Source organism: Pseudomonas sp. ZT5P21 (genome assembly GCF_054897785.1).
The window spans coordinates 2,062,592-2,173,877 of sequence record NZ_CM142705.1; the positions used below are offsets into that span (position 1 = coordinate 2,062,592).

108 protein-coding genes, 4 tRNA genes and 2 pseudogenes (2 of these 114 cut by a window edge) are annotated in these 111,286 nt (G+C 58.9%); 64 read left to right on the top strand and 50 right to left on the bottom strand.

The features are described 5' to 3' along the window. Window positions 1–666, top strand: the final stretch of a protein-coding gene (locus ACYZT9_RS09430) for a transporter substrate-binding domain-containing protein (RefSeq protein ID WP_462009541.1). The gene continues 2,568 nt to the left of window position 1, outside the view; 666 of the gene's 3,234 nt are visible here — the last part of the coding sequence; its start codon lies off the left edge, out of view; it ends in the stop codon at window positions 664–666. A gap of 121 nt (window positions 667–787) precedes the next feature. On the opposite strand, the gene ACYZT9_RS09435 is transcribed toward ACYZT9_RS09430, so the two are convergent. Both ACYZT9_RS09435 and ACYZT9_RS09440 read right to left on the bottom strand, forming a co-directional pair. Further along, window positions 788–1,327, bottom strand: coding sequence for a PaaI family thioesterase (locus ACYZT9_RS09435; protein ID WP_462009542.1), 540 nt, complete (start codon window positions 1,325–1,327; stop codon window positions 788–790). A gap of 94 nt (window positions 1,328–1,421) precedes the next feature. After that, on the bottom strand, window positions 1,422–2,330 hold the full coding sequence (locus ACYZT9_RS09440; RefSeq protein WP_462009543.1) for a LysR substrate-binding domain-containing protein: 909 nt from the start codon (window positions 2,328–2,330) through the stop codon (window positions 1,422–1,424). Window positions 2,331–2,434: 104 nt separating this feature from the next. On the opposite strand from ACYZT9_RS09440, the gene ACYZT9_RS09445 reads away from it, so the two are divergent. From ACYZT9_RS09445 to ACYZT9_RS09460, 4 genes are all read left to right on the top strand, one after another. Beyond that, a complete protein-coding gene (locus tag ACYZT9_RS09445; protein WP_462009544.1) occupies window positions 2,435–3,301 on the top strand; it encodes a pirin family protein in 867 nt (288 codons plus the stop codon). A gap of 125 nt (window positions 3,302–3,426) precedes the next feature. Then, window positions 3,427–4,053, top strand: coding sequence for an isochorismate family cysteine hydrolase YcaC (gene ycaC, locus ACYZT9_RS09450; RefSeq protein WP_462009545.1), 627 nt, complete (start codon window positions 3,427–3,429; stop codon window positions 4,051–4,053). 184 nt (window positions 4,054–4,237) lie between these two features. Continuing rightward, entirely contained in the window at window positions 4,238–5,680 is a 1,443-nt protein-coding gene (locus ACYZT9_RS09455) for a mechanosensitive ion channel domain-containing protein (protein ID WP_462009546.1), read from the top strand. 212 nt (window positions 5,681–5,892) lie between these two features. Next, window positions 5,893–6,333 (top strand): carboxymuconolactone decarboxylase family protein, encoded by a 441-nt coding sequence (locus tag ACYZT9_RS09460; RefSeq protein WP_462009547.1) that lies wholly within the window; start codon window positions 5,893–5,895, stop codon window positions 6,331–6,333. An 8-nt stretch (window positions 6,334–6,341) separates the two neighbouring features. Here ACYZT9_RS09460 and ACYZT9_RS09465 read toward each other — a convergent pair whose 3' ends face one another. From ACYZT9_RS09465 to ACYZT9_RS09490, 6 genes are all read right to left on the bottom strand, one after another. Continuing rightward, window positions 6,342–7,934 carry a DHA2 family efflux MFS transporter permease subunit gene (locus ACYZT9_RS09465; RefSeq protein WP_462009548.1) on the bottom strand — a complete coding sequence of 531 codons (1,593 nt, stop codon included), beginning with the start codon at window positions 7,932–7,934 and terminating at the stop codon, window positions 6,342–6,344. Continuing rightward, on the bottom strand, window positions 7,931–9,052 hold the full coding sequence (locus tag ACYZT9_RS09470) for an HlyD family secretion protein (RefSeq protein ID WP_462009549.1): 1,122 nt from the start codon (window positions 9,050–9,052) through the stop codon (window positions 7,931–7,933). The genes ACYZT9_RS09465 and ACYZT9_RS09470 overlap by 4 nt, the downstream gene beginning before the upstream one ends. A gap of 458 nt (window positions 9,053–9,510) precedes the next feature. Next, entirely contained in the window at window positions 9,511–10,278 is a 768-nt protein-coding gene (locus ACYZT9_RS09475; RefSeq protein WP_462009550.1) for a sulfite exporter TauE/SafE family protein, read from the bottom strand. Window positions 10,279–10,512: 234 nt separating this feature from the next. Next, the gene (locus ACYZT9_RS09480; protein WP_462009551.1) at window positions 10,513–11,496 is read right to left on the bottom strand and encodes a hypothetical protein; all 984 of its coding nucleotides are present in this window, start codon (window positions 11,494–11,496) and stop codon (window positions 10,513–10,515) included. Between the two features lie 284 nt (window positions 11,497–11,780). Next, window positions 11,781–12,659: a queuosine precursor transporter gene (locus ACYZT9_RS09485; protein WP_462009552.1), complete on the bottom strand. Its 879-nt coding sequence runs from the start codon at window positions 12,657–12,659 to the stop codon at window positions 11,781–11,783. Beyond that, complete coding sequence (locus ACYZT9_RS09490; protein WP_462009553.1) at window positions 12,649–13,248, bottom strand: helix-turn-helix transcriptional regulator; 600 nt, start codon at window positions 13,246–13,248, stop codon at window positions 12,649–12,651. Before ACYZT9_RS09490 ends, ACYZT9_RS09485 begins: the two co-directional genes overlap by 11 nt. A 450-nt stretch (window positions 13,249–13,698) precedes the next feature. Here ACYZT9_RS09490 and ACYZT9_RS09495 point away from each other — a divergent pair, with 450 nt between their 5' ends. The 5 genes from ACYZT9_RS09495 to ACYZT9_RS09515 all read left to right on the top strand — a co-directional run bounded on the left by ACYZT9_RS09495 (window position 13,699) and on the right by ACYZT9_RS09515 (window position 18,677). Next, entirely contained in the window at window positions 13,699–14,058 is a 360-nt protein-coding gene (locus ACYZT9_RS09495; protein WP_462009554.1) for a DUF6124 family protein, read from the top strand. Window positions 14,059–14,118: 60 nt separating this feature from the next. Beyond that, a complete protein-coding gene (locus tag ACYZT9_RS09500; RefSeq protein WP_462009555.1) occupies window positions 14,119–14,373 on the top strand; it encodes a hypothetical protein in 255 nt (84 codons plus the stop codon). A gap of 261 nt (window positions 14,374–14,634) precedes the next feature. After that, complete coding sequence (locus ACYZT9_RS09505; RefSeq protein ID WP_462009556.1) at window positions 14,635–15,135, top strand: sigma-70 family RNA polymerase sigma factor; 501 nt, start codon at window positions 14,635–14,637, stop codon at window positions 15,133–15,135. 40 nt (window positions 15,136–15,175) lie between these two features. Continuing rightward, on the top strand, window positions 15,176–16,159 hold the full coding sequence (locus ACYZT9_RS09510; protein ID WP_462009557.1) for a FecR family protein: 984 nt from the start codon (window positions 15,176–15,178) through the stop codon (window positions 16,157–16,159). 97 nt (window positions 16,160–16,256) lie between these two features. Next, on the top strand, window positions 16,257–18,677 hold the full coding sequence (locus ACYZT9_RS09515) for a TonB-dependent siderophore receptor (protein WP_462009558.1): 2,421 nt from the start codon (window positions 16,257–16,259) through the stop codon (window positions 18,675–18,677). 111 nt (window positions 18,678–18,788) lie between these two features. On the opposite strand, the gene ACYZT9_RS09520 is transcribed toward ACYZT9_RS09515, so the two are convergent. Continuing rightward, complete coding sequence (locus ACYZT9_RS09520; RefSeq protein ID WP_462009559.1) at window positions 18,789–19,940, bottom strand: MFS transporter; 1,152 nt, start codon at window positions 19,938–19,940, stop codon at window positions 18,789–18,791. 164 nt (window positions 19,941–20,104) lie between these two features. On the opposite strand from ACYZT9_RS09520, the gene ACYZT9_RS09525 reads away from it, so the two are divergent. Further along, window positions 20,105–21,097 (top strand): diaminopimelate epimerase, encoded by a 993-nt coding sequence (locus tag ACYZT9_RS09525; RefSeq protein ID WP_462009560.1) that lies wholly within the window; start codon window positions 20,105–20,107, stop codon window positions 21,095–21,097. A gap of 112 nt (window positions 21,098–21,209) precedes the next feature. On the opposite strand, the gene codA is transcribed toward ACYZT9_RS09525, so the two are convergent. From codA to ACYZT9_RS09540, 3 genes are all read right to left on the bottom strand, one after another. Next, on the bottom strand, window positions 21,210–22,457 hold the full coding sequence (codA, locus tag ACYZT9_RS09530) for a cytosine deaminase (RefSeq protein ID WP_462009561.1): 1,248 nt from the start codon (window positions 22,455–22,457) through the stop codon (window positions 21,210–21,212). A gap of 275 nt (window positions 22,458–22,732) precedes the next feature. Further along, window positions 22,733–23,089, bottom strand: coding sequence for a 6-carboxytetrahydropterin synthase QueD (queD, locus tag ACYZT9_RS09535; RefSeq protein ID WP_008056290.1), 357 nt, complete (start codon window positions 23,087–23,089; stop codon window positions 22,733–22,735). 75 nt (window positions 23,090–23,164) lie between these two features. After that, a complete protein-coding gene (locus tag ACYZT9_RS09540) occupies window positions 23,165–24,244 on the bottom strand; it encodes a patatin-like phospholipase family protein (RefSeq protein WP_462009562.1) in 1,080 nt (359 codons plus the stop codon). Window positions 24,245–24,518: 274 nt separating this feature from the next. On the opposite strand from ACYZT9_RS09540, the gene ACYZT9_RS09545 reads away from it, so the two are divergent. Genes ACYZT9_RS09545 through ACYZT9_RS09560 form a run of 4 tightly spaced genes read left to right on the top strand, consistent with a single transcriptional unit; the run spans window position 24,519 to window position 27,114 of the window. Continuing rightward, window positions 24,519–24,827 carry a PepSY domain-containing protein gene (locus ACYZT9_RS09545; protein WP_462009563.1) on the top strand — a complete coding sequence of 103 codons (309 nt, stop codon included), beginning with the start codon at window positions 24,519–24,521 and terminating at the stop codon, window positions 24,825–24,827. Then, entirely contained in the window at window positions 24,827–25,132 is a 306-nt protein-coding gene (locus tag ACYZT9_RS09550; protein WP_462009564.1) for a PepSY domain-containing protein, read from the top strand. Before ACYZT9_RS09545 ends, ACYZT9_RS09550 begins: the two co-directional genes overlap by 1 nt. Before the next feature lie 3 nt (window positions 25,133–25,135). Then, entirely contained in the window at window positions 25,136–25,804 is a 669-nt protein-coding gene (locus tag ACYZT9_RS09555; RefSeq protein WP_462009565.1) for a response regulator transcription factor, read from the top strand. Then, window positions 25,801–27,114, top strand: a complete 1,314-nt coding sequence (locus ACYZT9_RS09560) for a sensor histidine kinase (RefSeq protein ID WP_462009566.1) — start codon at window positions 25,801–25,803, stop codon at window positions 27,112–27,114. Before ACYZT9_RS09555 ends, ACYZT9_RS09560 begins: the two co-directional genes overlap by 4 nt. A 131-nt stretch (window positions 27,115–27,245) precedes the next feature. On the opposite strand, the gene ACYZT9_RS09565 is transcribed toward ACYZT9_RS09560, so the two are convergent. Further along, window positions 27,246–28,001 (bottom strand): methyl-accepting chemotaxis protein, encoded by a 756-nt coding sequence (locus tag ACYZT9_RS09565; protein ID WP_462010188.1) that lies wholly within the window; start codon window positions 27,999–28,001, stop codon window positions 27,246–27,248. A gap of 102 nt (window positions 28,002–28,103) precedes the next feature. Continuing rightward, a pseudogene (locus tag ACYZT9_RS09570) lies at window positions 28,104–29,393 on the bottom strand (methyl-accepting chemotaxis protein); the annotation flags it as partial. 192 nt (window positions 29,394–29,585) lie between these two features. Between ACYZT9_RS09570 and ACYZT9_RS09575 the strand changes: the two are divergent. Next, entirely contained in the window at window positions 29,586–30,902 is a 1,317-nt protein-coding gene (locus ACYZT9_RS09575; protein ID WP_462010189.1) for a Na+/H+ antiporter family protein, read from the top strand. Between the two features lie 193 nt (window positions 30,903–31,095). Next, window positions 31,096–32,778, top strand: coding sequence for a methyl-accepting chemotaxis protein (locus tag ACYZT9_RS09580; RefSeq protein ID WP_462009567.1), 1,683 nt, complete (start codon window positions 31,096–31,098; stop codon window positions 32,776–32,778). Between the two features lie 62 nt (window positions 32,779–32,840). Here the strand turns inward: ACYZT9_RS09580 and ACYZT9_RS09585 are convergent, their stop codons facing one another. Beyond that, complete coding sequence (locus tag ACYZT9_RS09585) at window positions 32,841–33,776, bottom strand: LysR family transcriptional regulator (protein WP_462009568.1); 936 nt, start codon at window positions 33,774–33,776, stop codon at window positions 32,841–32,843. A gap of 164 nt (window positions 33,777–33,940) precedes the next feature. On the opposite strand from ACYZT9_RS09585, the gene ACYZT9_RS09590 reads away from it, so the two are divergent. From ACYZT9_RS09590 to ACYZT9_RS09600, 3 genes are all read left to right on the top strand, one after another. Further along, on the top strand, window positions 33,941–34,426 hold the full coding sequence (locus ACYZT9_RS09590; protein ID WP_462009569.1) for a DMT family transporter: 486 nt from the start codon (window positions 33,941–33,943) through the stop codon (window positions 34,424–34,426). Beyond that, on the top strand, window positions 34,426–34,881 hold the full coding sequence (locus tag ACYZT9_RS09595) for a DMT family transporter (RefSeq protein WP_462009570.1): 456 nt from the start codon (window positions 34,426–34,428) through the stop codon (window positions 34,879–34,881). Before ACYZT9_RS09590 ends, ACYZT9_RS09595 begins: the two co-directional genes overlap by 1 nt. A gap of 138 nt (window positions 34,882–35,019) precedes the next feature. After that, entirely contained in the window at window positions 35,020–35,184 is a 165-nt protein-coding gene (locus ACYZT9_RS09600) for a metallothionein (RefSeq protein ID WP_462009571.1), read from the top strand. 122 nt (window positions 35,185–35,306) lie between these two features. Here ACYZT9_RS09600 and ACYZT9_RS09605 read toward each other — a convergent pair whose 3' ends face one another. Continuing rightward, the gene (locus ACYZT9_RS09605) at window positions 35,307–35,534 is read right to left on the bottom strand and encodes a DUF6555 family protein (protein WP_008064402.1); all 228 of its coding nucleotides are present in this window, start codon (window positions 35,532–35,534) and stop codon (window positions 35,307–35,309) included. A 255-nt stretch (window positions 35,535–35,789) separates the two neighbouring features. Here ACYZT9_RS09605 and selD point away from each other — a divergent pair, with 255 nt between their 5' ends. Both selD and mnmH read left to right on the top strand, forming a co-directional pair. Next, window positions 35,790–36,824 carry a selenide, water dikinase SelD gene (gene selD / locus ACYZT9_RS09610; protein WP_462009572.1) on the top strand — a complete coding sequence of 345 codons (1,035 nt, stop codon included), beginning with the start codon at window positions 35,790–35,792 and terminating at the stop codon, window positions 36,822–36,824. After that, entirely contained in the window at window positions 36,824–37,927 is a 1,104-nt protein-coding gene (mnmH, locus tag ACYZT9_RS09615; protein WP_462009573.1) for a tRNA 2-selenouridine(34) synthase MnmH, read from the top strand. Before selD ends, mnmH begins: the two co-directional genes overlap by 1 nt. Window positions 37,928–38,060: 133 nt before the next feature. Here mnmH and ACYZT9_RS09620 read toward each other — a convergent pair whose 3' ends face one another. Beyond that, window positions 38,061–38,735: a histidine phosphatase family protein gene (locus tag ACYZT9_RS09620; RefSeq protein ID WP_462009574.1), complete on the bottom strand. Its 675-nt coding sequence runs from the start codon at window positions 38,733–38,735 to the stop codon at window positions 38,061–38,063. Window positions 38,736–39,087: 352 nt separating this feature from the next. Between ACYZT9_RS09620 and ACYZT9_RS09625 the strand changes: the two genes are divergently transcribed. After that, complete coding sequence (locus tag ACYZT9_RS09625; protein WP_462009575.1) at window positions 39,088–39,786, top strand: glutathione S-transferase family protein; 699 nt, start codon at window positions 39,088–39,090, stop codon at window positions 39,784–39,786. A gap of 108 nt (window positions 39,787–39,894) precedes the next feature. Here the strand turns inward: ACYZT9_RS09625 and ACYZT9_RS09630 are convergent, their stop codons facing one another. Continuing rightward, entirely contained in the window at window positions 39,895–41,433 is a 1,539-nt protein-coding gene (locus tag ACYZT9_RS09630) for an FAD-dependent monooxygenase (RefSeq protein WP_462009576.1), read from the bottom strand. Between the two features lie 210 nt (window positions 41,434–41,643). Here ACYZT9_RS09630 and ACYZT9_RS09635 point away from each other — a divergent pair, with 210 nt between their 5' ends. Then, window positions 41,644–42,738, top strand: a complete 1,095-nt coding sequence (locus tag ACYZT9_RS09635) for a DUF1615 domain-containing protein (protein ID WP_462009577.1) — start codon at window positions 41,644–41,646, stop codon at window positions 42,736–42,738. 15 nt (window positions 42,739–42,753) lie between these two features. Here the strand turns inward: ACYZT9_RS09635 and ACYZT9_RS09640 are convergent, their stop codons facing one another. The 3 genes from ACYZT9_RS09640 to ACYZT9_RS09650 all read right to left on the bottom strand — a co-directional run bounded on the left by ACYZT9_RS09640 (window position 42,754) and on the right by ACYZT9_RS09650 (window position 44,698). Further along, window positions 42,754–43,473: an anti-sigma factor gene (locus ACYZT9_RS09640; protein WP_462009578.1), complete on the bottom strand. Its 720-nt coding sequence runs from the start codon at window positions 43,471–43,473 to the stop codon at window positions 42,754–42,756. After that, the gene (locus ACYZT9_RS09645) at window positions 43,470–43,991 is read right to left on the bottom strand and encodes a sigma-70 family RNA polymerase sigma factor (protein WP_462009579.1); all 522 of its coding nucleotides are present in this window, start codon (window positions 43,989–43,991) and stop codon (window positions 43,470–43,472) included. Before ACYZT9_RS09645 ends, ACYZT9_RS09640 begins: the two co-directional genes overlap by 4 nt. A gap of 185 nt (window positions 43,992–44,176) precedes the next feature. Further along, a complete protein-coding gene (locus tag ACYZT9_RS09650; RefSeq protein ID WP_462009580.1) occupies window positions 44,177–44,698 on the bottom strand; it encodes a DUF3455 domain-containing protein in 522 nt (173 codons plus the stop codon). Window positions 44,699–44,855: 157 nt separating this feature from the next. Here ACYZT9_RS09650 and ACYZT9_RS09655 point away from each other — a divergent pair, with 157 nt between their 5' ends. After that, a complete protein-coding gene (locus tag ACYZT9_RS09655; protein WP_462009581.1) occupies window positions 44,856–45,479 on the top strand; it encodes a glutathione S-transferase family protein in 624 nt (207 codons plus the stop codon). A 37-nt stretch (window positions 45,480–45,516) separates the two neighbouring features. On the opposite strand, the gene ACYZT9_RS09660 is transcribed toward ACYZT9_RS09655, so the two are convergent. Next, window positions 45,517–45,957 (bottom strand): CBS domain-containing protein, encoded by a 441-nt coding sequence (locus ACYZT9_RS09660; RefSeq protein WP_462009582.1) that lies wholly within the window; start codon window positions 45,955–45,957, stop codon window positions 45,517–45,519. A 262-nt stretch (window positions 45,958–46,219) separates the two neighbouring features. On the opposite strand from ACYZT9_RS09660, the gene ACYZT9_RS09665 reads away from it, so the two are divergent. Continuing rightward, window positions 46,220–48,580 carry a DNA polymerase II gene (locus tag ACYZT9_RS09665; protein ID WP_462009583.1) on the top strand — a complete coding sequence of 787 codons (2,361 nt, stop codon included), beginning with the start codon at window positions 46,220–46,222 and terminating at the stop codon, window positions 48,578–48,580. Here ACYZT9_RS09665 and ACYZT9_RS09670 read toward each other — a convergent pair. The 3 genes from ACYZT9_RS09670 to ACYZT9_RS09680 form a co-directional block, all read right to left on the bottom strand. Then, window positions 48,545–49,015, bottom strand: a complete 471-nt coding sequence (locus ACYZT9_RS09670) for a DUF1810 domain-containing protein (RefSeq protein WP_462009584.1) — start codon at window positions 49,013–49,015, stop codon at window positions 48,545–48,547. The two genes, ACYZT9_RS09665 and ACYZT9_RS09670, sit on opposite strands and share 36 nt — an antisense overlap. A gap of 28 nt (window positions 49,016–49,043) precedes the next feature. After that, window positions 49,044–49,865, bottom strand: a complete 822-nt coding sequence (locus ACYZT9_RS09675; RefSeq protein WP_462009585.1) for an aldo/keto reductase — start codon at window positions 49,863–49,865, stop codon at window positions 49,044–49,046. Window positions 49,866–49,972: 107 nt separating this feature from the next. Continuing rightward, on the bottom strand, window positions 49,973–51,121 hold the full coding sequence (locus ACYZT9_RS09680; RefSeq protein ID WP_462009586.1) for an aldose epimerase family protein: 1,149 nt from the start codon (window positions 51,119–51,121) through the stop codon (window positions 49,973–49,975). Window positions 51,122–51,368: 247 nt separating this feature from the next. Here ACYZT9_RS09680 and ACYZT9_RS09685 point away from each other — a divergent pair, with 247 nt between their 5' ends. The 3 genes from ACYZT9_RS09685 to ACYZT9_RS09695 all read left to right on the top strand — a co-directional run bounded on the left by ACYZT9_RS09685 (window position 51,369) and on the right by ACYZT9_RS09695 (window position 53,839). Beyond that, the gene (locus ACYZT9_RS09685) at window positions 51,369–52,118 is read left to right on the top strand and encodes a hypothetical protein (RefSeq protein ID WP_462009587.1); all 750 of its coding nucleotides are present in this window, start codon (window positions 51,369–51,371) and stop codon (window positions 52,116–52,118) included. Between the two features lie 202 nt (window positions 52,119–52,320). Beyond that, window positions 52,321–53,106, top strand: coding sequence for a sulfite exporter TauE/SafE family protein (locus ACYZT9_RS09690; protein ID WP_462009588.1), 786 nt, complete (start codon window positions 52,321–52,323; stop codon window positions 53,104–53,106). 184 nt (window positions 53,107–53,290) lie between these two features. Next, window positions 53,291–53,839, top strand: coding sequence for a DUF4174 domain-containing protein (locus ACYZT9_RS09695; RefSeq protein WP_462009589.1), 549 nt, complete (start codon window positions 53,291–53,293; stop codon window positions 53,837–53,839). A gap of 77 nt (window positions 53,840–53,916) precedes the next feature. Here ACYZT9_RS09695 and ampC read toward each other — a convergent pair whose 3' ends face one another. Further along, window positions 53,917–55,083, bottom strand: coding sequence for a class C beta-lactamase (gene ampC, locus ACYZT9_RS09700; RefSeq protein WP_462009590.1), 1,167 nt, complete (start codon window positions 55,081–55,083; stop codon window positions 53,917–53,919). 161 nt (window positions 55,084–55,244) lie between these two features. Here ampC and ACYZT9_RS09705 point away from each other — a divergent pair, with 161 nt between their 5' ends. Continuing rightward, the gene (locus ACYZT9_RS09705) at window positions 55,245–56,129 is read left to right on the top strand and encodes a LysR family transcriptional regulator (protein ID WP_462009591.1); all 885 of its coding nucleotides are present in this window, start codon (window positions 55,245–55,247) and stop codon (window positions 56,127–56,129) included. Between the two features lie 34 nt (window positions 56,130–56,163). Here the strand turns inward: ACYZT9_RS09705 and gudD are convergent, their stop codons facing one another. Together gudD and ACYZT9_RS09715 are read right to left on the bottom strand one after the other, a co-directional pair. Then, the gene (gene gudD, locus ACYZT9_RS09710) at window positions 56,164–57,507 is read right to left on the bottom strand and encodes a glucarate dehydratase (protein WP_462009592.1); all 1,344 of its coding nucleotides are present in this window, start codon (window positions 57,505–57,507) and stop codon (window positions 56,164–56,166) included. Between the two features lie 37 nt (window positions 57,508–57,544). Then, window positions 57,545–58,498, bottom strand: a pseudogene (locus tag ACYZT9_RS09715) (MFS transporter); the annotation flags it as partial. A 73-nt stretch (window positions 58,499–58,571) separates the two neighbouring features. Between ACYZT9_RS09715 and ACYZT9_RS09720 the strand changes: the two are divergent. Continuing rightward, a complete protein-coding gene (locus tag ACYZT9_RS09720) occupies window positions 58,572–59,288 on the top strand; it encodes a FadR/GntR family transcriptional regulator (protein WP_462009593.1) in 717 nt (238 codons plus the stop codon). A gap of 89 nt (window positions 59,289–59,377) precedes the next feature. Then, complete coding sequence (locus tag ACYZT9_RS09725; protein ID WP_462010301.1) at window positions 59,378–59,539, top strand: hypothetical protein; 162 nt, start codon at window positions 59,378–59,380, stop codon at window positions 59,537–59,539. Between the two features lie 135 nt (window positions 59,540–59,674). On the opposite strand, the gene trhP is transcribed toward ACYZT9_RS09725, so the two are convergent. Further along, window positions 59,675–61,000, bottom strand: coding sequence for a prephenate-dependent tRNA uridine(34) hydroxylase TrhP (gene trhP, locus ACYZT9_RS09730; protein ID WP_462009594.1), 1,326 nt, complete (start codon window positions 60,998–61,000; stop codon window positions 59,675–59,677). Between the two features lie 163 nt (window positions 61,001–61,163). On the opposite strand from trhP, the gene ACYZT9_RS09735 reads away from it, so the two are divergent. Next, on the top strand, window positions 61,164–62,225 hold the full coding sequence (locus ACYZT9_RS09735; RefSeq protein WP_462009595.1) for an AI-2E family transporter: 1,062 nt from the start codon (window positions 61,164–61,166) through the stop codon (window positions 62,223–62,225). Here ACYZT9_RS09735 and ACYZT9_RS09740 read toward each other — a convergent pair. The 3 genes from ACYZT9_RS09740 to ACYZT9_RS09750 form a co-directional block, all read right to left on the bottom strand. Next, window positions 62,222–62,404 (bottom strand): hypothetical protein, encoded by a 183-nt coding sequence (locus ACYZT9_RS09740; protein ID WP_462009596.1) that lies wholly within the window; start codon window positions 62,402–62,404, stop codon window positions 62,222–62,224. The two genes, ACYZT9_RS09735 and ACYZT9_RS09740, sit on opposite strands and share 4 nt — an antisense overlap. Window positions 62,405–62,512: 108 nt before the next feature. Next, the gene (locus ACYZT9_RS09745) at window positions 62,513–62,707 is read right to left on the bottom strand and encodes a hypothetical protein (RefSeq protein ID WP_462009597.1); all 195 of its coding nucleotides are present in this window, start codon (window positions 62,705–62,707) and stop codon (window positions 62,513–62,515) included. A gap of 236 nt (window positions 62,708–62,943) precedes the next feature. Next, window positions 62,944–63,315, bottom strand: coding sequence for a hypothetical protein (locus ACYZT9_RS09750; protein WP_462009598.1), 372 nt, complete (start codon window positions 63,313–63,315; stop codon window positions 62,944–62,946). Between the two features lie 246 nt (window positions 63,316–63,561). Here ACYZT9_RS09750 and ACYZT9_RS09755 point away from each other — a divergent pair, with 246 nt between their 5' ends. After that, entirely contained in the window at window positions 63,562–64,380 is an 819-nt protein-coding gene (locus ACYZT9_RS09755) for a shikimate 5-dehydrogenase (protein WP_462009599.1), read from the top strand. Window positions 64,381–64,604: 224 nt separating this feature from the next. Next, window positions 64,605–65,123, top strand: coding sequence for a cupin domain-containing protein (locus ACYZT9_RS09760; protein WP_462009600.1), 519 nt, complete (start codon window positions 64,605–64,607; stop codon window positions 65,121–65,123). A gap of 44 nt (window positions 65,124–65,167) precedes the next feature. Here the strand turns inward: ACYZT9_RS09760 and ACYZT9_RS09765 are convergent, their stop codons facing one another. After that, on the bottom strand, window positions 65,168–65,815 hold the full coding sequence (locus tag ACYZT9_RS09765; RefSeq protein ID WP_462009601.1) for a YceH family protein: 648 nt from the start codon (window positions 65,813–65,815) through the stop codon (window positions 65,168–65,170). A gap of 308 nt (window positions 65,816–66,123) precedes the next feature. On the opposite strand from ACYZT9_RS09765, the gene ACYZT9_RS09770 reads away from it, so the two are divergent. From ACYZT9_RS09770 to ACYZT9_RS09795, 6 genes are all read left to right on the top strand, one after another. After that, window positions 66,124–67,101: an NAD-dependent epimerase gene (locus ACYZT9_RS09770; RefSeq protein WP_462009602.1), complete on the top strand. Its 978-nt coding sequence runs from the start codon at window positions 66,124–66,126 to the stop codon at window positions 67,099–67,101. A 44-nt stretch (window positions 67,102–67,145) separates the two neighbouring features. Beyond that, complete coding sequence (locus tag ACYZT9_RS09775) at window positions 67,146–67,886, top strand: glycosyltransferase family 2 protein (protein ID WP_462009603.1); 741 nt, start codon at window positions 67,146–67,148, stop codon at window positions 67,884–67,886. After that, window positions 67,883–68,161: a lipid-A-disaccharide synthase N-terminal domain-containing protein gene (locus ACYZT9_RS09780; protein WP_462009604.1), complete on the top strand. Its 279-nt coding sequence runs from the start codon at window positions 67,883–67,885 to the stop codon at window positions 68,159–68,161. The genes ACYZT9_RS09775 and ACYZT9_RS09780 overlap by 4 nt, the downstream gene beginning before the upstream one ends. Window positions 68,162–68,164: 3 nt before the next feature. Continuing rightward, window positions 68,165–69,685: an ArnT family glycosyltransferase gene (locus ACYZT9_RS09785; protein WP_462009605.1), complete on the top strand. Its 1,521-nt coding sequence runs from the start codon at window positions 68,165–68,167 to the stop codon at window positions 69,683–69,685. Window positions 69,686–69,725: 40 nt separating this feature from the next. Next, complete coding sequence (locus ACYZT9_RS09790) at window positions 69,726–70,235, top strand: DUF1993 domain-containing protein (protein ID WP_462009606.1); 510 nt, start codon at window positions 69,726–69,728, stop codon at window positions 70,233–70,235. Between the two features lie 743 nt (window positions 70,236–70,978). Next, window positions 70,979–72,133: an MFS transporter gene (locus ACYZT9_RS09795; protein WP_462009607.1), complete on the top strand. Its 1,155-nt coding sequence runs from the start codon at window positions 70,979–70,981 to the stop codon at window positions 72,131–72,133. A 4-nt stretch (window positions 72,134–72,137) separates the two neighbouring features. Here ACYZT9_RS09795 and nhaR read toward each other — a convergent pair whose 3' ends face one another. Continuing rightward, a complete protein-coding gene (gene nhaR, locus ACYZT9_RS09800; protein ID WP_462009608.1) occupies window positions 72,138–73,037 on the bottom strand; it encodes a transcriptional activator NhaR in 900 nt (299 codons plus the stop codon). A gap of 135 nt (window positions 73,038–73,172) precedes the next feature. On the opposite strand from nhaR, the gene ACYZT9_RS09805 reads away from it, so the two are divergent. Together ACYZT9_RS09805 and ACYZT9_RS09810 are read left to right on the top strand one after the other, a co-directional pair. After that, window positions 73,173–73,415: a hypothetical protein gene (locus ACYZT9_RS09805; protein WP_462009609.1), complete on the top strand. Its 243-nt coding sequence runs from the start codon at window positions 73,173–73,175 to the stop codon at window positions 73,413–73,415. 28 nt (window positions 73,416–73,443) lie between these two features. Beyond that, window positions 73,444–74,193, top strand: coding sequence for a TerC family protein (locus ACYZT9_RS09810; RefSeq protein WP_462009610.1), 750 nt, complete (start codon window positions 73,444–73,446; stop codon window positions 74,191–74,193). A gap of 74 nt (window positions 74,194–74,267) precedes the next feature. Here ACYZT9_RS09810 and ACYZT9_RS09815 read toward each other — a convergent pair whose 3' ends face one another. Further along, window positions 74,268–74,426, bottom strand: coding sequence for a hypothetical protein (locus tag ACYZT9_RS09815; RefSeq protein ID WP_462010302.1), 159 nt, complete (start codon window positions 74,424–74,426; stop codon window positions 74,268–74,270). Between the two features lie 247 nt (window positions 74,427–74,673). Between ACYZT9_RS09815 and ACYZT9_RS09820 the strand changes: the two genes are divergently transcribed. From ACYZT9_RS09820 to ACYZT9_RS09830, 3 genes are all read left to right on the top strand, one after another. Then, window positions 74,674–75,333, top strand: a complete 660-nt coding sequence (locus tag ACYZT9_RS09820) for a peptidase C39 family protein (RefSeq protein ID WP_462009611.1) — start codon at window positions 74,674–74,676, stop codon at window positions 75,331–75,333. A gap of 95 nt (window positions 75,334–75,428) precedes the next feature. Continuing rightward, a complete protein-coding gene (locus ACYZT9_RS09825; RefSeq protein WP_462009612.1) occupies window positions 75,429–75,635 on the top strand; it encodes a DUF6021 family protein in 207 nt (68 codons plus the stop codon). A 19-nt stretch (window positions 75,636–75,654) separates the two neighbouring features. Further along, window positions 75,655–75,870, top strand: a complete 216-nt coding sequence (locus ACYZT9_RS09830) for a hypothetical protein (protein WP_462009613.1) — start codon at window positions 75,655–75,657, stop codon at window positions 75,868–75,870. 49 nt (window positions 75,871–75,919) lie between these two features. On the opposite strand, the gene pbpG is transcribed toward ACYZT9_RS09830, so the two are convergent. Both pbpG and folD read right to left on the bottom strand, forming a co-directional pair. Continuing rightward, entirely contained in the window at window positions 75,920–76,858 is a 939-nt protein-coding gene (gene pbpG / locus ACYZT9_RS09835) for a D-alanyl-D-alanine endopeptidase (RefSeq protein WP_462009614.1), read from the bottom strand. 238 nt (window positions 76,859–77,096) lie between these two features. Further along, entirely contained in the window at window positions 77,097–77,951 is an 855-nt protein-coding gene (gene folD / locus ACYZT9_RS09840) for a bifunctional methylenetetrahydrofolate dehydrogenase/methenyltetrahydrofolate cyclohydrolase FolD (protein WP_462009615.1), read from the bottom strand. Window positions 77,952–78,226: 275 nt separating this feature from the next. Between folD and ACYZT9_RS09845 the strand changes: the two genes are divergently transcribed. The 11 genes from ACYZT9_RS09845 to ACYZT9_RS09895 all read left to right on the top strand — a co-directional run bounded on the left by ACYZT9_RS09845 (window position 78,227) and on the right by ACYZT9_RS09895 (window position 88,686). After that, window positions 78,227–78,303, top strand: a tRNA-Arg gene (locus ACYZT9_RS09845). A gap of 32 nt (window positions 78,304–78,335) precedes the next feature. Further along, window positions 78,336–78,411: transfer RNA gene (locus ACYZT9_RS09850), tRNA-His, on the top strand. Between the two features lie 54 nt (window positions 78,412–78,465). Beyond that, window positions 78,466–78,550: transfer RNA gene (locus ACYZT9_RS09855), tRNA-Leu, on the top strand. A gap of 77 nt (window positions 78,551–78,627) precedes the next feature. Then, window positions 78,628–78,703: transfer RNA gene (locus tag ACYZT9_RS09860), tRNA-His, on the top strand. Between the two features lie 400 nt (window positions 78,704–79,103). Beyond that, window positions 79,104–80,414: a trigger factor gene (gene tig, locus ACYZT9_RS09865; RefSeq protein ID WP_462009616.1), complete on the top strand. Its 1,311-nt coding sequence runs from the start codon at window positions 79,104–79,106 to the stop codon at window positions 80,412–80,414. 93 nt (window positions 80,415–80,507) lie between these two features. Further along, window positions 80,508–81,143: an ATP-dependent Clp endopeptidase proteolytic subunit ClpP gene (gene clpP / locus ACYZT9_RS09870; protein WP_214377368.1), complete on the top strand. Its 636-nt coding sequence runs from the start codon at window positions 80,508–80,510 to the stop codon at window positions 81,141–81,143. Window positions 81,144–81,255: 112 nt separating this feature from the next. After that, a complete protein-coding gene (gene clpX, locus ACYZT9_RS09875; RefSeq protein ID WP_054596541.1) occupies window positions 81,256–82,539 on the top strand; it encodes an ATP-dependent Clp protease ATP-binding subunit ClpX in 1,284 nt (427 codons plus the stop codon). 161 nt (window positions 82,540–82,700) lie between these two features. Continuing rightward, complete coding sequence (lon, locus tag ACYZT9_RS09880) at window positions 82,701–85,097, top strand: endopeptidase La (protein ID WP_052909694.1); 2,397 nt, start codon at window positions 82,701–82,703, stop codon at window positions 85,095–85,097. Between the two features lie 147 nt (window positions 85,098–85,244). Then, window positions 85,245–85,517, top strand: coding sequence for an HU family DNA-binding protein (locus ACYZT9_RS09885; RefSeq protein ID WP_002552737.1), 273 nt, complete (start codon window positions 85,245–85,247; stop codon window positions 85,515–85,517). A gap of 233 nt (window positions 85,518–85,750) precedes the next feature. Next, window positions 85,751–87,622, top strand: coding sequence for a SurA N-terminal domain-containing protein (locus ACYZT9_RS09890; RefSeq protein ID WP_462009617.1), 1,872 nt, complete (start codon window positions 85,751–85,753; stop codon window positions 87,620–87,622). 230 nt (window positions 87,623–87,852) lie between these two features. Continuing rightward, window positions 87,853–88,686: a DUF2242 domain-containing protein gene (locus ACYZT9_RS09895; RefSeq protein WP_462009618.1), complete on the top strand. Its 834-nt coding sequence runs from the start codon at window positions 87,853–87,855 to the stop codon at window positions 88,684–88,686. 352 nt (window positions 88,687–89,038) lie between these two features. On the opposite strand, the gene ACYZT9_RS09900 is transcribed toward ACYZT9_RS09895, so the two are convergent. Next, window positions 89,039–90,079, bottom strand: a complete 1,041-nt coding sequence (locus ACYZT9_RS09900) for an AraC family transcriptional regulator (protein ID WP_462009619.1) — start codon at window positions 90,077–90,079, stop codon at window positions 89,039–89,041. 3 nt (window positions 90,080–90,082) lie between these two features. Next, entirely contained in the window at window positions 90,083–91,213 is a 1,131-nt protein-coding gene (locus tag ACYZT9_RS09905) for a carbon-nitrogen hydrolase family protein (RefSeq protein ID WP_462009620.1), read from the bottom strand. Between the two features lie 208 nt (window positions 91,214–91,421). On the opposite strand from ACYZT9_RS09905, the gene ACYZT9_RS09910 reads away from it, so the two are divergent. After that, window positions 91,422–93,461, top strand: coding sequence for an oxidoreductase (locus ACYZT9_RS09910; protein ID WP_462009621.1), 2,040 nt, complete (start codon window positions 91,422–91,424; stop codon window positions 93,459–93,461). A gap of 169 nt (window positions 93,462–93,630) precedes the next feature. Beyond that, the gene (locus tag ACYZT9_RS09915) at window positions 93,631–94,560 is read left to right on the top strand and encodes a 1-aminocyclopropane-1-carboxylate deaminase/D-cysteine desulfhydrase (protein ID WP_462009622.1); all 930 of its coding nucleotides are present in this window, start codon (window positions 93,631–93,633) and stop codon (window positions 94,558–94,560) included. 74 nt (window positions 94,561–94,634) lie between these two features. Here the strand turns inward: ACYZT9_RS09915 and phnX are convergent, their stop codons facing one another. Both phnX and ACYZT9_RS09925 read right to left on the bottom strand, forming a co-directional pair. After that, the gene (gene phnX / locus ACYZT9_RS09920) at window positions 94,635–95,462 is read right to left on the bottom strand and encodes a phosphonoacetaldehyde hydrolase (RefSeq protein WP_462009623.1); all 828 of its coding nucleotides are present in this window, start codon (window positions 95,460–95,462) and stop codon (window positions 94,635–94,637) included. A gap of 155 nt (window positions 95,463–95,617) precedes the next feature. Continuing rightward, window positions 95,618–96,727, bottom strand: coding sequence for a 2-aminoethylphosphonate--pyruvate transaminase (locus ACYZT9_RS09925; protein ID WP_462009624.1), 1,110 nt, complete (start codon window positions 96,725–96,727; stop codon window positions 95,618–95,620). A gap of 109 nt (window positions 96,728–96,836) precedes the next feature. On the opposite strand from ACYZT9_RS09925, the gene ACYZT9_RS09930 reads away from it, so the two are divergent. Next, window positions 96,837–97,694 carry a LysR substrate-binding domain-containing protein gene (locus tag ACYZT9_RS09930; RefSeq protein ID WP_462009625.1) on the top strand — a complete coding sequence of 286 codons (858 nt, stop codon included), beginning with the start codon at window positions 96,837–96,839 and terminating at the stop codon, window positions 97,692–97,694. Between the two features lie 147 nt (window positions 97,695–97,841). Here ACYZT9_RS09930 and ACYZT9_RS09935 read toward each other — a convergent pair whose 3' ends face one another. Further along, window positions 97,842–99,170, bottom strand: coding sequence for a type VI secretion system Vgr family protein (locus ACYZT9_RS09935; RefSeq protein ID WP_462009626.1), 1,329 nt, complete (start codon window positions 99,168–99,170; stop codon window positions 97,842–97,844). 219 nt (window positions 99,171–99,389) lie between these two features. On the opposite strand from ACYZT9_RS09935, the gene ACYZT9_RS09940 reads away from it, so the two are divergent. Continuing rightward, the gene (locus ACYZT9_RS09940; RefSeq protein WP_462009627.1) at window positions 99,390–100,094 is read left to right on the top strand and encodes a YebC/PmpR family DNA-binding transcriptional regulator; all 705 of its coding nucleotides are present in this window, start codon (window positions 99,390–99,392) and stop codon (window positions 100,092–100,094) included. A gap of 125 nt (window positions 100,095–100,219) precedes the next feature. Here ACYZT9_RS09940 and ACYZT9_RS09945 read toward each other — a convergent pair whose 3' ends face one another. The 3 genes from ACYZT9_RS09945 to ACYZT9_RS09955 all read right to left on the bottom strand — a co-directional run bounded on the left by ACYZT9_RS09945 (window position 100,220) and on the right by ACYZT9_RS09955 (window position 102,907). After that, window positions 100,220–101,521, bottom strand: a complete 1,302-nt coding sequence (locus ACYZT9_RS09945) for a protein kinase (RefSeq protein ID WP_462009628.1) — start codon at window positions 101,519–101,521, stop codon at window positions 100,220–100,222. A 130-nt stretch (window positions 101,522–101,651) separates the two neighbouring features. Further along, complete coding sequence (locus tag ACYZT9_RS09950; protein ID WP_462009629.1) at window positions 101,652–102,404, bottom strand: anti-sigma factor family protein; 753 nt, start codon at window positions 102,402–102,404, stop codon at window positions 101,652–101,654. Beyond that, window positions 102,401–102,907, bottom strand: coding sequence for a sigma-70 family RNA polymerase sigma factor (locus tag ACYZT9_RS09955; protein WP_462009630.1), 507 nt, complete (start codon window positions 102,905–102,907; stop codon window positions 102,401–102,403). The genes ACYZT9_RS09950 and ACYZT9_RS09955 overlap by 4 nt, the downstream gene beginning before the upstream one ends. 163 nt (window positions 102,908–103,070) lie before the next feature. On the opposite strand from ACYZT9_RS09955, the gene ACYZT9_RS09960 reads away from it, so the two are divergent. Together ACYZT9_RS09960 and ACYZT9_RS09965 are read left to right on the top strand one after the other, a co-directional pair. Then, window positions 103,071–104,159, top strand: coding sequence for a catalase family peroxidase (locus tag ACYZT9_RS09960; protein ID WP_462009631.1), 1,089 nt, complete (start codon window positions 103,071–103,073; stop codon window positions 104,157–104,159). After that, window positions 104,156–104,701: a cytochrome b gene (locus ACYZT9_RS09965; protein ID WP_462009632.1), complete on the top strand. Its 546-nt coding sequence runs from the start codon at window positions 104,156–104,158 to the stop codon at window positions 104,699–104,701. The genes ACYZT9_RS09960 and ACYZT9_RS09965 overlap by 4 nt, the downstream gene beginning before the upstream one ends. Before the next feature lie 121 nt (window positions 104,702–104,822). Here ACYZT9_RS09965 and ACYZT9_RS09970 read toward each other — a convergent pair whose 3' ends face one another. Together ACYZT9_RS09970 and ACYZT9_RS09975 are read right to left on the bottom strand one after the other, a co-directional pair. Then, a complete protein-coding gene (locus ACYZT9_RS09970; protein ID WP_462009633.1) occupies window positions 104,823–105,974 on the bottom strand; it encodes a M14 family metallopeptidase in 1,152 nt (383 codons plus the stop codon). 486 nt (window positions 105,975–106,460) lie between these two features. Further along, complete coding sequence (locus ACYZT9_RS09975; protein ID WP_462009634.1) at window positions 106,461–106,802, bottom strand: DUF6124 family protein; 342 nt, start codon at window positions 106,800–106,802, stop codon at window positions 106,461–106,463. A 129-nt stretch (window positions 106,803–106,931) separates the two neighbouring features. Here ACYZT9_RS09975 and ACYZT9_RS09980 point away from each other — a divergent pair, with 129 nt between their 5' ends. Then, the gene (locus tag ACYZT9_RS09980; RefSeq protein WP_462009635.1) at window positions 106,932–107,579 is read left to right on the top strand and encodes a LexA family protein; all 648 of its coding nucleotides are present in this window, start codon (window positions 106,932–106,934) and stop codon (window positions 107,577–107,579) included. A 38-nt stretch (window positions 107,580–107,617) separates the two neighbouring features. Here ACYZT9_RS09980 and ACYZT9_RS09985 read toward each other — a convergent pair whose 3' ends face one another. From ACYZT9_RS09985 to ACYZT9_RS09995, 3 genes are all read right to left on the bottom strand, one after another. Next, the gene (locus ACYZT9_RS09985; protein ID WP_462009636.1) at window positions 107,618–109,567 is read right to left on the bottom strand and encodes an acetyl/propionyl/methylcrotonyl-CoA carboxylase subunit alpha; all 1,950 of its coding nucleotides are present in this window, start codon (window positions 109,565–109,567) and stop codon (window positions 107,618–107,620) included. Next, complete coding sequence (locus ACYZT9_RS09990; protein ID WP_462009637.1) at window positions 109,567–110,382, bottom strand: gamma-carboxygeranoyl-CoA hydratase; 816 nt, start codon at window positions 110,380–110,382, stop codon at window positions 109,567–109,569. The genes ACYZT9_RS09985 and ACYZT9_RS09990 overlap by 1 nt, the downstream gene beginning before the upstream one ends. 125 nt (window positions 110,383–110,507) lie before the next feature. Beyond that, window positions 110,508–111,286, bottom strand: partial view of a carboxyl transferase domain-containing protein gene (locus ACYZT9_RS09995; protein WP_462009638.1) — the 3' end only. 829 nt of this gene lie beyond the right edge of the window; the window shows 779 of its 1,608 coding nt (coding positions 830–1,608); its start codon lies off the right edge, out of view; the stop codon is at window positions 110,508–110,510.

Below are 111,286 nucleotides of genomic sequence, written 5' to 3' on the forward strand. Positions count from 1 at the left end.
TATCTGGGGCACAGTGTGATGGTCGCGGAGGATGGTCAGCAAGGTTTCGAAAAGTGGAGTGAATACGAATTCGATGTCCTCATTACCGATTGCAGCATGCCAGTGCTTGACGGTTATGAATTGGCCGGAGCAATACGCGATGAAGAGCGTGCGCAGGGATTGCCGGCTACGCTGATTCTGGGATTTACCGCCAATGCGCAACCCGAGGAGAAGGCCCGTTGCCTGGAGGCGGGCATGGACGACTGCCTGTTCAAACCAATCCGGCTGGCGGACTTGAGTGTCTGGCTGGCCTCGAGGTTTGCGGGGGAGCCGGTGCCCGTTATCGAAACCCTTGCAGTACCCGAAATCGACTTGAGCGGTCTGCAGCAATACGTCGGCGACGACCATGAATTGATCACGCAGTTGTTGCGCGACGTGGTCATGACCAATCGCACGGATCGCGATGAACTGCTCGAGGCGCATACGAACGGCGATCAGCAGGTGCTTCGCACGCTCGCGCACCGCATCAAGGGCGGGGCTTTGATGGTTCGGGCGGTCAGCCTGATCGAGTGTTGCGAGGCACTCGAGCGCGCCTGCAGTGAAGGCCATGCGGCGCAGATCGACGCCGCTGTCGATCAGCTGCAGCAGGCCATGACGCGGCTGGACCAACGCCTGGCGCAGGGTTGACGTTCAGTTCGGCGCGAAGCCTTTGGGACTGGTCAGGTGCAGGCCACATTGATTTTGTGTGCACTGAATATCCAATGTGGGAGCGGGCTTGCTCGCGAAGGCCGTGACTCGGTTTAACGCCTTACACCCGAGCCTCAAGTATCATGCAAGTCGTCGACCCCGTCGCATACAACCGCCCATCCACATCATAAATCCGCCCCTCGGCCAGCGCTGTCGAACGTCCCAGATGGACAATCTTGCCCTCGGCGCGCACCGGTCCACTGGCGCCGGTCAACGCCCGAACATAGCTGATGCGCAGATCCAGCGTCGTATACCCTTGGCCCTTTTTCAGCTGCGTGTGAATGGCGCAACCCATGCACGAATCCAGCAAGGTCGCCGCGTAGCCACCATGCACGCTGCCCAACGGGTTGTAATGCCGAGAATCCGGTGTGCCCTGAAAGATGAACAACCCGGCCGACCATTCGATGGGGATGAAATCCATCAGCGTGCCAATGGGCGGCGAGGGCAGTTCACCGTTGCCGATGCCGTCGAAGAATTCGGTGGGAGACAGCGCGCTGACCTCGGCCATCGACAGACTGCCGGGGCTGGCCAGACGTGTGCGCATGGCTTCTTCCTGTGCAATCCATCGGGCGAGGGTGGCTTCTCGGTTGGGGCTTTGCATGATCATGTCCTCGGACGGGCGAATATTATGGTTGTAATCTGCGCTTATATTATGCCCGAAATAAAAACTCCGCCAGCCCCGCGTGTCGAGTCCCTCACGCAATATCGCTGCGGCTGAACTCTTCCCCCAGAAAGTCGATCAACGCCCGCACCGACGGCAGCAGGCCACGGCGCGACGGGAAGATCGCGTGGACGATCCCGCACTTGGGCGCCCAGCCCGGCACCAGTTCCACCAGGCGTCCGGCGGCGGTGTCATCGCGCACCACCACGCTGGGTAGATGCGCGATGCCAATGCCCGCGAGCACCGCGTGACGCAAGGCCAGCAGGTCATCGGTGACCATGCGCGGCGCGTGCCGAATCAGCGCACTGGCGCCGTCCGTGCCGAACAATTCCCACTGATATTCACGTTGCGCCGCGCCCCAGTGCACGCTCGGCAAACCGCTGAGGTCGGCCGGGGTGGCGGGCGACGACAGCCGCTCAGCGAACGCCGGGCTGCCCACCAGGCATTGGGTGCTGTTGCCCAGCACCTTCATCACCATGTCGGTGTTTTCCAGCGGCGGAAAGCGTACGCGCAGGGCAATGTCGAAACCCTCGTGGATCAGGTCGACGCGGCGGTTGGTGCTCTCGATGAATAACTCCACCAATGGGTATTTGAGCATGTAGCGGGTCAGCATCGGCCCGACCCAGGAGTTGAGCAGTGCGGTCGGGCAACTGATGCGCACCAGTCCTTGAGGTTCGGAGCGGTTGCGTTCGATCAGTTCGGCGGCGCTTTCCGCTTCGACGCGCATGGCCAGGCAACGCTGGTAATAGGCCTGACCGATTTCGGTCAGCGAGCAATGCCGGCTGGTGCGGTGCAGTAAACGTACGCCGAGCCGTTCTTCGAGTTCGGCGATGCGCCGGCTGAGCTTCGATTTGGGCATGTCCAGCGCCCGCCCGGCCGGGGCGAAACCCTGATGTTCCACCACTTGGGTGAAGTAGTAGAGGGTGTTGAGGTCTTCCACCATCGTTCTCCATATAGAACGCTAAGGCTGATTTTTGCAGTCTAGCGCACCAAAGGGTTCGGTTTTAAGCTTTGTCCATCGCGTCAAATCACAGATTTGGAGGCAGCATGAAAAACATCATTGGCGTTTACACCAGCCCACGGACCCATTGGGTCGGCGACGGTTTTCCGGTGCGTACGCTGTTTTCCTATGACAACCTGGGCAAACACATCAGCCCGTTTTTGCTGCTGGATCACGCCGGTCCCGCTGAATTCACCCCGACCACCGAGCGTCGTGGTGTGGGTCAGCATCCGCACCGTGGTTTCGAAACCGTGACTATCGTTTATAAGGGCGAACTGGAGCACCGCGACTCCACCGGCAGCGGCGGCAAGATCGGCGCGGGCGATGTGCAATGGATGACCGCCGCCTCGGGAATTCTCCACGAAGAATTCCACTCCGAAGGTTTCGCCAAAACCGGCGGCACCCTCGAAATGGTCCAGCTGTGGGTCAACCTGCCGGCCAAAGACAAAATGGCCGACGCCGGTTACCAGACGATTCTCGACGGCGACATCCCGAGCATCCCGCTCAATGACAACGCCGGCAGCGTGCGCTTGATCGCTGGCGATTTCGACGGCCGCACCGGTCCTGCGCGGACATTCACCCCGATCGACGTCTGGGACCTGCGCCTAAACGGCGGCAAGTTACTGACCCTCGACCTTCATGAAGGCCGCAACACCGCGTTGGTCGTGCTGCGCGGTACGGTTCAGGTCAACGGCCTGGAGCTGGTGCGCGAAGGGCAGTTGGCGTTGTTCGAACGCAATGGCAACCAGATCAGTCTGGAAGCCAATAACGATGCCGTGGTGTTGCTGCTCAGCGGCGAGCCGATCGACGAACCCATCGTCGGCCACGGCCCGTTCGTGATGAACAGCGAGCAAGAGATTCACCAGGCCTTTGCTGACTTCCAGTCCGGCCGGTTTGGACGGATGAGCAGTTGAAACAAAGATATACGGTTGCACCGCGCCAGGCTTGACTGACTAGGCTTGCCTGGCTGCGTCTGAACATCAATCAAGACACCTGTTCGCCGAACTCTCGGCATCGATAACACGCGAGGACTACTGCAATGACTACTTCTTACAAACGTCTCGACAAAGATAACGCCGCCGTTCTGTTGGTCGATCATCAGGCGGGCCTGCTGTCTCTGGTGCGGGACATCGAACCGGACCGTTTCAAGAACAACGTGCTAGCACTGGCCGACCTGGCCAAGTACTTCAAATTGCCGACCATCCTCACTACCAGTTTCGAAACCGGCCCCAACGGTCCGCTGGTGCCCGAGCTCAAAGCGCTGTTCCCGGACGCGCCATACATTGCCCGTCCTGGCCAGATCAATGCCTGGGACAACGAAGACTTCGTCAAGGCGATCAAGGCCACCGGCAAGAAGCAACTGATCATCGCTGGTGTGGTGACTGAAGTGTGCGTGGCGTTCCCGGCGCTGTCGGCCCTGGCTGAAGGCTTCGATGTGTTTGTGGTGACCGACGCTTCCGGCACGTTCAACGAGCTGACCCGCCAATCGGCCTGGGACCGCATGTCGTCCTCCGGCGCGCAACTGATGACCTGGTTCGGCCTGGCGTGTGAACTGCACCGCGACTGGCGCAACGACGTGGAAGGCCTGGCGAGCCTGTTCTCCAACCACATCCCGGACTACCGCAATTTGATGACCAGCTACAACATCCTGACCAACAGCAAGTAATCACTGACACCACAAAACCTAATGTGGGAGCGGGCTTGCTCGCGAAGGCTGCTTAACATTCAACATCTACGTTGACTGTTACATCGCTTTCGCGAGCAAGCCCGCTCCCACAGTGTTTTGTATTGTTCTGAAGGCATCAATTGCTCCTACACTGTGCCCATTCGTACATGGCTGGAGTTGCTTGATGCTGTCGTTGCTCACCAATCACCCGTTGATCTTCGCGCTGGTCCTGATCCTGATCGACCTGGGATTGTGGCGGCTGATCAGTGCCAATGGCAGCAACTGGAAGTTGGTGGTGCGGTTGCTGATTTTCGCGCTATTCAGCATGCTGCTGTTTAACGAAGGCTTGAACCCGCTGGAGCCCGCGCCCTGGGCCGACAATGTGCCGTTGCACCTGGCGGCGACCGGTTTACAGATTGGTTGGTGGCTGTTCGGGGCACGAACGCTGACGGTGCTGATCGGCGCGGTGATGATGCAACGAGTCGGGCATACCGGGCGCTTGCTCCAGGATTTGCTCGGTGCGGTGATTTTCCTGATCGCGATCATCGCGGCGCTGGCCTACGTGCTCGACCTGCCGGTCAAAGGCGTGCTGGCCACCTCCGGTGCGTTGGCGATTATCGTCGGCCTGGCATTGCAAAGCACCCTCAGTGACGTGTTCTCCGGGATTGTCCTCAATACCACCAAACCCTATCAACTGGATGACTGGATCTCCATCGACGGCACCGAAGGACGGGTCATCGACATCGACTGGCGCGCCACGCGTCTGCAAACCGCCCAGGGCAGCATGGCGGTAATTCCCAACTCGCTGGCGGCGAAAGCCAAGATCATCAACTTCAGTCGTCCGAGCGACATTTTCGGCGTGTCGATCAGCCTGCAACTCAGTCCGCACGCGCGCCCGCAGACGGTGATCGACGCGCTGGAACGGGCAATGGAGGGTTGCCGTTATCTGCTGAACAAACCGGCGCCGTGCGTCGCACTGAAAGGTTCAACGGCCACCGGCGTGGAGTACGAAATCAGCGGCTTCGTGGTTTCGATGGATCAGAAACGCATGGTCCGCAATCTGCTGTTTGACCTGGCGTTCCGGCACTTACAGGCGTCGGGCGTGAGCCTGTTGTCCAGCGTCGAATCGAATGCGCCGGCCAGCCTTTCGCGGCCACGGGCGTTGCTCGAAAGCTCCGCCATCTTTTCCACCCTGCGCCAGGAAGAGAAAGAAACCTTCAGCCAGCACATGACCCTACAAACTTTCCGCCCCGGGGAAATCATCCTGCCGGCGGGAGAGGTCAGCGATCATTTGTTCATCATCGAATCCGGTGTGGTGTCGGTGGCGCTGAGCCGCGCCGGGGTCAAGTTCGAGTCCGGGCGCATGGGGCCGGGCGAGGTGATCGGCGAGGGTGGGATCCTGTCGGACACGGCGTTGCCAGCGGACTTCACCGCCAAGACGGCTTGCAGCCTGTACCGGATCGAAAAGGATTACCTCAAACCGTGCCTGGATGCGCGGCATGACATCGGCGAAGCGATGAAGGCGTTGCTGGATTTCCGTTTGCACAAGGCACAGACGTTGACTCAGGAAGCACCGAAGATGGTGGCGAAGAAGGGGTTTTTGCAGTGGTTGCGAAGTCGGGCTTAGGGATTTTTGGTGGATGGCCGCTGCGCGGTTCGTCGGAACGCCGGCCGGAGCAAGCCCGCTCCCACCGGCGATTTAATGTGGGTGCAACTGTCTTGATGCCGATTATTTTCCGGCGCGCCGCAATGGTCTCCTCGACTTCTGAAATATTGGCTATTTGAGCGTTGGGCGTGCGGGATTAATTTAGTGCCACCCCATTTGTTGCTGGACTCCCCTTGAAACCTCGTATCGATTTCTACACCGCGTCTCCTGATGCGCTCAAAGCCATGATCGCCCTGGAAACCGCTGTTTCGAAGCTGCCACTGGAAAAGACCCTGATTGAACTGGTCAAGCTGCGTGCCTCGCAAATCAACGGCTGCGCGTTCTGCATCGACATGCACACCGCCGATGCCGTCAAGGGCGGGGAAACACCGCGTCGCTTGTTCGCTGTGACGGCCTGGCGCGAAGCACCGTTCTTCACCGATCGCGAGCGTGCTGCGCTGCTCTGGACCGAATCCCTGACCCAGCTCAGCCTGACCCACGCACCAGACGAAGACTACGCAGCGGTCTCCGCGCAGTTCACCCCCAAGGAAATGGTCGACCTGACCGTGGCGATTTCCACCATCAATAGCTGGAATCGCCTGGCTGTCGGCTTTCGCAAAACCCCCCAGGCCTGACGGGTCGATCAGTGAGCATCCGCACTCGGCGCGGCCGGTGGCTGCACCTTGCGCATCAAAGGCACCATCGCCGTGGCGATGACGAAACAGACCCCGATCATCAGAAATGCATCGCCGTAGGTTTGTGTCTGCGCTTCGCGGTAGGTCAGCTGCCATAACTGATGCAGGCTGGCGGTGACGCCGGTGTCACCGCTTTGGCCGAGGGCGGCAAAATTGTTGCCGACTTGGAACAGCCACTGGTTCAGGGCTTCGTTGGTGCTGTTGAGGTTTTCCGCCAACCGGGTGAAGTGCAGGTTGGTCCGGTCATTGATGATTGTGGCGCACGCGGCGATGCCAATGGCGCCGCCGAGGTTTCGCATCAGATTGAACAACCCCGACGCGTGCTTGAGCCGGGCGGGCGCCAGTCCACCGAGGGTCAGGGTGACCGCGGGGGGCACCGCCAGTTGCTGGGCAATCCCGCGCAGGGCTTGCGGCAACATCAGTTCTTTGCCCCCCCAGTCATGGGTGATCGGGCTGAAATCCCACATCGATAACGCGAACAACCCAAGGCCGGTCATCATGATCCAGCGCAGATCAATGCGGTTGGCCAGAAAGGCGTACAGCGGAATCGCCAGAATCTGGAATACCCCGGTGGAGAAAACCGCCAGACCAATGTCCAGCGCCCCGTAACCACGCACTCGACCAAGAAACAGTGGCGTCAGGTAAATAGTAGCGAACAGGCCGATCCCGGTGACGAACGAGAAGAAACAGCCGAGGGCGAAGTTGCGGTCTTTCAGGGCGCGCAAGTCGACAATCGGATTGGCCACGTGCAAGGTTCGGCCGATGAATGCCAGGCCGGCCAGGCCGCTGATCCATGCGGTGGTCAGAATCGTGCGGTCGCTGAACCAGTTCCAGCGTGGGCCTTCCTCAAGTGTGTATTCCAGGCAGCCGAGAAACAGCGCCAGGAACAGCATGCTCAGGTAGTCGGCACCCTTGAGCAGCGACAATTCCGGTTGATCGATTTTCACCAGCATCGGCACCGCCACCGCGACGAAAATCCCCGGCACCAGGTTGATGTAGAACAGCCAGTGCCAGGAAGAAACATCGGTGATGAACCCACCGATGACCGGCCCCAACGTCGGCGCCAATGACGCTACCGCGCCGATGGTCGCGGCGGCGATCACCCGTTGTTTGCCGGTGAAGAAAAAGAACGCGGTGGTGAACACCAGCGGGATCATCGAGCCACCCAGAAAACCTTGCAGGGCCCGGAAGGCGATCATGCTCTGGATATTCCACGCCGCGCCGCAGAGCAGACTGGCCAGGGTGAAACCCACCGCGGAAGCGCAGAACAGCCAGCGTGTCGAGAACACGCGAGACAGCCAGCCGGACAGCGGAATCACGATGATTTCGGCGATCAGGTAACTGGTCTGCACCCACGCGGTTTCGTCAGTGCCCGCCGAGAGTCCGCCACCGATATCGCGCAATGAGGCGGAGACAATCTGGATGTCCAGCAGCGCAATGAACATGCCGATGCACATCGTGGCGAAGGCGAAGACCTTGGTCGCCGTCGCCATGTCTGCAGCGTTGAACGGTTGCGCGGGAACGGCGAGGGCGCGGCTCATGGTGCGCTGGCGACGGCTGGGGTTTCAGGCTCCTTGCGCGTATCCACTTCAGCAGTTACTGAAAGGCCCGGACGCAGATGACCGAGCACGCCATCGGCCGGATCGAGCAGGATGCGCACCGGCACCCGTTGGACGATCTTGGTGAAGTTGCCGGTGGCGTTTTCCGGTGGCAGCACACTGAATTGCGACCCGCTGGCTGGCGCCAGGCTGTCGAGGTGGCCGTGGAATGCCTGACCCGAGAGCACGTCGGCATGAATGACCACACGTTGGCCGGGTGTCATGTGCGCCAGTTGATCTTCCTTGAAGTTGGCATCGACCCACAGCCCACTCGCCGGCACCACCGACAACTGCTGCGAACCGGCCTGCGCATACGCACCGACCCGCGCCCGGCGATTGCCGATCACCCCATCCATCGGTGCGCGCAACTCGGTGTAGTCGACGTTCAGTTGCGCCAGATCACGCTCGGCGCGGGCCTGCATCAGCGCGGCACGAGCTTGCCGTTTCTGCGTGGCGATTACATTCAGTTGGCGTTGCGCCGCCAGCAGTTCAGCCTGGGCGCGAGCACTTTGTGCCTGGGCGGTCTTGAAGGTGGCGTCGACGCGCTGGGCACTTTCCACCGAAACAGCATGGGTGCTGACCAAGCGCTTGTAGCGGGCATTATCATCCCGCGAACGGGCGGTTTCGGCGCCAGCGGCATCGATCCCGGCACGGGCCTGACCGATCACCGCGTGTTGCAGTTGTTCGGTGGCGTCGAGGTTGGCGAGCAACGCTTCTTCTGCGGCGACTGCGCCCTCGGCCTTGACGAGATTGGCCCGGTAGTCGCGGGAATCGAGGCGGATCAGCACATCACCGGCCTTCACTTTCTGGTTGTCGGTGACCAGCACTTCTTCGATGTAACCGGCGACTTTCGGCCCAATCACCGTCACGTCGCCACCAATGTAGGCGTCGTCAGTTTCCTCGATGAAACGTCCGGCGGTCCACCAATGCGCGGCGTACACACCGGCCAGCGCCAGTGCAGCGATGCCCAGTGTCGACAGGAGCAGGCGCTTGAGCAGGGGAGGCTTTGGAGTGGTTACCGAGACAGCCAGGTCGGGCTCAACGGGGGACATGCTGGTCATGGAAGATTACCTGTAGGAAACGGCATTTAATTACGTACGTAATATGATGCATGTCATATTTGCTGGCAATTTATTTTTATTGCCGGTCGTCAGGTGGTTCGCTCGATGTGAATCAGGCAAAGATGGGGTGATTGAACTGGCGGTGTCGCGGGCAAGTCGCATCGCCGCACCGCCTCTCCCACATTGACTGCGTTCCTTCAGTAGGAGCGCGGTCAATGTGGGAGAGGCGGTGCGGCGATCCGACTTGCCCGCGAAGGCGGCCTCAGAGACGACAGAGATTTACCGGGTAATGATTACTACGCAACAACTGCGCACTGGCTACCTTCGCTCCATCCGGATACCAGGTAAAATATCCAAGCTTTGCGAAGGGGCGGAGACCAACCTTGGAATGTGTTGGCCTGTAGCTGTCCCATTGATGGAGGCGGGGAGGGACCGCTGCGTAATAAGATAAATGAAGGTTAAAGGAATATGGACACTCCCATCCTCCCGATGAGGAACAGAAGTAAAATCAGAAAAAATATTCGAATAAAACCGCTTCCATAACGCAGAGCTAGAAATACTCCAGTGAGAGAGCCTGCAATATTACATAGGCCAACGACTCCACCTACAGTCCATAAAATGTTGCCGGAAGGGATGAAAAACATCAGTGCGGCGCTAAATGTTCCAAAATTAACAAGTTTTGCTGAAGCTGAAGCATTCAGAAAATCGAATCCGAAGTATTTCACAAAAATAAAAAGAAGGAGGCTGCCGCTGCCCGGACCGAAGATTCCATCATAAAAGCCGATTAAACCTCCGAAAAAAATTCCAAGCAGGATTTCTTTCCTGCCGCATTGGATGTCAGAGCTGAATCGGCCTAAGTCTTTTTTGATAAAGGTATAAATCGCCATTGCAATCAAGATAATAAAAACAACATATTCCATAAATTTTTTTGGAATGAGAGAAACTGATAGAGCACCAAGGAATGCAAATATAAATGCTGAAATCATAGTTGGAAGCATAAGCTTCCATACAATTCTAATTCTTTTCAAATAAGTAGATATGGACGAGAGATTGCCCGCTAAAACAACTAGTTTATTAGTTCCAAGAACTGTAGCAAGACTATGACCGGGTAAACTGTGTATAAGTGCTGGTACCTGTACCAATCCACCTCCGCCAACTGCTGCGTCAATCAAGCCGCCGCAAAAAGCAAAAAAACCTAACGCGATTAATACGTGCTCAAAGTCCATTAAGTATCCAGTCGCAATTTTCGTTAATTAGTAAGAATTATTACATTTGATTTATAAGTATTATGCTGCTTAGGCGTTCCGATCAACCTACAGTGCAGTTCAAATAGATTGGTCGGAGTATCTCATGGTTTCCTACCTTAATTTGCCAGCTAGCACATAGCCTGATTGATGCCATATGATAAGGCATTGGTAGATTCGGGTATAAGAGGAGTCAAAGTGAGCGTCCGCGATGCATTAGCTTGTCGAGGTCAATGCCACATGCAAAGAGCTGAACGCCTTTCCGACACGCTTGTTGTAATCAAGCATTATTTCTTTGAGGCGATCAATATCAAATTTTAGGTCTACCGTTCGACCATAAGTTTGTGCTGCAGCTAAAGCGTGTAATCCATGCTTATTTTCCACCTCGCCAGCGTGGCCAAATATATAACCTTTTGCATTTCGCAGGTTTTGAACGTTGCTACTCAATAATGGATTGAAAGAAAGAAGCTTTTCTTCAATGTGTTGAGCGATGAAATTATATTCACGTCCGTTCCAAAGCTCTGAAGCGATGGAAACCATCATAGCATCCATGATGGATTGTTTATGCTCAATAGAGTCCATAGGTGACTTATGTTTCGCCACGCCAGTGTCGTACAGGAATGCCGAAAACTCTTCACACTCATAAACCTCATACTGACTATTCACCCAGCCTTGCGCGCCAAAGGCTGCCGTCATATAGCCGTACATGCCATCATGGCCTTTATGTCCGAGGCCAAAGTCGTCTTTCGCGACCTCATGCATATGTGCCATAACATTATTATAGCCGGCTCTGTTTTCGGCGGATATGGATAGAGCATCCGCTGATAAACGCATAATGATTTTGGCGGAGACCAAGCTAGTTGTTTTATGGGTTTCATTCCAACCATTGAAAAATTTCAAAACACCGGCATCGGTCTCATTTTTTCCTAGGAATGCGTTGAACGCATTTTCGGCGTGGGTTTGAGCCTCTTGAGTAATTGGGTGGACGAGCACCTCATGCATTGCGTTCTGAATTTCGGCTGTTTGCTCGACCTGCGCGAACAGAGGTTCTCTTCTGAGACTCTCGACTATAGTCCGGCCTGGTATCTTTAAATTTCCAAGATGTCTGGGTAATGCCTCAATGAACATTTTGCCAAACTCTTGCATAGATTTGTTTGTTGCAACTTTTTCGAAGCGGCTTTGCAGTGATGCTGATCTCATGATTTTGTCTTTATCCTTGTGGGCTTATCGGTCTGGAATTGAAACTTCATGCATGAAGCGGTGATCGTGGGGCGTGAGAAACCGGTCAAACGAGCGCACGACGGCCGTAGCGCTGGCTGATCGTGGCCGAGCGTACTCGGCGGCTCAGTTCGGCTTGTTCTTCTGGGCTGAGGACAATCTCTTGGGCGTTCACTTGCGTTCCCCCGAGCGCTGGATGACAGAGGAAGTGTAGCCAAGACCACAGAAAAGTTATTTAGAGAACATCACACTACCTCCTGCAGTCTTTATATAGGCTGGCCTCCAGTTATATATTTTTTAAATAGTGATCTTGCTCCGTAGGCAGGCAAAACGTTGAAAACTGCGAAGCACATTTTTATAGCTATTTGAACATAGACGATATGGAGTATGTCGCTATTTTGCATGGTTCCATAAAACGCAATAAAACAAAATAGAAAGCTATCTATTATCACTGCAAAAAAAGTACTGCAGAAAACTCGTAAAAATAGAAATCTGGAATTTGTTAGTTCTTTTATCCTGCACAAAAGATAAGAGTTGACGTATTCAGAGAAAAGGAAAGATATACAGGAGGCTATTAACACAGATGACACATGCGTAATCACCTCGCTGTAGGGTTCGTCGAGTTTCCAACCGGCTAAGCCGGGAAGATAGCTAGTTCCACTTAGTAAGATGATGATAAACGCATTGCTTGCGAAAGCGAACAGTATGGCTCGTCTTGCGAGTCTAAGGCCGTAAGATTCATTTAGTATGTCGACTACTAAAAACGTCAGTGGGTATAGAAAAACGCCAGGAGTCACAACTATGTCAAATAATTCTATGTATACAAGTTTCGTCGCGGCAACATTTGTGAAGATGTAAAGTGCGAAAAGCAGTAGGTTGAGGGCAACGTACGTCATCCACGACCTTTCGTGGCGATCATTCATTTCGTAGGTGGTTAATGCAGTACCACCAGAATAATATTTTCGATAAATGTCCTTGATTTCTACCTTGTTTAGGTTGTCTATTATTTCGCTTCTCAATATTTCGCCTAGCTTTACTTTTACGATTTTTCCTGTAGAGATAACCATGATGACGACAAGGTTTTTGCTTTTTTCAAATCCCAGTAATTTGTATTTGCTGTTTTCGAGTTCATTCCTATTTTCCATTAAACCTTTCCTCTAAAATATCTCCAATAATACAAGTGGTGTCCGAGTTAAAGTAATTGCCGCTGGCTATGGTTAGTCTATTCGTTACTTTGTCGTACCCTAACTTGTCTGCGCTGCCATTTGATAAGCCCCTTTTGACTATCAAAATATCCCCCGCCTCGTTCATTTCACTGATTTCATTCTCGAGAAGCACACCTATCAAATTACAGGCCGTGCCGAAGTAATAGGTCAGCGGATGCGTGATAGCCAACTCACCAATTCTTTTGTCCAGGCTCTGAAGCAGCATACTCTCTCTAATAATTGGCACCGCTGCCGGATTCATGTTTCCGAGTGGGGAGAAGCTACTCTCTATTGTTTCTTTTTCTTCAAAGTCTACCGTTTCTATCTCCTGATAAGACACGCCAAAAAAATCCGATATCTTTCGAATGGTTGATTGTTGTACATGGACAACCTTTCCTTCCAGGATGTTGTAGATGGTTGTTCGGGTCAAGCCGCTGGAGTTGCACAAGGAAAGCCGAGTCTCTCCCCGGCTTTTTATCAGGTACTTGATGTTGTTTTTTAATTTTTCTGTTCTGTCTTTCTTGTGCATTCAATATCTGCCATTTGCTTGTTGTTGCAATAGGTCATGCGTACGGGGATGACTCTCTTTGAGTGCAACATCCTACACACCTGTCACCCGAACAAAAAATGAATTTTTTCAAGCGAGTCGCGCAACGATGAAATGGTTTTTCATTGTGTAATTTGGCGCTGTCACTGTATGTAAGAAGCTACCTACCAAGTCTGACGAATTGTCTTACAGTAATTAGGAAGTGCCAGAAGTTTGTTGGGGTGATGGAGTATTGGCGATTAAGGTCTGGAACTGTTTGAATTTAAAAATGATCGGCCGGTTACGAATCATTTAATTACACAGATGTAAATTTGTTTGATTAATAAAATGGAATTTTCTGGTAATAAATCTACCGGTCCGCCATGTATAACCGTCAACCAATTTTGGTTGGCAAGAGATTGACGCTTTCTCAACCTTGAAAGGAGCTCCGACATGAAAAAAGCCACCCCAATTGCAACCGAACAGTCAGGCCTTCCGGCCCGCGACACCGTCCATTCACCCAAGCCCTCTAAAGTCTCCGAACAACTCGTCAGCGTGCCCCTGCGCAATCACAAACGTCCCGAATCAGCCAGCCATTTCTTCACCGTAGTACCGGATGCCGATACGGAAGCCATGCTCTGTCACGCCTCGGAAACGCTTGCTTCCCTGAGTGTGATGGCCACCGATCTCGCTCGGGAACTGGAGGGGCCGCGTCGCCAAATCATATTGACCATCCAGCAACTGTCCGCAATTGGCGAGCTGTTGGTCAATCGAGCGCTGGATAACCTGGAGCCGCCCCGGGGGGCGTCTTAAGTGCCGTCCAACGGCCAACGTTGAGTAGTTGTGTTCTTTTCCCAATGGAGGTTTTTCGTCATGGATCGATACATGCCTGTTACCGGCATCGACTGCAGCGTCCCGTCATTGCTGATCGACACTGAAGCGCCACTGGACGTGTTACATGAAACCGCGGCCTACCGCATTCGTACCGCAACGCAACTGCTGGAAAGTTTTGCGTGTGGCGAAGGTGTCCACAGTGAGCTGGCGAGAGTGTTGGTGACTTCACTGCGCGATGGCTGTGATTTGCTGGATGTTGTGGGGCGACGATTACAGGGGCAGGTTTCAGCGTAGAAAGACGGGCGCTCGCTCGATGTGAATCAGTCAAAGATGGGTGATTGATCTGGCGCCTTCGCGAGCAAGCCCGCTCCCACAGGGATCTTCAGTCAATGCAAGGTTTGTGATCGCTCGGGATCATGTGGGAGCGGGCTTGCTCGCGAAGTCGGCCTCAGAGACGACGGAGCATCGTAGAAAAACGGGCGCCTCTCAGCGCCCCATTGCTTCCGGTTAATAGGAAGCATTACTATTCACGCCCCGTCCTCACAGCACACCGCAATGACCCCCAAGCTGCCCCGCAGACACGGCTTTTTCGAGCATTACGAAGAGTTGGTAGGCACCTGGACCCGTCGCCTGAGAAATCGTCAGCAGGCCGAGGATCTGGCCCACGACACCTTCGTGCGGGTGCTTGAGTCCGATTCGGCGGCGGTGGAACAACCCCGGGCGTATTTGCACCAGACCGCGCGCAATATCGCGGTGGATGGCTATCGGCGTGAGGATCGGCGGGGCGCCATGGAGTCGGAGGCGATCGATGACAGTGTGTCGTCGTCCAACGACCCGGAGCATTTCATGCGGGCGATCCAGTTGGCTGATTCCATCGAACGGGCGCTCACCGAGCTGCCGGTCAATTGTCGCCAAGTGTTCGTCTGGCAGAAGATCGAGGGCCTGACCCAGGCGGAAATCGCCGAACGCCTAGGACTGTCCAAGAACACGGTGGAAAAGTATATGATCCGCACCCTGCGGCATCTGCGCGACCGCCTCGACGGATTGCAATCATGATCCGCCGCGCCTTCTCATCGCCAGCCAAACAGGAACTTCCATGATGGATACTCGTGATTGCGCGTGCGGGCAAACAGCGGTTCGCGATGAGGCGGCGCGGTGGTTTGTGCGTTTGCAGGAGCCGGCCGTCGACATTGAGGAGCATCGACGCTTCGAGCTGTGGCTGAACGAGCATCCTCAGCATCGCGACGAATTTCAATTGCTTCAGGGCTTGTGGACGGCGGCGGATCTTGTGCCCGCCGCGCGTCTGCAAGCTTTGTGTGAAACCCCGCCGACCCGCAGCAAACGTCGTCCGCTGATGCGTTATGCGGTGGCGGCCAGTGTATTGGCGGTGGCACTTGGCTTGGGTCTGTTCAGCGGTTTGAATCAACCAACGTCCTACAGCGCTGAATATTCGACAGCATTGGGCGAGCGGCGCCATGTGGCGTTGCCGGACGGTTCGGTGATCGACCTGAACAGCCGCAGCCTCCTTCAGGTGCGGTATGAAAAGGGCCAGCGAACCATCGAGCTGACGGAAGGCGAGGCGATGTTCAGCGTCGCGCATGACAGCGATCGGCCATTCGTGGTCCAGGCGGGCAGTGGCAAGGTCACGGTCACTGGCACCCGCTTCGATGTGCGTCGCGGCGTCAGCGAAACCCGAGTCGTGGTGGAGCAGGGCTCGGTCAAGGTTCAGGGGCGCGGTGCGCCCGACAACGAATTCATCAGTCTCACCGCCGGCCTCGGTGCGCGCATCAACGCCCAAGGCACTGTCGCGGCGGCGTATGCCGTTAACCCGGCGGAGCTGACCGCCTGGCGCAGTGGCAAACTGGTGTTCAACAATGCCAGCCTTGCCGAAGTGGCCGAGGAAGTGTCGCGCTATCGGGACAAACCTCTCACCGTCGGCAACGACAAAGTCGGCAGTATGCGCCTGACCAGCGTGTTCAAATCCGACAATACCGACGCGCTGCTTAAAGCCTTGCCGAACATCCTGCCAGTGGCCGTGCGCACCCTCGATGACGGCAGTCAGGAAATAATTTCAAAATAGATTCAGGTTTTTTTCGAGTTCATCGTCTTCTAGTCCAACTGCAACTGGTTTGCATTAACAGGCGCACACTCTTGCGATCCACGGGACTACGTTCGACGTGAAAAATACCACCGTTAAAAACAACCGCCCTTGGTTGCCGCTGGCCCTTGCGCTGGCGGTCAACGTTGCGCTGCCTCAGGCCTTTGCTGCCGATGCGATCCACATCCCGGCGCAACCCCTGGGCCAGGCTCTGAGTGAACTGGGCCAGCAAACTTCGCTGCAGGTGTTCTTCAGCCCTGAGCTGGTGGCCGGCAAACAAGCACCTGCGGTTGAGGGCAATCTCTCGCCGGAACAGGCCCTGCGTCAGTTGCTGCAAGGCAGCGGTCTTGAGTATCAGATCGATGAAGGTTCAGTGACCCTGACCCCCACGCCGTCTTCCGCTGCCAACGGCCCGCTGGAATTGGGCGTGACCGACATCAAAGTGGTCGGCGACTGGCTCGGTGACGCCGATGCCGCCGTGGTGCAAAACCACCCTGGCGCCCGGACGGTAATTCGCCGCGAAGTCATGGTCGAGCAGGGAGCGATGAACGTCGGTGACGTGTTAAAGCGCGTGCCCGGCGTGCAAGTGCAGGAAGCCAATGGCACCGGCGGTAGCGACATTTCCTTGAACGTTGGGGTGCGCGGCCTGACTTCGCGCCTGTCGCCACGCTCCACCGTGCTGATCGACGGCGTGCCGGCCGCGTTCGCCCCGTACGGCCAGCCGCAACTGTCCATGGCGCCGATTTCCTCGGGCAACCTCGACAGCATCGACGTGGTTCGCGGTGCCGGCTCCGTGCGCTACGGGCCGCAGAACGTCGGCGGTGTAATCAACTTCGTGACCCGCGCGATCCCGGAAAAAGCCTCCGCGGAAATCGGCACCACCCTGGAAACATCACAGCACGGCGGCTGGAAACACGTCGATACCGCGTTTGTCGGCGGCACGGCGGACAACGGCATCGGCGTGGCGCTGTTGTACTCGGGCGTGAACGGCAACGGTTACCGTGAACGCAACAACGGCAACGACATCGACGACGTGATTCTCAAGACCCATTGGGCTCCGACCGATGTCGACGATTTCAGCTTCAACCTGCATTACTACGACGCCAGCGCCGACATGCCGGGCGGCCTGACCCAGGCGCAATACGACGCCAATCCGTTCCAGTCCGATCGCAACAATGACAACTTCAGCGGCCGTCGCAAGGACGTGTCGTTCAAATGGATTCGGCAGATCGATGACCGCACCCAGGCCGAAGTGCTGACGTACTACTCCGACAGCTTCCGTGGCAGCAACATCGCCGCCCGCGACCAGAAGACGCTCGGCTCGTTCCCGCGCACTTATTACACCTTCGGCATCGAACCGCGCGTATCCCACGTGTTCGACGTCGGCCCGACCACCCAGGAAGTCAGCGTCGGTTATCGCTATCTCAAGGAAGGTATGCACGAAGAGGCCAGCCGTCTGGCGCTGGTCAACAACGAGCCGGTCGTGACCAAGACCTCGGATGGTCATGTGTATCAGGACCGCACCGGCGGCACTGAAGCCAACTCGGTGTACGTCGATAACAAAATCGACGTCGGCAACTGGACCATCACCCCCGGCATCCGTTTCGAACACATCAGTACCGACTGGCACGATCGCCCCGTGCTCGACACCGCTGGCAAGCGTGTGCCAGAGAAGAACCGCAGCATCGAAAGCAACGAGCCGCTGCCGGCCTTGAGCGTGATGTATCACATCTCCGATGCCTGGAAGCTGTTCGCCAACTACGAAACCTCGTTCGGCAGCCTGCAGTATTTCCAGCTCGGCCAGGGGGGGACGGGTGACAACACCGCCAATGGTCTTGAGCCGGAGAAGGCCAAGACCTATGAGGTCGGCACGCGCTACAACGATGATGTGTGGGGCGGCGAAGTGACGCTGTTCTACATCGACTTCGATAAAGAGTTGCAGTACATCAGCAACGACGCGGGCTGGACCAACCTCGGCGCGACCACGCACCGGGGCATCGAGGCTTCGGTTCACTACGACATGGCGGCATTGGATTCACGGCTAGACGGTCTCACCGCCAACGCCGGGATCACCTACACGCGTGCCGTTTATGAAGGCGAGATTCCCGGCTTCCAGGGCCGCGACCTGCCGTTCTACTCGCGTCAGGTAGCGACCGCCGGCCTGCGTTACGACATCGACCGCTGGACCTACAACCTCGATGCGTTTGCCCAGTCCAGACAGCGCTCACCGGGCGTTGCGGTCAATGCCGACGGCAGCTTCACCAACAACTACATCACCGAAGGCACCGCCGACGGCCAGTACGGCGACATTCCGGGTTACGTCACCTGGAACGTGCGGGGCGGTTATGACTTTGGCGCGCAATTGTCGAACCTGAAAGTCGGTGCCGGCGTGAAAAACATCTTCGACAAGCAGTACTTCACCCGCTCCAGCGACAACAACTCGGGCATGTACGTCGGTGCGCCACGTACGTTCTTCGTGCAGGCCAGTGTCGGGTTCTGATAGACCGCGTTGACTTCATCGCGAGCAAGCTCGCTCCCACAGGATCGCAGTCGTACACAAATTTTGTGTCCACTGAAGATCAATGTGGGAGCGAGCTTCCTCGCGATGCTTTTAGACTTTCAACACCTTCCCGCCGATAGCGACGGCCACCAGCAACACCGCCATCAACCCGAAGGCAAAACTCAAACTGCTGCCGTGGGCGATAAATCCGATCAGCGCGGGCCCTGCCAGAATCCCCGCATAACCCAGCGTTGTAATGGCTGGCACTGCAACGCTTTCCGGCATCACCGTTTGTTTGCCCACGGCGGTGTACAGCACTGGCACGATGTTCGAACAGCCAGCCCCCAGCAGCGCATAGCCCACCAGTGCCAGCTCCCAGCTCGGTGCGAATGTGGCCAGAAACAATCCGCCGGCGGCCGTCAGCCCACCGAACACGACCACCCGTGTCGCGCCGAGGCGGCGCACGATCGCGTCTCCGGTCAAGCGTCCAACGGTCATGGTCAGCGCAAACGCGGCATAACCCAGTCCCGCATACGCCGTGTCGATCCCGCGTTCCTGCGCCAGGAATACCGCACTCCAGTCGAGCGCCGCGCCTTCGGCAAGAAACACGATGAAGCACATCCCGCCGATGAACAGCACGATGCCGTGGGGAACGGCGAAAGCCGGCCCCGAACTTTCACTGCCATATGGCAACAAGTGCGGTGCGGCTTTGCACAGTGCGATCAGCAGCAGCACGACGACCACCAGCATTGCTCCCAGCGGTGAAACGCCGAAGCCGAGCAAGGCACTGACGCCCGCCGCGCCGACAATCCCGCCCAGGCTGAACAGCCCGTGGAATCCCGACATCATGGTCTTGCCGCTGGCCCGTTCGACAATCACCGCTTGCAGGTTCACCGTCGAATCCACCGTGCCCAGGCCCGCGCCGAACATGAACAATGCCGCGATCAGCGCGGGTATCGACGACACCGTCGCCAACAGCGGCAGGGCGAGGCAGATCAGCAACGTCCCGCCGCTCAGCACTCGCCGGCAGCCGAAACGCGCGGCCAAAATCCCGGCCATCGGCATCGCCAGAATCGAGCCCACCCCCAGACACAACAAGAGCAAACCGAGGGTCCCTTCATCCAGCCCGGCCCGCGCCTTGGCGTAAGGCACCAGCGGCGCCCACGCGGCAATGCCAAACCCGGCGATGAAAAAAGCCACGCGCGTGGACATCTGTTCCAGCCGTCCGGGCACGAAAGTGGTCTGGGTGTTGAGGTTGGTCATATCGATCCTTGGCAAAAAACGTTGCGTCCCCAAGGGACAGTGACTCACCCATGAGGTTCGATCAGCGTCCGCACGATTTCGCGTTCAGGCAGGGTGTCATCCTTGCACAGCCAGTCGCGGTTTCGCGATATGTTGTCGCCTTCGATGTTTGTACAGGAGGCGTCATGACGCCGTTCTACGATGCTCGAGGCAACCTCTACGCGGTGGTGGCGCCTGACGCGGTGCGTCGCGGAGGGATCGATTTACCTGAGCAGGCCAGTCTGGCGGCGCAAACCCGCTCGGCCTGGGCGTTGTCGGCCATCGAGGCATTCTGCGCCTGGGCGCCGGGCACGCAACCGCCCGGCAGCAAGGACCATCGCTGCGATGGTCTGCTGGTGGGGCCGTTTCAATCAGCGCCACCGTTCGATCTGTTGATCGTCAACACCGACGGCACGTTGGCTGAGCGCAGTGGCAACGGGCTGACGATTTTTTCCCGGGCGCTCAGTGACCAAGGGCTTTTTCCGGAAAACGAGGCGTGTGTGCTCAGGGTTCATCACGACAAGGACGATACACTTTCACCCGGTGAAACATCAGTGAGCAGCGCGCAAGTCGAAGGCGTGCAGGGCTTTTGGCTGGATCTGGGCAAACCGGTGTTCGGGCCGGAGGCGGTCAGTGCTCAAGGGGTGTCTGGGGTAGTATTCAAAGGTCGTGAGCTCAGCCACGTTCAACCGCTGTCGTCACTGGATCCGGCCTGGTTCCGCAGTCAGTTCGTGCGGGTCGGCAATCCGCACTGCGTAACCCTTGTCGACGATGCACAGGCATTGCCGACGAATGAGCAAATGCGCGAAGCGAGGTTGTCCGAAGGGCTGACGAAAATTGCCTACGCCATGCCGACCGGAGCAGGACGACCGTGTCCGGCGGGTATTAATTTGCAGTGGGCGATGCATGAGTCGCAAGGGCGAATTGTTGCGCGAGTGTTTGAGCGAGGGGAAGGGCCTACGGCGTCGTCCGGCACCAGTGCGAGCGCGGTGGCGTGCGCGGCGTGGCGGGCAGGTTGGGCGGCGGCGGGTGACGTGAGCGTGGTGATGCCGGGTGGTACGGCGCCGATTTTGTTGGAAGAAGAGCACGGCGAATTGAGTCGGGTCAGCCTGTTTGGTACGGCTCGGTTGATGCGGTGAATTCAACGACGCCATCGCGAGCAGGCTCGCTCCCACTTTGGATCTGTGTCGTCCACAAATTCCCTGTGGGAGCGAGCTTGCTCGCGATGAGGCCAGTCATGTGAAACAACATTCAGCCCTGATCGCCGAAAAACTCCACCACCGGCATCTGGCGCTTCATCAATACCTGGCCACCGCGCACCGAATACAGCGGCAACCCCTGACTGCGAATCACCTCGTAATCACTGTCCGCCGAAAGAATCAGCAAGTTCGCCGGCCGCCCGCGCTCAAGTCCATAACGGTCACCCAGCGCCATCGCCTTGGCGCTGTTGTCGGTCACTAGATCCAGCGCGCTTTGCAGGTTGCGATACCCGAGCATGTGACAGATGTGCAGGCCGGCTTCGAGCACCCGAAGGATGTTGCCGTTGCCCAGCGGATACCACGGGTCGACGATCGAATCCTGGCCGAAACACACGTTCATGCCGGCTTCGAGCAACTCATTTACCCGGGTCACGCCACGGCGTTTCGGGAAGTTGTCAAAGCGCCCTTGCAGGTGAATGCTTTCGGTCGGGCAGGAGACAAAACTGATCCCCGAATGCCCGAGCAGGCGAAACAGTTTGGCGCAGTAAGCGTTGTCGTAAGAACCCATGGCCGTGGTGTGGCTGGCCGTGACCCGCGAACCCATATCGCGGCTACGGGCTTCCTCTGCCAGCACTTCGAGGAAGCGCGAATGCGGGTCGTCGGTTTCATCGCAATGCACGTCCACCAGACAACCGGTGCGTTCGGCGAGGTCCATGAGGAACTTCACCGAACTCACGCCCTGATCGCGGGTGTATTCGAAATGCGGAATCCCGCCGACCACGTCCGCGCCCATGCGAATCGCTTCTTCCATCAACTCGCGACCGTTGCGATATGACTCGATGCCTTCCTGGGGAAATGCGACGATTTGCATGTCGATCAAGTGCCGGCTTTCCTCGCGCACTTCGAGCATCGCCTTCAGCGCGGTGAGCTGCGGGTCGGTCACGTCGACGTGGGTGCGCACGTGCTGGATGCCGTGGGCGGCGAGGGTCTGGATGGTCTTCTTCGCCCGGTTTTTGGTGTCTTCCTGGGTGATGGTCACCTTGCGCTCGCCCCAGCATTCGATGCCTTCAAACAGCGTGCCGCTCATGTTCCAGCGCGGCTCGCCGGCGGTCAGTGTCGCGTCGAGGTGGATGTGCGGCTCGACGAAGGGTGGCACCACCAGATTGCCTCCGGCGTCCAGATCATCAGGGCCCAGGGTAGGCGCTTCGGTCTGACGAGCGATGTTGCTGATCAGGCCGTTTTCCAGGTGCAACTCATGCAGGCCTTCTTGGTTGCGCAGGCGGGCGTTGATGATGTGCATCAGGCGAATCCTTTTAGAGATCTTGTCATGGTGCGTTGGCGCTTCGCGTCAGTACACCCTACGTTAGCGCAACAGTAGGTGCGAAAGCAGCCTGACTGACAGAACACCATGTTGGATTGGGTGAAAGTGCGAGCCCGGAATCGGCCATTCAGTAATGGTTGCGTCCTCCTGGCGGATGCAAGCCAAAAAGCATAGGCATAAAAAAACAGCCAATGAAGGCTGTTTAATTAATCAACTGACGAAACGCATACCCCTGTGAGAGCGGGGCTGTCTGGTTATTCGCCGCGATAGATGCAACCGCTGGTGCACGTCTCGTGGATGCGGATCGCGCTGAGCTCCGGCAACAACGGCTTAAGTTCAGCCCAGATAAACTTCGCCAACACTTCACTGGTCGGATTCTCCAACCCCGGAATGTCATTCAAGTAGTTGTGATCCAGCCGCTCATACAACGGCTTGAAGATCGCCTTGATCTCCGAGAAGTCACGAATCCAGCCGGTATGCGGATCCAGATCGCCACTCAGATGAATCGCCACTTTGAACGAGTGACCATGCAGGCGGCCACACTTGTGGCCGTCCGGGACGTGGGGCAGGCGGTGGGCGGATTCGAAGGTAAACTCTTTGAAAATTTCCACAGGTGTTTTCAGCTCTGTCAGGTGGCGATCGCCGCGGCGATGTGGGCAGGCGGCGAGTTTAACAGTTTGTCCTGACTAAAGGGTCAGCAAGCGTTCGCCAAGTCGACCGTTGGCGGCCAGCTCGAGAAATTCATCCCCGAGCCTGCGGCTTTCATCCATCGTCGTGCGCCAGTATTTCTGGCGGCTCGGCGCATCGCCCATGAACCGCTTGAAATCATTTCGGTCCGGCAGTTTGCCGTAGGGCAGGCGCGCCAGGTATTCCTTCGACGGTGCCAGCAACAGGACATCCTGCAAGCGGGCAGGGCAGGCGCGGCGCCACGGCAGGGTCTTGTCGAACCAGCCGGGAATGACCCGGTCGGTAAAGTGCGGATACAGCACGATGTCATCGCCGCTGTAGGGCAGGTCGAGGTGATAGTCCAGCAGACCGCCGTCGCGGAACGTTCCGGCGCCAGCGCCCGGCAGGTCGCGCACGCCTTCCATCACCATCGGAATCGAACCCGAGGCGAGCAAGGCCTGGCGCAGGTTGCCGGCATTCAGCGCGACGAAACGCGAGGGGAAATCGTTCAAGGCATTGAGCGGCGGCGCCAGGCGCGGGTCGTGGATGATCAGCCGCTCGAAATGCCGCGACAGCCGCGCGCGACCGCGCAGGTTGTCGGCGATGACCGACGACAGGCCCAACCCGAGACGGCCGCGATGGTCGTCCGCGAGCAGACCGTGGCTTTTGACCACCATGATGTTCAGTCGGTAATGGGCGTTTTCCAGAATCGAGGCGTCGCGGCCGTCGAGCAGGTCATTGAGCATGCGCCGGGAGCTTTGGCTGATCTGCGCCATGGTCACGCCCTTAGCGAAGTTCTGCTCGGTGTACAGGTGACCGAGGCGGCGCAGGCCTTCGGCTGCATCTGGCAGACAAGCACTGGCAAAGCGCCAGGAGCCGACCGATGCGCCGATCAGCGAACGTTCACGCGGCGCGGCGGGCAACCATTCGCCGAACAGCGCGAGGTCCAGACCTTGAATTCCCAACGCCTTGGGCCCGCCAGCGGCGCCCGGTAGCGTGCCGACATCAGCGGCGTTCAAACCGTTTTCACGGATCCGCGCCAAAGCACGAGGGCCGGCCTTGAGGGTCAGGGAAGGGAATTTGATGTGGATAGCGGTCATACCGGTCTCGATGTCTGGCAAGCGGGGGATTATAGACAGGTCAGGCAACGCCACAAATCCACGGTGGGAGCGAGCTTGCTCGCGATGGCGGACTGACATTCAGCATTGATGTCGACTGACACGAAGCCATCGCGAGCAAGCTCGCTCCCACAGGTTTTGTGCAAGTCTGCGATGTCGAGGTGCCACTCCTGATGATGGCAATTCAGTTTCAATTAAGTTCGAATCGCTAAGGTGGCCCCCGCACGCAACACCTGAAAAAATACGGAGACACCCCATGACAACCCTGCCTGCCTTGGTTACCGCGTCGATCATCGCCATGACCGCCAGCATCGCCCATGCCCGCGACCTGGGCCCCGACGAAGCCCTGCGCCTGCGCGAGGCTGGTACCATTGTGTCTTTCGAGAAGCTCAACGCCACGGCATTGGCCAAACACCCAGGCTCGACGGTCACCGAAACCGAGCTCGAGGAGGAGTACGGCAAGTACATCTATCAGGTGGAGCTGCGCGACCCACAAGGCATTGAGTGGGACCTGGAATTGGACGCTGTCAGCGGGCAGGTTCTCAAGGATCATCAGGATACGTAATGAAGGTGTTTTCGTTTTCACGCACGGCGCTGGTGCTTCTGGCGTTTTGCTCGGTGGTCATGGCGCGCGACCTGGATCAGGACGAAGCCCTACGCCTGCGCCAGCAAGGTGTGACGCTGCCGCTCGAGCAACTGTTGAAGCAGGCAATGGATCGCTATCCCGGGTCGAAGCTTCTGGAAGCAGAGCTCGAAGAGAAACACGACGCCTACATTTATGAAGTCGAGTTGCTGACCGCCGATGGCGTGGTCCGTGAGCTGGACGTCGATGCCACCACTGGCCAGTTACTGAAAGACAAGGAAGATTGACCCATGCGTTTGCTCCTGGTGGAAGATCACGTGCCCCTGGCCGACGAACTGATGGCCGGCCTCACCCGCCAGGGCTACGCCGTGGACTGGCTGGCCGACGGCCGTGACGCGGTCTATCAGGGCAGCAGCGAACCCTATGACCTGATCATCCTCGATCTGGGTTTGCCAGGTTTGCCGGGGCTCGACGTGCTGGCGCAGTGGCGCGCAGGCGGGCTGGCCACGCCGGTGCTGATCCTGACGGCACGCGGCTCCTGGGCCGAACGGATCGAAGGCCTCAAGGCCGGCGCCGATGATTACCTGAGTAAACCTTTCCATCCTGAAGAACTGCACTTGCGCATCCAGGCGCTGTTGCGACGCTCCCATGGCCAGGTCAATCAACCGACGCTTCAGTCGGCGGGATTGCATTTGGACGAGGGCCGCCAGTGCGTCACCCGCGATGGCGCCGACATTCAGCTCACCGCCGCAGAATTCCGCCTGCTGCGTTATTTCATGTTGCACCCCGAGCAGATTCTCTCCAAAAGCCACCTCGCCGAACACCTCTACGATGGCGAAACCGAACGTGATTCCAACGTGCTGGAAGTTCACGTCAATCACCTGCGACGCAAACTCGGGCGCAGCGTGATCGAAACCCGTCGCGGCCAGGGTTATCTGTTTGGCGGTCAAGCGCAGTGAGGTCGATCCAGCGCCGTTTGAGCCTGGGGCTGATCAGCGTGATGGTGGTCGTCGGTCTGGTGCTGGCGCAAACCAGCCTGTGGCTGTTCGAAGTGGGTTTGCAGCGCTACCTCGAAGCGGGGTTGCGCAACGACAGCGAAGACCTGCTGGTGGCGCTGGTGCGCGGGCCGCAGGGTTTGCAGCTGGATGAGCGACACCTGTCGCCGGCCTACCAACGACCGTTTTCCGGACATTACTTCCGCATCGATTTTGCCGACAGTCATTGGCGCTCGCGTTCGTTGTGGGATCAGGAATTGCCGCGCCTCGAACATCCCGGCCTGCACAGCAACCTGCAACTGGGGCCGGAAGGCCAGCAATTGCTGGTCTTGCGTTCGGACTATCGCCGACTCGGCCAATCGATTTCCATCAGCGTCGCCCAGGACTACACCCCGGTGCGCGACAGTTTCAAGCGCATGCAGCAAGTGGGTCTGGGGTTGGGGTTGGCGGGGCTGTTGCTGATTCTGCTGTTGCAGCGGATCACCGTGCGCCGCGCCTTGCGCCCACTGGAAAGGGCTCGCGAGCAGATCGCCCAGTTGCAGCAGGGCCAACGTTCGCAACTGGATGATCAGGTGCCGCTGGAGCTTGAACCGCTAGTGGCTCAGATCAACCATTTGCTGGCGCACACTGAAGACAGCCTCAAGCGTTCGCGCAATGCGTTGGGCAACCTCGGGCATGCCTTGAAAACTCCACTGGCCGTTTTGTTGAGCGTGGCGTCCAGTGAAAAACTCGAAGCCCATCCCGAGTTGCGCAAGCTCCTCAAGGCGCAACTGGAACAGGTTCAGCAGCGACTCAACCGCGAGCTCAATCGCGCCCGGCTGTCCGGCGATGCGCTGCCGGGGGCGCTGTTTGATTGCGATGCGCAACTGCCGGGATTGCTCGCCACGTTGAACATGATTCACGGTGAACATCTGGCGCTCAACTATCGCGCGCCGGCCGGGTTGCAGTTGCCTTGGGATCGTGAAGATTTGCTGGAGCTGCTGGGCAATCTGCTGGACAACGCCTGTAAGTGGGCGGATGCCGAGGTGCGGTTGAGCGTGGTCGAGACAGCTGAAGGATTTCAGCTAAGCGTGGAAGATGATGGGCCGGGGATTCCCGAGGATCAGCGTGATCAGGTGATCAACCGAGGCACGCGGCTGGATGAGCAGACGGATGGGCATGGGTTGGGGCTGGGGATTGTGCGCGACATCGTCGACACGTGGGGCGGGGAATTGCGGCTGGAAGAGAGCGAGTGGGGCGGGTTGAAGGTGCTTATCGAACTCCCCAAACGCTAACACCGATCTGAGGCACGCTGATTACCTTGTGGGAGCGAGCTTGCTCGCGATAGCGACAGAACATTCACCATCTAATGTCGACTGTCAGGCCGCTATCGCGAGCAAGCTCGCTCCCACATTGGTCCGCGTAATCAGACGCGGAATTGATCCATCAACCCCTGCTGCTGATTCGCCAGACTATTGAGCGACTGGCTCACCCGCGCCGACTCATTGGCCTGCCCGGACAGCGACTCGGTCACGTCCCTAATGGTCGCCACGTTATTATTGATTTCTTCCGCTACCGCACTTTGTTCTTCCGCCGCGCTGGCAATCTGCAGGTTCATGTCGCTGATCACCGTCACCGCGTCGCCAATCTGGCGCAATGCGGTGACGGCCTGGCTGACCTGCTCGACGCTACCCTGGGCCTGACGATGGCTGTTGTTCATCGAACCCACCACATCCTGGGTGCCGCTCTGCAACTGCTCGATCACCAGGCGGGTTTCTTCGACAGACTCCTGCGTACGCCGCGCGAGGTTGCGCACTTCGTCGGCCACCACGGCGAAACCACGGCCGGCTTCACCGGCACGGGCCGCTTCGATGGCGGCATTGAGGGCCAGCAGGTTGGTTTGCTCGGCGATGGCGCGAATCACTTCCAGCACCGAACCGATTTTCTCGCTGTTCGCCGCCAGGCCCTCGACCTGCACCATGGCCGCACTCATGTCGGCGGCGAGGTTGTCGATGCTGGCGGTGGTCTGGTCGATCACCGTCAATCCGCGGCGAGTCGCCTGATCCGCATCCTTTGCAGCCTGTGCCGCTTGCGCGGCGCTGCGGGCAACGTCCTGGGCAGTGGCGCTCATTTCGTGGGAGGCGGTGGCCACCTGATCGACCTGGCGGTATTGCTGCTCCATGCCCGCGCTGGTCTGCGTGGCGATGGCGGAGGACTGATCCGCCGTGCTGCGGGCGTCCTGCACCGAGCGTTTCACTTCGGCGATGATCGGTTGCAGCTTGTCGAGGAAACGGTTGAACCAGCCAGCCAACTGGCCCAATTCATCCTTTTTGTCGTAAGCCAGACGCCGGGTCAGGTCGCCTTCACCGCTGGCGATGTCTTCGAGCATCTGCGCCACGCCGAGGATCGGTCTGGTCACGCTGCGTGCCATCAGCCACACCAGCAACAGGCCGATCAACGCCGCCAGCACACCGAGGCCGAGTTCAACCAACGTGCCGGCGGTGTTGCTGTCATCTAGTTGTTTCTTCAGCGCTTCAGCCGGGCCGATCAGGACTTTTTCCGGTACGTCGAGCAGCACGCCCCACGGCTTTCCATCTGGAATCGGCTGGAACGGCGACAACACTTTCAACTGCTGATGGCTGTGCAGGCTGGCGGTTTTGCTGCTGGCGGCGAGCATGCGGATCAGCTCCGCGCCGCTGGTGTTGTCGACGGCGTCCAGGCGCTGACTGAGTTTGCTGGCGTCCGGGCTGTGGCCGGCAAGCAAACCGGCCGGGCTGATGATGCTGACGCTGGTCTGGCCGTCATAGAGCTTTTTGCTCGCGCCCTGACTGATTGCTTGCAGGCTGTTCAGGTTGATGTCCACCGATAGCGAAGCGATGACTTTGCCGTTGACCATCAGCGGGAACACGATGCTGGTCATCAGCACGTTTTGGCCGTCGATCACATAGAAGTAGGGTTCGATCACGCAGGGCTTGAGCGAAGTGCGCGGGCAGGTGAACCAGGCATTGGCAGGTTCGCCACTGGGGCCGGCGCGGGTGTCGGCCAAGTCAGTTTCGGGCAGCGCCATGGACGTCAACTCGCCCGGCGTCGCCTGCGACCAGTAGAGCGCGAAACGGCCCTTATCGTTACTGCCCAGCTCCGCCTGGCCGGCGAACAGGTCGTCCTTGCCGTCCAGCGCATTGGGTTCGAACACCAGGGACAGGCCGAGCAACTCCGGGTTGGCTTGCAGCGCGGATTTGACCTGACGGGTCAGGTCTTCGCGCAGGTCGAAGGCATCGAGAAAGCGCTTTTCGGCCTGGTCACGCAGGAATAAGACCTGACGCGAAAAGCCGTGGCCATATTGATAGGCGTCCATGAACTGCTGGCGAATGTTCAGAGCCTGATTTTCGCCTTGAGATTCGATCCGGGCCTGAGCGGCTTCCGTGAGCATCTCCATGCTCGACGCTTTCACCAGCTCGGAGCTGTGCTCCATGCGGTACAGCGAAAGACCTACCAGCAAGGTCACGATACCCGCCAGGCACAGCCCGGCCAGCAGGGTGATTTTCCATTGAATGGAAAGTTGTCTGAGCGACATGGAGACGTCCTTATTCGATAAATATCTTAGACTTTGCACTATAACGGCGCACGAACGACTTTCTTGAGGCTTGCAGCCTGCGCGCGCTTGCTTCAAAGTGCGCGCCCTCTAATAAAACCCATTCCTTGATCCGCTGGCGGCTCTTCGCAGACTGCCGGCCGGGCTCATTTCGCTTGCCTTGAGGTAACGATGATTAATGCTGTAATTGCCGCGGTCGGCGTCATGCTGGTGCTCAGCCTGTCCCGCGTGCACGTTGTGATCGCGCTGATTATCGGCGCGCTGGTGGGTGGCCTGACCGGTGGTCTGGGCATCGACGCCACCCTGAAAGCGTTCAACAGCGGCCTCGGCGACGGGGCGACGGTGGCGTTGTCTTATGCTTTGCTCGGCGCCTTCGCGGTGGCGATTGCCAAGTCCGGACTGGCCCATGCGCTGGCGGACAAGGCCCTGGCCATGGTCGATCGCCAGCACGCCAGCGGTGGTGGCTCGGTCAAGTGGCTGTTAATCGGTTTGCTGGGAGGAGTGGCCATCGCTTCCCAGAATATTCTACCGATACATATCGCGTTTATTCCGCTGCTGGTGCCGCCATTGTTGTATGTGCTGACCAAGCTGCAACTGGACCGGCGCCTGATTGCCTGCGTCATGACCTTCGGTCTGATCACGCCGTACATGTTCCTGCCGGTGGGTTTTGGCAATATCTTCCTGAATGAAATTCTGCTGGCCAACGTGGCCCGCAGCGGCGTTGATATCAGCGGTATCAACGTCACCCATGCCATGGGCATTCCGGCGTTGGGCATGGTGGTGGGTCTGGCGGCAGCCTTTGTCAGTTACCGCAAGAAGCGCGTCTATGACCTGGCAAAGATCGAGCAGGTCGAGCAGGTCGCGGTGCAGTACAACCCGCTGAGCCTGATGGTCGCGGGTGTGGCCATCGCGGCGGCGTTCATTATCCAGCTGCTGCTGGACTCGATGATCATCGGCGCACTGGTGGGGTTTCTGATCTTCTCGGTGTCGGGCATCGTGAAGTGGCGCGACACCGACGATCTGTTCACCGAAGGCATGAAGATGATGGCGATGATCGGCTTCATCATGATCGCTGCCTCGGGGTTTGCCGAGGTGATAAAAGCCACCGGCCAGGTGCAAACCCTGGTTGAAGCGTCGGCGTCGTGGATCGGTCACAGCAAAGCCATCGGCGCGTTGTTGATGTTGCTGGTCGGTCTGCTGGTGACCATGGGCATCGGCTCGTCGTTTTCCACCGTTCCGATTCTGGCAGCGATTTTCGTACCGTTGTGTGTGCAGCTGGGTTTCAGCCCGATCGCCATCGTGTGCATCGTCGGCACTGCCGGTGCGTTGGGCGACGCCGGTTCGCCGGCCTCGGACTCGACGCTGGGCCCGACCTCCGGCCTGAACATCGACGGCCAGCATCACCATATCTGGGACACCGTGGTTCCGACATTCCTGCATTACAACCTGCCGTTGCTGGCGTTCGGCTGGGTGGCCGCGATGGTGCTCTAAACACGGCCCCCCTGTGGGAGCGAGCTTGCTCGCGATAGCGGTCTGTCAGTCACATCAATTCTGAATTTACCGCCGTCATCGCGAGCAAGCTCGCTCCCACAGGGTCTCAGTGTGAAGCTGGCTCAACTTTTGGTTTCGCGTGCCGTTAAAACCTTTAACCACGCCAATAAAATAAAAAAAGAGTGAACCTGTCATGCGCATGAGCCTGAAGGCTAAAGTCCTGTCCCTTGCCGTCCTCCCGGTGCTGCTCTTTGCGCTGGTCATAAGCCTGACCACGGTGTTCGTACTGCAGGAACAAGCCCGCAAGGAAGTCGAGGACACCCGTCAGCGCCTGCTCAGCGATGCCAAGGCCACCCTGCAAAGTTATGTGGCCGTGGCCATGACGGCGATCAAACCGCTCTACGATGCAGCTGCCCCGGGTGATAACGCAGCGCGAGCGCAGGCGATCAAATTGCTGTCGAGCATCAGCTACGGCAAGGATGGCTACTTCTTCGGCTACGACTCCAACACCGTGCGCCTGTTCAAGGCCAGCAGCCCCGAAGGCGTGGGCCAGAGTTTTAAGGACAACCGTGATCCGAACGGCGTCTACGTCAACCGAGATTTGGTGAAAGTCGCCAAGGACGGCACTCATTACCTGCACTACAGCTCGACATTGCCCGGCAACACTCAGGTGCTGGTGCCGAAACTCGGCTACACCGAATACCTGCCGAAGTGGGACATGGCCGTCGGCACCTCGGTCAACCTCGACGGTATCGAGGCGCAAGTGGCGGTGGTCGAGGCCAAGGTTCAGGAGCGCATGGAAGGCGTGTTGCTGAGCATCATCGGCATCGCCGTGGTGGTGCTGTTGCTGATCGCCGTCGCCGGCATGCTGCTGGCCAACACCATCCTGCGTCCGCTGAACCTGATGAAAGCCAACCTCGATGACATCGCGGCGGGCGAGGGCGACCTGACGCGGCGCCTGACCATCACCAGCCAGGACGAGCTCGGCCAGCTCGCGGGTTCGTTCAACCGTTTTGTCGACAAGATCCACGGTCTGGTGCGTCAGATCACTGAAATGACGTCGCAGCTGACCGGGCTGGTGAATCAGGTGTCCGATCAGGCCCAGCGCTCTGATCAAGCAATGGAGCGTCAGCGTCACGAGACCGATCAGGTCGCCACGGCGATCAACCAGATGTCGGCTGCCGCGCAAGAAGTGGCCAAAAGTGCGCAAAACGCCGCCGTCGCCGCTCAGCAAACTGACGAAGAAGGCCAGGCCGCCAAGCGTGTGGTGGCGGGCAGCATCGTGAAGATTCATGCGTTGGTGGACGATATTCGCAGCAGCGGCGTGTCCCTCGACAGCCTGCAAAAGGACGTGTCATCGATTGTCAGCGTGCTCGGGGTGATTCGTTCGATTGCCGAGCAGACCAACCTGTTGGCGCTCAACGCTGCGATCGAAGCGGCCCGTGCCGGGGAGGCCGGTCGCGGTTTTGCGGTGGTGGCCGACGAGGTGCGGGCGCTGGCGAGTCGCACGCAAATCAGCACCCAGGAAATTCAGGGCATGATCGATCGCTTGCAGGCCGGCACTCAATCAGCGGTGGAAGCGATGCGCCGTTCCAGCGAGGCCGGCGACGGCACCTCGGCCCAAGCCAATGAAGCGGGTGCCTCGCTCGACACCATGGCCCAGCTGATCGGCACCATCAATTCGATGAACGCGCAGATCGCCAGTGCCGCCGAAGAGCAGACCGCCGTGGCCGAAGAAATCAACCGCAGCGTGCACCAGATCGCGGTGGCCGTGGACAACGTGGCCGACGAAACCCAACTCGGCGCCCAGACGTCCCGCAGCCTGGCGGATCTTGGTCGGCGTTTGGGCAGTTTGGTCGGACAGTTCAGGATCTAGCTAGCGCCATCTAACCTGTGGGAGCGGGCAAGCCCGCTCCCACAGGGTTTGTGGCGCTCGATCTATGGTCTGTCCCAATACGGCACTGGCCCAAAACATTCGACAAAAAAATCAATCACCGTCCGCACTTTCACCGACAACCGTCGACTCCCGGGCCAGAGCACGGCGATTTGTTGCGGCTCAAGGCTGTTGGACACTTGATAGTCCCCCAGCACCGGCACCAGCTTGCCGTTGCGCACCGCTTCGCCAATCAGCCATGACGGAAACATCACCAGCCCCAGGCCTTGTTCGGCGGCTTGGGTGAGCGTGTCGGCGTGGTTACCGGTGATCGGTCCTTTCACCGGGTAGGGCGTCCAGTCCTGCTGATCCTTTCGAAAAAACCAGCGCTGCTGGCCGGTCACGCCTTTGTACGCCAGGCATTGATGCGCCGCCAGGTCTGCCGGATTTTGCGGGGTGCCATGACGTGCGAGGTAGGCGGGGCTCGCCGCGACCTGGAAGCGATGGGGCGCCAGAATCCGCGCCTGCATGCTCGAGTCGTGCAGCGGGCCGATGCGAAACAGCAGGTCGGCGCCTTCCTGCAGCGGATCGATGTAGCTGTCGGTCTGTTGGATGTCCAGTTGCAGTTTCGGATAACGCTCGCACAACCGCCCGAGCCATGGCGTCAGGTGCCGTTGCCCAAACACCACCGGGGCGTTGATCCGCACCAGCCCGCTGGGTTCGCTTCGCTGTTCCTGCAACGCTTGCTCGGCTTCTTCCAGTTGCACCAGCACCAATCGCGCATGGTGGCCGAGCATTCGCCCGGCCTCGGTTGGCGTGACGGCGCGGGTGTGGCGGTAAAGCAGTTGCTGGCTCAGGGCCTGTTCCATCAACTGGATCTGCCGGGAAATCGAGGAGGGCGCCAGGCCCTCGCGGCGGGCGACTTCGGAAAAGCTGCCATGATCGAGTACCGCGACAAACAGCCGAAGCGCCTTGAATCCCAATTCGTTGAGGCCGTGCATGTCGAATCCTGCTGTGCGAGTTGCGCAAAAGTGTTGTCAGGATGCTCCCATTTATCGCAAAGGATCGCCAGCCAATAATGCTCGCCACCACCATCCCCTGTAGGAGCAATCTCGTGCTCCTACAGGGGGCGTGTTTTTCATTTGATAACGGGTAGGTTTTCCTTATGCAATCTTCTTCAATCGACGTCGCTGCAACGCCGGCGGTCCACCCGGGGTTTCGGCTGCTGCTCTTGCCACTGGTCATCCTCGCCGGCATGGGGCTTTCCGTGGAGGCCGGCCTGCTAGGCCCGCTCGGCGTCCAGGTCGGGCACCTGTGGGCGACTTTGAGCATCTTCGGCGTTGGCTCGGCGATTCTGTTCCTGCTGCTGTTGTTCAGCGGCCCGCAACAGGGCCCGGCCTTGAATACGCTGCCGCGCTGGCAGTTGATCGGCGGTTTTCTCGGGCCGATGTACGTGGTGGTGCTGACCCTGGCCACGCCGCACATCGGCATTGCGATGACGATGATCGCGATCCTGTCCGGGCAAGTTGGTAAAAGCGTGTTGATCGACCACTTCGGCTGGTTCGGCGCCACGCGCAAAAAGGTCAACGGTGAACGTTGGCTGGCCTTGCTGCTGATTGTCGCGGCACTTGTTCTGATCGCCCGGGGTTGATGATGAATCTGATTATTTTATTGGCAGTGGTCGTGGCCGCCGGTGCGGTGTTGAGTGTCCAGGCGGCGATCAACGGACGTCTGGGCGAAACGGTCGGTGTGCTGCGCAGCAGTTTGCTGACGTTCGTGGTGGGCGCGGTGAGCACCGGGTTGTTGATCCTGTTTTTCGAACCGGCCCATGCCGTGAGTCTTCTGGATGTGCCGAAATGGCAGCTCAGCGGCGCGTTGTTCGGCGTGGTGTACATGATGGTCATGGTAGGGGCGGTGCCGCGCGTCGGCACGGCGGTCGCGACGGTCGCGGTGATCGTCGGGCAACTGGGCATGGGGATGCTGATCGATAACTTCGGCTGGCTGGGCAACCCGGCGATCGAGTTGTCGGGCAGTCGGGTACTGGCGATGGTGTTGCTCGGGTTGGCGCTGGTGTTCATGTATCGCAGCAATACGCGGCAGACCTGACCGCCGTTGATTTCCTGTAGGAGCAAAGCTTGCTCGCGAAGAACGCGAACTTCTGATTCGCGAGCAAGCTTTGCTCCTACACTGGTGAGACGGGTCCGGCAACGGACCCCGACAACCACCACCCATGGAGTCAGACTCATGATCGACAGTGAAAGTACCTGCGACTGCCCGAAATGCTCGTGCAAACTGGGCCAGCATCCTATCGCACGCCACGGCAAGCACTACTGCTGCGAAGCCTGCGCCAAACACCATGAACACGGTGAGGAATGCGCGAGCAAAAGTTGCAAGTGCGCCCAACGCTGACTGTGATGACTGTAGGAGCGAGCTTGCTCGCGATGGACTCACAAGCGACGCGTTTATTCAGCAAACACGCGCCATCGTTAACGTCCATCGCGAGCAAGCTCGCTCCTACAGAATAATCGTCGTTAGCCCGCTGGCCGCCACTTGACGTTTTCCACACCGAATTTCTCCGCCATCGGTTTGCTGGTTTTTTGCACTTTTTCCCGGCCAAAGCGCGGGATTCGACCCACTCCGGCGTCACAGCTCGCCCAATGCCAGGCCTCCGCATTATCCATCTTGTCCAGGCGAATAATGAAAGACTTGGGGGCGCCATGAAGGGTGTATTCAATGACGAAAAGTTTTGCGTTGTTCATAAAGCCCGTATTCCTCCCTGTGGTAATAGAAGGATCGTCGGGGCTGCGGAAAATTCAGTCGGATTGTCAGACGGCGGTCGCCAGTGGCGGCATGACTTGCGGCTGGTTACCCTGCATTTTCTGAAAAACCCACTGATTACTGCCTATAACCCTTGTCGCGCCCCTCAACCTGAGTGGCACTGGCCAAAGTGCTTGGCGCTCGGGTCGAGGCTGCTCTGCTAGAATCGGCGGCATTGACTTCACAAGGTGCACCGCATGAAGGAGCCGATCCGTCTGACCCAGTACAGCCACGGCGCAGGCTGTGGCTGTAAGATTTCCCCTCAGGTGCTCGAAGTGATTCTGGCCGGCAGCGGGGCGCAGAACCTTGACCCCAGGCTCTGGGTCGGCAATGCCTCGCGCGACGATGCGGCGGTGTATGCGATCGATGAAGAGCGCGGTGTGGTCTCGACCACAGACTTCTTTATGCCGATCGTCGATGACCCCTTCGATTTCGGCCGCATCGCCGCGACCAATGCCATCAGCGACATCTACGCCATGGGCGGCGATCCGTTGATGGCGATCGCGATTCTCGGCTGGCCGGTGAATGTGCTGGCGCCGGAGATTGCCCGGGAGGTGATTCGCGGCGGACGCGCAGTGTGCGATGACGCGGGAATTCCATTAGCCGGCGGACACTCCATCGACGCGCCGGAGCCGATCTTTGGCCTCGCGGTCACCGGGCTGGTGCAAAAACGCCACATGAAGCGCAATGACACCGCCATCGCCGGTTGCCTGCTCTACCTCACCAAACCCCTTGGCATCGGCATCCTCACCACTGCCGAGAAAAAGGGCAAGTTGCGCCATGCCGACATCGGCCTGGCCCGCGACTGGATGTGCACCCTGAACAAACCCGGCAGCCGCTTCGGCAAGCTCGACGGCGTGACCGCGATGACCGATGTCACCGGTTTTGGCCTACTCGGGCATCTGGTAGAAATGGCCGACGGCAGCCATGTCACCGCTCGCATCGAATACGACCGTGTGCCGCGTCTTGCGGGTGTCGAGTACTACCTCGACCAAGGCTGCGTACCGGGCGGTACGCTGCGTAATTACGAGAGTTACGCCAGCAAACTGGGGCGTCTTCAGGAGCTGCACAAACGCGTGCTGTGCGATCCGCAGACCAGCGGTGGCCTGCTGGTGGCGGTTACTCCCGAGGGCAACGAGCAATTTCTCGGGGTCGCCGCCGAACTGGGCCTGAGCCTTGAGCCCATCGGTGAACTGGTCGAGCGACAGACCAACGCGGTCGAGGTGTTCTGATGTCCCTCCAGTTCACCGATTACCGCGACCTCTTCCTCAGTGACCGACCGATGATGGATGCTCGCGCGCCCGTCGAATTCATTAAGGGTTCCTTCCCCGGTGTGGTCAACCTTCCGCTGATGAACGACAGCGAGCGACAGCGGGTTGGCACCTGCTACAAACATCACGGTCAGCAAGCGGCGATTGTAATGGGCCATCAACTGGTGTCCGGCGACATCAAGTCCTGGCGTATCCAGGCCTGGGCCGATTTTGCCCGGGCGCACCCTGAGGGGTATGTGTATTGTTTTCGTGGCGGCTTGCGTTCGCAGATCGTCCAGCAGTGGCTCAAGGACGAGGCGGGTATCGATTATCCGCGGGTCGGTGGCGGCTACAAGGCCATGCGTACCTTTCTGCTGGAGACGATCGATCAGGCCGTGGCGCAATGTGATTTCGTCCTGCTGGGCGGCTTGACCGGCACCGGCAAGACCGAGGTGCTCACGCATTTGCGCAACGGCCTCGACCTTGAAGGTCACGCCAACCACCGTGGCTCCAGTTTCGGCAAGCGCGCCACGGGGCAACCGTCCAACATTGATTTTGAGAACGCTCTGGCCGTGGATGTGCTGAAAAAGCGCAGCCACGGTATCGAACAATTTGTGCTGGAAGACGAAAACCGCATGATCGGTAGCTGCGCCTTGCCGTTGCCGCTGTTCCAGGGCATGCAGCAATTTCCGATGGTCTGGCTGGAAGACACGCTCGAAGGCCGGGTTGACCGGATCCTGCGCGATTACGTGGTGGACTTGTGTGCCGAGTTCATCGGCGTGCAGGGCGATGAAGGCTTCGGACTGTTTTCCGAGCGTTTGCTGGCGAGCCTGAACAACGTGCAGAAACGCTTGGGCGGCGAACGCCATCGACGGATGTCGATTCTGATGGAAGAGGCATTGGCGGAGCAGGCGCGCAGCGGCGCGGTGGATTTGCACCGAGGCTGGATCGAGGGATTGCTGCGTGAGTATTACGACCCGATGTATGCGTTCCAGCGGGAGAAGAAAGGGGCGCGAATCGAATTTGCCGGGGATCGGGGGGCGGTTATCGAGTACCTCCGGGAGCGGGGCAGTCTGCGCGGGTGATGGGGTGTTCGCCGGCCCCTTCGCGGGCAAGCCCACTGCCACAATGCGGTGTAAATACCACAGATCTAATGTGGGAGCGGGCTTGCCCGCGAAGGGGCCATGACAGGCGCTACAAAACTCAAACCATCACCCCTTAAGTCGGACAGGTCTGCGGGCCGTTATCCAGGCCCTGCTTGTAACTTTGGCTCTGCAGGCTGGCCTTGCCGTTATGCCAGGTGAGCGTGAGTACGTACAGCGAGTCGTAGTCGCCGGACTCCCAGTCATCGGTGATGTTCTGTTTTTTGCCGACGGCTTCGCCGGCGACCTTGTTGATCAACTCGGGCAGGTAGCCATGGGACCAGGCGGTGTAGATCACCGAGTTGTGATACTTGTCGTGGAGCAGCTCATCGGCCAGGTCGCTGGTGTCGTTGGCCGAGAAGTTGATGTTCACCGGCAAACCGAGCTTGATTGCGCTGGGGCTGATGGTCATTAGGGGACGAATGTAACTGTAGGAATTGTCCAGTTCGCCTTCCTCGACATTGCGCGTCGGGTTGGCCGCAAACACGTAATTAGCCTTGCCGAATTTTTCCGGGAGCAAGGTCGCCAGATCGATGGCGCGGTTCAGGCCCTGGCAATTGAGCTGGCCGAGGCCGCCAGCAGGTTTTTCCGCATGACGCAGGAATACCAGCGTCTGGGTGCCGTCAGCCGGTTGGGCGCGGCTTTCCCGGACCTCCAGCGACAGGACGATCGCACTGACTGCCAACAGGGCGGGTAGCAAGACGTACGCACGATGCTTGAAGCGTTTGGCGAATTTCAACAAGTTCGTCATTTGAGTAAAAGTCTTCAGCGCGTTCGGTTAAGGCTGACAAACCTTTCACCCCGCGCTTGCGCCGCCTGGCTCCCAGCGTCGGGTGTTTTCCATGTCGTTGAACCGGTCCGTTTCCGAAAGGGCAACACTCAGAGTCCACTGAACCCCGTTTGGTTCGACCGGCAACCTTGAACGGGTTAGTGCAGAGGTTATCAACAGGATGTTGCGGAATTATGGACACGGTACACGGGGTGGCCCCGGAGAGGGCTGCAATCCATTGATCTTGCTAATCATCACTATCGATACGCCAGACATCGCACCCTTCAGTCGCTCACACTATGATCGTCTCTCTCAATTTCTTCGGATCCTTGTGATGACCGATCTGTCTGCTTTCCCCATCACCCAGAAATGGTCAGCGCAAAACCCCGAGTGGATTCAGCTCTACTCCTTGCCGACCCCCAACGGCGTCAAGGTGTCGATCATGCTCGAAGAGATCGGGCTGCCCTATGAACCGCATCGTGTGGGCTTCGATACCAACGACCAGTTGTCCCCCGAGTTTCTTTCGCTGAACCCCAACAACAAGATCCCGGCGATCCTCGACCCCCACGGTCCGGGCGACAAGCCGCTGCCGTTGTTTGAATCCGGCGCAATTCTGATCTATCTCGCGGACAAGAGCGGGCAGTTGCTGGCCCAGGAATCGGCGGCCCGTTACGAGACGATCCAATGGCTGATGTTTCAGATGGGCGGTATCGGGCCCATGTTTGGCCAGCTCGGATTCTTCAACAAATTCGTCGGCAAGGATTACGAAGACAAACGGCCTCGGGATCGCTACGTCGAGGAGAGTAAACGCTTGTTGAGCGTGCTCGATGGACGCCTGAAAGGGCGCGACTGGATCATGGGCGATCGCTACACCATCGCCGACATCGCGACGTTCCCGTGGGTGCGCAACCTGATCGGCTTCTATGAGGCAGGCGATCTGGTGGGCATCACGAATTTCCCTAACGTGACACGGGTGCTGGAGCGCTTCCTCGCCCGGCCAGCGGTGGTGCGCGGGCTGGAAATTCCGAAGTAATGCGTTGTATCCCTGTAGGAGCGAGCTTGCTCGCGATGGAGTGTCAGCCGCCACTATGCAAACTGACACACCATCGCGAGTAAGCTCGCTCCTACAGTGGATTTTTGTTCAGCAGGGGACACCAAAAAACGGCCGTATCCCGTGATCCCGGAAATACCGCTCGATCACTTTCGGATCGGAGTTCGTCTCGGCAATCGCCACATAGGTATCCGGCCGTAGCAGGTAAAATCCGTTACGCCCCATGCCTGCCGTTTCAAACGCCGGCCGCCAGTAAAACACATGCAACGGCAGGTGATGTTCGTTGCACCAGGCGATCATTTCGTCGCTGGTGTCACCGTACACATGCACCTGCCAGGTCGGGCACTTCAGCGGCCCGAAATTATCCCCTTCACCGTCGTGCGCCCAGGGCAGCCGGTCGCCGCCATGCACGTGACCGGCGACGCCGGCGCTCAACGGCATCCCGCGATAGTTGAGCGTGATCTGCGACACCGTGCGGAACAGGAACTCGCGGGAGGTCTCGAAGGAAGCCATTTTTGGCAGCAGGAACGGCGCCAGGCGCGTGCGCAGCAAATCGGCCACGCGTCCTTCGGCGGTGACGAAGCTGAACACCCGGTCTGTGGTGGCGACCAGTTTGCGGGCAAACGCGATGCGCTCGGTTTCATAAGTGTCGAGCAGTTTTGGCGTCGCGCCACCGCTCAATACGGCCGCGAGTTTCCACGCGAGGTTGATGGCATCGCCAATCCCGGTGTTCATGCCTTGGCCGCCCGCGGGGCTGTGGACGTGTGCGGCATCGCCCAACAGGAAAGCGCGGCCGCTGCGAAAGTGATCAGCCACCCGATGATGCACGCGGTAGGTCGAGAACCAGTTCACCTGTTCGATTCTCACCTTTAGATGTTCGATGGCCCGACTGCTGACGTCTTCAAACTGCAGGGTTTCGGCCTGTTCGGCGCGTTCGTCGCGGACCGTTCCGATCAGCCGCGCGCGACCTTCACCGGCCAATGGAAACACCGCGAGAAAATCCGCCTCATCGAGATCCACGTGCAGTTCGCCATTAAACGTCGGCCCGCTGGCCTGCACATCCGCCACGTAGAAAATCTGCTGGTAGGTGCCGCCGGGAAATCCGGTGTCGAGGGTTTTGCGCACCCTCGAGCTCGCGCCGTCGCATCCGGCGAGGTAACAGGCCTGACAGGTTTCCTGTTGACCATCTGGCAAGCGCAGACGTGCGGTGATGCCGTCGCCGGTTTCCTCGAAACTCTCCAGCTCGGTGTTGCGCTCGACCCGGGTGCCAAAGGCTTCCAGGCGTTCGATCAGCAACCGCTCGTGCTCGTCCTGAGGAAATATTTCGAGGAACGCATAAGGCGTCAAGCCTTCGCCAACCCGGCTCAACGGCAAGCGCGCCACCGGTTCGCCCCTGACCCAGAAATTGGCCGCCGCCACGCGATGACCGCCCTGTATCACGGCGTCGCTGAGGTCGAGCTGGCAATACAGCTCCAGCGTCCGCGCCTGCACCGCCAATGCCCGTGAAGTGGTACCGGGTGCCGAGGTCTTGTCGAGAATCCGCACGTGGATCCCCAGTTTTCTCAGCCACAGCGCGAGGACCAACCCGGTGGGGCCGGCGCCGATGATCAGTACGTCGCTACGGTTCATGCGCCTGTCCTTAACGATGCGTCGACCCAGTATGGTCCAGGCAAAGAGGGATGGCAGTCGGACTGCCCGACGGAAAAAGGCCCCGCAGCCTCGCAAGCCCGGCAGCCGCTACAACGATGTCGGGAACAGGGGCAGTGCCGTTAGAGTCATAGCCTGCGCCATGCCATTGATCGTATGGTTAACCCGGTTCAGCGGTTTTGATGGAGCACCATGCAAACCAATCGATTGATCATGAGTGTTGCTGCGCTGTTGGTGCTGGCCGGTTGCGGAACTCAGCGCACGCAGGAAGCTCCGGCTCGCCCACCCGCGGAGGTGAAGGCCGAGATTGTGCGCCTCCTGCCGGCCAAAACCGTGGACCGCCAAGGCTGGGCCACGGACATCTACGCCGCGTTTGCTGCGCAGGAGATATATCCGTCCACACAAAACGTGTGTTCCGTACTGGCGGTCACCGAGCAGGAGTCAACGTTTCAGGTTGACCCGTCGGTGCCGGGTCTGGGCAAGATCGCCCGGGATGAGATCGACCGGCGTGCCGCGAAGGTCCACATCCCCGGCCTGCTAGTGAGCGGGGCGTTGCAAGTGAGTTCGGGCAACGGCAAGAGCTATAGCGACCGGCTGAAGGCGGCGCGTAGCGAAAAGGAACTCAGCGCGATCTTCGATGACTTCATCGGCATGGTGCCCATGGGACGGACGCTGTTCGGCGGTTTCAACCCGGTGCACACCGGTGGCCCGATGCAGGTCAGCATCGACTTCGCCGAGCAACAGGCGCGCAATTATCCGTACCCGGTGGACGGCACGATTCGGCGAGAAGTGTTCAGTCGTCGCGGCGGCATGTATTTCGGTATTGCCCATTTGCTGGGATATCCAGTGAGCTACAAACAGCCGCTGTACCGCTTCGCCGATTTCAACGCCGGGTGGTACGCGAGCCGCAATGCTGCGTTTCAGAACGCTGTGAGCCGTGCTTCGGGTATTGCGCTGGCGCTGGATGGCGATCTGGTGCGCTACGACTCGATCATGCCCGGCGCCACGGAGCTTGCCGCGCGTACCCTCGGCAAGCGCTTGGGCATGCGCAATCCGGCCATCAGGGATCAGCTGGAGAAGGGCAAAAGCCTCGAGTTCGAGGACACCCGATTGTATCAGCGCGTCTTCGAGCTGGCCGAAGAGGCTGAAGGCCGCTCGTTGCCGCGTGCGGTACTACCGGGCATCGTGCTGCAGAGCCCGAAAATTACCCGAAAACTCACGACGGCGTGGTTTGCCAAGCGGGTTGATGAACGTTATCAGCGCTGCATGGCGCGGGCGGGGAAGTGACCGGTCGTTTCGCTATCAGATCACTTTCACCGCACGTCCTATGAATTGAATCGGCCCGGTGGGCTTGCCGATCGGCGAGCCCTCGGGATTCTCCAGCGTCAGCTCGAACAGCTGGTCAGGCTCCAGTGGCGGCAGTTTGTCCAGCGCAATCGACAGCGTCTGCCCCGGTTTCACCAACCCCAGAGACACTGGCCCCTGCCAGCCTTCGGCCTTGGTCCAGAACTCCAGTGCCTTGTCCTCCGGCACCTGCGCGACGCCCAGCGGGATCAGCTGGATTTCTCTGGGATTGCTGGCCTGAATCACCCAGCCCGGAGCCTTGTCTTGAGGCGCGACCAGCACCACCAGATAGGTCGGTTTGCCCGTTGTCTGCGTCAGCATCAGCGCACCGAGCAGTAACGTGGCCGCCAGCCCTGCACCGGCGAGCCCGCGCCACAGGGGGAGCAAGTTCCACCAGGATGGCTGCTCGACCACTGGTTTCGCCGGTTGTTGGCTCAACGCGTTGACACTGCGTTCGATGCGATGCCACAGATGGGACGATGGCGTTCGGGGCTCGGCGAGCTCAGTCAGGCCCAGCAAGCGACGCTCCCAGGCGTCAACCGCTGTGCGCATCTCGGCATCGTTGTGCAGGCGTTGTTGAACTTCCATGCGCTGCTCCGACGACAGTGTGCCGAGCACATATTCGCTGGCCAGCTCGTCGCGTTGATCCGGGGTTTCATCCGCAGGTCGGTTGTTCATCCCATGCACTCCCGTAATGCCGTCAGGCTCCTTTTGATCCAGGCTTTGACGGTGCCCAGCGGGGTGCCGAGTTTGTGTGAGATTTCAGCGTGGGAATAACCGTCGACGTAGGCGTGCAGGATGCACGTGCGCCGCGCCGGTTCCAGTTGCTCAAGGCACAAATGGATACGGGAGGAGTGGGCCTCGGCATCGAAGGTTTCAGCGTTATTGTGCACGTCGATATCGCCCTGAATCTCGCGGCGGTTGTCGCGGATGAAGTTGAGCGCCAGATGTCGGGTCACGCTGAACATCCAGCCCCGGGCGGAACCCCGCGCCGGATCGAAACGAGCGGCGCCGGCCCAGATATTGAGGAACGCGTCGTGGACGATGTCTTCGGCCAGCGCGGTGTCCCGCACCAGACGTTTGGCGACCCCGAGCAACCGCGGACTCTCCTGCACGTATAAATCCCGCAACGCCTGACGCTCACCGCGCGCGCAGGCGGCCAAACGGGCTTCGTAGTCAAAAATGGGTTCGGGCAAGGACACAGATCTCAGCCATCAATAAAGGGGCGGGTGTATACCCATGCAATCTAGCAAACAATCCAACATCCTGTAGGAACGAGGCTTGCCCGCGAAGACGTTGGGTCAGCCAACATCCATGTTGAATGTTCAGACGACTTCGCGGGCAAGCCTCGCTCCTACAGGGAATTGCGTCAGCCTGGTGATTAACTGGCCGCCCAGAAAATGTAGTCCGCCTGATACTTCACCACTTCCTGCTTGCCCTTGTTGGCCGCCGTGCACTCGGCGCTGGGGGCGACCCCACCCTTGAGCGCCACGCGCTGGATGTAACTCACGCCGCTCATCGCGCCTTTACCCTCGGCCGGGTTGGCCTTGACCAGTTGGTAGGGCAGGTTACCCGGGCTCGACGGGGCGACGGCCAGTTGGGTGCCGGTGACTTTCGAGCCGTCCTTCGCTTGCCAGGTCGCTGGCGGACCAAAGTAGGTGCCGACCTGTTTGCCGCTGCGATCATTGAGCACCGCTTTGGGCCCGACGAAAAACCACTCGGTCTGGCCGGCCGCGTTGACCTTGTCGCGGCATTCATAGGTAATTTCGCCGACCCCGGTAGTTTCCATAGTGACCTTGTGCCCGTCCGGAACTTTGATGCTGTCCGGCAGACTGGTCTGAGCAAAGGCTGCCGGGATGGCGACAAACACACCGGCAAGGCAAATCAGCTGTCTGGCGTTCATGAATATCTCTCCGAAAATGATGGGTTCGCTGCGCAGCAACGGTGCTGCTACAGGTACTACCCGTCGGAAAGCGCTTTGGATGCAGCGGTAAAAAAAGAAATTTTCCAGCATCGTCAGCGTCAGCTGCTACAAAGAAAGCACCGCAATGGAGGTGTTTATGTACCAGCTCTACGGACACAAGAACTCCGGCGCAGCCACAATAGAAGCCGCGCTCGAACTGTGCGAAATTGCGTACCGTTTCATCGACGTCGAGACGACGCCGGAGGCCGCCCACGCCTTGGAGAAACTCAACCCGCTTAAGCAGATTCCGACCTTGCAACTGCCCGACGGCAGCATTCTCACCGAAAGTGCGGCGATTCTGATCCATCTCGGGCTCACGTTTCCCAAGTCCAAACTGTTGCCGAAAAACCCCGCCGAGCGCGATCAGGCCATCCGTGGCATAGCGTTTATCGTCAGCAATTGTTATGCGGCGATTGGCATCATCGACTATCCCGAGCGCTGGCTGGTCGTGGCGGACAAGCCCTCCAGAGACAACCTTATGGCTGGCGCTCGCGAGCGTTTGCACTGGAGTTGGGAAGTGTTTGCTGATCAGTTCTCGGGCGAGTTGTACCTGGGGGACGAGTCGCCTGGGGCGCTGGATGTGCTGGCGGCGGTGATCACGCGTTGGGCGGGCAGTCGGGAGCATTTGCGCAGCGCCCGCCCCGGTTTTTTCGCCTGGCTTGAGCGAATTGACCGGCACCCCACTCTGGCACCGGTCTTTGCCCGGCATTGGCCGGTCTGAACACCGCCTCCCACAAGGGGAATGACGGTGCCTGACGTTATTCGCCGCGGATGTACTGCTCCAACTGACGAATCAGCTCTGCCTGTTCGGCGATGGCTTCCTTGACCAGGTCGCCGATCGACAGCAGGCCGATCAACTGGCCGTTCTCCACTACCGGCAGGTGACGCAGGCGTTTGTCGGACATGATGCCCAGGCAGGTGTCGACGGTTTGGTGGGTGTCCACGGTGATCACCGGTGAGACCATGATTTCGCTGACCGGAGTACCCACGGACGAACGGCCCTTTAGCACCAGTTTGCGCGCGTAGTCACGCTCGCTGATGATGCCGACGACTTCACCGTTCTTCACGACCGGCAAGGCGCCGATGTTTTTCGCGGCCAGGACCATCAGCGCTTGCAGCACCATATCGTTGGGCGAAATGGTGTGAACTTCCTGATTTTCGCTGGCCTTTAATTTGAGCAGTTGGGCGACGGTTTTCATGATGGCTTCTCGGGTGTTGTCGTTGTTCCTGAAGAATCGTAGAGACAAGCGCCGAGGGCAAGGGAGAAAGCGGCAGATAACGCGCAAAAAACGTCATTCAGCGGTTTTTCTGCGAAAATCTGACCTGACAGCTAAGAACACGCATAACCCTGTGGGAGCGGCGGTGCTCGCTCCCACAGGGACTGCAGCCACATTACAGAGAACACTATCCCCCGCGATGACGCGTAGAATCACCACCTGAATCGGATTCGAGGTTGCAGTGGTGGATTTACAGCGGGGCTTCGTCCTGACCCGGCATTGGCGCGATACCCCGACCGGTACGGAAGTCGAGTTCTGGCTGGCGACCGACACCGGTCCCCGGCGCATCCGTTTGCCGCATCAACCGTCGGTGGCGTTTATCCCGGCCGAGCAGCGCGCGCAGGCCGAAGCGGTGTTGCACGGCGAAAAAAACGTCGAGCTTAAACCCTTGACGCTGCAGGATTTCGAACATCGCCCGGTGCTCGGCCTGTATTGCCGGCAGCACGGTCAATTGATGCGTCTGGAAACAGCGCTGCGCAAGGCCGGCGTCGAGATGTTCGAAGCTGATGTGCGGCCACCGGAACGCTACATGATGGAGCGTTTCATCACGGCGCCGGTCCTTTTCGCAGGCACGCTCAACGCCGAAGGCCTGCTGCTCGACGCGCAGATGAAGCCCGATCCCGACTATCGGCCAACGCTCAGACTGGTGTCACTGGACATCGAAACCACCGCTCAAGGCGACCTGTATTCGATTGCCCTGGAAGGCTGCGGCGAGCGCCAGGTCTATATGCTCGGCCCACCGAATGGCGACGACAGCGAGGTGGATTTCCAGCTCGAGTACTGCGACTCCCGAACCCTGCTGCTGAAAAAACTCAACGAATGGTTCGCCCGGCATGACCCCGACGCGATCATCGGCTGGAACGTCGTGCAGTTCGATTTACGCGTGCTTCACGAACACGCACGACGGCTGGCGGTGCCGCTGAAACTGGGGCGGGGCGGTGAAGAAATGCAGTGGCGTGAACACGGCAGTCGCAACCATTACTTCGCCTCGGCCGCCGGGCGATTGATCATCGACGGCATCGAATCCCTGCGCTCGGCGACCTGGAGTTTTCCCTCGTTCAGCCTGGAAAACGTCGCGCAAACCCTGCTCGGCGAAGGCAAGGCGATCAGCACGCCGTACCAGCGCATGGACGAAATCAACCGCATGTTCGCCGAGGACAAACCGGCCCTGGCCACCTACAACCTCAAAGACTGCGAGCTGGTCACGCGGATTTTCGCCAAGACCGAACTGCTGACGTTTTTGCTGGAACGGGCCAGCGTCACCGGGTTGCCGGCGGATCGCAGCGGCGGTTCGGTAGCGGCGTTCACGCACCTGTACATGCCGTTGATGCACCGTCAGGGCTTCGTCGCGCCGAACCTCGGCACCAAGCCGGCGCAGGCCAGCCCCGGCGGATTTGTGATGGACTCGCAGCCGGGTCTGTACGAATCGGTGCTGGTGCTCGACTACAAAAGCCTCTATCCGTCGATCATTCGCACCTTCCTCATCGACCCGGTCGGGTTGATCGAAGGCTTGCGGCATCCCGACGACAGCGAGTCCGTGCCGGGCTTTCGCGGTGCACGTTTTTCGAGAACCCGGCATTGCTTGCCGGCCATTGTCGCCCGGGTCGCCGAGGGTCGTGAAACCGCCAAGCGCGAATGCAATGCGCCGCTGTCCCAGGCGTTGAAGATCATCATGAACGCCTTCTACGGCGTGCTCGGCTCCAGCGGTTGCCGCTTCTTCGATACGCGTCTGGCCTCGTCGATCACGTTGCGCGGCCACGAAATCATGCTGCGCACACGGCAACTGATCGAAGCTCAGGGACACACGGTTATCTACGGCGACACCGACTCGACGTTCGTCTGGCTGCGCCGCGCCCACGGTCAGCAGGAAGCGGCGCAGATCGGCCGCGCGCTGGTGGACCACGTCAACCAGTGGTGGCGCGAGCACGTGGCGCGGGAGTACGGGCTCGAAAGCGCGCTGGAGTTGCAGTTCGAAACCCACTACAAACGCTTTCTGATGCCGACCATTCGTGGCGCCGAAGAGGGCAGCAAGAAACGTTATGCCGGACTGGTCACACGCGACGACGGCACTGACGAGATGGTCTACAAGGGTCTGGAAACCGTGCGCACCGACTGGTCGCTGCTGGCCCGGCAATTCCAGCAAGAACTGTACACGCGTATTTTTCATCGCCAGCCATATCAGGATTATGTGCGCGAATACGTGCGCAAAACCCTGGCGGGCGAGTTCGACGATCGCCTGATCTACCGCAAGCGCCTGCGCCGTACTCTTGACGACTATGAGCGCAACGTGCCGCCGCATGTTCGCGCGGCGCGGATCGCCGACGACTACAACGATCAGCAGGGTCGTCCACGGCAATACCAGAACGGCGGCTGGATCAGCTATGTCATCACCGTCGCCGGGCCCGAGCCTCTGGAAATCCGCAACGCGGCCATCGATTACGACCACTACGTCACCCGCCAGCTCCAACCGGTGGCCGATGCGATTCTGCCGTTCGTCGACGACGATTTCTCAACCCTGATTGGGGGGCAGTTGGGCCTGTTTTGAGTCCAGCAGCGATAACGTCCAGCCATCCGGAATACCGTGGAAGTAACGCGATAACGCTTGGTGGAACAGGCTGTCATCCGCATCGAACTGCGCGAACAGGGTCATCGACGAATGAAATTTAAGATCGTCCGGATGGCCGAAAATCTCTGCAATGGAGCTTTGCTGGATATCCAGCACCAATTGCGTGCAAGTGCGCAGCCGGGTGCCCAGCACCGGGTGGTTCAGGTAGGCCAGTGTTTCTTCGCTCGAGCGGATCGCGAAATGCTGCGACATTTCGCTGCCGCCCAGCCCGGCGAATTGCGGAAAGATGAACCACATCCAGTGACTGCGCTTGCTGCCCGCGCCGAGTTCGTTTTTCACTCGCTCAAACACCGGGTCTTGCGCCTGTAAAAAGCGTTGCAGCTTAAAGGCGTCGGGCTGATCGGTGCTTCTCATGAGAAGCCCTCTACAGAACCGCGATGGCTCAGACCATAGCCAGTCGCTGTTTGCGTTGTGGCGCGCGAAACACTTGGTCCAGCGCCTCCAGATCCTCGACCCCAAGTCGTAATTGCGCGGCTTGCGCGTTCAGATGCACGTGTTCAGGCCGAACCGCTTTGGGAATGGCGATCACGCCATCCTGTCGCAGAATCCATGCCAGCGCCACCTGCGCCGGGGTCGTCGCGTGGCGTGCGGCCATCTGGTTGAGTGTCCGATGAGCTAGCAATTTTCCGCCTTGGCCGATGGGGCAGTACGCCATCAACGGCTGCCGATGCTGTTGGCTCCACGGCAACAAATCAAATTCTATGCCGCGTTCTTCCAGGTTGTAGAGCACCTGATTGGTGGCGCATGCCGGGGAGGCCAGTTCCTGCAGGTCATCGACATCGAAATTGGACACGCCCCAGCGGCCGATCTTGCCGTCTTGGCGCAGGCGTTCGAAGGCGTCGACGGTTTCTTCAAGCGGATACTGGCCGCGCCAATGCAACAGGTACAAGTCGATGTAGTCGGTGTTTAAACGACGCAGGCTGCGCTCGCAGGCCTGGGGTACGCCATTACGGCCGGCGTTGTGCGGATAGACCTTGCTGACGAGAAACACCTTGTCGCGCAAGCCGGAAATCGCTTCACCCACGACTTCCTCGGCGCCACCTTCGGCATACATTTCAGCGGTGTCGATCAGGGTCATGCCCAGTTCGATGCCCAAGCGCAGCGCGGTGACTTCTTCAGCGTATCGAGCTTGATCTTCACCCATGCGCCAAGTGCCCTGGCCAATGACGGGTACGTTGACGCCGGCCAGCTCGAGGGTCCGCATGAAAACCTCCTTTGTGTATTCGATAGTTACTCCGGTTGGCACCAGAATAGCCCGCGGGTTCCATCGAGTTCCACAAGGGAGGTCAAGGCAAAGTCAGCCTCGCAGTGCTATTTGGCGGAGAATCTCAGCACGGTGGTCTGGGTATAGGTTTTGCCCGGATCCAGTCGGGTGGACGGAAAGTCCGGCTGATTAGGCGCGTCCGGGTAATGCTGGGTTTCCAGAGTGAACGCACTCCAATGTGCATAAGTTTTGCCGGCCTTGCCCTTGACCGAACCGTCAAGGAAGTTGCTGGTATAGAACTGCACACCCGGTTCGGTGGTGTAGAGCTGCAAGCGGCGTCCGGACTGCGGGTCGCTGACATCGGCGGCGAGTTTACCCAGGTCGCCCTTGGCGTCCAGCACCCAGTTGAAATCGAAGCCGCCCTGTTTCGGTTCGGCAAATTTCAGCTGCGGGTGATCGGCCTTGATGTGTTTGCCAATGGCGGTGGGTTGGGTGAAGTCCATAGTCGTACCGGCCACCGGAGCCAGTTTGCCGGTCGGAATCAACTTGCCGTCGACCGGCGTGTAATAGCTGGCGTGCAAGGTCGCGAGCTGTTGCAACACGTCGCCGTTACCCGCGCCAGCCAGGTTGAAGTAACTGTGATTGGTCAGGTTCAGCACCGTGGGTTTGTCGGTGGAGGCCTTGTACTCAATGCGCAGCTCGTTGTTCTCGTTGAGGCTGTAGGTGACCTCGGTTTTCAGGTTGCCAGGAAAACCCATTTCGCCCTCCGCCGACAGGTAGGTCAGCGTCACGCCCACTGAGTCCTTGCCCTTTGCGGGTTCGGCTTTCCACACCTGTTTGTCAAAACCCTGCGGCCCACCGTGCAGCGAATTCGATCCGTCATTTTGCGGCACCTGAAAGCGCTTGCCATCAATGTCGAACGCACCGTTGGCCAGACGATTGCCGAAGCGCCCGATGGTCGCGCCAAAGTAGGCCTTGCCGCTCTGATAGCCCTGTACGTCGTCGAAGCCAAGCACCACGTCCTCGATTTTTCCGTTTTTGTCCGGCACGGAAAGTGACTGCAGCGTGGCTCCGTAGGTGATTACGGTGGCCTGCATGCCGTGGCTATTACGCAAAACATATTGTTCGACGGCTGTGCCGTCCTTGGTTTTACCGAAGTCTTTATGTTCGCTGGACAGGCCATTAGCCTGGGCGGTGAGTGTGGCGATCATCAGGGACAGTCCAAGGGCGCAGAGCGGGTGTCTGGATTGAAGCATGGGTTACCTTCCTTCTTATTGTTATTGCAAAGTAGTCATACTAAATATCGAGCTTTTATTCGATAAGGAAGGATTTATAGCTTAGGTACGCGTCTATGCGATAAAAAGCATGACTAATTTGTGAGAGCAATAGCGTTGGTGGCAGAGGGCGGACTGCAGTTTCTGCACTTTTTCGCATTTCACGGCTCTATCCTTGGCCAGCCCGCGGTGATTCCCACCGCCGGCCCATGCCCAAGTCCCGGAATCCATGGCCCTTGTTTTACCCCTCATCGCTGTGCGCATCCGCCGCCATGGCCTCCTGCTCGCCATCCTGTCGATGCTGTTCACGACCGGCTGCAGCCAGAAGCAAGGCCGGGACATCGTCAGCCAGTTTCGCGAAGGTCGGCCCCAGGAATTTCTCCAGACCAGCGTCGACCGCATGGCCACCCTGGCGATGCGCGACAACCTCGACAGCCTCTACGCCCTCATGAGCAAGCTCTACCTGCGCAACCCGCAGGAGCTGAAAAAGTCCGGTTTCCTCGATGCTCGCACCGCAGGCAAACAGGTGCGCATGGCCATCGAGCAGCAACAGCCGCTGCCGACGCTGGGGGGCAAGAAAGATCTGGCGGCGCTGAGTTACGCCATGAGTCCGGAGTTTCTCGGTGACCGGGTCGGTGCCTTCATCTATGCCATCGGCAGTATGCTCGTCACCGCGCACGGCAACCGGTTGGAGTTCTACATGACCGATGCGATCAACCCGACCTTCGTCAACAACGCCGCGCGCAACATCGAGAAAGCCACCTGGATCCTCAGCCAGCGGCAGAACAAAAACGGCGAACCCTTGTTGTTTTCCAACGAAATCTCGGAGGAGGGCAGCAACCTGAGTTTCGCCGTGGAATTCGGCAAGATCGTCGCGCGCCTGGACCTGCTGACCCAGATGCTGGACGAGCGCTATCGCCGGATCGGCCTGAATTACGCACAGAGTCTGCTGTTTCTCAATTTCCTGCCGGTACAGTGATCTCCTTTTGGGAGCGGGCTTGCTCGCGAAGACGGACTTACAACCGACATCATCGCTGAATGTTAAACCGCTTTCGCGAGCAAGCCGGCTCCCACAGGGCATGTGGCGCGGGCATAACGATAGACCTTATCGATATAAGTAGTTATAAGAAAAATCGCTATGCTGCGGGCCAGATTTTTCATGCGTTTCTGTGGGCGTGTTAATGGATTTCGTTAACTTCGGTTTGGTTGTTGCGGGTTTGGTGGTGGGTTTCATTGTTGGCATGACCGGTGTGGGCGGTGGCTCGCTGATGACGCCGATCCTGCTTTGGTTTGGCATCAATCCGGCCACGGCGGTGGGCACGGATCTTTTGTACGCCGCCATCACCAAGTCCAGTGGTGTGCTGGTGCATCGCAAGAACAAGAACATCGACTGGGCAATCACGGGTTGGCTGACCCTCGGCAGTGTGCCGGCGGTGGCGCTGACGCTGTGGTTCCTCAGCAGTTTGCAAACCTCCCCGGACGCGATGAACGCCATCATCAAACAGGCGCTGGGCTTTGTGCTGTTTGCCACGGCGCTGGCGATTTTCTTCAAGAAACGCTTGCTCGATTTCGCCCACAAAAGAGCCGGCGGCCAGTACAACCCGAGCGGCCAGCGATTGAATGTGCTGACCGTGATCACCGGCCTGATCCTCGGCACCATGGTCGCCCTGACCTCCATCGGCGCAGGTGCCTTGGGTACCGTGGCATTGTTCATTCTGTATCCGTTGCTGCCGACCCGCCGTCTGGTCGGTACGGAAATCGCCCACGCCGTGCCACTGACCCTCGTCGCCGGTCTTGGCCATGCCAGCATGGGCAACATGGATTGGCACGTGCTGGGTTTTCTGCTGGTCGGTTCGCTGCCAGGGATTTACCTGGGCAGTCACCTGACGGGCCGCATCTCCGATGAAGTGTTGCGTCCGTGCCTGGCCACGATGCTGGTGCTGATCGGCTACAAACTGGCGTTCTGATTTTGCCTCAGGCCTCAGTCATTCACAGCGGTTTTCAAATGAGCGATGAGATTAGTCCAGCCTGTTGCGCAATGACCGCCCTGACCTAAGCTTGGGTCAGGGCGATACACAATTGCGGTGCGTGACCCGGAACGATCGCCGCGATGCGCAATCATTAGAGCGTGGATATCAAAAGGAGATGCGCATGCTCATCAGGTCATTGACCCTGACAACCCTGCTGGCGATCGCCGGTCCCTTGCTCGCCGCCGATGGCGACTCACCGCTGGACATGGACAAGGGCAGGTCCCGGCCGTTGATTATCATCGCGCCGAGCACGGTCGATCCTGCCTGGGTCAGCCTGAAAAAGTCACTGGATGAGCCCGCCAATCGCAAAGGATTCACAGACCGGAATATGGTCCTGTACACCGTGCTCAACCTGATGGGCCAGCGCGAAGGCAAAGACCTGGGGCCACAAGACACGGCGGCACTGATCCGCTCACTGAAGCTGGGGGCCGGCGCGAAGACCAAGGTGATTCTGGTCGGCAAGGACGGCGAAAAAAAAATCGAGCAATCAGATGCGGTTGATCTGAAGACGATTTTCAAAACCGTCGACGAATTGCCGTCGACCGAGAAAGAAGCCACGGTACCCACACCGCCACCGGTGACCGAAGCTGCGCCGGCTCCAGGCGCCAAAGGTTCGAAACCGGGCAAACCGGCGAAGCCTGCAAAGCCGCCAGAAATGCCTGATGATTGAATATGAGCAGAGTTACGAAAATGGGCGACCACAACAGGTCGCCCATTTTTTTTACCGCCGAATCCTATGACAGAAGCTTACTCAGTCAATGCACTCAACACCGCATGAGCAATTTTAATCCGCTCCGGATTGGGATAGTTTTTATTGGCCAGGATCACGATGCCAATGTCTTTCGACGGCACATACGCGACGTAAGCACCGAAGCCGCCCGTTGAGCCGGTTTTGTTGAACAGCATGCTTGCCGGTTGAGCTTGCGGTGGGTTCAGCCACTGGACTTCATGGGGTTCATAGGCCATCTGCGATGAATTGCCGGCAAGCAATGTGTCGAGGCTGGCCGGATAGTTGTAGAACTCCCAGCCCAGGCCTTGGGTCATGTCGCCCACTTTGTAGTAACCGGTATGCGTCGTGGCAATTGCCTGCTGCATCGGCGCTTCAAGGCCTGGCGGCTTGATGTTTGCTTCGATGAAACGAAGCAGATCCGAAGCGCTGGTTTTTACGCCATACGCCTCCGAATCCAGTGCGCCCGGCCCAACTCTCACAGGCTTGTCATCCTTGTCGTAACCCTGAGCGTACAGCGCCATCTGCGCTTGCGGCACCTTAAGGAAGGTGTGCTGCAACCCGAGCTTGGGGAGCAAGGTCTTTTCCATCGCCTCATCAAACGGCTGGCCCATGCCTTGGGCTGCGAGATAACCGAACAGCCCCAGACTCGGGTTCGAATACTGTCGATGGCTGCCGGCGGCGTAGGCCGGTTTCCACTGTTTGAAATAGCCGAGCATCTTGTCCGCTGCATCGGCATCGCTCGGGAATTGCAGCGGCAGGCCTCCGGCGGTGTAGGTGCCCAAATGCAGCACGCTGACGTGATCGAACGCACTGCCGCGTAAGGCCGGCAAGATGTTACTGGCCGTGTCGGACAGGGACAGTTTGCCGCTGGCCTGTGCGTAGGCGGCGAGGGTGGCGGTGAAGGTTTTGCTCACCGAACCGATCTCGAACAGCGTGTCTTCGGTAACAGCCGTGCCGTTTTCCTTCGAGGCCACGCCGTAGTTAAAGTAATGCGGCTTGCCGTTTACGGTCAGCGCGACGGCCATGCCGGCAATGTTCTGTTGTTGCATGACCGGAACGACGGCATCTTTCACCGCTGCTTCGATCTGCTGGTCCGTGGAGTTCCCGGCCACGCAGTAATCTGTGCCAAGGAGCAACGCGAAAGTGCTGCAGGACAAGATCTTGCCGAGTCTGAAGTTGTGCATGATTGAGCTGCTGTCCATGAGGTTTTTGATGGGTGTACCCGCTACACTCCGAGCGGTTTGCGCATCGGTCCGCCGATGACCGTGCCAAATCTAGTCACTTTGCCTGCCATCGACAAACGACGTTATTTCGGATGAGCCATTAGAAAAATTGGGGAGAGGGAATGATCCGGCCGCCATTACCACTCAATGCACTGCGCGCCTTCGAGGCTTCTGCACGCCACCTGAGTTTCACACGGGCGGCGGTGGAGTTGTGCGTCACGCAGGCTGCGGTGAGTCATCAGGTCAAAAGCCTGGAAGCCCAGCTTAACGTCACGCTGTTCAAACGCTTGCCCCGCGGTTTGATGCTGACCAGTGAAGGGGAAACCTTGTTACCCGTGTTGCGCGAGTCCTTCGACCGCATCGCCGAAACCCTCGAGCGTTTCGAGGGCGGGCATTTTCGCGAAGTGCTGACGGTGGGCGCGGTGGGAACGTTTGCGGTGGGCTGGTTGTTGCCGCGACTGACTGACTTCCAGACGAAACATCCGTTCATAGATTTTCGCCTGTCGACCAACAACAATCGGGTGGACGTGGCGGCGGAAGGGCTGGATTACGCGATTCGGTTTGGTGCCGGGGCGTGGCACGGAACTGAAGCGGAGCGCTTGATCGAGGCGCCATTGTCGGTGTTGTGCGTACCGGAGATTGCCCGGCAATTGCGCACGCCGGACGATCTTTTGCAGCAAACGCTGCTGCGCTCCTATCGCACGGATGAGTGGCCCGAATGGTTTCAGGCCACTGGCCTTCCCGCCCATGCGGCACCGCCCCGCAGTATCGTCTTCGATTCCTCGCTGGCGATGATGGAGGCGGCGCTGCAAGGAACGGGCGTGGCATTGGCACCGCCGCTGATGTTCGCCCGGCAATTGGCGGCGGGTGCCATCGAGCAACCGTTCGCCATCGGTATCACCACCGGCAGCTACTGGCTGACCCGCTTGCAATCGCGTCCCGAAACGTTGGCGATGGCAGCGTTCAAGGGCTGGCTGCTGCAAGCGGCACAGATGAACACCACTTAACCTGTGGGAGCGGGCTTGCGGTGTTTCCAGATCGTCAGCGCACCAGACACGGCCGCTTGTTCTCGAATTTCCAGCCCGGAATCAGAAACTGCATCGCCACACTGTCGTCCCGCGCACCCAGGCCCATGCCTTTGTACAGCTCATGAGCCTTGGCCAACTGATCCATGTCCAGCTCGACGCCCAGCCCCGGTTTCTTCGGTACCTGCACGCACCCACCGACGATTTGCAGCGGGGCTTTGGTCAAACGTTGGCCGTCCTGCCAGATCCAGTGGGTGTCGATGGCAGTGATTTCTCCCGGTGCGGCGGCTGCGACGTGGGTGAACATCGCCAAGGAAATATCGAAGTGGTTGTTGGAATGTGAGCCCCAGGTCAGGCCCCATTCGTGGCACATCTGCGCGACGCGAACCGAGCCCTGCATGGTCCAGAAGTGCGGATCGGCCAACGGGATGTCGACTGAGTGCAGGTGGATCGCGTGACCCAATTCCCGCCAGTCGGTAGCGATCATGTTGGTCGCGGTTTTCAGGCCCGTGGCGCGGCGGAATTCAGCCATGACTTCCCGGCCCGAGTAACCGTTTTCCGCACCGCACGGGTCTTCGGTGTAAGCCAGAACATGATGCTGATCCCGGCACAAACGAATCGCTTCTTTCAGCGACCAGGCGCCGTTCGGATCGAGGGTAATACGCGCATCGGGAAAGCGTTCGGCCAGCGCGGTGACCGCTTCGATTTCTTCATCACCACTGAGCACGCCGCCCTTGAGTTTGAAATCCTTGAAACCGTAACGGGCGTGGGCGGCGACCGCCAGACGCACCACGGCGTCGGCGGTCATGGCCTTCTCGTGGCGTATGCGGAACCAGTCGTCGTCGGCTTCCGGCTCGCTGCGGTACGCCAGATCGGTTGCGTTGCGATCGCCAACATAAAACAGGTAACCGAGCATCTTCACTTCATCGCGCTGCTGGCCTTCACCGAGCAGGGCGGCGACCGGCACGTCCAGATGCTGACCGAGCAAATCGAGCAGCGCCGCTTCCAGGCCGGTGACGGCATGGATGGTGATGCGCAGGTCGAAGGTCTGCAAACCGCGGCCGCCGGCATCGCGGTCAGCGAAGGTCTGGCGCACCTGATTGAGGATCTTCTGGTACGTGCCGATCGGGCTGCCGACCACCAGCGAACGTGCATCTTCCAGCGTCTGGCGAATACGCTCGCCACCGGGCACTTCGCCGACACCGGTGTGGCCGGCGTTGTCCTTGAGGATCACGATGTTGCGGGTGAAAAACGGGCCGTGTGCGCCGCTCAGATTCAGGAGCATGTCGTCGTGACCCGCCACTGGAACCACTTGCATGCTGGTGATGATCGGGGCTTTTGCGGTGTCTTGTGTGTTCATTTTTTTGTCCTTGGAAACTGTGCTCTTGGATGAGTGCTCAGGCGTGTTCAGGCGCTGGTTTGCCCAGCGCAACGGACGGTGCAATTTTCGGCGTGTTGCGTGCAGCGAAGACGATGATCGCGGCAAGCATTGAGGTCGCGGCCAGACCGTACAGCCCGCCCTGAATTGAGCCGGTGTGTTCTTCCAACAGACCAAACGTGGTCGGCGCGACGAAACCGCCCAGATTGCCCACCGAGTTGATCAACGCGATGACGCCAGCGGCGATCCGTGCATCGAGGTACGCCTGGGGAATAGGCCAGAACAGCGACGAAGCCGACTTGAAACCCAGTGCGGCGAAGCAGATCGCAACGAAGGCGAATACCGGCCCACCGGTGGTGGACATGAACATCCCGGCCGCCGCGATCAGCAGGGCAGCGGCAACCCAGGCTTGCTGGTGTTTCCATTTCGCCGACAGTGAAGCGAAGGCGTACATGCCGACGATCGACAACAGCCACGGAATCGAGTTGAACAAGCCGACCTGAATATCGCTGAGGTCGCCCATCTTCTTGATGATGCTCGGCAGCCAGAAAGTCGCGGCGTAGATGGTCAGTTGAATGAAGAAGTAGATCAGGCAGAACAGGACAATCTGGCGATCCTTGAGCAGCTTGCCCAGCGACGGTTTGATTGGCGTCGCGGCTTCGCGGGCCCGTTGTTCGTCGTCGATGGCTTTGACCAGTGCGTCCTGTTCTTCGCGGCTGAGCCATTTGGCGTCGTGGGGTCTGGAGTCGAGCCAGAACCAGACGAACACACACAGGACAACGGAGAACATGCCTTCAATGAAGTACATCCATTGCCAGCCGTGCATGCCGAAACCGCTGATTTGCAGGAGCAGGCCAGATAACGGGCCAGAGATCAGTGAGGCAATGGCCGAGCCGCTGAGGAAGATCGCGATGGCCTTGCCGCGCTCAACACCTGGCAGCCAGCGGGTGAAGTAATAAATCACGCCCGGAAAGCGACGCTTTTATTGAGGTTGCCACTCAGTCACGGTGCTACGATTCCGCCAGCTCTGTTTTCGGATGACCACCATGCAAGAAGACCTCGACGCACCAGCTCGCAAGCGCACTCACAATCTCGCCCACGACCTGGTCGCCAAACTGACCCAGAGCATTCTGCTGGGCCAGATGTTGCCGGGGGACAAGCTGCCCTCGGAGAACGCGATTGTTCAGGAGCACGGCGTCAGTCGCACGGTGGTGCGCGAGGCGATCTCGAAGTTGCAGGCGTCCGGATTGGTGGAAACACGGCACGGTATCGGCACTTTCGTTATCGAGCGCGTGCCAGAGCAGGGGCTGCGACTGAATGTTGATACCGCGCTGGGGGTGCGCAGCATTCTGGAATTGCGCATGGGCCTCGAAACCCAGGCCGCCGCGCTGGCGGCCATGCGACGCACGGATCAGCAACTGGTGCAGATGCGTGAAGCGCTGGACGACTATCAACGCCTGCTCGCCAACAGCGACAGCTGCGTCGAAGCCGACAAACGTTTTCACCTGTTGATCGCGGAAGCTACCGGCAACGTCTGCTTCACCGAAATCATGCAGCACTTGGGCAGCGCCATGATTCCCCGGACCAGGGTCAATGCCGCCGAGCGCGGCGCGGCGGATCTGAGCAAGCTAGGGCAGCTCGCCAATCTTGAGCACGAGGCGATTCTAAACGCCATCAAACGTCAGGATGCGGATGCGGCGCGCGCGGCCATGTGGCTGCACCTGACCAACAGTCGCGACCGGTTTCTCGCGGATCGCGATTAACCGTCTGTCTACTCGATTGCACGCCATTCCCGCGCCTCTTTCCAACAAATACGGCCCAGGTTTGCTGGACCTCATCAATGAGGTGCGTCATGGCTAACTCAATGGATCACGATGCTCCACCTGGCATGGACCCTTCACGGGATCCGGCCGGCGCAGAACCTGATCGACCTGAAGACTGGATGGATCCTTCGGCAGACGAAGACGTCGTCCCCGCCGATGAGCCCACGCCGCTGTCCGATGACAGGCGATGAACCGAACCCGGATTCAAGGAAATTGTAGGAGCGAGCTTGCTCACGATGGACTCGAGATCGGCGCGTTTTGCCCCTAAGTACGCGTTATCGTTAACGTCCATCGCGAGCAAGCTCGCTCCTACAAGAGCGGGAATTTCAATGGCCGCAGACATCCCGCATCAACAACCCGAAGCGCAAATCCACCGCATCCGGAATCGGCAGGTACACCGTGTGCCCGTCTCCCGGCGCCACATCGATGGGTTGCCCTTTGATGTTCTGCAGTTGATGCAAATCGAAGTGGAAGTTGCCTGTGGGCGTCATCAGTTCCATGTGATCGCCCAGGCCGAAGCGGTTCTTCACCTTGACCTCCGCAAGCCGGTCACGCCGCTCGCCGGTCAACTCACCGACAAACTGCTGTCGCTCCGATACCGAACTACCGTTCTGATAGTTCTGGTATTCGTCATGCACATGTCGCCGCAAGAAACCTTCGGTGTAACCGCGCTGGGCGAGGGATTCCAGATCTGTCATCAGGCTGCGATCAAACCCCCGACCGGCCACTGCATCGTCGATCGCCCGGCGATACACCTGAGTGGTTCGCGCGCAATAGAAGTGCGATTTGGTCCGGCCTTCGATTTTCAGTGAATGCACGCCCATCTGGGTCAGACGCTCGACATGCTGCACGGCGCGCAGGTCCTTGGCGTTCATGATGTAGGTGCCGTGTTCGTCTTCGAAGGCCGGCATCAGTTCGTCCGGCCGGTTGGCTTCCTGCAACAGGAACACCTGATCGGTCGGTGCGCCAATCCCCAGGGTCGGTTCGGGCTGGAAGGTTTGCACGATCTCGCCAAGCTGGTTTTCCGTAGCTTCTTGCGCGGAGTACTTCCAGCGACAGGCGTTGGTGCAACTGCCCTGATTGGCGTCGCGCTTGTTCATGTAACCCGACAACAGGCAGCGGCCGGAGTAGGCCATGCACAACGCGCCGTGGACGAACACTTCCAGCTCCATGGCGGGCACTTGCTGGCGGATTTCGGCGATTTCTTCCAGGGACAGTTCCCGTGACAGGATGACCCGGCTCACGCCTTGTTGTTGCCAGAACTCGACGCTCGCCCAGTTGACCGTGTTGGCCTGCACCGACAGGTGAATCGGCATCTGCGGGAAGTGCCGGCGCACCAGCATGATCAGGCCAGGGTCGGACATGATCAGCGCATCCGGCGACATGGCGATTACCGGTTGCAGATCCTTGAGAAAGGTTTTGAGCTTGGCGTTGTGCGGGGCAATGTTCACCACCACATAAAAGCGCTTGCCTTGGGATTGTGCCTCGCGGATCCCAAGCGCCAGGTTGGCGTGATCGAATTCGTTGTTGCGCACCCGCAGGCTGTAGCGCGGCTGGCCGGCGTATACCGCATCGGCACCGTAGGCGAAGGCGTAACGCATGTTTTTCAGGGTGCCGGCGGGGGCCAGCAGTTCAGGCGTGGCGAGGTTCATGGGCGTGTCGATCGCAAAAGCCCGCGAGGGTAATCGGTCTGGGCGCCGCTTTCATTGATCTGGATCTATGCTTGTTGAACAAGCGGATGGCACTCGCGCGAACCGTGGCGGACTAAGCATCAGGACGCGACATTGCGTCCCTGCGGACTGACATGGATCGGACATGAACGAACAGACGGTAAAAAACAAATCGCTGGTGATTCTGCTTGGGCTGGTGACCGCTGCGTTCATCTGGATTTTGCTGCCGTTCTACGGCGCGGTGTTCTGGGCAGTGATTCTCGGCATTCTCTTCTCGCCGTTGCAGCGTCGTCTGCAACTGAAGTTTGGTTGGCCACGCAACTTGACGTCGCTGCTAACCCTGGGTATTTGCCTGATCATCGCCATTCTGCCGGTGATCATCCTCGGTATCCTGCTGGTTCAAGAGGGTGCTGCGCTGTACAAGAGCATTGAAAGCGGCGAACTGGATATCGCGGGGTATGTGACGAATTTCAAGCACAGCCTGCCGAAGTCTTTTCAGCTCATCCTCGATCGGGCCGGGGTTGGCGAGCTGGACGGGCTGCGGGAGAAAATCATCAAGAGTGCGGTGTCTGGCAATGAGTTCATTGCCACGAAGGCATTCAGCTTCGGGCAGGGCACCTTTGATTTTCTGATCGGATTTTTCATCATGCTTTACCTGCTGTTCTTCTTTTTGCGCGACGGTGCAGAACTGGCGCGCAAAGTGCGCGCCGCCGTGCCGCTGGAGGAACACCAGAAACGCCGTTTGCAGCTCAAGTTCAACCGAGTGGTGCGCGCCACGGTGAAGGGCAACCTGCTGGTGGCCATCACACAAGGAGCGCTGGGCGGCATTATTTTCTGGTTTCTCGACATCCCGAGCGCGTTGCTCTGGGCGGTGCTAATGGCTTTTCTATCGCTGTTGCCAGCGGTGGGCGCGGGGATTGTCTGGGGGCCGGTGGCGGCGTTTTTGCTGTTCAGCGGGGCGGTCTGGCAAGGCGTGGCGCTGGGGTTGTTCGGCGTTTTCGTGATCGGCCTGGTGGACAACGTGCTTCGACCCATCCTGGTGGGCAAGGACACGAAGATGCCGGACTATCTGATCCTCATCTCGACCCTCGGCGGCCTGGCGATTTTCGGGCTCAACGGTTTTGTCATTGGGCCATTGATCGCGGCGCTGTTCATGTCGAGCTGGTCAATTTTCATTGAAACCCAACCACGGGTGCAGTTGCCTTAAGCGCTGAGACGCCCGGAGCTGATGCTTTGCGACAGTACCTTGGCGGCGTTAAGCGAGGTAATCGGACCGCTGATCGCTTCGCCGTCCTGCACTAAATACCAACAGGCGAGCAATCCCAGCTCTCTAAGCGGTGCGGGAACGGCGCTGCCGATAACGGACATGATCTGAACTTGGGACATAAGTACCTCCATCAATCGATGGGGCTACCTTACGGACCCGGGGCTTGAACGAGAAATCAACGCTTTCGATAGTCGTCATTGACGCGAGCGCTCCCTAGCGACCGTCTGTCAGTCGACCACTAGGTCCAGCATATGGACCACTTCGTGCTCATTGAGCAGGCCTTTGCGCACTAGGTTTTCGGCCAGAAGCGAAAGAAACTTGGCGTTGCGATGGCCTTCCAGGTGCTTGAGTTCAGTCAGGGCGTTGTACACCTTGCCGGAAGTGCACAGGCTGATATCGCGATGCGGGTTTTGCGTGGGCATGAGGTCGTCCTTATTGTTATCAGGCTGTTGTGGGCGGACAGACCCGAGCTTGCGGACCTGACATGACATCCATATGAACTTCTTCCCATGGTCGGGGGAAAGGGCGCTTGAGCCAATTTTGCCCGCTTGAGCCGCCGGGACTGTCCCGATAGCGACCCTGGCGAGATTTATTCAGACGCTCACCGACGAACGGGCATAAAAAAGCCCCGCTATCGAAGCGGGGCCTGATGAGCCTGTTACCAGCGGCCATAACCGTGGGGATGGCCGTAATAACCGCGTGGCGGGCCGTAATAGCCACGGGGTGGACCGTAATAAACCGGTGGCGGGGCGTAATAGACCGGTTGTTGCACGTAGACCGGCGCCGGCTGGTAGTAAACGGGTGGCGGTTGCTGTACGTACACCGGTTGCGGCTGGTAGTAAACCGGTTGCTGGACATAGACCGGCCGGTTGCTGTTGATGATGGCCGAACCGACGATGGCCGAGCCAACGATCGCGCCAAATACCGCTGGACCTTCCCAGCCGTGACCGTGACCACCGCCAGCCTCTGCCTGCCCTGCGATAGCAAGAGCACCGATCAGCAAGGCAACTGTGGGGATTTTACGGATCATGATAATTCCTCGGTTCTTCGTCCCGGCGCTTGCGTCTGCAATAGACCCAAGGATTGTCGCGGGGATACAGCTAAGACAGCGATTTCTGGAAAATCAGCACAGCCGTTGGGTAAATTTTGTGTAAGGTCTGTACCGGCTTTCTTACCGTCGTGTGCTGCCACGGGCAGGCACACCCCTATGATCGATCAGACCTCGATGGCCTGGCTAATCCCGTCCATCTGAAAGTGCTGTCGAAGGAGATTTTTCATGCAGATGAACCCCAACAAAGACACTCAGCTGTGCATGTCCCTGTCGGGGCGACCGGGGAACTTTGGCTTGCGATTTCACAATCACCTGTACGAACAGCTGGGCCTGAATTTCTACTACAAGGCCTTTCGCAGCCAGGACCTGACCGGCGCCGTCGCGGGTATTCGCGCCCTGGGCATTCGCGGCTGTGGCGTGTCGATGCCGTTCAAGGAAGCGTGCATTGCGCTGGTCGACGAGCTGGACGCGTCCGCCGCCGCCATTCAATCGATCAACACCATCGTCAACACCGATGGCCACCTCAAGGCCTACAACACCGATTACATCGCCATCGCTCAATTGCTGGAAACCCACCAGGTGCCCAAGGACTCGACCTTTGCCCTGCATGGCAGCGGCGGCATGGCCAAGGCAGTGGCCAGCGCCTTGCGCGATGGCGGTTACAAAAATGGCCTGATCGTGGCTCGTAACGAGCGCGCCGGGCGTGCCCTGGCTGAATCCCTGAGCTATGAGTGGCAAGCCGAGCTGGGCGCCCGGCGCCCGCAGATGCTGATCAACGTTACGCCGATCGGCATGACGGGCGGGCCTGAGGTCGATCAACTGGCCTTCGACGCCCCGGCCATTGCGGCTGCGGAGACTGTCTTTGATGTGGTGGCGATTCCCTCGGAGACACCGCTGATCGTGCGTGGTCGCGCCGAAGGCAAGCGGGTGATCACCGGGCTGGAAGTGATTGCGATACAGGCGCTGGAGCAGTTTGTGCTGTACACCGGGGTGCGTCCGACGGATGAGCAGTTTCAGAACGCTGTGGAGTTTGCCCGTAGCTGATCTCCCCAGTCTTTGTTGCCTGTTCTGACCTCATCGCGAGCAAGCTCGCTCCCACAGGATCCTTTGTCGATCACGAAATCGCCTTACGACATCGGTCCACTGTGGGAGCGAGCTTGCTCGCGATGGACGCGACTCGGTCTCATATGAAATGGCACCGGGACCTATACTGGCGCCAGCAAGCAAAGACTTGCCCACAAAAAACACCAACAAGTCCGAGGTTCCCCATGCATCCCGCCATCCTCAACCTGAATCAGGTCGAACTTGAACCGCTGCCCGAAGTCCTGGCACCGACCGGTGAAACGGCCGGCCGCTATCAACAGCGGATGGCCCGCGTCGGTCAGCAATTGGGTGCGCAAAAGCTTGGATATCGGTTGTACGTGTTGGAACCGGGCATGCGTGGCAGTCCGTTTCACAGCCATCGGGTCAATGAAGAAATGTTTTACGTGGTGTCTGGGGAAGGGGAGATCCGTCTTGGCGCCGAGCGTTTTCCCATTCGCGCGGGTGACGTGATCGCCTGCCCGCCGGGCGGTCAGGAAGCGGCACACCAGATCATCAACACCAGCCACGGTGAGCTGCGCTACCTGGCGGTCAGCACTCAGCAATCGCCGGAAATTTGCGAGTACCCTGATTCCGGCAAATACGCAGTGATGGACGACTTCAAGATCGACGCCGAAGGCAATGCCTCCGGGTTTGTCGCCATTGCCAGACAGGCCGATGGGGTGGATTACTGGGATGGCGAGTAGACACAGATCTAATGTGCTCCCACATTTGAAGCTTCGGTGCCTGGTTATTCGAGGCGTGCCAGTCGCTCTTCCAGCGCTGCAATCCGCGCCTCCAGCTCTTCGATCCGTTCCACGGATACGCCACTAACCGAGCCACGTTCCACCGGGTTCTGCCGTGCCGCGAGGATCGCCTCGATATCCGCCGGATCGCCCAGCGCATGCATGTAGCGGTCCTCACGCTGACCGGCCTGGCGCGGAATCAGCAGTGCCAGGCCGCGAGCGATCAAGCGCTCCAGTTGATGCACCACTTGCTCGGCATCTTCAAATTCGTGCATGCGACCGCTGCGGGTGAGCAGTTCGTTGATCGTCTGCGGACCTCGTAAAAACAGCAGTCCCGTCAGAATCACCTGAGCCGGCACCAGTTCCAGGGCCTTGTCGACCTTGTGCTCCCAGCGGTCGGCGCGGCTGCCCATTACCAGTTTGGTAAACCCGCGACCTTCGAGGGCACGCAGGCTCTGGCCGACCTGGCCCTGGGTGAGGTTCATCACCGGTTCGCGGCTGGTTTTCTGGTTGCAGGCAATCACCAGGGCGTTGAGGGTCAGCGGATAGGTTTCCGGGCTGGTGGCCTGTTTCTCGATCAACGAACCGAGAATGCGGACTTCCGTGCTGTTGAGGCGCGGCTCGTCGAAGGTCGTTTCTTGCTCAGTGCTCATGATGCTGCGTCCTTACCCGGTTCATATTCTTCTCCTGCTGGCATGCACTTTAGATTGGCGTGCGCCAATGGCAACTGAATTCGTCGCATCACCCTGGCAATGGTCATAAAAGCTACATCAATCCATAACGTTATTTTTACATTCCGGCGGGCACCGTATGCAGGGCCGCGAGATGGCGGCCGCACCTACGGGGGCGGCGTCAGAGCGTATTGATGACGTCACTGGCCTTACTGACTGCAACCTGGAGCAAGCATGACGCTGATGTTGGGAACGACCCGCAATAATGCGCTGATCGGCGCACGCCTGCCATGACCGTGCTGGTCACCGGCGCCGCCGGTTTCATCGGTTTTCACATTGTCAAGCGCCTGTGTGAGCAAGGCCTTGAAGTGGTCGGAATCGATAATCTCAACGACTACTACAGCGTGGAACTCAAACACGCGCGGCTCAAGGAGCTGCGTGCTTTGTCAGGTTTTCATTTCCAGACGCTGGATATCGTCGACAAACCTGCTCTGATTTCATTGTTCAAGGAACACCGCTTTACCGAGGTTATCCACTTGGCCGCCCAGGCCGGCGTTCGCTACTCGCTGGACAACCCGGATGTGTATGCGCAATCGAACCTGACGGGTTTTCTCAATGTGCTGGAAGCCTGCCGGCACCATCGCCCCCAGCATCTGATTTATGCCTCGAGCAGTTCGGTGTACGGCACCAACAGCAAAATGCCGTTCAGCGTCGACGACGCCGTGGATCATCCGGTTTCGCTGTATGCCGCGAGCAAACGGGCCAATGAGCTGATGGCCCACAGCTACTGCCATCTGTATGGCATCAAGGCCAGCGGGCTGCGGTTTTTTACCGTGTACGGACCTTGGGGACGCCCTGACATGGCGCTGTTCAAATTTACCGAAGCGATCCTCAACGACAAACCGATCGACCTCTACAACCAAGGCTTGATGTCGCGGGATTTCACCTACATCGACGACATCGTCGAAAGCATCGCGCGCCTGCGTCCACGTCCGCCATTGCCGGAAGGCGCTGGCGAGGGCGTCAACCGGATTTTCAACATCGGGCGCGGCACACCGGTGGCGCTGCTGGATTTCGTCGATTGCCTGGAGTCGGTCCTGGACCGGCAAGCCCGGCGCAATCTGATGCCGATGCAAGCGGGCGATGTGCTCAAGACCTGGGCGGACGTGTCGGCATTGGCGCAGTGGGTCGATTTTCGTCCGCAAGTGACACTCGAGACCGGCGTTGCGCAATTCGTGAAGTGGTATCGCCACTTTTATCAGATTTGAAACTGGCCCTCGATCATAAAAAATCCAGGGAAACAGGGGCCTCTATGAGCCAAGACCTATTTGTATCCGTGCTGATTCCGGCAAAGAACGAAGCAAGCAATCTCACTTCGCTGCTGGAAGAAATCCGTATCGCACTGGCGGATGAAGCGTACGAAGTCATCGTTGTCGACGATGGCAGTTCTGACGCCACTTTGCACGCATTGCGACAGGCCCGACTCAACGGCCTGAGCACGTTACGCATCCTGCGCCATGAGCGTTCGCTGGGGCAAAGCACTTCGCTTTACCATGCCGCGATTGTCGCCCGGGGCCAATGGCTGGTCACCCTCGATGGCGATGGTCAAAACGATCCCGCCGACATCCCCGGCATGCTGGCTCTGGTGCGCAGTGAAGGCGCCGCCGCCGATCTTCAATTGGTGGCCGGGCACCGGGTCAACCGCCGCGACACCGCGAGCAAGCGCTGGGCGTCGCGGTTCGCCAACGGACTGCGCAGCCGCATGCTCAAGGACCAGACGCCGGACACCGGTTGCGGGCTGAAACTGATCCAGCGCGCGGCGTTTCTGCGTTTGCCGTACTTCGACCATATGCACCGCTTCATTCCTGCGCTGATCCAGCGTCACAACGGTCGCATGATCACCCACCCGGTCAACCATCGATCGCGCACCGCCGGGGTCTCCAAGTACGGCAACATCGACCGCGCGCTGGTGGGCGTTCTCGACCTGATCGGTGTCTGGTGGCTGATCAGGCGCACGCGTTTGAACACTCAGGCGCAGGAGATCGAAGGATGAACCTGTCCCGCGAAACCCTGTGGCTTGTGGTCGGCTTCAGTGGCCAGATCGCCTTCACCGGTCGATTTGTCCTGCAGTGGCTGTACAGCGAATACAAAAAACGTAGCGTGATTCCGGTGAGCTTCTGGTACCTGAGCATCATCGGCAGCGCGCTGTTGTTTGCCTATGCCGTCTACCGAGAGGACCCAGTGTTCATCGCCGGCCAGGCGTTCGGCTCCATCGTTTATTTGCGCAACCTGCAATTGATTGCCCGCAGCAAAACCTTGAAGGACTGACCTATGCGCCGAACCCTTTCCCCCGGTATCGAATGCCTGGGGCTGATGCTGCTTGCTCTGTTGTTGGTCGGTGCGGGCCTCGGGCTGCGCCAGCCGCAGAATGTGGACGAGGAGCGATTCCTCGGCGTGGCGCTGGAAATGCTGCACAACGGTTCGTGGTTGATTCCCCATCGGGCCGCGGAGATTTACGGCGATAAACCACCGGTTTTCATGTGGACCGTGGCGTTTTTCACTTGGCTCACCGGGATGCCTGCCATTGCCCTTTATATTCCGGGATTGTTGTCTGCCACCTCGGTCACGGCCATGCTTTACGACTTGGGTCGCCGGCTCTGGAATCAGCGGGCCGGTCGAACGGCAGCGCTGTTGTACCTGGCGACCTACCAGACCTACAGCATTCTGCGGACTGGCCAGATCGACAGTTTTTTGATTCTGTTCACTTCGCTGGGCCTGTATGGCCTGGCCCGTCATCTGCTGCTCGGGCCTGCCTGGCGTTGGTTTTACATCGGATGCGCCGCCATGGGCATCGGCGTGATCACCAAAGGGGTCGGCTTCGTGCCGGCGCTGATGCTGATTCCGTATGCCTACGCGGTGCGCAAAGGCTGGCCCGGGGTGGTGGCGATGCCGGGCGAGGCGCGCAAATGGTTGATGGGTTTTGTAGTGTTGCTGGGCGCCGTCGCCATCTGGCTGCTGCCCTTGGCGCTGTCCATCGCGCTCAATGGCGGCGCTGACGAAATCGCCTATGCGCGGGAAATTCTGCTGCGCCAGACGGCGGGGCGATACGCAGCGGCCTGGGATCATCGGGAGCCATTCTGGTATTTCTTCGTCAAAGTCATTCCGCAGTATTGGTTGCCTTTGGTGCTCGCGTTGCCGTGGCTGATTCCCGCGTGGCGCAGGCAACTGCGCAAGCGTGACGGTCGAGTGCTGGTGCTGCTGGGTTGGGTGGTGCTGGTGGTGCTTTTCTTCTGCCTGAGCAGCGGCAAGCGCAAGTTGTACATCTATCCGGCATTGCCGGGGCTGGTGTTGGTCGCCGCGCCGCTGATGCCCTGGCTGTTCAAGCGCTGGTTCCGTCGGCGCCTGCTTGGCTGGCGGATTTTCCAAGGGATGGCCGTGGCCTGGTTTGTGCTGTGGTTCGCCCGCGGGTTCATCGAGCCGGTCAAGGACGGTGCCAATCCCCACGAGGCGCTGATGGCGCAGGCGGCGGCGATGACGCATGGCGCTGATCTGGTGTTGGTCAACTGGCGCGAGGGACATTGGTTGTTCGCAAAGCAACCGATCGTGCATTTCGGAATGGCTGGTTCAACGGTCGAGCAGGCGGCGCAGTGGTTGCGCGAACATCCGCAGGCGTACGCGCTGGTGCCGGATGAACAGCTCGGCCAGTGCTTCAATCCGCATGTCGCCCGTGAGCTGGGCGACACCTCGCGTGCGCAGTGGTCGATTGTCGCTGCTGATGCCGATAATGGTAAATGTCACCACGGGCCCCCTGCCCATATCTATCGCTTCACGTGGGACCGTGCACCGCTATAATCGACCCCACGTTTCACTCCTGTCACCACACGAGACTGCCATGACCATTTCCCTGTATGACGCTTCCGTTCCGGTTTTCAAACAAATGCTCACCGCCCTGAGCGACGTTCTGAACAAGGCCGAAGCCCACGCCACGGCGAAGAACATCGATCCGAATGCGTTCCTGCAAGCCCGTCTGTACCCGGACATGTTCCCGCTGGTGCGTCAGGTGCAGATCGCCGTGGATTTCGCCAAGGGTGTTTCTTCGCGTCTGGCCGAGATCGAAGTGCCTAAATATGACGACACCGAAACCACGTTCGCTGAGCTGCAAGCGTTGATCGCCAAGGTTCTGGGTTACATCGCCGAAATCAAACCGGAGCAGATCAACGGCAAGGAAGGCATCGAGATCGTTACTCGTCCAGGCACGCCGAAAGAGAAGCGCTTCAGCGGCCAGGCTTACCTGCTGAGCTACGGCCTGCCGCAGTTCTTTTTCCACGTCACCACTACTTATGCGCTGCTGCGTCACAACGGTGTGGAAGTGGGCAAGCGCGATTACATGGGCGCGTTTTAAGCCGCTTCGGTATTGCGGTAGTGGCTGCTGCGGGTGGGATGAAATGGGGGACATATCCGTTTCTGCGGTTACGGCGGCTGGCGGTTTCGCCCTTACGGCGAGTCACTTTGGCGCGCCAAAAGTAACCAAAACGCTTCGCCCCTGACGTACGGCCCTTCGCCTGGGCTCAGGGTACCCTCGCTCCGGTCCTGCTCCGTGGGCCCGCCGCGATCGGCCATCCGTGGCCGTGCGCGGCTAACCCGGCATCCATGCCGGGTTGCCCGTTGCGCAGAACCTGCGCTCGGCCTTCCGACGGGGCAGATCAAGATCTAAAGCCAAAGCAAAGCAATAGACAGATCAACAGCCAGAGCGAACGCATTTCCCCTGTGGGAGCGAGCTTGTTCGCGAAAAACGTCCAGACAACGCGTTCATTCAGACAGCACGCGTTATCGTTGTCGTCCCTCGCCAGCAGGCTCGCTCCTGCAAGGGGGGGTGTACAGCTTTGGCTTCTCACCACTCATCAGGCCAAATGTTAGCGCTTTGCCACTTTTTAATCTGATGCACCACCCCCGCCAAAGCGCTTGGTTACCTGGCGCTCTTCCAAGTGACTCGCCAATGAAATGGCCACCCCGCCTGTTAAACGCGATTGGCAGGTTCGGGCAACCACGTTCGGAAACACTCTGTTAACATTGCCCATCCTCATTTTCATCTCTGCCAGTGGGCCTTCGGGCTATCGCTGGTGTCGTCGTTTTCTGGAGTTCTGCATGCTGTTGTCCATCCTTCTGTTGTCCGCCGCCGGTTTCACGGTGCTGACCACGGAATTCGTCATCGTTGGCCTGTTGCCGGCCATCGCCCGGGATCTGGAAGTCACCATTCCTCAGGCGGGTTTACTGGTGACCTTGTTCGCCTTCACCGTCGCCGCGTTCGGGCCCTTCCTGACCGCGTACTTCGCACGATTCGAACGGCGCAAGCTGTTCATCTCGGTGTTGATCATGTTCGGCCTGGCGAATACGCTCGCGGCGTTTGCGCCGAACATCTGGGTGATGGCCGTTGCGCGGTTGATCCCCGCGCTCGGGCTGCCGGTGTACTGGGCCTTGGCGAGTGAGACGGCGGTGGATATCGTCGGACCGGATTACGCTGGACGCGCCATCGCCAAGATCGGCTTCGGCATCGTCTGTGCCACGGTGTTCGGCATTCCTGTCGGCACGCTGATTTCCGATGCATTCGGTTGGCGCAGTGCCTTCGGCATTCTGGCGGTGATCGCATTTGCCAAGGCGTTGCTGCTGTTTATCTACCTGCCGAAAACCAGTCTGCACCAGCACCAGGTGAGCTTCCGCTCGCAGTTCAGGATCCTGCGCAGCCCGCTGATGATTGGGCATGTATTGCTGTCGATCCTGGTGTTCAGTGGCATGTTTACCGTTTACACCTATCTGGCTGACATTCTTGAGCGGCTGGCCGGTTTCAACGGCACGGTGGTCGGCTGGTGCCTGATGGGCTTCGGCGCGGTCGGCTTGATCGGCAACTCGTTGGGCGGTTGCGCCGTGGATCGTCATCCGCTGATCGCTTCAGTGACGTTCTGCGCCTTCATGATTGCCGGCATGGTGGCGTTGGTGCCGAACATTCATTCGCCGATGGGTCTGGCGGCGGCGATGGGCATCTGGGGCGTGACACAGGCGGCGTTGTTCCTGGTCAGCCATGTGCGTTTGATGAAGGCTGCGCCTGAAGCACCGGCGTTTGCCGCGTCGTTGAACATTGCTGGCGCCAACCTCGGTATCGGCCTGGGTGCCATGGTCGGCGGCCGGGTGATCGACAGTGTCGGCCTCGGCGGTCTCGGGTTTGCGGCGGCTGGTTTTATCCTGATGTCGATCCTGTTGGCCATGGCGCTGATGACTTTCAAACCACGCGAAATCTGCGCCTGACGCCTCACATCGCGGTGAACAGCTCGCGTCGGGCACCTTCGGTAATCGCAACGATGCCGGGGTGCTTGACCTTGCGTTCCACCGAAATGGCGTAGAACGACTCGGTCACCGCGTCGGTCTGCCCAATCAGCTTCACGCCGTATTGGCGTTTCACTTCATCGGCAATCACGCTCGGTCCGATGAAAATCCCGCTGCCGGACTGCCCAAACGCCTGCATCAAGGCACTGTCATCGAACTCGCCGACGATGCGCGGCTGGATTTGTTGTTCGGCGAACCAGCGTTGCAAGCGACTGCGAACCACGGTTTCCGGCCCCGGAATCAGTAACGGTGCGCCGTGCAGGCTGCGTGGAAAATCCTGGCCGTACTGTGACGCCAATTCAGCGGTGGCGAAGAAGCTGATACCGCATTCCCCGAGTTTCTGGCTGTAGCCCCTGATGTCGAGGTGCGACGGCATAGGGCTGTCGGAAATCACCAGGTCGAGGCGCTGGATCGCCAGATCGGCGAGCAAGCGTTCCAGTTTGTCCTCGCGACACGTGATACGCAGCGGCTCGCTCAACTCCATGGTCGGCGCAATCAGGCGATAGACGATGGATTTAGGCACGACGTCAGCCACACCGACTCGAAACAGAATCTGCTGCTCATTGGGTTGCGCCCGCAACATCAATTCCAGTTCGCCGCCGAGCTGAAACATCTGCTCGGCGTAGGGCAGGGCCTGACGCCCGGCTTCGGTGAGTTCCAACTGTCGGCCGACCCGGCGAAACAACTCGATGCCGTAAGTGTGTTCGAGCAGGGAGATCTGCCCGCTGATGGTCTGAGGCGTCAGGTTCAACTGCTCGCAGGCACGCACGATGCTGCCGGTTTTGGCCACCACCCAGAAATAATGGAGTTGTCGATAGTTGAGCATGACGATCTACAGTTCGTAAAAATCGAAGTATAACCGCTGAAAATACGAATTTTCCTGAAGTGTTCGTCTCCCTAGAATGCCTCGCTATCAACGGGCCATCGTTTTGGCCCGTTCTGTTCTATCGAGGAAAGCATCATGAAGCTTAAAACCACCGCGCTGCTGATTGCGTCTTTACTGGTACTGGCCGGTTGCGACCAGGCCGAAAAAAGCGCTCAGCAACTGATGGGCAAGGCTGCCGAAACCGCTAAACAGGCGATTGACGACACTCATAAAGCTGCCGAACAAGCGATCAGTGACGCCACCGGCGGGCTAATCAGCAAGAAAGAATCATCGGGCGACGACAAAGAGAAAACCGAATCTTCGTCCCGGGAAATCTAAACCGTCTTAAACGAGTCAGGACTGACCCATGGAATACCTTTTAGAACTTGCTGCAAGCCCCACCGCCTGGGTCGCCCTGGCGACACTGGTGGTGATGGAAATCGTGCTCGGCATCGATAACCTGATCTTCATTTCGATCCTGACCAACAAACTGCCGGAGCAGCATCGACAGAAAGCGCGCCGCATCGGTATCGGCATGGCGCTGATCCTGCGACTGGCCCTGCTGAGCACCATCGCGTTCATCGTCCAGTTGACGACGCCTGTGATCGAGATCCTCGGCCACGCGTTCTCCTGGAAAGACATGATCCTGATCGCCGGCGGCCTGTTCCTGTTGTGGAAAGCGACCACCGAGATCCATCACAGCATGGACCCGGCGCCGGATGATCCGAAATCGTCGACGTCGACCGTGACCCTGGGCTTCGCCGCAGCGATCGGTCAGATCCTGATGCTGGACATGGTATTTTCCATCGACAGCATCATTACCGCCGTTGGCATGACCGAGCATTTGCCGATCATGATCATCGCGGTGGTGGTGTCAGTGTTGGTGATGTTGCTGGCGGCTGATCCGCTGGCCAAGTTCATCAATGACAACCCGACCGTGGTGATGCTGGCGCTGGGCTTCCTGATCATGATCGGCATGACGCTGATCGCCGAAGGCTTTGGCGCCCACGTGCCGAAAGGCTACGTCTATGCGGCGATGGCGTTCTCGGCAACGATCGAGGTGTTGAACATGATGCACCGCCGGGCCAAGCAGAAGCGCGTAGCCGCTGAAGCGTAACCTGCGTAAAACAAAACGGCCGCCTGTGCTCGAAAGAGTACAGGCGGCCGTTTTTGTTTGGTATTGAAAAGTGCCTAGTGTGCCGTGACGTGGTGCGCAGCCGGTTCATCGGTGGTCGCCAGCGGAGTCGGCTGCACGGGGTGGTGGTGATGCCTGCGGGTAATGCGCAAGACTCCCCACAACATGGCGGCGGCAACGGCCAGCCAGCCGGAAATCAACATCACTATGGTCATTGCCAGGCTCATCAGTGCCTCCTCTTCGCCCTGCTGCGGGCACACACTCGTTGCAAGTGACAGTCTAGTCGCTGCCGTGTTTCAGGCTATGGACCAAAGGTCGCCTGTTACCAACCAGTTCGCTCTATCGAATGCACTGAACTGCCGGTTAAAGCTATACCGCTGCCGCGCGGCGTCCTATGATCGACGCCCAGGCCGGTAGCACAATGACGGCGTTTGAATAAAAAGGGTGATGAGGGTGCGGGGAATGTCGCGAATTCGAATGGCAGCACTGATTGCCGGTTGCGTTGCGGGTCTGGCCGGCTGCGCGGGAAGCGTTGTGCCCGAGGTCAAGCGTCTGCCGGAACGGGTTGAACTCAGCGGCACGTTCTACCGAGGGCAGAGTTATCAGAGCGGGCCGCAAGTCCTGGCGAGTATGCTGTCGCAACAAGGCATCGTGATTACACCGGGGTTGCTTGAAAAACCCTTGCACGTCCCTGGCGCCGAAGCCCAGTTGCCGCAGAACATGCAGAACCTCGCCCGCGAGTACGGCATGGTCGTTTATCCGCTCGACAGCAATCTGCCTGCGCTGCTGACCCAGGTCGCAGCTGGCTATCCGGTGATGGTGCGCTTCACCGAAGGCTCGGCGTTCTGGGCGGAACCGCGTTTCGCCATTCTCGCCGGGTACAACCGGCAGAAGCAGACCGTGTTGCTGCGCGCCGGGATGAATCGTCGGGAAATGATGAGCTTCGATTCGTTCGAGTCGGCTTTCAAGGACGCCGGCGGTTGGGCGGTGCTGGTCCAGAAGCCGAACCAGATACCGGCCAATGTTGACCAGCAACGCTGGTTAAAAGCGGCGAATGATCTGGCTCAGGCCGGTCAGGAACAAGCGGCGGCCCGTGCGAAGAAGGCGCTGGGCGCTCAGTAGGTTTCCGTTCGTCATCTGCATCGCACGGTCGCGCGCGGCTGGCCTCTGAGGTGTAAGGGCCCGGATTGTTCCGGGTCAGTCCCAAGGAGGCACCCATGACAAATCCCACTGCACCCACTGGCCCGCACTCGTCCGAGCATTCATCCGGCGACGATTTGGGGTTCGATCCCGATTCGCCGGACCTCGCCGATCCGCAAGTCGATCCAATCGGACCTGCCAGGGCGCCCAAGGACGTAAAGCCGGGTGAGGACGACAAGGCCCCTACAAAACCTTATGACCCGCTGGCAGATCTGAAACCCTGACGTTCAGTGTGAGGTGTGTATGTCTACCGATTCGAGTTTTGACGACAAACGTCCGGACAGTGTGCCAACCACCCCCGAAGACGACATCGATCCGGTGATGGATCCGGACAGCCCGATGCGGGATCCGTTGGCCAGGCCGTTGGTCACGCCGACGGAGCGCCCACAGGGCACGAGGGATCCGAGAGCCGGAGATGGCATTCCGGATGACGACCAGATGCCGCTGCCCAATGACTGAGGCAGGCTGAAAAAGCCCCGAATGATCGGGGCTTTTGCTATCTGCGTCCTTACTTCGAAGCCTCAACCACACCGCTCTGACGGTGCTTGAGATTCTTGTCCGACTTGTACTGCAAGGCTACGGAAGGGACGTCCGCGCCCTTGCCGGTTTCGACCCAGCTGCGAATGCGGCTGGCATCAGCGAAGTGCGTGTACTTGCCAAACGCATCCAGAATCACCAGCGCCACCGGACGATTGCCCATGCTCGTCACCAGCACCAGGCAGTGACCGGCCGCGTTGGTAAAACCGGTTTTCGTCAGCTTGATGTCCCAGTTCGGCTTGCGAACCAAATGGTCAGTGTTGCGGAAACCCAGGCTGTAATTGGGCTTGCGGAAGGAAACGGTCTTTTCCTTGGTCGCGCTCAGCTCATTCAAAATCGGGTACTTGTGCGCAGCGATCAGCAACTTGCTCAGATCGCGTGCCGTCGAGACGTTACGCGGCGAAAGCCCTGTCGGTTCGACAAAATGTGTACTCGTCATGCCCAGCGCCTTGGCCTTGGCGTTCATCGCGGCAATGAACGCTACGTAACCGCCCGGGTAGTGATGAGCCAGACTCGCGGCGGCACGGTTTTCCGATGACATCAGCGCAATCAGCAACATTTCCCGGCGTGGCATTTCGCTGTTGAGTTTGACTCGGGAAAACACACCTCTCATTTCCGGTGTGTCGCTAATGTTGATGGAGATGTACTCATTCATGTTCTGCTTGGCTTCAACCACGACCAGCGCTGTCATCAGTTTGCTGACCGAGGCAATCGGCACAACCACGTCCGGGTTGCTGGCGTAGATGACTTTGTTGGTCTGCAGATCCATCAGCAACACGCTGCCGGAGGCGATCTTGAGTTGTTTGGTGTCACGCGGTGCCGCAGTGGTGTCGGCAGCATTGACCGTTGGCGTGATGAGCGTCCCTGTAAGTGCAAACAATAGGCTCAGGATGGAAAGACGAATTTTCACGCTGGCGAACTCATAAGGTGTGGATTAGCCGTCTGTAACGGGCTGTTTCTTAAAAACCGACGCATTTTAGGAGTATGGCTGAAGAACTGTCGATGGTTGTTCAATGAACAGGTGAAAGTCCTTGAAAACCCCTACGAAACAGCAGGTTTCCGGCGAATGGTAGGGGGCGTTCTCCGGGCAAAAAGAACCCCGCCAGTGGCGGGGTCATTTTGTTCGGCGCTCCGGTTCAAGCGCGAACTCAGCCGTGCAGCGTTTCCGCCGCGTACAGCGTGTTTTCCAGCAGGCAGGCGCGGGTCATCGGGCCAACGCCGCCCGGCACGGGTGTGATCCAGCCGGCACGGGGCAGGGCGGTTTCGTAGATCACGTCTCCAACCAATTTGCCGTCGTCCTGACGGTTGATGCCGACGTCGATCACGATCGCGCCTTCCTTGATCCACTCACCTTTGACCAGGCCGGTCTTGCCGGCAGCGACCACCACCAGATCCGCGCGACCGACATGGCCTGCAAGATCCTTGGTGAATCGATGGGTGACGGTCACGGTGCAGCCGGCCAGCAGCAATTCCATCGCCATCGGGCGGCCCACAATGTTGGAGGCGCCGACGACCACTGCGTCCATCCCGTAAAGATCGGCGCCGGTGCTTTCCAGCAGCGTCATGATCCCTTTTGGCGTGCATGGGCGCAGCAGCGGAATACGCTGGGCCAGGCGGCCGACGTTATAAGGATGGAAACCGTCGACGTCTTTGTCCGGACGGATGCGCTCCAGCAACTTGGAAGCGTCCAGGTGTTCAGGTAGAGGCAGCTGAAGCAGGACGCCGTCGATTGCCGGGTCGTCGTTCAGGCGATCGATCAGATCGGTCAGCGCTTCCTGAGTGGTGTCGGAAGGCAGGTCGTAGGCTTGGGAAATGAAGCCGACCTCTTCACAGTCTTTACGCTTGTGCGAGACATAAACCTGAGAGGCAGGATCGCTGCCGACCAGAATCACCGCGAGACCGGGTGTGCGCAGTCCTTGCTGGCGACGCTCAGTGACGCGTTTGGCGATCTGCTGGCGCAGGCTGGCGGCGATCGATTTGCCGTCGATTAGTTGTGCAGTCATTGCGCGTGATTAACCATCGAGAGGGGAAAAAAAGAGAACGCATTCTCGCATGTCATGCGGTGAGGGCAAAGGCGCTTGGTCTGCAAATTCCCCTAACCCCTTTAATTAAATGAATTTTTTATAAAAAGGATTTGACGCCCCCCGGGGGGCTCTATACTATTCGTCGCACTTGTCGGGCACAGCCTAGCACTGGTTAAGAAGGCTGAGCGGAATTACGGTTCTGCAAGGCTGAAAAGCACTTAGTTTGTAGTCCTCCAAGAGTACAGATTAACAAGGCGCCCGTAGCTCAGCTGGATAGAGCATCCGCCTTCTAAGCGGATGGTCGCAGGTTCGAGTCCTGCCGGGTGCGCCATTAGGCAGCTTTGGCACAAGTAGCGCGATATGGTGGGCGTAGCTCAGTTGGTAGAGCACGGGATTGTGACTCCCGTTGTCGTGGGTTCGATCCCCATCGTCCACCCCATATTTCGAAAGGCGCCAGATTAACAGTCTGGCGCCTTTGCTTTAACGGCTATACGCGGATGTGGTGGAATTGGTAGACACACTGGATTTAGGTTCCAGCGCCGCGAGGCGTAAGAGTTCGAGTCTCTTCATCCGCACCAAATAAAGCTTCACCCTTGCCGGCTGGTCTGGTTGGAGTTCGACAAAGAGGTGTTTGGCTTCTTTGTCATGCAATATGGTGGGCGTAGCTCAGTTGGTAGAGCACGGGATTGTGACTCCCGTTGTCGTGGGTTCGATCCCCATCGTCCACCCCATATTCGAAAGGCGCCAGATTTAACAGTCTGGCGCCTTTTTTGTTTCAGTGTTTTGAGTTTCGGCGGCTGCAGATTCTGAGTCGCAGGGGCAGGGCGTTTCGTCGTATTTATGTTTCTCGATGATGCCGCGCTACCCGCCGGCCTTGCTTGCAGGATCGGCTGTCAGGGAGATGATTGGCAACCTCTTCTATATATAGAAGGGTTGGCGCAGAGCCTTGGCGTGATTGGTTGTATTTGCCACCGGGGCGAGATGCATTCGTGCATCCGCACCTCTAAATTGCCTGCTGCGTTTTTACCCGTTTTCAGTAGGGTGACTTCTTGAGTTTGACCTACTAGAATGCATGCCCTTGATTCTGGGGTCGGAAACGGCCGGCCAACGTCTGTGCAACGAGGAATATCCATGCAAGTTTCTGTTGAAAATACTTCTGCTCTTGAGCGCCGCATGAGCATCACCGTGCCGGCTGAGCGCATCGAGACTCAGGTCAACAAGCGTCTGCAGCAGACCGCCCAAAAGGCCAAGATTGCTGGCTTCCGTCCAGGCAAAGTGCCAATGAGCGAAATCAAGCGCCGTTTTGGTGCTGATGCCCGTCAGGAAGCTGTCGGCGACGTCATCCAGTCCTCGTTCTACGAAGCTGTTGTTGAGCAGAAGCTGAACCCGGCTGGTGCTCCTTCGATCGAGCCGAAATCCCTGGAAGCTGGCAAAGACCTGGAATACGTCGCGATTTTCGAAGTGTTCCCAGAGTTCACCGTTGCCGGTTTCGAAGGCATCACCGTAGAGCGCCTGAGCGCTGACGTGGCTGACGCTGATCTGGACAAAATGCTGGACGTCCTGCGCAAGCAGAACACCCGTTTCGAAGTGGCCGATCGCGCTGCCCAAAACGACGACCAACTGAACATCGATTTCGTCGGCAAGGTCGACGGTGAAGTGTTCGCTGGCGGTTCCGCCAAAGGCACTCAGCTGGTTCTGGGTTCCGGCCGCATGATCCCTGGTTTCGAAGACGGCCTGGTTGGTGCTAAAGCCGGCGAAGAGCGCGTTCTGAACCTGACTTTCCCTGAGGACTATCAGAACCTCGACCTGGCGGGCAAAGCCGCTGAGTTCACCGTGACCGTGAACACTGTTTCCGAGCCAAAACTGCCAGAGCTGAACGAAGAATTCTTCGCTCAATTCGGCATCAAGGAAACCGGTCTGGAAGGCTTCCGCGCCGAAGTTCGCAAGAACATGGAGCGCGAACTGCGTCAGGCAATCAAGTCCAAGGTCAAGAATCAGGTCATGGACGGTCTGCTGGCCACCAACCCGATCGAAGTACCAAAGGCTCTGCTGTCCAACGAAGTTGATCGTCTGCGCGTGCAGGCCGTTCAGCAATTCGGCGGCAACATCAAGCCTGACCAACTGCCGGCCGAGCTGTTCGAAGAACAAGCCAAGCGTCGCGTTGTGCTGGGTCTGATCGTGGCTGAAGTGGTCAAGCAATTCGACCTCAAGCCTGACGAAGCCCGTGTTCGCGAAATGATTCAGGAAATGGCTTCGGCCTATCAAGAGCCTGAGCAGGTTGTGTCCTGGTACTACAAGAACGACCAGCAGCTGAACGAAGTCCGTTCGGTTGTGCTGGAAGAACAAGTTGTGGATACTGTTCTGCAGAAAGCTAGCGTGACCGACAAATCGGTCTCTTACGAAGAAGCAGTCAAGCCGGTAGAAGCTCCACAAGCCGACTGATCGTTTTTGCGGTAGGAAGTACACACCATAAGCCAGCCTTCGTGCTGGCTTATGCGTATTCAAGACATAACTATTTGGGAGTGACTGCAGAGCATGTTCCGTAATTCGTATATTCAGCAGAACTCTGATATCCAGGCCGCAGGCGGCCTGGTCCCGATGGTTGTCGAGCAGTCTGCTCGTGGCGAGCGCGCCTACGACATTTACTCGCGTCTTCTCAAGGAGCGAGTGATCTTTCTGGTTGGCCCGGTAGAGGACTACATGGCCAACCTGATTTGTGCGCAACTGCTGTTCCTTGAAGCGGAAAACCCGGACAAGGACATCCATCTCTATATCAACTCACCGGGTGGTTCGGTGACGGCGGGCATGTCGATCTACGACACCATGCAGTTCATCAAGCCAAACGTGTCGACCACCTGTATCGGTCAGGCATGCAGCATGGGCGCGTTTCTACTGACAGCCGGTGCCCCCGGCAAGCGTTACTGCCTGCCGAACTCACGCGTGATGATTCACCAGCCACTGGGCGGTTTCCAGGGGCAGGCGTCGGATATCGAAATCCATGCCAAGGAAATCCTCTTCATTCGTGAGCGTCTCAACACGCTGATGGCCAAGCATAGCGGGCACACTCTTGAAGAGATCGAGCGTGACACCAACCGCGACAATTTCATGAGTGCAGAAGCCGCGCGTGAATACGGGTTGATTGATGAAGTGATCACCCAGCGCCCCGCTTAAAATAAGCAGCTCAAAATAAGGTTGGTCGGCTGGTCCGATCACCAGCGGGCTTGAAAAAGCCCGCAATAGCCTTCATCTTGTGTTGCAAGCCTATCGGATTTGGATCGAACGAATGACTGACACCCGCAACGGCGAGGACAACGGCAAGCTGCTCTATTGCTCCTTCTGTGGCAAAAGCCAGCATGAAGTACGCAAATTGATTGCCGGCCCCTCGGTGTTTATCTGCGACGAGTGCGTCGACCTGTGCAACGACATCATCCGTGAGGAGGTGCAGGAAGCCCAGGCCGAAAGCAGCGCGCATAAATTGCCTTCGCCTAAAGAAATCAGCGGCATCCTTGATCAGTACGTGATTGGTCAGGAACGTGCAAAAAAGGTTCTGGCTGTAGCGGTGTACAACCACTACAAGCGTCTGAACCAGCGTGACAAAAAGAATGACGACGTCGAACTCGGCAAAAGCAACATCTTGCTGATCGGCCCGACAGGCTCGGGTAAAACCCTGCTTGCTGAAACACTGGCCCGCTTGCTGAACGTTCCGTTCACCATTGCCGACGCGACTACCCTCACCGAGGCGGGTTATGTGGGTGAAGATGTCGAGAACATCATTCAGAAGCTGCTGCAGAAGTGCGATTACGACGTAGAAAAAGCCCAGATGGGTATTGTCTATATCGATGAGATCGACAAGATCTCGCGCAAGTCTGACAACCCGTCGATCACCCGGGACGTTTCCGGTGAAGGCGTGCAGCAGGCCTTGCTCAAGTTGATCGAAGGTACGGTCGCTTCCGTTCCCCCTCAAGGTGGTCGCAAGCATCCGCAGCAGGAATTCCTTCAGGTCGACACCCGTAACATCCTGTTCATCTGCGGTGGTGCGTTCTCCGGTCTGGAAAAGGTTATTCAAAACCGTTCCACCCGTGGCGGCATTGGTTTCAACGCAGAAGTGCGCAGCAAGGAAGAAGGCAAGAAAGTCGGTGAATCCTTGCGTGAAGTCGAACCTGATGATCTGGTCAAGTTCGGTCTGATCCCGGAATTCGTCGGTCGTCTGCCGGTTCTTGCCACGCTGGACGAGCTTGATGAAGCTGCATTGATGCAGATCCTCACCGAGCCGAAAAATGCTCTGACCAAGCAATATGCCAAGCTGTTCGAGATGGAAGGCGTGGACCTGGAATTCCGGGCCGACGCGCTGAAATCGGTCGCCAAACGTGCGCTGGAACGCAAGACCGGTGCCCGTGGACTGCGCTCGATTCTCGAAGGTGTATTGCTCGACACTATGTATGAAATCCCCTCGCAGTCCGAGGTGAGTAAAGTAGTGATCGATGAAAGCGTTATAGAAGGCAAGTCCAAGCCACTGTATATCTACGAAAACAGTGAGCCGGCTGCCAAGGCCGCGCCAGACGCTTAAGCGTCACGCAGCTGGAATAAAGAAGGGGCCTTCGGGCCCCTTTTCTTTTTGCACGTTTTAACCCTGTCTTTGCGCTTGTTTTTTTTGCAGGCAGCCCCCATCTTGGTTTCAAGCTTAATTCCATCTGTTTCCGGCCTTATGGCCGCCGTAGAGGCGAAATCATGAAGACAACCATCGAATTGCCTCTCCTGCCATTGCGTGATGTCGTGGTTTATCCGCACATGGTTATCCCGCTGTTCGTGGGGCGCGAGAAATCCATCGAAGCCCTCGAAGCTGCGATGACGGGCGACAAGCAGATCCTTCTGCTGGCCCAGAGAAACCCTGCTGACGACGATCCCGGCGAAGATGCACTTTATCGCGTCGGTACGATCGCTACCGTTCTGCAATTGCTCAAGTTGCCTGACGGCACGGTCAAGGTTTTGGTCGAAGGTGAGCAGCGCGGCGCTGTAGAGCGTTTCAGCGAGGTGGACGGCCATTGCCGTGCCGAAGTCTCATTGATTGACGAAGTCGACGCGCCTGAGCGCGAGTCGGAAGTGTTTGTCCGCAGCCTGCTGGCTCAGTTCGAACAGTATGTGCAGTTGGGCAAGAAAGTCCCGGCAGAAGTCCTGTCGTCGCTCAACAGCATCGACGAGCCAGGCCGCCTGGTCGACACCATGGCCGCGCACATGGCGCTGAAAATCGAGCAGAAGCAGGAAATCCTCGAGATCATCGATTTGTCAGCCCGGGTCGAACACGTCCTGGCGTTGCTGGATGCCGAGATCGATCTGCTGCAAGTTGAAAAGCGAATTCGCGGTCGCGTCAAAAAACAAATGGAGCGCAGCCAGCGCGAGTACTACTTGAATGAGCAGATGAAGGCCATTCAGAAAGAACTCGGCGACAGCGACGAAGGTCATAACGAAATCGAAGAGCTGAAGAAGCGCATCGATGCCGCCGGCCTGCCGAAAGATGCCTTGGCCAAAGCCCAGGGCGAACTGAACAAGCTGAAACAAATGTCGCCAATGTCCGCGGAAGCGACCGTGGTGCGTTCGTATATCGACTGGCTGGTTCAGGTGCCGTGGAAGGCTCAGAGCAAAGTGCGTCTGGACCTTGCGCGTGCAGAAGACATTCTCGATGCCGACCACTACGGTCTGGAAGAAGTCAAAGAGCGGATCCTCGAATACCTCGCCGTGCAAAAGCGCGTGAAGAAGATTCGTGGTCCGGTGTTGTGCCTGGTTGGTCCTCCAGGTGTGGGTAAAACCTCGCTGGCGGAATCGATTGCTCACGCCACTAACCGCAAATTCGTACGCATGGCCCTCGGCGGTGTGCGTGATGAAGCGGAAATTCGTGGTCATCGCCGTACTTATATCGGTTCGATGCCAGGTAGATTGATTCAAAAGATGACAAAGGTGGGCGTCCGCAATCCGCTGTTCCTGCTCGATGAAATCGACAAAATGGGCAGCGACATGCGTGGCGATCCGGCGTCGGCGTTGCTGGAAGTACTCGATCCCGAGCAGAACCACAACTTCAACGATCACTATCTGGAAGTCGACTACGACCTGTCCGATGTGATGTTCCTTTGCACCTCGAACTCCATGAATATTCCACCGGCGCTGCTCGACCGGATGGAAGTGATTCGTCTGCCCGGCTATACCGAAGACGAGAAGATCAATATCGCCGTCAAATACCTTTCGCCGAAGCAGATTACCGCCAACGGTTTGAAGAAAGGCGAACTGGAATTCGACGCTGAAGCGATCCGCGACATCATCCGTTACTACACCCGCGAAGCCGGTGTGCGTGGGCTGGAGCGCCAGATTGCCAAGGTTTGCCGCAAAGCGGTCAAAGAGCATGCACTGGAAAAACGCTTCTCGGTGAAGGTCACTGCCGACATGCTGGAGCACTTCCTGGGCGTGCGCAAATTCCGTTACGGTCTGGCTGAATCGCAAGATCAGATCGGGCAAGTGACCGGTCTGGCGTGGACTCAAGTGGGCGGCGAATTGCTGACCATTGAAGCCGCTGTCGTGCCGGGCAAAGGCCAATTGATCAAGACCGGTTCTCTGGGTGACGTGATGGTCGAATCCATTACTGCAGCCTTGACCGTTGTTCGCAGCCGCGCGAAAAGCCTGGGCATTCCCCTGGACTTCCACGAGAAGCGCGACACGCACATCCATATGCCGGAAGGGGCAACTCCGAAGGATGGCCCTAGTGCCGGTGTAGGCATGTGCACCGCCCTGGTGTCGGCATTGACCGGGATTCCTGTGCGCGCCGATGTGGCCATGACCGGGGAAATCACCCTGCGTGGTCAGGTACTGGCGATTGGTGGTCTGAAAGAAAAACTGCTCGCGGCTCATCGCGGCGGAATCAAGACTGTGATCATTCCTGAAGAGAACGTTCGCGATTTGAAGGAAATTCCTGACAATATCAAGCAAGATCTGCAGATTAAACCGGTTAAATGGATTGACGAGGTCCTGCAAATTGCGCTGCAATACGCGCCGGAGCCCTTACCCGATGTAGCTCCGGAGATAGTTGCAAAGGATGAAAAACGCGAGTCTGACTCTAAGGAAAGAATTAGCACGCATTAGTACGCATTTGCCTGGGTGGCTTGTTGACAGCTTTTTAGAGCCCTTGTTATAAAGCGGCTCTTAAGTGTCTGTAGGCCATTCAGCACTCGTTTATGCTTTCACCAAAAAACTTAGAATCATACTCAGATAGATATAAGGGGACTTAGAGTGAACAAGTCGGAACTGATTGATGCTATCGCTGCATCCGCTGATATCCCGAAAGCTGCTGCTGGCCGTGCGCTGGACGCTGTAATCGAATCCGTCACTGGCGCTCTCAAGGCTGGCGACTCTGTTGTTCTGGTTGGTTTCGGTACTTTCTCCGTGACCGATCGTCCAGCTCGCATTGGTCGTAACCCACAGACCGGTAAGACGCTGGAAATCGCAGCAGCCAAAAAACCAGGTTTCAAAGCCGGTAAAGCACTGAAAGAAGCTGTCAACTAAGTTCGATTCAGTTTTTTGCCTATCCGGGTCGGGGTCATGCCTGACCTGGCAGCGGAGCGGTAGTCCAGTCGGCAAGTCGCCGGTCCGAGACGCCGAGGGTCGCAAGTTCGAACCCTTGGTCCGCTCCGCCAGTTACGAGAAGGCGCATCCTCGGATGCGCCTTTCTTCTATCCGGATTCTACCCACGCTCCACGGTTGCCTAATTTTGAAGTTCAACCGTTTCTGGGGGACGCATGCTGCAGAATATCAGGGACAATTCACAAGGCTGGATTGCCAAAACCATCATCGGGATCATCGTTGTATTGATGGCGTTCACCGGTATAGAGGCCATTTTTCAGGCGACGACCAATAGCCAGGACGCGGCCAAGGTCAACGGTGAAAAAATCAGTCAGAACGAGCTGAGCCAGGCGGTTGATATGCAACGCCGCCAGCTCATGCAACAGCTGGGCAAGGATTTCGATGCCTCTTTGCTCGACGAAAAAATGCTGCGCGAATCGGCCCTCAAAGGCTTGATTGATCGCAAACTGCTGCTGCAAGGTGCAGAAAATTCGAAATTCGCTTTCTCCGAAGCGGCTTTGGATCAGGTCATCCTGCTAACCCCCGAGTTCCAGGTGGACGGCAAGTTCAGCCCCGAGCGTTTCGATCAGGTCATTCGCCAACTCGGCTACAGCCGCATGCAGTTCCGCCAGATGCTGGCTCAGGAAATGTTGATCGGTCAGCTGCGCGCGGGTCTGGCAGGCAGCGGTTTCGTCACCGACGCACAGGTTCTGGCCTTCGCCCGTCTGGAAAAACAGACCCGCGATTTGGCTACCCTGAACGTCAAGGCTGACCCGGCGGCTGTGAAGCTGACCGACGATGAGGTCAAGGCTTACTACGACGAACACGCCAAGGAATTCATGACACCGGATCAGGTGATCATTGACTACCTCGAATTGAAGAAGTCTTCCTTCTTTGATCAGGTCGCCGTCAAGGACGAAGACCTGCAAGAGGCGTATCAGAAAGAAATCGCCAACCTGTCCGAGCAACGCCGGGCGGCGCACATTCTGATCGAAGTGAACGACAAGATGACCGAGGCGCAAGCCAAGGCCAAGATCGAAGAAGTTCAGGCCCGTCTGGCCAAAGGGGAGAAGTTCGAGGCCTTGGCCAAGGAGTTTTCCCAGGATCCGGGTTCGGCGAACAACGGCGGTGACCTCGGCTACGCAGGTCCTGGCGTCTACGATCCAGCGTTCGAAACCGCGCTGTACGCGTTGGCCAGGGATCAGGTTTCGGCACCGGTTCGCACTGATTTCGGTTTCCACCTGATCAAGCTGTTGGGTGTCGAGGCGCCAGAAGTTCCGACGCTCGCCAGCCTGAAAGACAAGCTGACCCGCGAGCTGAAAGCCCAGCAGGTCGAGCAGCGTTTCGTCGAGGCGACCAAGCAACTGGAAGACTCATCGTTCGAAGCTTCCGATCTGGCCCAGCCGGCACAGGACCTGAAACTGACCGTTCATACCTCCAAGCCGTTCGGCCGTGAAGGTGGCGACGGCGTTGCAGCCAACCGTGCCGTGATCACCGCCGCGTTCAGTCCTGAAGTGCTGGATGAGGGTGCTAATAGCACCGCCATCGAGCTCGATCCGGAGACCGTGATTGTGTTGCGAGCCAAGGAACACCTGAAACCTGCGCAATTGCCGCTGGAAAGCGTGTCTGCCGCGATCCGTGGGCAATTGGCCAAGGAGCACGCGAGTGCTGCCGCCAAGACCAAGGCTGACGAGCTGATCGCCAGCCTGCGCGAGGGCAAGACGCCGCTGGACAAGGCAATTGACGGTCAGAGCTGGAAAGTCACCGCAGCCGCGACGCGGGCTCAGGAAGGGATTGATCCGACGGTGCTGCAAGCGCTGTTCCGCATGCCGAAACCGGTTGCGAAAGACAAGCCGACCTTCAACAGCGTGACACTGGCCGACGGTAGCCTGGTGATCGTGCGTCTGAACGGCGTCAACGAAGCCGCTGCACCGACCGAGGAAGAGAAGGCTCAATACCGTCGCTTCCTCGCCTCGCGCATCGGCCAGCAAGACTTTGCGGCGTACCGCAAGCAGCTGGAAGCCGAAGCGGACATCGAGCGTTTCTGATGCCTGACTGAGTTTCCTGCGACATAAAAACCCCGGCCGAGAGGCCGGGGTTTTTTGTGGCCGCGGGAAAAATTGATGGGGTTATCCGTCGCCTCGGTTTTTTATCGAACGACTTTTTCCTGTAAATGGCAGTCATTACACTTGTAACTGTTTCAAGACACTAATCGGTGCGACGCTAAGCATCGATCTGTTGCACAATACGCCCCGGACCGTTTTCTTCAGGATGTTCAATGTTTAAATCATTTCCCGTGCGGGTTGTCGGGCTGGCGTTGATGCTGGCCGCCGCGGCTGGCTGCTCGTCGAAGAAAGCCCCGATCTATGAGCATGAGAACTTCGACGACTCCGGAACGTTTTCGCGCAACTATCCGGTAACGGATGCGCAAACCTGCGAGGCCGCTCGTCGGGCGCTGCTCAGTCAGGGCTATATCATTACCAGCAGCGATCCGAAACTGATCAGTGGTCACAAGAGCTTCCAGCAGACAGGCGACACCCACATGGAGATCAGCTTCAGTGTGGTCTGTGCCGATGATGGCAGCGAAGGGCATCACGCAACCATGTTTGCCAACGCACTGCAGGATCGCTATGCGCTGAAGAAAACCAACAATTCCGCCAGCCTTGGCGTGGGCGTGTTGGGTTCGGTATCGATGCCGATCGGCTCGTCGGATGATTCGATGGTCAAGGTTGCCAGCGAAACCGTATCTTCGGCGAAGTTCTACGAGCGCTTCTTCACCTTGGTGGAATTGTTCCTGCCGCCGGAAGCGAAAAAAGCAGCACACATTACCGAGAAGCCGAAAACCGATTTGGGCGTGCCGGAAACCAAGGCCGCACCGGCTTCGTTGGCCCCTGAACCGGCACCCGCCGCCGAGCCCGCGCCAGCCCCGGCAGCGGAACCTGTACCGGCACCTGCCGCGGAACCGGTTGCACCGCCACCTGAACCAGCACCGGTTGCCCCGGCCGAAAACGCCGAACCGGCCCCGTCGACGGAAAACGCCACGCCTGCGACGGAGTCGAATCTGCCTCCACCGAGCGAACCGATTCCAGCCATGCCTGTCACCGGCCAGTAATCGCTCCTGACGTTTCGGGATCGACTTACAGCCCATCGATCCCGGAACGGCGTTCTAGATTGATCCGCGTCAACCCAGGCCGTATTCCTACAGCCTGTATCGAAAAAATCCTGTGATAAATTCCTGACTGCCTGCTACGTTTTATTCAGTAGTGACGAAGCGTCGTGCCTGCGTCATTTTTCTTTCACGCGGGCACTTTATCCTCGAGGCGCTGGTCATTTATTCAAGCGTTTTTTTTTCAATGAGCTGCGGGAGATTCACAATGGACGATTATCAAGAAGAGCTGCTCGAGTTTCAGGCGTTTGAATTGGACCCGCTGGAACCGGCCGAAGACGCTACCGAGCTGTAAGCGTCAGGCGGATTGGCGATGACTGCGGCGAAATTCGCCGGGCGTCTGACCACTCCAGCGTTTGAAGGCGCGTTGAAACGCTTCGGCTGAGGCAAAACCCAGCAGGTAGGCGATTTCACCGAACGCCAGTTCGGTATCGCGAATGTAGGTCATGGCCAGGTCGCGGCGGGTGTCGTTGAGAATGGCGCGAAATTGTGTGCCTTCCTCGGCGAGTTTGCGGCGCAAGGTCCAAGTTGGCAGCTTCAGGCGTGCCGCCACTTCCTCCAGGTCGGGTTCCCGGCCACCATTGAGCAACGGCCCCAGCAACTGAGTGATGCGTTCACGCAGGCTGCGGGTACGTGTCAGCTGTTCCAGTTCCCGTTCACAGAGTTGCAGCAGGTGCCGCCAGGTACTGGGGCAGTGCATCGGGTTGCGCTGAGCGAGACTGGCCAGGTTCAGGCGCAGTTGGTTCTGTTCGGCGCCGAACTGGATCGGACAATCGCCCAGCACCGCATAAGCGTCGCGGTAATCGGGTTCGTCGAATTCGATTTCGATGCGTTCGGCGTTCAAGGGAGCAGGGCTGACGCTGGACAATTGCTGCAACCATCCGGCAATGATTGAATCCACCACGAAGCGGTTGTAAGCGTTGTAAGGACTGATGGAATAGAACCGCAGCCACGCGCCTTGGGCATCCTCGTGGAAACTCGATTGCCCCCGATAGTTGGAACCGTACAAGGCTTCGAAGCGAATCAGGCAGCGCGCCGCTTCGCGTACCGTTGGCGCCTGCGCGGCGGTGACCCCGGCCAGACCGGCCTGGCTCAGGCGACTGAGCTGGCCCATGCGCAAACCCAGCGCCGGGTTGCCGGTCAGTTGAATCGCGCCGTGGCCCAGGCGCATGTAACGCGGAATCGAGAGTCGAGCACAGGCTTCGCTCAGGCGAGTCTGGTCCAGGCCATATTGATCGAGCAAGGGCTGAGGGTCCAGGCCGTGGCTGCGCACAGCGTCGGTCAGGCTATGAACAAAGCCTACCGATAAATCGCCCAGACGCATCGGCAACGGTTTCATGGCTTACAACCACAGGTTCAGCAAGCGCGCGCCGCGGACATTACCGCCGGCAGAATGCTGCCCGTTGCTGCTGAGAAAGCTTTGCCCGGCGCTGCCTTGATCCCAGAACCGGCCGCGCAGAAACACACTCATGCCCGCGATGGCCTGGCTGTTGGGTGGTTGTGCGGTCAGCGTCAGGCGATGCCAGGCCTGTCCTTCACTGAGCTCGCCAGGCTTGAGGCTGACGGAACCGGGCGTCGACAAGCCCTTGTAACCCCGCCATGGCTTGTCCCACGTTCCACGGCCGACGACGAACGCCGGGACCGCCACCAGCTTTGCGCCCTGATCGTCGAGTTTGCGGTAGTTGTCCGGGTACCAGCTGTCGCTGCCGATCAACACGCCCAGGCGACCGGCCGGGGTGTCGACGACGTTGAGCGTATGTTCATCATTTGCCTTGATCACATCATGCTTGGCGAAGATCGGATGCATCTGGCGCTGGGGCTGGCCAATCGGCATGCCATCGCGATTGAACACCACGGTGCTGTTGTACAGCGCGCCGCGGCCGATTTTCAGGTTGCCGTCGATGATGCTCGGTTCGGGCAGCACGATGGACCCCGCCACCAGTGTCACGTGAAATTCTTTCGCCAGACCACCGAACAGCGCCTGGTAATCCTTGGCCATAACTTTGGCTTTCATGCGCAGGTGCGCATCGTCCAGGCGGTTGTCGCCCTTGGCGCTGATCAGGGCGCGGAGGAACTGCAAGGGATTGCTCATCGCCAGCCAGTTCATGGCTTCCTTGATGGTGTTGGCCTGGTACAGCTCGTCTTTTTCGCCGCTGACCATTAACCAAGTGCCGATATGTTCGGGCAGCACGACGATGGTTTTTTCATTTAACAGACCCTGTTCCTGGGCTTTCTGCAGATAGGCCGCGAGTTTGCGGTGCAGGCGCTCGGTGCTTTGATAGTCCGTGGGAAACAGTTCTGGCTGGATGCCCAAGAGGTTGCCGCGATCGGCCGGGGTGCCCTGATCAATGGCGAGATCGATCCGCAGGTCCGACAAGTAATGCCCCGCCGGACGATCCGCGGCCCACATGGCGTAGGTCGTGAGGGCGGCAATCAATGCCATGGAGAAGGTCAGGTACAGAAGTTTGCGCATGGGAAACAGTCAACGGCCGTGTGCAGGGTTTGCTGACTAGGGTAGGGCCCATGCTGGCGCTTGCCAAGGGCTGCTGCGCATTTGGATCAATAAGTTGTCAGTTACGGTCATTGAGCGTTCGGGGGAGTGCTCATAGTCTGTTACACATGACAGAGGGGCGCCAAAGAGCGCCCACACTTTTCCGTGATCGCTCGTTGTGGAGTTACCGATGACCGCCGCTCATTACCCGCACCTGTTGGCCCCGCTGGACCTGGGTTTTACCACGTTGCGCAACCGCACTCTGATGGGCTCGATGCACACCGGACTTGAGGAGAAACCCGGCGGTTTCGAGCGCATGGCGGCGTACTTTGCCGAGCGCGCCCGTGGCGGCGTTGGCCTAATGGTGACGGGCGGTATCGGCCCGAACGACGAAGGCGGCGTGTATTCCGGCGCGGCCAAGCTGACCACCGAAGAAGAAGCGCTCAAACATCAAATCGTGACCCGCGCGGTGCACGAGGCGGGCGGTAAGATCTGCATGCAGATTCTTCACGCCGGTCGTTATGCGTACAGCCCGAAGCAGGTTGCACCGAGTGCCATTCAAGCACCGATCAACCCGTTCAAACCCAAAGAGCTGGACGAGGAAGGCATCGAGAAGCAGATCAGCGATTTCGTCACCTGCTCGGCCCTGGCGCAAAAAGCCGAGTACGACGGCGTCGAGATCATGGGCTCCGAGGGTTATTTCATTAACCAGTTCCTTGCGGCTCACACCAATCAGCGCACCGACCGCTGGGGCGGCAGCTACGAAAACCGCATGCGCCTGCCGGTGGAAATTGTCCGCCGCGTGCGCGAAGCCGTTGGCCCGAATTTCATCATTATCTTCCGCCTGTCGATGCTCGACCTGGTGGAAGGCGGCAGTACCTGGGAAGAAATCGTGACCCTGGCCAAAGCCATCGAGCAAGCCGGTGCGACCATCATCAACACCGGTATCGGCTGGCACGAAGCGCGGATTCCGACCATCGCCACCAAGGTACCGCGTGGGGCGTTCAGCAAAGTCACCGCCAAGCTGCGCGGTTCGGTGAGCATTCCGCTGATCACCACCAACCGCATCAATACTCCGGAAGTGGCCGAGCAGATTCTGGCCGAGGGCGACGCCGACATGGTGTCGATGGCACGGCCGTTCCTGGCCGATCCGGATTTCGTCAACAAGGCCGCCGCTGGCCGTGCCGATGAAATCAACACCTGCATCGGTTGCAACCAGGCGTGCCTCGATCACACGTTCGGCGGCAAGTTGACCAGTTGCCTGGTGAACCCTCGGGCCTGTCATGAGACTGAACTCAATTACCTGCCAGTGCAGCAGATCAAAAAAATTGCCGTTGTCGGTGCCGGCCCTGCGGGCCTGTCTGCCGCCACCGTGGCCGCCGAGCGAGGACATCAAGTAACGCTGTTCGATTCGGCCAGCGAAATCGGCGGCCAGTTCAACATCGCCAAGCGCGTGCCGGGGAAAGAAGAGTTCTTCGAAACCCTGCGGTACTTCAACCGCAAACTGCAAACCACCAACGTCGAGCTGTGCCTGAACACTCGCGTGGATGTATCGAAACTGGTGGAAGGCGGTTATGACGAGATTATCCTCGCCACCGGCATCGCACCGCGAGTACCGGCAATTCCGGGCGTCGAGAACGCCAAGGTGCTGAGCTACCTGGACGTGATCCTCGAGCGCAAACCGGTGGGCAAACGTGTCGCGGTGATCGGCGCTGGCGGTATCGGTTTCGACGTGTCGGAGTTCCTGGTCCATCAAGGTGTGGCCACCAGCCTGGACCGTGAAGCATTCTGGAAAGAGTGGGGCATCGATACGCAGCTGCAAGCGCGTGGCGGTGTCGCCGGGATCAAGGCAGAACCCCATGCACCGGCCCGTGAAGTGTTTTTGCTGCAACGAAAGAAATCCAAGGTCGGTGACGGCCTCGGCAAGACCACCGGCTGGATTCACCGCACCGGATTGAAGAACAAGCAGGTGCAGATGCTCAACAGCGTTGAGTATTTGAAGATCGATGACGAAGGCCTGCATGTCCGCATAGGCGAAACCGGCGAGCCGCAAGTGCTGGCAGTGGACAACATCGTGATTTGCGCCGGGCAGGATCCGCTGCGTGAATTGCAGGACGGGTTGGTCGCGGCCGGGCAGAACGTGCATTTGATTGGCGGCGCGGACGTGGCGGCGGAGCTGGATGCGAAGCGGGCGATCAATCAGGGGTCGCGGTTGGCTGCTGAGCTGTAATCTGCAGGCCTAACGTGCCCGTGACCTTCGCGAGCAAGCTCGCTCCCACGGGTTCTGTGTTGTTCACGAATTTGTGACCGATACAAAACCACCGTGGGAGCGAGCTTGCTCGCGATGGCTGCCTTTGAGCGACTAGAATGCTGGTTCTTCACCCAGAAAGCCGGCATAGATGCTTCTCCCACCCAACGACTGGCTACCCCAAGCCACCCTCGAACCCCTTTATCTCGACTGGCTCAAAAGCGCCGGCATCGAACTCGCCATCCTGCGTCTCGACCAGATCGACCCGCTGATCAGCGGCAACAAATGGTTCAAGCTCATCGAACACCTCAAAGCGGCCGACCTCGCCGGTGCAGAAGGCATCATCAGCCTGGGCGGTGCTCACTCCAATCATCTCCACGCACTGGCCGCTGCTGGCAAACGCTTCGGATTCAAAACGGTGGGGTTGCTGCGCGGTCACCCGCGAGACACTCCGACAGTGAACGACTTGCAAGCATTGGGCATGCAGTTGCAGTGGCTGGGTTATGGCGGCTATCGCGCGCGGCACGAAGCGGATTTTTGGGAACCTTGGCGCGAGCAATACCCGGATTTGTTTCCCGTGCCGGAAGGTGGCGGTGGATTACCGGGCGCAACGGGCTGCATGCGGCTGAAAACCATGGTCAGTGAGCAACTGAACGATCTGTCCTGGAGTGGTTACGACGGCTGGTGGCTGGCCTGCGGAACCGGCACGACCCTGGCCGGCCTCGTGCTGGCCGAAGCGGGGGAACATGCGGTTTACGGCGCGTTGGCGGTGCCCGACGATCATGGTGTGGCGCAGCAGGTCGAATCGATTGTGCAAGAAGCGGGCTTGCAAGATCCGTTCTATGAACTGTTCGACGCCAGTCGCGGCGGCTTTGCCAAAGTTGATCCGCTGTTACTGGACTTCATCGCGCAGACCGAACGCGCGAGCGGCATTCCCTTGGAACCGTTGTATACCGGCAAAGCGTTGCTGGCGCTCAAGCAGCACGTCGAAGCTGGCAAATTTGCCAAGGGCGCGCGCCTGATCTTCATACACACCGGCGGCTTGCAGGGCCGCCGCGGGTTTCACGGTGCTGTAGCGTAAGCGTGTTTCGCCGGGGTTTGCCTGAGGAAAAAAGCGCCGCGCCTCTGTAGGAGCACGGCGCATCGGGCAGTGAATCAATAACTCTGCGGCATCTCACCCTTGGCCAGACGCTTGTTGATGTTGGCGATCACTTCCGGCAAATCGGTGATGGTGTCGATCATGTAGTGCGGACGCGAACCTTCGAACATCGCGTGGATTCGCTTGCGCTCGCTGGCCAGTCGGTCGCTGTCGAGGGCACGATAACCTTCGTAGTCCAGGCCCAGCGCGTTGCCCGAGCAGATCAGCGCGACGGTCCACATGCCCGCGCGACGACCTTCGAGAATGCCCGGTACGGTGTCGTCGATCTTCACACACGCGGCGACATCGTCGATGCCCAGGGCGATCACGTTGGCTAACGCCTGAGCCGGCCATGGGCGGCCGTTAGGTACTTCGTCGGTGGCGACCACATGGTCGGCGACGTAGCCGTTAGTGGCCGCGAGCTCGACCACTTTGTCCATGACCTGTTTTGGGTAGCCGGAGCAGGAACCGATCTTGATCCCTTGGCCACGCAGGTGGGCGATGGTGTCCAGCGCGCCGGGAATCAGCGCCGAATGCTCGGCGATTTTCTCGATCTGCAGCGGCATGAAGCGATTGTAGATGGCGGTCACGTCATCATCGGTTGGCGTGCGGCCGAACGCCTTGCGATAACGTTCGGCGACGGCCGGCTGATTGCACAGGGTGCGGATGTGATCCCACTTGCCCATGCCCATCGGGCCACGGGCTTCTTCGATGGAAACCTGGACGTCGAATTCGGCGAAAGCTTCGACAAAAATCTGTGTCGGCGCGAAGGAGCCGAAATCGACCACGGTGCCGGCCCAGTCGAGGATCGCGGCTTGGAGTTTGGTTGGGTTGCTGTAGTTCATGGCAAATAAATTCCTGTTAGAACGAGCTATTCGGGAGTTTGGCTTTTCTGTGGGAGCGAGCTTGCTCGCGATGAGGCCCTGTCAGTCGACATCAATGGTGAATGACAGACCGCAATCGCGAGCAAGCTCGCTCCCACAGGGGAAGGTGGCGTGGTTCAGATATCGAGTACTTCCATCTCGCGCAACACTTCAGCCACCGCTGCCACGGCCGCGTGCATTTCGGCCTGGTTGACGTGGCCGATGCAGCCGATGCGGAAGGTATCGACCTGGGTCAATTTGCCGGGATAGAGAATGAAACCCTTGGCCTTGACGCGTTCGTAGAACTCCTTGAACTGGTAGCGCGGGTCTTTCGGCGCGTGGAAGGTGACGATGATCGGCGCCTGAAACGCAGCGGGCAGGAAGCTGCGCAAACCCAGTTTGGCCATGTCATCGAGCAGCACTTTGCAGTTGTCGGCGTAACGCTGATGCCGGGCCGGCAAGCCACCTTCTTCGTTGTATTGCAGCAGGGCTTCGTGCAATGCCGCAACCACGTGGGTCGGCGGCGTGAAGCGCCACTGGCCGGTCTTGGCCATGTAGGTGTGCTGGTCGAAAAGGTCCATCGCCAGCGAGTGCGAGTTACCTGCCGCATTTGCCAGCGATTCTTTGCGAGCGAAGACGAAACCCATCCCCGGAACGCCTTCCAGGCATTTGCCTGAAGCGGCGATCAGTGCATCGAACGGCACCTGTTGCGCATCCACTGGCAGTGCGCCGAAGGAACTCATGGCATCGATGATCAGGCGTTTACCGTGTTGCGCAATAACATGGGCAATCTCCCGCAACGGATTGAGGATGCCGGTGCTGGTTTCGCAGTGAATCAGCGCAACGTGGGTGATGCTGGCGTCGGCCCGCAGCAGACGGTCGACGTCGGCGGCGGTGGTCGGTTCGTCTTCCGCCGTTTCAAACGTGCTGAAGGAACGGCCGAGCACTTCGCAGATTTTCGCCAGGCGTTTGCCGTAGGCGCCGTTGATCAGCACCAACACTTTGCCATCGCGAGGCACCAAGGTGCCGATGGCCGCTTCGACGGCGAAGGTGCCACTGCCTTGCAAGGGAACGCAGTGGTGACTGTCGCCGCCGTTGAGGATTGCCAGCAATTGCTCGCAGAGGCTGGCGGTCAGTTGATTGAAGCGCTCATCCCATGAACCCCAGTCGACCATCATTGCCTGTCGGGTGCGGACCGAAGTCGTCAACGGGCCGGGGGTGAGCAGGATGGGGTCGGCAGTACTCATTCTCGTGTCCTCGCAATCGATGAGATGAAGCTACGGGGCTTAAATTGCAATTTGCGGTGCTATCAATCAAATTGTTTGTTGTTATGCCAGCCATCAGTGAGGGTTATTCATGAACCTGTTCCACCTCCGTGCCTTCGATGCGGTCGCCCGCGAGGGCAGCTTTACCCGGGCCGCCGCGCGGCTGTTCATCAGCCAGCCAGCGGTCACCGGGCACATCAAGGCGTTGGAGGAGCACTACCAGATCACCCTGCTGCGGCGCACCGCGCGTCGGGTCGAACTGACGGAGGAGGGCACCAAACTCGCAGCGATCACCCGGGCTATGTTTGGTCTGGCGGAAGAAGCGCAGGTGATGCTCGAGGCCAATCGACAGTTGCTCACCGGCCGTCTGGAAGTGGCGGCGGACGGACCGCACATGGTCATGCCGATGCTCGCAAGCCTGCGGGCGCGTTATCCGGGGATCACCGTGAACCTGCGCTTGGGCAACGCCCAGGAAACCCTCGCGGCACTGTTGTCCGAGCATGCGGATGTGGCGGTGCTGACCGAAGTCGAGCCGCGCAAGGGCCTGCATTTGCAGGCGCTGAGCGAATCACGGATTTGCGCGCTGGTGCCCGAGGGGCATCCTTGGGCGAAGAAATCGAAAGGCGTGCAGCTCAAGGAACTGGATCAGGTGATTATGGTGTTGCGCGAACCGAGTTCGATCACCCGGCGCACCTTCGATGCGGCGTGCGCTCAGGCCAAGGTCAATCCGCGGGTGTTGCTGGAGCTGGACAGTCGTGAAGCGGTGACCGAGGCCGTTGCGGCGGAGTTGGGGGTGGGGGTGGTGTCATCGGTGGAAGTCAGCCATGACCCACGGGTGGCGGCGGTGCCGATTGTGGGCGAAGGGTTGGTTAATCGGCACATGATCGGGTGTATGGAACGGCGGCGGGATTTGCGTTTGATACAAGCGTTTTTTGACCTGGCGCCGTAGGAACTGCCGAAGGCTGCGATCTTTTGATTTTTCTTTTAAAGGTGAAGATCAAAAGATCGCAGCCTTCGGCTGCTCCTACAAGGGAGAAGTGCGTCCAATTCAGACGAACCCTCTCCAGAACGTCGCCACCACCCGCCGCACAGCTGATCAGACCTTGCGGTTCACCAGCCAGTCAAACAGCAGCCGGTCATCGCCCTGAGGTGGCTGCGGCGGTCGAAGTACCGGGGGGCTGCTCGCGGTGGCGTACAACACGGGGCGGTCCGGATCGCTGTCGAGAAAACTGATGAGCACGTCAGTTCCGGCGCCGGGTAACCTGGACGGATCAATCCGGCCATCCGGCGCAACGACGACCACGGGCAGCCAGAATCCGGTGAACTCATCCTCTTCAGTCTCCGGAGATGGCCATAACCTGACCTTTATCCGGCCTTGGTCATCCAGCTCCGCAGGCTGACCGACAGCGCCCAGCACCCGGGCCGTCTGAAAACCCGGAATGTTGGGTCTGGCCTGTATGAGCGGGGGCCGGAATACCGTTGACCATGGAATGGCGGTGAATTGATTGCTGTAATGCCGGACCCTGTCGGTCACGTTCCGCTCAAGAATCGACGGCTGCCCGCCCTGATGCCGGATCTCGGTCAGCAGCCATTGATCGTTGAAGTTCGGGAGCGGATGTTCCGACACTTGTACGATTCGTCCGCTGCGCAATGCGCTTTGGTTGCTTTGACCCTGCATCTGCCCATGTCGGCAGCGCAGACGTTCCAGTGTTCGACGGCTGAGCTGGTCGCGCTCAAGCAGGTGCGGGAAGTGGCGCGCGGTGAGTGGGGGCGAGGTGTGGCGCTGGAACAATTCACTGATCACCGGCACGTCTGTGGCGTCAGACGCATTGCCGTGAAAAGGCATGAGCAGCGGTTCTTGAGGGAAACTCAGGCTGTCGTCGGCCAGCACCAGCACATGGCCGTCGCGCTGATGTTCGAAGTGATAGTGAATGCCTTCTTCTTCGCAGAGTCGTTGCAGAAATGCCAGGTCCGACTCATCAAACTGAATGCAGAACGGTCTGGCGGGATAGCGCCCCTTGGGCAGTTCAAAGCGGTAGCTGTATTCAGGTACCCCGTTTTCTTCGAGCAACTGGCGCAGGATGGCGGACACATCAAGTTGATGAAACACCCGACGGCAACGCTGTCGGTCGAGGTTTTGCAGCCATGGCACCAGCGCCAGCCTGTAGCCGACCCGGTGCAGGTCGTGATGTTCGCGAGTGGCGCAGTGGATGATGCCGTGGATGCCCCGGCCCTCGGTCAAGCTGAAGAACACCGGCTGGTGCAGCAGGTGATCCAGACTCAGGGCCGGTGCCAGGCCGATCACTTCGAGGTCGAACCGGTAAGGCTGGTTGAGGGCTTCAAGGCCATTGAACTGCAGCACCTGCAAGCTCAAATTGCCGTTCAGCAGTGTCAGGGTAAAGGGACTTTCCTTGTCGTTGTGCATCGAATGCGCTTCTGCCAGGGAGTACGGGCGCAGAGGGTACGGAAACGTGACTCGTTGTGGTCACCGCGAAGCAATGTTTCAGAATCGCCCTACAACTCGCGGTGAAGATGTCGATTCGACAGGATGGATTTTTTGGTCGATTGCCAACTTTAGGCCGTATAAACTTGCGCAAAGCGTCGGCCAATAGATGTCTCGGCGCCATAGATAAGAGAGTGAGTAATGGGCGCACAGTGGAAGGTTAAACACAAAGAAGCGGCAGCCAATGCCAAGGGCAAGATCTTCGGCAAACTGGTGAAGGAAATCACCATCGCTGCGCGCAACGGTGCCGATACCGCCACCAACGCACACCTGCGTCTGGTGGTCGAACAGGCGAAAAAGGCTTCGATGCCCCGCGAAACCCTGGAACGTGCGATCAAGAAAGGCTCCGGCCAGCTCGGCGAAACCGTGCAATACCATCGTGTGACCTATGAAGGGTTCGCGCCGCACCAGGTGCCGCTGATCGTTGAATGCGTGACTGACAACATCAACCGTACCGTCGCGGAAATCCGCGTCGCGTTCCGTAAGGGCCAATTGGGTGCGTCCGGTTCCGTGGCCTGGGACTTTGACCATGTGGGCATGATTGAGGCATCCCCGGACAGCCCGGATGCCGATCCGGAAATGGCGGCTATCGAAGCCGGCGCTCAGGATTTCGAGCCGGGTGAAGACGGTGCGACCTTATTCATCACCGAAGCAGCCGATCTGGATTCGGTGCAGAAAGCCTTGCCTGAGCAGGGGTTCACCGTGTTGTCGGCGAAGCTGGGTTACAAGCCGAAGAACCCGGTCAGCGGCCTGAGCGACGAGCAGATGGCTGAAGTCGAAGCCTTCCTCGAAGGTCTCGATAACCACGATGATGTGCAGGATATGTTTGTCGGGTTGGCGGGGTAATTGCTTTTTCAGTGATACCGCTATCGCGAGCAAGCTCGCTCCCACAGGGTTCGAGTCGTTCACAAGATTGTGATTCAACTCGGACACTGTGGGAGCGGGCTTGCCCGCGATTGACCGCGCAGCGGTCACCAGCCATTCATTTCCCGCACAATCTCGCTGAACCCCGGCCGCGCCAGCACGTCCGGCTGACAGCAGCGTTGCTGCAAATCCTCCAGTCGCACACGATCTTCATCGCTCAATCCCGAGTCGATCCGCTCCAGCAATTCCCCCAACAGAACGCCAAACGCGCGCACCTCGATCCGCTGCAATGCGCGGCTTTCAAGGCTGTCTTCCTTCGCATGGAAAGACGCTGCGCCAAAGTCACCCAACAGGCAGTTACCGTGCTCGTTCCAGAGAATATTGTGGCCATAGAGGTCGCCGTGGGTGATGCCCTGCTGGTGCAGATGCTCGGCCACCGACGCGATGCCACAGGCGATCCGCAAGGCCACTTCGGCGCTGAACCGCGTGTCGCTGGCATAGACGTCGCGGCTGCAGGACGCCAGGCTCGGCAACCCGGCGAGGTTGCGATAACTCGGGCCGATCAGTTCCATGACCAGCCCGGCTTGCGCCTGTGGGTGCTCGACGATCCGTCCTTCGACCCGGATCAGGTTGGGGTGAAGGCCGGCGGTAATGCAGGCGTTCATTTCATGCAGCGGCGAGCCATCGCTGGTCATTTCGCCCTTGTAGAGTTTGATCGCGACCGGCGTTGTCTGCTTCCACAGCCCTTGATAAATGATGCCGGAAGCGCCTTCGCCCAACTGTTTCTCCAGGCGTAACTGCGACCAGGGAATAGTCGGTGTGGCATCGAGAGCAGCCGCATCCGCCTCGGTTTCCAGCGGATTGCCGGCGTAGGCCAGCCAGGTCAGGCTTGGCAGTGTCAGCAGCCATCCCGGCAGTTCGGTCAACTGGTTGGCGGCGATGCGGGTCAGCTCAAGGCGATGGCAATTGCTCATGCTTTCGGGCAAGCGCTGCAGGCGATTACCGGCCAGCATCAGTTTTTGCAGGTGCGGGCGTTCACCCAGTTCGGTCGGCAGTTCCCTGATGCGGTTGTCGGTCAGGATCAGCCAGCGCAACAGCGGTGGCAGCGCAGCGCCCGGTACTGTTTCGATGCGGTTGGACTTGAACCCGACCATGGTCAGCGCGGCGCACTGGCCAAGGCAGGCGGGCAGTTCGCTGAAGTGGTTGCGGTCGCAGAACAACACGCGCAAACGGGTCAGGCGGTGAAAGTCATCCGGCAGACTACTCAAGGCGTTGCCACTGAGGTTGAGCACCTCGAGCGAGTCCGCGAGGTCGAGGATTTCCAGGGGGAATTCCGTCAGGCCGGCGGCCAGGTCCAGGCGAGTGGTGCCAGCCAGCAGGCCGGCGCGCAGTTGGGCAAGGGTATCCATGAACAGATTCGCTATCGATCGAGGGTAGGGCGCGGGGGCCTGAAAAAGGGCGACATAATAGCGGCAAAAGAGTTGAGTGTGAGATTGCCTTCGCGAGCAAGCCCGCTCCCACAGGGGATTTGTGATGTGGTCAGAAGTGCACGGTTTTTCTGAGCATCTGCGCCGCCGGTGTATCCGTCGGGCTGACCATCGCGTAGTTGTATCCGGCTCCCGACCAATACTCGGCCTGCAATTCACCGTCACTGCGACTGCCTCGGGGCAGCAGGAAGTTTTTCGGACCCGGCGGGCGCACGTAGAAGCTGACTTTATGCCCGCTTCGATCCTCATAAACCACCATTGCCGCCGGCCCTTGCTCGGTACTGAGCAAGCGTCCGCTGACCGGTTTGAACCCTGCGCCGGAAAGATCCGGCAGGCGATGGGCCTGGGTGAAATAGCGGTCGAGCCAGCCCTGCATGTCGCCATCGTCGCTGACCTTGAAATCGGCCGGCAAAATGCCTTGCTGGGCAAACAGACGATAAGCCTGCATCGCATCGGCCATCGGCGCCGCGGCGCTGATGAGGGTCATCTCCCGCGCCTGCCAGCCGCTAATGCCGCCGATGCTCACGGCGATCACTAACACGGCAGCGCTGGCCAGATGTCGGCGCGATTGGCGCCTGAGTCGCTGGCGAATCAGCGCCGGGTCGAGGTCCGGGTTGGCCGGTTGCTGCAAGGCGCCGCTGAGGGCGGCGCGCAGGTGCTGGGCGTCCTGCTGCCAGGCGCGAACCTGTGCAGACATTTCTACGTTGCTGGCCAGAAAAGTCTCCACCAGACGTCGGTCGTCGTCATTCAACTGGTGGTCGACATACGCGTGCAGGTCACGCTCGCTCGGGGGCATGCTGATCATTTGAGTCTCCGCAGAGAAGGGCGGGTGATTTCGCCGTCGCTGAGTTGGCGCAAGGCCTGGCGGGCACGGGACAGGCGCGACATTACGGTGCCGGTGGGGACACCGAGGATTTCGGCGACTTCCTTGTAACTCAGGCCTTCGACCGACACCCAGAGCAGCAGGGCGCGCTGTTCGGTGCTGAGTTGATCGAAGGCCTGCAGCGTCGATTGGGCGATTACGGTGCGTTCTACCGACGGCTGGGTGTCATCACGTCCGATAAAGAACTCGAGCATCCGCGCATAACGCCGGGAGCGTCGGTGAGCGTCGAGAAATTGCCGATAAAGAATCGAAAACAACCAGGCACGCAAATCACCCTCGGGACGTTTGTCACTCCAGCTCGACAGCGCCCGCTCGAGGCACGATTGCACCAAATCGTCGGCGCCGCTGGGGTTGCGCGTCAACGACACGGCAAACCGGCGCAATCCGGGAATGATTTCTCTCAGTTGTTCGTCGATATCGTTCATGAAGTTCTGACTAATCACTACGCTGTGTGAGTGTTCAGGAAGACGCTCGTCATTCGAACTTATTCCACGCCGGAAAAAATAAATGCCGCGCGATGGAATAAACCGGTGTGCGGTTCGTCTGCTGGGTCCCTCTCACTTGTGGCCGATGGCCCTGGAGTCTTTCATGGTAGATCGCTCATCACCGCCCCCCCGGGCCCCCTTGAGTGCCGCAAGCCTGACGTTGCGCCTGGCCGGCATTGCCGTGGTGGTCGCTGCAGTGGCCGGGGCATTTGCTTACGTCAATGGCACGTTTGACCCACAGCGTCTGACGCCGAAAAAACTGATCAATGTGCTGGAAACCAATAACGGCGTGCACCCGGGGTTTCGGCGTAATCACGCCAAAGGGGTGTGCGTGATCGGGCATTTCGAGAGCAGTGGCGAAGCACGCAGCTATTCCAGCGCTCAAGTATTCGATGACGCGAGGACTCCGGTGGTTGGGCGTTTTGCGTTGCCGGCCGGCAATCCTTACGCGCCGGACAGCGCCGTGCCAATCCGCAGTCTGGCGCTGCGTTTCACCCAGACCAACGGCCAACAGTGGCGCACCGGGATGAACAGCATGCCGGTGTTCCCGGTAGGCACGCCCGAAGCGTTCTACCAATTGCAACAAGCCCAGTCGCCAGACCCGGCCACCGGCAAACCGAACCCCGCTGCGGTGCCGGCGTTCTTCGGTGCGCACCCGGAAGCCGCGCCGTTCCTGGCCTGGATCAAAAACGCCAAGCCGTCCGCCAGTTACGTGACGGAAACCTACAACAGCGTCAATGCGTTTTACCTGGTCAATGCGGCCGGGCAAAAGCAAGCGGTGCGCTGGAGCATGGTGCCGGTGGCTCAGGACGCCGCTGGCGCCACGGCGCCGGAGGGTGGCGACTTTCTTGAGAAAGACCTGGTTCAACGTATCGCCGCAGGTCCTTTGCGTTGGCAGTTGAACCTTACGCTGGCCAATCCGGGTGATCCGGTCAACGACGCCAGCAAGGCCTGGCCCGACGGTCGCAAAGTGGTGAACGCCGGAACGCTGGTGCTTGAAAGCACTCAGCCGCAACTTGATGGTGAATGCCGCGACATCAACTACGACCCGCTGGTCTTGCCCGCCGGCATCGAAGGCTCCGACGACCCGTTGCTCGCCGCTCGCTCGGCCGGTTACGCCAGTTCCTATTTGCGCCGCACCAGTGAAGTCAGTCAGTTGCCCTCTGCAAATAAACAGGAGTCTCGTCAATGAGCACTCAACCGAACCACTTCGCTCCACTGGCGCGCCTGTTGCACTGGCTGATGGCGTTGATGGTCATCGCCATGCTGTTTATCGGCGCCGGGATGGTCGCTTCTGTATCGGAGCGGCATGAATGGCTGATCAATCTGCACAAACCGCTGGGCGTCGCCATTCTGCTGCTAGTGATCGTGCGCCTCGGTGTTCGCTTTTCTACCCGACAACCCCCACTCCCGGCGGATTTACCCGGTTGGCAGGTGCTGGCAGCCAAGGCTTCGCATGTCTTGCTGTACGCCTTGATGTTGATCCTGCCGCTGCTCGGCTGGGCAATGATTTCAGCGGCGGGCGACCCGGTGATGCTCAGCAGTTCGTTGCAGTTGCCGTCGATCCTGCCGGCGAATGCGCAGGTGTTTGCGTTCCTGCGCAAGGCGCACGGGTATCTGGCTTATCTGCTGTTTCTGACTGTGTTGCTGCATCTGGCGGCAGCGTTGTTTCATGGTTGGGTGCGGCGGGATGAGGTGCTGGATAGCATGTTGCGGGGTAAGGACCGGGGGTGATTTGATCTACCGAAATTAATTGTGGCGAGGGGCGGCGTAGGCCACCAACACTAGTGTCACGACCGTCAGTAATCCGGTCAACGGTATGGCTGCATGGCGGGCATGCAGCCATTGAAGGGAATCAGCGCAAGGTATCAACCATGTCCGCAACGGTCGTCAACACGTCCTTGCCCAACTGTTTCGAACGCTTGCCCGACCAGCCAGTCAGCGGATCCGGTTTGTCGTTGTTGTCCTTGAACGGCATTTCCAGGGTTAATGACAAGCAGTCAAATTTCTCACCGACGCTATTGCACGCCAATGTCATATTGGCCTTGCCCGGCAGGTCACGGGTGTAGCCGTGCTTGGTCTGGAAATCCTTGGTCAGGTGTTTCAGGTGGCTGCGGAAATGCTCTTCGAGTTTTTCGATCCGCGGCGTGTAGCCAGGGTTGCCTTCGCAACCGGCGGTGAATATGTAAGGGATTTCCTCATCGCCGTGGACGTCGAGGAACAGATCCACACCGTACTTTTCCATCTGCTGCTGTACGAAAAAGACTTCCGGACTGACTTCCTGGCTGGCGCTCTGCCAAGCGCGGTTGAGGTCCTGGCCCATAGCGTTGGTGCGCAAGTGACCGTGGAAGGCGCCGTCCGGGTTCATGTTTGGCACCAGGTATAAATCGGCGCTGGCCAGCAGTTTGTTCAGAACAGGATCGTCATGCCTTTCCAGGCGTTCGATCACGCCTTCCATGAACCACTCGGCCATATGTTCGCCGGGGTGTTGCTGGGCAATCATCCAGACCTTGCGCTGATTTTCGGCTCCGGTGCCTTTGCGCAGCAGTTGAATGTCACGCCCTTCAACGCTCTTGCCGGTGGCCAGCAGTTCGGCGCCGGTCTTGGTCAGCGCCTGCTCGATCAGCCAGTCATGGCGGCCACGGCTGTAGGGTTCGAAGTAGGCAAACCAGGCGTGGGTAGCGGTGGCTTCAAGGCTGAAACGCAGGCAGTCGCCTTCGAAAATGGTCGGCACCCGGAACCAGTTGACGTGATCGTAGGACGCCACCGCCTGATAACCGTCCCAGGCTTTGTTGTACGAGGAGGTACTGGCATTGCTCAGACGAAACCAGTGCTCCTGTCCGACGTGTAAACCGCTGGCCTTGAAGTGAAACCACTGAAAATGCTGGCTGCGAGTGTCCGGCTTGATCGCCAAAAGCGCTTGCAACGTATTGCTGATATCCAACACTTCAATGTTGCCGCTGTCGAAGTTCGCGCTGATGTCGAAAGAGGATTTAGCCACGGTCATAGTCGATTCCTGAATATGATTTTTATGGCTGCTACTTTACACGCTGGGAAGGGAAAAACCGGGGGAAATTGCGGGGTATGAAGGGGGGCGTCCTCCTTGACGCCGTCGCAGCTTAGAGACTGGACGATTGATTCTCAAGTGCTATTTAACGTTAGTTTGAGCCAACGTTGCCGGGCTTTCCTTGCCAACAGATATTCTTTTGATATTATCCGCGCCATCGAATTTGCAGCACGTAAAGACTTCATTAGCCTGAAGGCCAAGCCAGAGTAACTGGCAAAAAAAAAGACCCGGCAAAAAGCCGGGTCAAAAACCGTGATTAGCCTGATGAGGAGATAGTCCAAGAGACCGACCTAAGGTCACTTGGACAATCGACTGATCTCGCGACCAGCTGCATGCAATAGTAATCATTCTCGTTTGCAAGTCAAATGCTTTATCGGCGCGATTGGAAAATTCTTTCCCGCGCCCTTCGAAATATCCCTCCTTGTCTTATCCGTGATGAATCCCGTCCAGGGATCGATCCAGCAATGCCTTGGCCATATCGATCATGTGCACCGTCGAAAATGCCAGATCCCGGTGGACACCGTGCAGGTTGTTCGCCGATTCGGACGCGGTGGCGGCGGCGCAACGCAGTAAGTCTGAAGCACGCACCAGTGCTTCCTCGCTGCTGACGTTGCGGTTCACATCAAAAAAACGCGCTTCTTCCGCTTCTTCGGACACAGCTGGTTTCAAGTAATAGTCCAGCGCCTTTTGCGCGGCGGCCGAACCTTTCGGCGAGGTGAGGGAGGTGTCGATTTGCAGATCGGGCAGTTCGTGGCTGGGGATGGTCATGGCGCTGGCAAACTCCGTGAGGGATTCAAATCCGTGATTCAATCCTAGTACGAACTGTATTTATGACTAGGTTTTAAATACTACAATTTGTGTTTTGATGGTCGGAGTCGTCCACGTATCGTGCCGCACATGGATAAATGGATTGAATTGGTTAAGGCCAAGATGAGTGAACTCAACGTCACTCAAGAGATACTCGCCGAGCGCCTCGGAATGTCCCAGGGCGGCATCGGCCATTGGCTGAACAAACGTCGCCAGCCGGGCATCGATGACATGAACCGGGTGTTGCACGCACTGGGTATGGAATTTCTCGAAGTGGCGCTGGTAATTCGGGAGCCGGACACGTCGAAAGAGGAAAGCCAGGATCTGGTGCGAAAGTACAACCCGTACTTCCGCTACCCGGTCAGTGACTGGCGAGAATCCTGTGAGGTGCGCGACGGCGAGCCGACGGTGTATAACAAGGCACGATTCGAGCTCACCGATTACCACGCTCAGGGCGCGGCGTTCTGGCTGACGGTGGTGGGCGATGCGATGACCGCACCGAGTGGCCTCAGTATCGCCGAGGGCATGATGATCCTGGTGGACCCGGCCATTGTGCCGGAGCCCGGAAAACTGGTGATCGCCCAATGGCCGGATAGCAGCGAGGCGACTTTTCGCAAACTGATCGAAGAGGGCGGGCAGCGTTACCTGGTCCCGCTCAATCCGACGTATCCGAAAGCCCTTTACACCAACGCCTGCCGAATCATTGGCGTGGTGGTTCAGGCAACGGCCAGGTTCTGATCAGATCGGTCCTCGTAAGGTGTAGGACCGATCTCCATTCAGGCTTCTTCCAGCTCGACCAACGCACTGCCTTCGCTGACCATTTCGCCTTCCTGGCAATACAGCGCCTTGATCACCCCGGCGTGTGGCGCACGAATGCTGTGCTCCATCTTCATCGCCTCCAGTACCACCAGTTGCGCCCCGGCTTCGACCGTTTGCCCGGCCTCCACCAGCACTCGCACGATGCTGCCGTTCATGGGCGCGGTGAGCCCGCCCTGATGGCTGTGACTGGCTTCGACGGCACTGATCGGGTCGTAGGACTCGACGCGACGCAATTCACCTTCCCATTGCAGATACATAACGCCGTCGCGACGGATTGCCCGATGCTGGCGACGCACGCCGTTGTGCTCGGTCAGCAGTTGCTCGCCCGTGAGCTGCGCCGATCGGGTATCGCCCAACGTCAGCGCGCGATCCTGGCCTTCGCAGCTTAAGTGAAGGGTGATTTCCCTCGGCAATCCAGCACGGAACCCATTGCCGATACCCCAAGGCGAACTCAGGTCGTCAGTGCGGGTCGTGCTCGCTTGGCTCTGGGCAAACGCCTGCGCCGCGGCTTGCCAGAATTCATCGCTGAGTTGTGAAGGTTCCGGCAGCAGTTGCGCCTGATAACGCGGAATGAACCCGGTATCCAGTTCAGCCGCGGCAAATGCCGGATGCTCGACGATCCGGCGCAGGAAGTTGATATTTGTCTTGAGCCCACCAATCGCAAACTCATCGAGCATGCTCAACATGCGCAACCGCGCCTGTTCACGATCCTCACCCCAGGCAATCAGCTTGCCGAGCATCGGGTCGTAGAACGGGGAGATTTCATCGCCTTCTTCGACACCACTGTCGACTCGACGACCCGGACCTTCAGCCGATTCTCGATACAACTCCAGGTGCCCGGTGGCCGGCAGGAAGTCATTGCCCGGGTCTTCGGCATACAGCCGCACTTCGATGGCATGCCCGATCAATGGCACCTGATCCTGGGTCATCGGCAGCGCTTCACCGCGCGCCACGCGAATCTGCCACGCGACCAGATCGAGGCCCGTGATGGCTTCGGTCACCGGGTGTTCGACTTGCAGGCGCGTGTTCATCTCCATGAAGAAGAACTCGCCGCGCGCATCCAGCAAGAATTCCACGGTGCCGGCGCCGACATAACCGATCGCTTGGGCCGAACGCACGGCGGCTTCGCCCATGGCACGACGCAGCTCCGGGCTCAGGCCTGGTGCGGGCGCCTCCTCGACGACTTTCTGGTGCCGACGCTGAATCGAGCAATCGCGCTCGTTGAGGTACAGGCAGTTGCCATGCTGGTCGGCGAAGATCTGAATCTCCACGTGACGTGGTTTCAGCAGGTATTTCTCCACCAGCATTCGCGAATCGCCGAACGAGGATTGCGCCTCACGTTGAGCCGAGGCCAGGGCTTCGGCCAGTTGGCTGACGTCCTCGACCACTTTCATGCCTTTACCGCCGCCGCCCGCCGTCGCCTTGAGCAGTACCGGATAGCCGATGCGTTCGCAGGCGTCACGGAAGGTGTCGAGGTCTTGAGCTTCGCCGTGATAACCCGGCACCAATGGCACGCCAGCGGTTTCCATCAGGGCCTTGGCGGCGGACTTGCTGCCCATCGCATCGATGGCCGAGGCGGGCGGGCCGATGAAGATCAGGCCCGCCGCTTCGATCGCGCGGGCGAACCCGGCGTTCTCGGACAAAAAGCCATAGCCCGGATGAATGGCCTGAGCGCCGCTGGCCTGGGCGGCAGCGATCAGCTTGTCAATTTGCAGGTAACTGTCGGCGGCCTTGCTGCCACCGAGGTCGACGCGGATGTCCGCTTCACGGCTGTGCCGGGCTTCACGGTCGGTGGCGCTGTGCACGGCGACGGTGGTCAGGCCCAACGCCTTGGCGGTGCGCATCACCCGGCAAGCGATTTCGCCACGGTTGGCCACCAGCAGAGAGGTAATGACAGGTGCGCTCATCAACGCGGCTCCTTGGGGGTGGTTTCGGCCTGCCAGCTCGGCGGACGTTTTTGCAGAAAGGCGCGCAGGCCTTCCTGGCCTTCGGGGCTGACGCGGATTCGCGCGATGGCATTTTCGGTGTAGCGGCGCAGTGCCGGCGTCAGCGCACCGTTGCCGACTTCACGCAGCAAGTCCTTGCTGACGCGCATGGCCGCGGGGCTGTTGAGCAGCAGGTTGTCGATCCATTGTTCGACTTTTTGCTCCAGCTCATTGATCGGATAACTCTCCGATAACAGGCCGATTTCCCGCGCCCGCTGCCCGCCGAAGCGCTCGGCAGTCAGCGCATATCGGCGCGCCGCACGCTCACCGATGGCTTGCACCACGAACGGGCTGATCACCGCCGGCGCCAGGCCGATGCGCACTTCCGACAGGCAGAATTGCGCGTCATCGGCACCGATGGCCATGTCGCAGCAACTGATCAGGCCTAGCGCGCCGCCGAAAGCTGCGCCTTGCACCACGGCCAGCGTCGGCACTTTCAGCTTGGCGAGGTTGTACATCAACTCCGCCAGTTCCCGGGCGTCGTCCAGATTGGTGTGGTAATCGAGTTCGGCCGATTGCTGCATCCACGCCAGATCGGCGCCAGCGCTAAAATGCTTGCCGCGCCCACGCACCAGCAAGAACCGCAGGCTGGCATCGCTTGAGACCTTGTCCAGCGCGAGGATCAATTCGCGGATCATCTCAGCGTTGAACGCGTTGTTTTTTTCTTCGCGGCTGAGCCACAGGGTGGCGAAACCACGCGGGTCGGTCTGCAGCTCGAGGGTGTTGAAGTCGCTCATTTTCGTCCGTCTCCACGGTACTTGTAGGAGCGAGCTCGCTCGCGATGGACTAAAGAGCGACGCGTCAATTCAGAAAGCACGCGTTATCGTTAACGTCCATCGCGAGCAAGCTCGCTCCTACAGGATCACATCCGGAACACGCCGAAGCGGCTCGGTTCGATTGGCGCGTTCAGCGACGCGGACAAGGCCAGGGCCAAAACGTCGCGGGTTTGCGCCGGGTCAATGACGCCGTCATCCCACAGCCGCGCACTGGAGTAGTAAGGGTGACCCTGTTCCTCGTATTGATCGAGGATCGGTTGCTTGATCTCGGCTTCCTGCTCGGCGCTGAAACCCTGGCCACTGCGCTCGGCCTGCTCGCGTTTGACCTGCACCAACACGCCCGCCGCTTGCTCGGCGCCCATCACGCCAATGCGTGCGTTAGGCCACATCCACAGGAAGCGCGGATCGTAGGCCCGCCCGCACATGCCGTAGTTACCGGCGCCGAAACTGCCGCCGATGATCACGGTGAACTTCGGCACCTTGGCGCACGCCACGGCGGTCACCAGTTTCGCGCCGTGTTTGGCAATGCCGCCGGCCTCGTATTTCTGGCCGACCATGAACCCCGTGATGTTTTGCAGAAACAGCAACGGAATGCCGCGCTGGCAGGCCAGTTCGATAAAGTGCGCGCCTTTCTGCGCGGCCTCGGCGAACAGGATGCCGTTGTTGGCGAGAATCGCGATCGGATAACCATGCAGGTAGGAAAAACCGCACACCAACGTGGTTCCGAACAGCGCCTTGAATTCGTCGAACACCGAACCGTCCACCAGTCGCGCAATCACTTCGCGCACGTCGAACGGTTGCTTGGCGTCCGCCGACACCACGCCGTACAACTCGTCGCTGTTGTACAGAGGGGCGATGGGCGTGC

Excerpts from the sequence above, each read along its gene's own strand:
- ACYZT9_RS09445 (WP_462009544.1), top strand. The coding sequence starts at position 2,435 with ATGAAAAACATCATTGGCGTTTACACCAGCCCACGGACCCATTGGGTC.
- ACYZT9_RS09655 (WP_462009581.1), top strand. The coding sequence starts at position 44,856 with ATGTACCAGCTCTACGGACACAAGAACTCCGGCGCAGCCACAATAGAA.
- ACYZT9_RS09550 (WP_462009564.1), top strand. The coding sequence starts at position 24,827 with ATGAAGGTGTTTTCGTTTTCACGCACGGCGCTGGTGCTTCTGGCGTTT.
- ACYZT9_RS09925 (WP_462009624.1), bottom strand. The coding sequence starts at position 96,727 with ATGAGTACTGCCGACCCCATCCTGCTCACCCCCGGCCCGTTGACGACT.
- ACYZT9_RS09745 (WP_462009597.1), bottom strand. The coding sequence starts at position 62,707 with ATGCCCACGCAAAACCCGCATCGCGATATCAGCCTGTGCACTTCCGGC.
- ACYZT9_RS09485 (WP_462009552.1), bottom strand. The coding sequence starts at position 12,659 with ATGGAAAATAGGAATGAACTCGAAAACAGCAAATACAAATTACTGGGA.
- ACYZT9_RS09465 (WP_462009548.1), bottom strand. The coding sequence starts at position 7,934 with ATGAGCCGCGCCCTCGCCGTTCCCGCGCAACCGTTCAACGCTGCAGAC.
- ACYZT9_RS09625 (WP_462009575.1), top strand. The coding sequence starts at position 39,088 with ATGACCGATCTGTCTGCTTTCCCCATCACCCAGAAATGGTCAGCGCAA.
- ACYZT9_RS09630 (WP_462009576.1), bottom strand. The coding sequence starts at position 41,433 with ATGAACCGTAGCGACGTACTGATCATCGGCGCCGGCCCCACCGGGTTG.
- ACYZT9_RS09895 (WP_462009618.1), top strand. The coding sequence starts at position 87,853 with ATGTTTAAATCATTTCCCGTGCGGGTTGTCGGGCTGGCGTTGATGCTG.
- ACYZT9_RS09960 (WP_462009631.1), top strand. The coding sequence starts at position 103,071 with ATGGTAGATCGCTCATCACCGCCCCCCCGGGCCCCCTTGAGTGCCGCA.
- ACYZT9_RS09720 (WP_462009593.1), top strand. The coding sequence starts at position 58,572 with ATGCAAGAAGACCTCGACGCACCAGCTCGCAAGCGCACTCACAATCTC.
- ACYZT9_RS09555 (WP_462009565.1), top strand. The coding sequence starts at position 25,136 with ATGCGTTTGCTCCTGGTGGAAGATCACGTGCCCCTGGCCGACGAACTG.
- ACYZT9_RS09525 (WP_462009560.1), top strand. The coding sequence starts at position 20,105 with ATGACGCCGTTCTACGATGCTCGAGGCAACCTCTACGCGGTGGTGGCG.
- phnX (WP_462009623.1), bottom strand. The coding sequence starts at position 95,462 with ATGAACTACAGCAACCCAACCAAACTCCAAGCCGCGATCCTCGACTGG.
- ACYZT9_RS09695 (WP_462009589.1), top strand. The coding sequence starts at position 53,291 with ATGCTCATCAGGTCATTGACCCTGACAACCCTGCTGGCGATCGCCGGT.
- ACYZT9_RS09950 (WP_462009629.1), bottom strand. The coding sequence starts at position 102,404 with ATGATCAGCATGCCCCCGAGCGAGCGTGACCTGCACGCGTATGTCGAC.
- tig (WP_462009616.1), top strand. The coding sequence starts at position 79,104 with ATGCAAGTTTCTGTTGAAAATACTTCTGCTCTTGAGCGCCGCATGAGC.
- ACYZT9_RS09635 (WP_462009577.1), top strand. The coding sequence starts at position 41,644 with ATGCAAACCAATCGATTGATCATGAGTGTTGCTGCGCTGTTGGTGCTG.
- ACYZT9_RS09985 (WP_462009636.1), bottom strand. The coding sequence starts at position 109,567 with ATGAGCGCACCTGTCATTACCTCTCTGCTGGTGGCCAACCGTGGCGAA.
- ACYZT9_RS09775 (WP_462009603.1), top strand. The coding sequence starts at position 67,146 with ATGAGCCAAGACCTATTTGTATCCGTGCTGATTCCGGCAAAGAACGAA.
- ACYZT9_RS09595 (WP_462009570.1), top strand. The coding sequence starts at position 34,426 with ATGATGAATCTGATTATTTTATTGGCAGTGGTCGTGGCCGCCGGTGCG.
- ACYZT9_RS09795 (WP_462009607.1), top strand. The coding sequence starts at position 70,979 with ATGCTGTTGTCCATCCTTCTGTTGTCCGCCGCCGGTTTCACGGTGCTG.
- ACYZT9_RS09470 (WP_462009549.1), bottom strand. The coding sequence starts at position 9,052 with ATGACCAGCATGTCCCCCGTTGAGCCCGACCTGGCTGTCTCGGTAACC.
- ACYZT9_RS09600 (WP_462009571.1), top strand. The coding sequence starts at position 35,020 with ATGATCGACAGTGAAAGTACCTGCGACTGCCCGAAATGCTCGTGCAAA.
- ACYZT9_RS09915 (WP_462009622.1), top strand. The coding sequence starts at position 93,631 with ATGCTTCTCCCACCCAACGACTGGCTACCCCAAGCCACCCTCGAACCC.
- ACYZT9_RS09650 (WP_462009580.1), bottom strand. The coding sequence starts at position 44,698 with ATGAACGCCAGACAGCTGATTTGCCTTGCCGGTGTGTTTGTCGCCATC.
- ACYZT9_RS09815 (WP_462010302.1), bottom strand. The coding sequence starts at position 74,426 with ATGACCATAGTGATGTTGATTTCCGGCTGGCTGGCCGTTGCCGCCGCC.
- selD (WP_462009572.1), top strand. The coding sequence starts at position 35,790 with ATGAAGGAGCCGATCCGTCTGACCCAGTACAGCCACGGCGCAGGCTGT.
- ACYZT9_RS09670 (WP_462009584.1), bottom strand. The coding sequence starts at position 49,015 with ATGAGAAGCACCGATCAGCCCGACGCCTTTAAGCTGCAACGCTTTTTA.
- ACYZT9_RS09620 (WP_462009574.1), bottom strand. The coding sequence starts at position 38,735 with ATGACGAACTTGTTGAAATTCGCCAAACGCTTCAAGCATCGTGCGTAC.
- ACYZT9_RS09980 (WP_462009635.1), top strand. The coding sequence starts at position 106,932 with ATGGATAAATGGATTGAATTGGTTAAGGCCAAGATGAGTGAACTCAAC.
- ACYZT9_RS09760 (WP_462009600.1), top strand. The coding sequence starts at position 64,605 with ATGCATCCCGCCATCCTCAACCTGAATCAGGTCGAACTTGAACCGCTG.
- ACYZT9_RS09705 (WP_462009591.1), top strand. The coding sequence starts at position 55,245 with ATGATCCGGCCGCCATTACCACTCAATGCACTGCGCGCCTTCGAGGCT.
- ACYZT9_RS09975 (WP_462009634.1), bottom strand. The coding sequence starts at position 106,802 with ATGACCATCCCCAGCCACGAACTGCCCGATCTGCAAATCGACACCTCC.
- ACYZT9_RS09475 (WP_462009550.1), bottom strand. The coding sequence starts at position 10,278 with ATGGACTTTGAGCACGTATTAATCGCGTTAGGTTTTTTTGCTTTTTGC.
- ACYZT9_RS09900 (WP_462009619.1), bottom strand. The coding sequence starts at position 90,079 with ATGAAACCGTTGCCGATGCGTCTGGGCGATTTATCGGTAGGCTTTGTT.
- ACYZT9_RS09440 (WP_462009543.1), bottom strand. The coding sequence starts at position 2,330 with ATGGTGGAAGACCTCAACACCCTCTACTACTTCACCCAAGTGGTGGAA.
- ACYZT9_RS09680 (WP_462009586.1), bottom strand. The coding sequence starts at position 51,121 with ATGCTTCAATCCAGACACCCGCTCTGCGCCCTTGGACTGTCCCTGATG.
- ACYZT9_RS09585 (WP_462009568.1), bottom strand. The coding sequence starts at position 33,776 with ATGCACGGCCTCAACGAATTGGGATTCAAGGCGCTTCGGCTGTTTGTC.
- ACYZT9_RS09820 (WP_462009611.1), top strand. The coding sequence starts at position 74,674 with ATGTCGCGAATTCGAATGGCAGCACTGATTGCCGGTTGCGTTGCGGGT.
- ACYZT9_RS09500 (WP_462009555.1), top strand. The coding sequence starts at position 14,119 with ATGGATCGATACATGCCTGTTACCGGCATCGACTGCAGCGTCCCGTCA.
- ACYZT9_RS09505 (WP_462009556.1), top strand. The coding sequence starts at position 14,635 with ATGACCCCCAAGCTGCCCCGCAGACACGGCTTTTTCGAGCATTACGAA.
- ACYZT9_RS09520 (WP_462009559.1), bottom strand. The coding sequence starts at position 19,940 with ATGACCAACCTCAACACCCAGACCACTTTCGTGCCCGGACGGCTGGAA.
- ACYZT9_RS09640 (WP_462009578.1), bottom strand. The coding sequence starts at position 43,473 with ATGAACAACCGACCTGCGGATGAAACCCCGGATCAACGCGACGAGCTG.
- clpP (WP_214377368.1), top strand. The coding sequence starts at position 80,508 with ATGTTCCGTAATTCGTATATTCAGCAGAACTCTGATATCCAGGCCGCA.
- ACYZT9_RS09970 (WP_462009633.1), bottom strand. The coding sequence starts at position 105,974 with ATGACCGTGGCTAAATCCTCTTTCGACATCAGCGCGAACTTCGACAGC.
- ACYZT9_RS09580 (WP_462009567.1), top strand. The coding sequence starts at position 31,096 with ATGCGCATGAGCCTGAAGGCTAAAGTCCTGTCCCTTGCCGTCCTCCCG.
- ACYZT9_RS09765 (WP_462009601.1), bottom strand. The coding sequence starts at position 65,815 with ATGAGCACTGAGCAAGAAACGACCTTCGACGAGCCGCGCCTCAACAGC.
- ACYZT9_RS09455 (WP_462009546.1), top strand. The coding sequence starts at position 4,238 with ATGCTGTCGTTGCTCACCAATCACCCGTTGATCTTCGCGCTGGTCCTG.
- ACYZT9_RS09780 (WP_462009604.1), top strand. The coding sequence starts at position 67,883 with ATGAACCTGTCCCGCGAAACCCTGTGGCTTGTGGTCGGCTTCAGTGGC.
- ACYZT9_RS09675 (WP_462009585.1), bottom strand. The coding sequence starts at position 49,865 with ATGCGGACCCTCGAGCTGGCCGGCGTCAACGTACCCGTCATTGGCCAG.
- ACYZT9_RS09480 (WP_462009551.1), bottom strand. The coding sequence starts at position 11,496 with ATGAGATCAGCATCACTGCAAAGCCGCTTCGAAAAAGTTGCAACAAAC.
- ACYZT9_RS09930 (WP_462009625.1), top strand. The coding sequence starts at position 96,837 with ATGAACCTGTTCCACCTCCGTGCCTTCGATGCGGTCGCCCGCGAGGGC.
- ACYZT9_RS09945 (WP_462009628.1), bottom strand. The coding sequence starts at position 101,521 with ATGGATACCCTTGCCCAACTGCGCGCCGGCCTGCTGGCTGGCACCACT.
- ACYZT9_RS09725 (WP_462010301.1), top strand. The coding sequence starts at position 59,378 with ATGGCTAACTCAATGGATCACGATGCTCCACCTGGCATGGACCCTTCA.
- ACYZT9_RS09755 (WP_462009599.1), top strand. The coding sequence starts at position 63,562 with ATGCAGATGAACCCCAACAAAGACACTCAGCTGTGCATGTCCCTGTCG.
- ACYZT9_RS09660 (WP_462009582.1), bottom strand. The coding sequence starts at position 45,957 with ATGAAAACCGTCGCCCAACTGCTCAAATTAAAGGCCAGCGAAAATCAG.
- ACYZT9_RS09965 (WP_462009632.1), top strand. The coding sequence starts at position 104,156 with ATGAGCACTCAACCGAACCACTTCGCTCCACTGGCGCGCCTGTTGCAC.
- ACYZT9_RS09940 (WP_462009627.1), top strand. The coding sequence starts at position 99,390 with ATGGGCGCACAGTGGAAGGTTAAACACAAAGAAGCGGCAGCCAATGCC.
- ACYZT9_RS09565 (WP_462010188.1), bottom strand. The coding sequence starts at position 28,001 with ATGGAGCAGCAATACCGCCAGGTCGATCAGGTGGCCACCGCCTCCCAC.
- ACYZT9_RS09805 (WP_462009609.1), top strand. The coding sequence starts at position 73,173 with ATGAAGCTTAAAACCACCGCGCTGCTGATTGCGTCTTTACTGGTACTG.
- ACYZT9_RS09910 (WP_462009621.1), top strand. The coding sequence starts at position 91,422 with ATGACCGCCGCTCATTACCCGCACCTGTTGGCCCCGCTGGACCTGGGT.
- ACYZT9_RS09785 (WP_462009605.1), top strand. The coding sequence starts at position 68,165 with ATGCGCCGAACCCTTTCCCCCGGTATCGAATGCCTGGGGCTGATGCTG.
- ACYZT9_RS09540 (WP_462009562.1), bottom strand. The coding sequence starts at position 24,244 with ATGACCGCTATCCACATCAAATTCCCTTCCCTGACCCTCAAGGCCGGC.
- codA (WP_462009561.1), bottom strand. The coding sequence starts at position 22,457 with ATGCACATCATCAACGCCCGCCTGCGCAACCAAGAAGGCCTGCATGAG.
- mnmH (WP_462009573.1), top strand. The coding sequence starts at position 36,824 with ATGTCCCTCCAGTTCACCGATTACCGCGACCTCTTCCTCAGTGACCGA.
- gudD (WP_462009592.1), bottom strand. The coding sequence starts at position 57,507 with ATGAACACACAAGACACCGCAAAAGCCCCGATCATCACCAGCATGCAA.
- ACYZT9_RS09605 (WP_008064402.1), bottom strand. The coding sequence starts at position 35,534 with ATGAACAACGCAAAACTTTTCGTCATTGAATACACCCTTCATGGCGCC.
- ACYZT9_RS09685 (WP_462009587.1), top strand. The coding sequence starts at position 51,369 with ATGGCCCTTGTTTTACCCCTCATCGCTGTGCGCATCCGCCGCCATGGC.
- ampC (WP_462009590.1), bottom strand. The coding sequence starts at position 55,083 with ATGCACAACTTCAGACTCGGCAAGATCTTGTCCTGCAGCACTTTCGCG.
- ACYZT9_RS09690 (WP_462009588.1), top strand. The coding sequence starts at position 52,321 with ATGGATTTCGTTAACTTCGGTTTGGTTGTTGCGGGTTTGGTGGTGGGT.
- ACYZT9_RS09590 (WP_462009569.1), top strand. The coding sequence starts at position 33,941 with ATGCAATCTTCTTCAATCGACGTCGCTGCAACGCCGGCGGTCCACCCG.
- ACYZT9_RS09825 (WP_462009612.1), top strand. The coding sequence starts at position 75,429 with ATGACAAATCCCACTGCACCCACTGGCCCGCACTCGTCCGAGCATTCA.
- clpX (WP_054596541.1), top strand. The coding sequence starts at position 81,256 with ATGACTGACACCCGCAACGGCGAGGACAACGGCAAGCTGCTCTATTGC.
- ACYZT9_RS09770 (WP_462009602.1), top strand. The coding sequence starts at position 66,124 with ATGACCGTGCTGGTCACCGGCGCCGCCGGTTTCATCGGTTTTCACATT.
- ACYZT9_RS09495 (WP_462009554.1), top strand. The coding sequence starts at position 13,699 with ATGAAAAAAGCCACCCCAATTGCAACCGAACAGTCAGGCCTTCCGGCC.
- ACYZT9_RS09830 (WP_462009613.1), top strand. The coding sequence starts at position 75,655 with ATGTCTACCGATTCGAGTTTTGACGACAAACGTCCGGACAGTGTGCCA.
- ACYZT9_RS09510 (WP_462009557.1), top strand. The coding sequence starts at position 15,176 with ATGATGGATACTCGTGATTGCGCGTGCGGGCAAACAGCGGTTCGCGAT.
- nhaR (WP_462009608.1), bottom strand. The coding sequence starts at position 73,037 with ATGCTCAACTATCGACAACTCCATTATTTCTGGGTGGTGGCCAAAACC.
- ycaC (WP_462009545.1), top strand. The coding sequence starts at position 3,427 with ATGACTACTTCTTACAAACGTCTCGACAAAGATAACGCCGCCGTTCTG.
- ACYZT9_RS09735 (WP_462009595.1), top strand. The coding sequence starts at position 61,164 with ATGAACGAACAGACGGTAAAAAACAAATCGCTGGTGATTCTGCTTGGG.
- ACYZT9_RS09545 (WP_462009563.1), top strand. The coding sequence starts at position 24,519 with ATGACAACCCTGCCTGCCTTGGTTACCGCGTCGATCATCGCCATGACC.
- ACYZT9_RS09435 (WP_462009542.1), bottom strand. The coding sequence starts at position 1,327 with ATGCAAAGCCCCAACCGAGAAGCCACCCTCGCCCGATGGATTGCACAG.
- ACYZT9_RS09890 (WP_462009617.1), top strand. The coding sequence starts at position 85,751 with ATGCTGCAGAATATCAGGGACAATTCACAAGGCTGGATTGCCAAAACC.
- ACYZT9_RS09740 (WP_462009596.1), bottom strand. The coding sequence starts at position 62,404 with ATGTCCCAAGTTCAGATCATGTCCGTTATCGGCAGCGCCGTTCCCGCA.
- ACYZT9_RS09990 (WP_462009637.1), bottom strand. The coding sequence starts at position 110,382 with ATGAGCGACTTCAACACCCTCGAGCTGCAGACCGACCCGCGTGGTTTC.
- ACYZT9_RS09490 (WP_462009553.1), bottom strand. The coding sequence starts at position 13,248 with ATGCACAAGAAAGACAGAACAGAAAAATTAAAAAACAACATCAAGTAC.
- ACYZT9_RS09955 (WP_462009630.1), bottom strand. The coding sequence starts at position 102,907 with ATGAACGATATCGACGAACAACTGAGAGAAATCATTCCCGGATTGCGC.
- ACYZT9_RS09790 (WP_462009606.1), top strand. The coding sequence starts at position 69,726 with ATGACCATTTCCCTGTATGACGCTTCCGTTCCGGTTTTCAAACAAATG.
- trhP (WP_462009594.1), bottom strand. The coding sequence starts at position 61,000 with ATGAACCTCGCCACGCCTGAACTGCTGGCCCCCGCCGGCACCCTGAAA.
- folD (WP_462009615.1), bottom strand. The coding sequence starts at position 77,951 with ATGACTGCACAACTAATCGACGGCAAATCGATCGCCGCCAGCCTGCGC.
- lon (WP_052909694.1), top strand. The coding sequence starts at position 82,701 with ATGAAGACAACCATCGAATTGCCTCTCCTGCCATTGCGTGATGTCGTG.
- ACYZT9_RS09750 (WP_462009598.1), bottom strand. The coding sequence starts at position 63,315 with ATGATCCGTAAAATCCCCACAGTTGCCTTGCTGATCGGTGCTCTTGCT.
- ACYZT9_RS09810 (WP_462009610.1), top strand. The coding sequence starts at position 73,444 with ATGGAATACCTTTTAGAACTTGCTGCAAGCCCCACCGCCTGGGTCGCC.
- ACYZT9_RS09935 (WP_462009626.1), bottom strand. The coding sequence starts at position 99,170 with ATGCACAACGACAAGGAAAGTCCCTTTACCCTGACACTGCTGAACGGC.
- ACYZT9_RS09905 (WP_462009620.1), bottom strand. The coding sequence starts at position 91,213 with ATGCGCAAACTTCTGTACCTGACCTTCTCCATGGCATTGATTGCCGCC.